This is a genomic window from Alkanindiges hydrocarboniclasticus, from assembly GCF_001982605.1.
Taxonomy (GTDB): Bacteria; Pseudomonadota; Gammaproteobacteria; order Pseudomonadales; family Moraxellaceae; genus Alkanindiges; species Alkanindiges hydrocarboniclasticus.
Genome location: NZ_MLCN01000007.1, coordinates 1 through 115,343 on the forward strand (window position 1 = coordinate 1; position 115,343 = coordinate 115,343).

Genomic DNA, 115,343 nt, shown 5'->3' on the forward strand with positions numbered 1-115,343 from the left:
ATTATTCCAAGAACATGGTGTTGCACTTCAAATGCTAATCTAAGATATAAAACAATTTACTGATCAATAATATCGGTACCCTTGGGCGGGGTAAAGTTAAAAAGACTGCTGTTTAACGCAGGATTTAACTTCACATTACTAAAGGTAATGGTAGTCTGCTGCCCCAGTGAATCTTTTAGAATCATTTGAGATGGCGCACTCTGACTTGGTGAACTGCCAGTAAAACGAATTCCCAGACTTTCAAACACGCCATCCTCACTTTTTGGATATAACACAAAGTAAGGTTCACCAGCTTTGGGCTGGGTTACCCGGAACGATTTCATAATAGTGCCGGGCTGCCCGGACAATAGCAGTGCTGGCGTATTGCCCACCTGCTCATCCAGATTCTGGCGTACAGCCTGCTCAAGATCAGGATCATAAATCCAGACCGTTTTGCTACTGGTCACAATGAGTTGTTTGGCAGGACTGGTGGTTTCCCATCGAAACTGGCCAGGACGCTTTACCTGCATGGTGCCAACAAATTTCTGGTTCAAGTGGGTGCTTTTAAGGCCCTGATTGGCCATTGGTCGTGCGGGTGCTTTGCCACTTGCTTGCGTGGTTTGCACAAAACTTGCCTGCATACTGCCAAGACGTGACAGGTACTGGTTCAAACTGGCTGTAGCCGCGCTTTCACTAATCTGATTACTATTCTGGGCAGGCGCTGCATAGGCACTTAAAATAAAAACAGGCGTGAAGAATACACTAGTGGTCAATAGTGTGTTAAGTAACGTATTTTTAATCGTTTTCATAAGATACCCTTAAAGCAATGTATTGATTCAACAACAGTAAATATGCCAATTAAACTGTGAATATTCTAGGTTACAACTGTGTATTGAATGGTAAAAATGTCAATGTTTTTCGAATGTTGAATAAAATGCACCTTATTTATGAAATATTTTGTAATACCTTATCCACATTATTAGCTCTATTTATTTATCACAGAGAAATTTTAATGCTGAATAATAAAAAACCCGCTAGAGTAGCGGGCTTTTTATCTGTGTAGACAGTGAAGTATTACACTACAGTCACGTAGCGACGGCCAAAAGCGCCTTTAACTTCAAACTTAACTACACCATCAGCAGTTGCAAACAGGGTATGGTCACGACCAATACCTACGTTTGCACCTGGATGGAATTCTGTACCACGTTGACGCACGATGATGTTACCAGCAACAACAGTTTGACCGCCGTAAACTTTAACACCCAGCATCTTTGGATTGGAATCACGACCGTTACGTGTGGATCCACCAGCTTTCTTGTGAGCCATGTCTTATACTCCTCGTATGATTAGCCGTCGATACCGGTAATTTTCAGCTCGGTAAACCATTGACGGTGACCTTGCTGCTTACGGTAGTGTTTACGACGACGCATTTTAACGATGCGAATTTTGTCGTGACGACCATGACCAAGCACTTCTGCGGTTACGGTAGCGCCAGCAACTACTGGTGCACCAATTTGAATGCTGTCGCCATTTACAACCATCAGTACATCATCAAATGTAAGGGTTGAGCCAGTTTCAGCCTTTAACAGTTCAACTTTTAGCGTTTCGCCAATAACAACACGATGCTGCTTGCCGCCGCTTTGAATTACTGCGTACATGAATGTACTCCATCATGCCCGTGTCGTCGTGCCGATAACGGATTTTATCGATCTTAAAACGAACGCCACTGGGGGTACTTGCAAGGGGACGTATTTTAGGCAAAGGCTTGGGCTTTGACAAGGTCTTTTGTGGGCTTTTAACCATATTGCTGCTTAGGCTTTGGTTTTATTACCTTAATTAAAAATAAACTGTTGAATATAATACTGGAAGTTGCGTTTTTGACTGGGTAGCATAACCTGCATATAGCAGTTGCTTGAGGGTTAGGACTTTAGGCAAGTGACAGCCTGACCGCTTGGTTTTTTGCAGCGTTTTTGGGTATAACAGTATTTAGCAGCTTATAAAATACAATGCATTTTTAGGGTTTTTAAAACACATGGTTGATTTCAAACAGGATATTCTTGCCCCTGTCGCTAGCGACTTTGCTGCAATGGATCATTTTATTCAAACTGGCATCAATTCCAAGGTGCCTCTGGTGATGTCAGTTAGTCGCTACGTGGTGGAAGCTGGTGGCAAGCGCATGCGTCCCCTGATGTGTCTGCTGGCGGCGCGTGCCTGTAGCAATGTGGATAACAATGTGAATAAAGAGGCCAGTTTGCGACTGGCAGCCATTATTGAAATGCTGCATACCGCCACACTGGTGCATGATGATGTGGTGGATGAATCCGGCCTGCGCCGTGGTCGTCCAACCGCCAATGCCACCTGGAATAATGCAACGGCGGTACTGGTGGGTGACTACCTGATTGCGCGTGCATTTGACCTGCTGGTGAGCTTAAAAGACTTTACTTTATTGCAGGAATTTTCATCTGGTACCTGTGAAATTGCCGAAGGTGAGGTGTTGCAGTTGCAGTACCAGCATAACCCGGATACCGATGAAGCCACTTACCTGAAAATTATTCATGGCAAGACTTCACGCCTGTTTGAACTGGCAACTGAAGGTGCTGCAATTCTGGCAGGTCAGCCGCAGCACCGTGCGGCACTAAAAGCCTATGCTGGGCATTTTGGTAATGCCTTTCAGATTGTGGATGATATTCTGGACTATACGTCGGATGCAGACATACTGGGCAAGAACATCGGTGATGATTTAATGGAAGGCAAACCGACCCTGCCGCTGATCGCTGCCCTGATGAATGCAACACCTGATGAACAACAATTATTAAAAACAACCATACAAACCGGTGGCGTAGAATCGCTGGACCGAATTATCCGTATTGTGCAGGATTCTGGTGCGCTGGATTATTGTCGTAAGCGTGCAACGGAGGAGACGCATAATGCCGTTGCTGCGCTGGCCAGTCTGCCTGATTCAATTTATCGGCAGGCACTGGAGAATCTTGCCCGTTTAGCCCTGACCCGTATTAGTTAAAACCATTGATGCGTTATATTTTTTTATTCCGGAACCATGTCTGTTATGCATATTGAATTTCATGATCTGTTTGAGAGCATGGAGGCACAGTTAAAACAAGGAGATTTTACACAAGCCACACCGGAAACGCTGGTTGAACTGGTAGCACGCTTGCGTCCAAAAGATGCCTATGATGAAGAAGAAATTCAGGATCGGCTGGGCGAGCTGATTGAGCTATTAATTACCAAGCCGCATCATGCCACCATATTGCATGACTATATTATGTTAACGCTGGCCAATTACCAGCAGATTAGCCTGTATGCGGACAGTAGCCTGCTGGGCAATGAAAGTTTTTTTAGTGAACTCAGCCACCGGATTGGCAATCATTTTTTGCCTCCGCTGCGTGACCAGACCCAGTTAAGCGATTTGTTCCGTCTGGTTTTTTGCCATCGCTATGACCCGGTATGGCTGGATCATATTGATCTGGCCTGCTGGCAGGAGCTGATGACCCTGATTATCCAACCATATGGACGAATTGACTTGCGGGTACAGGCACGCGAACAGGTACTAAATGCCATGATGGTGATTTCGTACCGGATTACGGCTTTAAGCCTTGATCCTGAATTTGCCCATGCCTATCCCGATCTGAATGAATATGAATCACCTTTTTTAATTCAAAACCGTGAAATTCTGGATTTTATCCAGCGCTATCGGGAATATACCTCAGAAGAAAACCTGCGCTGGCCGCCAATACTCCCTGATGAAAAACAGGCATTGGTGATGCTGGACCAATGTAGTGATGTACTGAGCCGTATCAAACGTGGTACGCGGCGCAGTGGGGTAAGCCTAAGCCTGACCAATATTTTACTTAAAATGGATCAATGTCTGACCCGCATTGAATTGCTGTTTTATTTATTACTGGATGATGCGATTCAGGTACAGGACTCGCTGATTGCCCTGCTACGCCAACTGAGCAAAACCCAACTGGATGCCACCAGTATCCGTGGGCTGGTGTCTGCCAATACCGAGTTGCTGGCCCGGCAGGTAACAGAAAATGCCAGTCGTACTGGCGGCCATTATGTCAGTACCGACAAACAGGGCTTTGTGGACATGTACCGTTCGGCAGCCGGTGCCGGAATGATTATTGCTACCATGTCTACCCTGAAGATTCTGGCAGGCCGGCTAACACTGGCGCCATTAAGTCAGGCATTTATTTACAGCATGAACTACTCGCTGGGGTTTATGCTGATTCATATCCTGCATTTTACCGTAGCCACCAAACAGCCAGCCATGACAGCTGCAGCACTGGCAGCTACTGTTCAGCAAAATATTGGCAACCGCGCCGCGCAAATGGCGGAGCTGGCAGAACTGACGGTCAACATCATGCGCACCCAGTTTGTGGCCATTTTGGGCAATATTTCAATTGCCATGCCCACCGCCTTTATTATTACCTCGTTCTGGCAGATGAGCACGGGGCAGCCGCTGCTCTCCCCGCAAAAGGCTGAATACCTGCTGCATAATATTAATCCGTTTACCTCATTGGCCATTCCGCATGCTGCCATTGCTGGCGTGTGCCTGTTTTTATCTGGGCTGATTGCAGGCTATTACGACAACCTTGCGGTTTATCGCAAAATTGGGCCACGGATGCGCCAACAGCCTAAACTCAATCAGTGGCTGGGGGCTGAGCGGCTGGATCGGGTGGCCGGCTATATTGAACGCAACCTGGGCGCACTGGCTGGTAATTTCTGGTTTGGTATCATGCTGGGCAGTGTTGGCACCATTGGCTTTATTTTAGGGTTACCTATTGATATTCGCCATATTGCCTTTTCGTCTGCCAACTTTATTCAGGGCCTGATGTGTGTCAATGGCATGCCCGACATTGGTTTGGTGGTGGTGTCATTTCTGGGGGTCATGCTCATTGGTCTGACCAACCTGCTGGTGAGTTTTGGCTTGGCCCTGTTTGTGGCTTTACGCGCGCGTCAGGTGAAGTATGAGCAATGGCGTCCGCTGTTGCGCCTGCTACTCACTCATTTTATGACCCGGCCTTCCGATTTTTTCTGGCCGCCCAAAGAAGATAAAACTACAGCTTCGCTCGAAGATAAATCCTCTTCTCACTTTTGAAAACTGCATTTCAGGATAACTTTCTTAGAGTGCAGGCCGATTTTATAATTAAAAAATAACTGGTTACTTATTATTTTTCGATAATTTAAGTTATTTTTAAAAAATAGGCTTGATTAAAGTGTACTGACTGGTACACTTTTACTGCTTAGATGATGAATAATTATTTTATGCTTAACGGTAAGCACAGTGAAAATAACATTGGGTAAAAATTTAGCGCATGCTGCATCGGCCAGATTATTTATGGTTGTAGTTTTGGCTGGCATACTGTTTATCCTTTCGGCAATTGCTGTCCAGTACCCCGCATTAACACAGTGGGAAACCGGCCTGTTATGGCACGTTCATACATGGCATAACCCCATGCTTGATCAACTGGCGCTGCTGCTGGCTTATCTGGGCGGTATGCCTGCCATGATCATCATCACGTTGCTGATCAGTCTAGTTGCCTTTTGCAAAAACCGTACAGATTTCAGCTGGTTTGCATGGGTTGCATTTGGTGGCGCTGTTAGTATGGGCTGGCTTTGTAAAGCTGGCTTTTCCCGTTTGCGTCCGGCAGTCTGGGAACAAATTGCACCTTTTTACGGGGATTCCTTTCCCAGCAACCACAGTTTATATGCCATGACACTGGCCGCAATGTTAGGGGTTATGGCCTTTAATACACCGTGGCGAGCAGTAGTACTGTTCTTTGGCGCCGTATGGAGTATGGCTATGGGACTATCCCGTCTTTATCTGGGAGCACACTTTCCAACCGATGTACTGGCAGGCTGGAGCCTTGGCATTGCCTGGTCGGGTTTGCTCTGCTGGTTATTTATTCATTTTAATTTTTTCCGGTTTGATCCTTTTCAACCAGATCATTTTCAACATCGCGCCAGCAATTCTGCTGGCAATCATGAGGTGTAATTATGTTGTTAGCAAAACAATGGGCGCGTGTGGCGGTGTACTCGACGTTAGCTGCCAGCGTTGCGCTCACTGGCTGTAATAAAAAAGAACAAGCAGGCGGTGGTGCAGCGGCAGCAGGAGCGCAGCAAATGCCGCCTCCTGAAGTCACTGTGGTGGTGGCACAAAAACAGGCCGTAGAACAAACGGTTGATCTGGCGGGCCGTACAGCCGCCTACCAGATTTCCGAAGTACGTCCACAGGTGAGCGGGATCATACAAAAACGCCTGTTTGTGGAAGGCAGTTATGTTCGGGAAGGCCAGCCGCTGTATTCCATTGATGCCAATACCTATCAGGCTACGGTGAGCAATGCCCGTGCTGCACTCAACCGTCAGATTGCCAACCTGAATGCGCTGAAGGTGAAGGAAAACCGCTATAGACAGCTGGTAGGCACCAATGCCATCAGTAAGCAGGAATACGATGATGTTGCCGCGCAGGTAGCACTGGCCCAGGCTGATGTAGCTGCCAGCCGTGCCACGCTGGAAAATGCCAATATCAGTCTGGGATATGCCACAGTACGTGCGCCAATTTCTGGCCAGACCAGCAGCTCCAATGTGACTGCTGGTGCGCTAGTGACCGCCGGACAGGCTGATCCGATGGTCACGGTACAGCAGCTTGATCCGATTTACGTGGACATTAGCCAGTCCAGTGCTGATCTGTTGCGTTTACGCCAGCAAATGAATCAGGGGCAGTTGTCCGGAGCTGATAGCAGCGCCCGTGTCAAACTCACCCTTGAAGATGGCAGCACCTACCCTGTTGAAGGCCGTCTGGCGTTTTCCGGTGTGAGTGTTGATCCAAGCAGTGGTGCCGTGACCTTGCGCGCAATTTTTGCCAATCCGTCTCACCTGCTCTTGCCGGGCATGTATGTGACTGCCAAGCTGGTTCAGGGCGTGAACAACAATGCCTACCTGATTCCACAGCAATCCGTAATGCGTACACCACAAGGTCAGGCCACTGTTTATGTGGTGAATCCGCAGGGCGAAGTCCAGTTAAAGACTGTTCAGACTGTGGGTACACAGGGCGATAAATGGATTGTGACCAGCGGCCTTGATGACGGTGATCGCGTTATTTATGAAGGTATCCTGAAAGTAAAACCGGGTGCCAAGGTTAAAACCGTGCTGGCTGGTGCAAACCCACAAGGTGCAGCTTCCGGTGCAGCAAGCACTAATGCAACTGGCACCAATTCTGCCAGCAGTACTGCCGCCAACAGCAATGCTGCCAATGGTAGTGCGCCTGCTGGCCAAACCAATAATACCAGTCAACCAGCCCAGAAAGCTGGACAAGGCGCTGGTACATCTGCTCAATCTTAAGGAGCGATGATTCATGTCTCGTTTTTTTATTGATAGACCCATTTTTGCATGGGTTATCGCCATTATTATGATGCTGGCAGGGGTGCTGTCCATTTTCAGCATGCCAGTATCACAATATCCCAGTATTGCACCGCCCAACATCGCAATTAATGCGTTTTATCCCGGGGCGTCTGCAAAAACGGTTGAAGACTCGGTTACCCAGATTATTGAACAGCAAATGAAAGGGCTGGATGGTCTGAACTACATGACGTCCACCAGCTCATCCGATGGTGCGGTATCGGTTTCCCTGAGCTTTATGGCAGGAACAGATCCGGACACGGCGCAAGTACAGGTACAAAACAAGCTACAGTCTGCCATGGCGCTGTTGCCACAGGAAGTACAGCGTCAGGGCGTTACGGTCAACAAGTCTGCCCGTAACTTTATGATGGTACTGGGCTTTATATCAAAAGATGGCTCAATGACCAAAAATGATATCAGTGATTACATGGTATCCAACGTGGTTGACCAGCTGAGCCGTGTAGAAGGCGTGGGTGAAGTGACGGTGTTTGGTGCGCAGTATGCAATGCGTATCTGGATGGACCCGTCCAAGCTGATGAGCTACCAGTTAATGCCGTCGGATATCAGTACGGCCATTCAGGCACAAAACGCACAGGTATCAGCCGGACAACTGGGTGGCCTGCCCGCAGTACAGGGACAGGCGCTCAATGCCACGGTAACTGCGCAGAGTCGTCTGCAAACTCCCGATGAGTTCCGCAATATCCTGCTGAAAACCATGCCCAACGGTGCACAGGTTTTGCTAAAAGATGTTGCCCGGGTTGAGCTGGGTGGTCAGGATTACAACATTAGCTCATTTTATAATGGTAAACCTGCTGGTGGTCTGGCAATTCGTCTGGCGGCAGGTGCCAATGCGCTCAATACGGCTGAAGCAGTTGATCAGCGCGTGAATGAATTAAAGGCAACCTTCCCGGCAGGTCTGGATGTGGTGGTGCCTTATGACACCACGCCTTTTGTAAAACTGTCGATTGAAGAAGTAGTCAAGACACTCATCGAAGCCATTATTCTGGTCTTTCTGGTGATGTTCCTGTTCCTGCAAAGCTGGCGCGCCACCATTATTCCAACCATTGCAGTACCGGTTGTTATTCTGGGAACCTTTGCCATCATCAACTTGCTGGGTTTTTCCATCAATACCCTCACCATGTTTGGTATGGTACTGGCGATTGGCCTACTGGTGGATGACGCCATTGTGGTGGTAGAGAACGTTGAGCGGATCATGGGTGAGGAGAAACTTGGCCCCCGTGAAGCCACCCGACGCTCCATGGACCAGATTACCGGGGCACTGATCGGGATTACCACCGTGCTGTCCGCGGTATTTATTCCAATGGCATTTTTTGGTGGCTCAACCGGGGTGATTTATCGCCAGTTTTCAGTAACGCTGGTGACCTCCATGGTACTGTCAGTCATTGTGGCGCTGATTCTAACCCCTGCCCTGTGTGCCACTATTCTAAAGCGTACTGATGCTGAACATCAGGAACGTTCCGGCTTTTTTGGCTGGTTTAACCGCACTTTCAATAAGGCCAGTCATCGCTATCAGAATAGCGTTGGTTTCCTGCTCAAGCGTAGCGTGTGGCTGGGTCTGGTTTATGTAGCGGTTATTGGCCTGCTGGCTGTGGTGTTTATGCGCCTGCCTTCGGCTTTCCTGCCAGAAGAAGATCAGGGCATTATTATTTCCATGGTTCAGCTGCCTGCCGGTGCAACGCAGGAACGCACGATCAAGTCGCTGGAAAAAGTTCAGAATTATTACCTGAACAATGAAAAGGATTTGGTACAGGGCGTGTTTACAGTAGCTGGTTTTAGCTTTAGTGGTACAGGCCAGAATTCCGGGATTGCCTTTGTGCGCCTGAAAGACTGGGATGCCCGCCAGGCTGATGATCAAAAAGCACAGGCCATTGCGGGCCGTGCCATGGGTGCATTCTCGCAGTTTAAGGATGCGATGGCATTTGCCTTTACTCCGCCTGCAGTGATTGAACTGGGTATTGCCGGTGGCTTTGACTTGCAGTTAAAGGATACTGGCGGCATTGGCCATGACAAGCTGATGGAAGCCCGTAACATGCTGCTGGGTATGGCCAGCCAGAGCAAGTCGGTGGTTGGAGTTCGTCCCAACGGACAGGAAGATACCCCACAGTATAAAGTTGACATTGACTATGCCAAAGCGGGTGCGCAGGGTGTTAGTGTAGCCACCATCAATAGTGTATTGACCACTGCGTGGGGCGGTAGTTATGTCAATGACTTTATTGACCGTGGCCGCGTTAAACGGGTTTACCTGCAAGGTGAAGCCAATTCACGCATGAGCCCTGATGACCTGAACAAATGGTATGTCCGTAACAACAATGGCGACATGGTTGCGTTTTCATCCTTTGCCACGGGCCGCTGGACCTATGGCTCACCCCGTCTGGAGCGCTACAATGGTTCACCATCCCTCAACATTCAGGGTAATGCTGCACCGGGCCTGAGTACCGGGGAAGCCATGGCGGCCATGGAACAAATGATTGGCAAGCTACCACCGGGTGTGGGCTATGAGTGGACAGGTCTATCGCTTGAGGAACAAACCTCCGGCAGGCAGGCTCCCCTACTGTATGCACTGGCGATTATTGTGGTGTTCCTGTGTCTGGCTGCACTGTATGAAAGCTGGTCCGTTCCCTTTGCCGTGATGCTGGTAGTGCCACTGGGTATTCTGGGTGCGGTTGCCTTTACCCGCTTTGAAAACCTGAACAATGATATTTATTTTCAGGTAGCCATGCTGGCGGTCATTGGTCTTTCGGCCAAGAATGCGATTTTGATTATTGAGTTTGCCGAAGAATTGCGTGAAAAGGGCCAGTCCCTGACCAGCGCCATTCTGGAAGCAGTCCGCATGCGTTTACGGCCGATTATCATGACCTCGCTGGCCTTTGGCCTTGGTGTGGTGCCGCTGGTACTCAGTAACGGTGCCGGTGCCGGTAGCCAGAATGCGGTCGGTACCGGGGTGCTGGGTGGGGTGATTTCAGCCACATTCCTTGGTATCTTCTTTATTCCCGTGTTCTACTTCTGGGTACGTCGCCTGTTTAAGGGTAAGACGGTTCATGCAGAAGGCCAACAGACTAACAATCATTCTATTACTGATCAGACTCAGGAGCCTTAAACATGCGTTTAACAGGGTCAACTTATGGTCGGGGACTGGCGCTTGGTGCGCTAGCCCTGGCGATTGCAGGTTGTCAGAATCTGCGTGGGCCTGAGCCAGGTTCATCGGTTGCCGTTCCTACGGTGTACCAGAACCTGCCGGATGGGTATGAAGGTGCCAATGGGCCAACTATTGCGGCACAAGGCTGGCAGGAATTTTTTAATGACAGCCGCCTGCATCAGCTAATTACACTGGGTCTGGCCAATAACCGTGACTTGCGCACTACAGTGCTCAATATTGAACGGGCGCGCCAGCAGTACCGCATTAGCGATAATGCCCTGCTGCCGACGGTCAATGCTTCGGCAGGGGCAACCCGTCAGGAAACCACACAGGTCCGTGATCCCTATACCACCTATTCGGTTGGTCTTGGGGTAACTGCCTATGAGCTGGATTTCTTTGGCCGGGTACGTAACCTGCGCGATGCCGCACTGGATACCTTCCTTGCCACCCGCAGTGCCCGTGACGCCACCCAGATTAGTCTGATTGGCCAGATTGCACAGGCATGGACAGCCATTTCCTATGACATGGCACAGTTGCGGCTAGCCGAACAAACTTTAAAAGCGCAGGAAGAAGCTTACCGCCTGAACAGCCGTCGCTTTGAAGTGGGCATTGATAGTGAAGTCACTGTTCGTCAGGCACAGATCAGCGTTGAAACCGCCCGCAATGACGTTGCAGCGTTTAAAACCCAGATTGCGCAGGACCGTAACCTGCTGGAACTGCTGGTAGGCCAGCCCATTCCAGCAGACTTGCTGCCTACCACGCAAATTGACCGGATTACCCGTAATACGGTACTGGGTGCTGGCTTGCCCAGCGACCTGCTGCAAAACCGTCCGGACATTACCAATGCCGAGTATCAGCTTCGGGCGGCAGGCGGTAATCTGGGCGCAGCTCGGGCACGGCTTTATCCCAGCATTAGCCTGACTGGTTCTGCCGGTCTGGCCAGCACGGATCTTTCTGACCTGTTCAAGAGCGGTGCATTTGTCTGGAGTATTGGCCCACAACTGGACTTGCCAATTTTTGATGCCGGTACCCGTCGTGCCAATGTCAAAATTGCCGAAGTGGATCAGCAAATTGCACTGAACAATTATGAGCAATCAATCCAGACTGCATTTCGTGAAGTCAAGGATGTACTGGCTACCCGCGCCACCATTAATGACCGCCTGAGTGCACAAACCCGTCTGGTTGAAGCCACCAACACCAACTATCGCTTGTCCAATGCGCGCTTTAGGGCGGGTATTGATAACTACCTGACCGTACTGGATGCGCAGCGTAGCCAGTATGCTGCCCAGCAGGCCCTGTTGTCCTTGCAGCAGGCCAACCTGAATAGCCAGATCAACCTGTACAAGGTACTGGGGGGCGGTATCCAGGCGTTTTCAGCCGCCAATGCAGCGACAGCAGTAACGGGTACAGCAACACCAGCAGGTGCAACAACGGCAGCCCCGGCAAGTGCAACGACCTCAACTGCCCCATAAGTGATATTGATAACAGGTGCTGATTAAGCATGCTAAAAAGCGGGGTTCAGTGCCCCGCTTTTTATTGCCTTTTTTTTATTCTAGATACGGTTTTTAACCCGTATGTGCGGTAAATCTATTGGTGATGGGCCTGCAACCAGCGCCCCTGAAACCAGGCGGTGGGTCTTTTAAGCTTGTCGGATAAAGTTGCATGACGGTATTTCCAGGCATCCTGCTGGCAACGGCGGCAGGCGGGAAAATCATATTTTCCCTGTGAAGGATAAAGTACCGTGCTGTAATCGCAATTACGGCAGACAATTTTTAAGGGTAATACTAGAAATGCCATTTTCAACAAGCCCTTTATTTACTTCCCAAATTGACCAGCATGCGTTTAGACATGGCTGATACCCTGTTTAGGAAAAGGGACGGCTGTTGTCATCATCTTTGCAGGCGGTCTTAGCACAGCCTGCTTTGCCACTACGTCCCTGTTCCTGCTTAAAGCCGCGCTAAAAGATATTTCCACTTTTAACAATTGCTGTACTTTAAGTGAAACAATTTTACTTAAAATATTTTCTTTGTGCAACAACATGATATACAAAACGCAATGATCTGCCTAGTTATTATGCATTTCAGTGAACAAATGTATTGTTATGTAAATTAATTTCAATTCACTGTTTAACGCAGCTTATCAGTTGCAATTTAATGAATGCTTCAATGGCTATTTCTGGCCCGTGCCAACGCTGATGCTACGGCGGCAGTTCGGGTTTCCACACTAAGTTTGCTAAAGATATGTTCCAGATGCTTGTTGACTGTGCGGGGGCTAAGTTCCAGTATTTCACCAATATCACGGTTGGTTTTGCCCAGTGCCACCCAGTACAGCACTTCGGCTTCACGGCGGGTTATGGCACAGCACTGCATCAGCACCTCGGCTGATGGAATGGCCTCCTGTGTCTGTAGCATGACCAGATGGCTACTGAGACCAGTGGCGGTCTGCCCGGTGTCGGCCAGCCGGGTCAGGCTCAGGTTTTGCCGGATTCCACTAATCAATAAAGGTGCTGCTGGTACAATTTGGTGTTGTTCTGAAGAAGATTGATTTTGCCTGAACCAGTCACTGACTTTTAAATAAAAGCTGTCAATTTGTTCAATGTTTTCCTGTAGCAATTGCATGGCCAGCGGGGTTTGCCAGATTAACTGGCCATTGGAATTCAAGGCCAGCATGGCAATACCGGCGGCATTGATCATTTGTTCACGCTGGTTGACCAACCGCGAATTACGGATATGGGTACTCAGCCGGGCCAGCACTTCATCATGCTGCAAAGGCTTGGTGACATAATCCACCCCGCCACTTTGAAAGCCCTGCACCACATGCTCACTTTCAGTCAGGCCAGTCATAAAAATAATGGGGATATGCTGGGTCAGCGGGTTTTCTTTGAGCAGCTTGCAGGTGTCAAAGCCATTGATTCCCGGCATCATGGCATCCAGCAAAATGGCATCCGGCATAAAATTACTGGCCCGCTCAATGGCGCTATAGCCATCGGTGGCGACCAGCACCGTATAGCCAGCCTGATCCAGCGTGGTATGCAACAGCGCCAGATTGTCTGGAATATCATCCACAATCAGCACCACCTGTGCTGCCTTTAGCGGTGCTTGCATTGTTGTTATTGCCATGCTCATGGCCATTGCTCCTGTTGTAAGTGAGCCTGTAGTGCCTTAAGGTCAAACTGGCTAGTCAGGGTTTTTAAATGTTGAATGGCTGTTGCATGTTCAGGCTGCCGATGGGCAATTTCATCCAGTTTGCTGGTAATGCCGCGCACATAGCCCATGTTGACCAGTTGCAGCAAAGCCTGCCGGTCTGCAAGGCTTAGCGGATTTTTAATAATAAGGTTTTTATTACCCGTATGCTGGGAAGCAGTTTTCCCGTCTAAGGCTGGTGTTGCAGGCATGCTACTGGTGATAGCGCTGGCTGGGCTGCCTTGTTGCGGCTTGATCCAGTGCAGGTTAAGGCGCTGGCCGATACGTTCCAGTAAACGCAACAGGTCTACCGGTTTAACAATAAAATCATCACGCTCAATCTGGGCATCATTACTCTTGCCCTGTTCTTCGGCGTTGGCAGACACAATCAGGATGGGGGCCAGCGTCAAATGATTATTGCGCAAAATACTGGCGGTTTCCCAGCCACTTAAATGCGGCATGGTTAAGTCCATAATGATTAAATCCGGCTGGAATTCCGGCACCAGTCGCAGGCAGGCCAGCCCTGAGTCAGCCTCAGCCAGCTCAAAGCCAAGGGGCTGCAAAAACTGCCAGAGCAATTGCCGATCGAGTTCCTCATTATCTACCAGCAGGATTTTGTGGCGTGGGCCGTGGTAGCCGGTAATCTGGTGAATAATATTAAAACTAATGGGCTTGGGGCTTTGCACCTCTGGCAGGTATAGCCGAATCTGGAAAGTACTGCCCACGCCAACCTGACTGCGTACATTAATCTCCCCACCCAGCAAATCGGTCAACAATTTGGCAATAGTCAGCCCCAGCCCCGTCCCGGCAATGGCATGCGCTGGTGTATTGCCACCACGCTCAAACGGATTAAAGATATTGGGCAAGTCCTCTGGGGTAATGCCACAACCGCTGTCGTCAATTTCAAAGGTGGCAGTCTGGTAACGGTAGCTGACCTTAAAGGTGACTTTGCCACGCTGGGTAAACTTGACCGCATTGCCAATGATGTTAATGAGAATCTGATCAAGCCGTTTTTTATCACTGCGGATGTATTGCGGCAGGTGTTCGGAAAAATTACAAATAAAGTCAATGCCCTTTTCAGTGGCTTGCGGCCTGAACATATCCGCCAAATAATTTAAAAATTCCGGCAGGTTGATTTCGGTAGGCACCAAGGTCAGCTTGCCGGTTTCAATACGCGCCAGATCCAGCAGGCCATCAATCAGGGAAATCAGGTGTGCACCACTGCGGTGAATGATATTGAGGTGGGTTTTGCTTTGCAGCGACAGGCCGTTATCCTTGGTAATCAACTGGCTATAGCCCAGAATGCTGTTAAGCGGCGTGCGCAGTTCATGGCTAATGCCAGTGACATAACGGCTTTTGGCCTGATTGGCCCGCTCGGCCACCTGTTGCGCCTGCTGTAATTGCTGGTCGGTAATGCGGTGCGCATCAATTTCCTGTACCAGCAGTGTGGTTTGCCGGTTGGATTCTTCCTGTGCCACGCGGCGGCTTTCATAGGTCAGCACCAGCCACCATGAGGCCACACAAATCAGCAGGAATAAAATAGTGAAAATTTTAATAAAAATCAGTGCCAGTGAAGTTTTACTGTCACTGTTAAAATCCTGCAACACCAGAATTTCCTGAAAATAAATCAGGCCAAGGCTGGCACCCAGCAGTACGGTTAAAATCAGCACCAGCAGCAAATAGTAGCTTAGGCGGGTATTGATGCGGGTTGACCAACTGGTAGGCAGGATTTTCTGGGCAATGGCCAGCAATTGTGACGACAAGCGGGCCTCTGGCTTGCACAAGTCGTGGCAGCGTGCATCCAGCGAACAGCACAGTGAACAAATGGCATCCTGATAGGCCGGGCAATAGGCCATGTCTTCCTTTTCATATTTTTTTTCACAAATACAGCAGCCTTGCAGCTCCTGATAAAACACCGTGGGCTGCCGGGCAATGTAGTATTTGCTTTTGGTCAGCCATGCAATTAAGGGCACACAAATAAATGAGGTGGTCAGGGCAATAAACGAGGCCAGTGCCTTGGGCAGCTCACCAAACACCCCGGAATAGGCGGTAATGGACAGCACCGAGGCAATCAGCATAGCGCCTACGCCTACCGGATTAATGTCATATAAATAGGCACGGCGAAACTCAATCCCCTTGGGACTTAAGCCCAGCGGCTTGTTAATGACCAGATCGGCCACCAGTGCGGCAATCCACGCAATGGCAACATTGGCATATAGGCCCAGTACCTGCTCTAGCGCATGAAACACGCCCAGTTCCATCAGCAGTACGGCAATTAGCACATTAAACACCAGCCACACCACCCGCCCGGGATGGCTATGGGTCAGGCGTGCAAAAAAATTCGACCACGCCAGCGAACCCGCATAGGCATTGGTCACATTAATCTTGATCTGGGAAATCACCACAAACAGTGCGGTAAAGGCCAGCGCCACTTCTGGCTGGGCAAACACATACTGATAGGCAATTAAATACAACTGCGTGGGGTCAGAGGCCTTGTCCAGCGGCACAAAATGCTGCAAGGCCAGCACGGCCAAAAGCACGCCGCCAAAAATCTTGAACATGCCAAACACAATCCAGCCCGGCCCGGCCGTAAACAAGGCGCCATACCAGCGCTTGCGGTTCTGGGAAGTTTTGGCCGGTAAGAAGCGCAAATAATCGACCTGCTCCCCAACTTGTGCCACCAGCGCAAAAATAACCGTACAGGCTGCACCAAAAAGCAGCACATTAAATTCTCGGGCCTGCCCGAACTTGCCGGAAAAATTCAGGGTGTCCTGAATAATGGTGGGCTGCTGATATAGCAAGGCGGCATACGGCAGAATCAGCAAAATAAGCCAGATAGGCTGTGTCCATGCCTGTAGTTTATTAATCAGGGTAATACCGCGCAGCACCACCGGAATAATCACCAGTGAACTCACCAGATAGCCCAGATACAGCGGCAAGCCGGTAAACAGCTCCAGTGCCAGCGCCATAATCGCGGCTTCTATGGCAAAGAAAATAAAAGTAAAACTTGAGTAAATTAAAGAGGTTAGCGTTGAACCAATATAACCAAAGCCTGCCCCGCGTGTGAGTAAATCCATATCCACGCCATAACGTGCTGCATAATAACTAATGGGCAAGCTGGTTAAAAAAATAATCAGGCACACCACGCAAATGGCCACAAACGCATTCATAAACCCATAATTGAGCGCAATAGAAGCGCCAATGGCTTCCATGGCCAGAAACGACACCGCACCAAAGGCCGTATTGGCCACCCGAAACTCCGACCACTTACGCATGGTTTTGGGTGTATAGCGCAAGGCATAGTCTTCCAGCGTTTCATCCGCGACCCAGGTGTTGTAGTCACGCCGGATCTTGATAATGCGCTGTGGGGCAGAACCATCTTGCGGCAGGGCCACAGAAATGTCTGCCAATACATCGGGCAACGGGGCTGGCATGGATAGCGCAATACTTAAAAAAACAATGTCAGCCCAAACAATTCAAAAAACGCGCCAAGGTTGCAGTCACTCATCCATTCTTTTTTTCATCACCATCAGGCTATTTTTACATTGCATATACGCAATGTGACGTATAGCGGGCACAACAGCATTGCCCGTAGTCTGAAAACAAGCCGGTGGGTGAGCCGTTCTAACTTGCTGATAACACCGTTAAATAGCACAACAAGCTTGAGGTTTAAGCACTGTCTTTACACATTGCCTTTTTCAGGAGTAGTCAACAATGACCAATCCCACTAAAACGCTCCAGTCCACATTAAAAACCAGCCGCCGTAAACTGGTTTTGGGGTTAATGTCTTTACCACTGGCCTTGCTGCCCGTATTTGCACAGGCTGCCGCGCCTGCAACTTCAGCCATTAATACCACCAGGCTTGCAGTCAATGACAAGGAAGTGGTGGTGGGTCAGTTGCACTCTGCCACCGGCACCATGGCCATTAGTGAAACCGGTGCCATTCAGGCCGAACGACTGGCCATTGAACAAATTAACGCACAGGGCGGGATTTTAGGCCGCAAGATTCGCATTATTCAGGAAGACGGCGCATCCGACTGGCCAACCTTTGCTGAAAAATCCAAAAAACTACTGGAAAAAGACCGGGTTGCTGCCGTTTTTGGCTGCTGGACGTCGGCCTCACGCAAGGCGGTGCTCCCAATTTTTGAACGTGACAACGGCCTGCTGTACTACCCCACCTTTTATGAAGGGCTGGAGCAATCCAAAAACGTGATTTATACCGGTCAGGAAGCCACCCAGCAGGTACTTGAATCCCTGAACTGGCTAGCCCGTGAGAAAAAGGCCAAGACCTTTTATCTGGTGGGTTCTGATTACATCTGGCCACGCACCACCATGAAAATTGCCCGCACCCATATTGAAAAAGTGCTCAAGGGCAGAGTGGTGGGCGAAGAATACTATGCATTGGGCAGCACCCAGTTTGGCTCACTAATCAACAAGATGAAGCTGAAAAAACCGGATGCGGTCATTGCCGCCGTGGTGGGTGGCTCCAATGTGGCGTTCTACAAGCAGCTTAAAGCCGCTGGCGTAACCGGCAACAAACAAACCCTGCTGACATTCTCGGCCAGTGAGGATGAACTGCTGGGCATTGGCGGTGAAAACATGGCTGGTTTTTATGCCTCGTTTAAATACTTCCAGAGCCTGAATAACCCCAACAACGTTAAATTTGTACAGGCCTTTAAAGCCAAATACGGCCCAAAAGCAGTGATTGGTGATGTAACACAAGCGGCTTACCTTGGCCCCTGGTTGTGGAAAGCTGCGGTAGAAAAAGCCGGTAGTTTTGACGTGAACAAGGTGGTGGCTGCCTCTCCCGGCATTGAGCTGAAAAATGCCCCTGAAGGCTATGTCAAAGTGCATCCCAACCATCACCTGTGGAGCAAGTCACGCATTGGCATGGCGCTGCCAAACGGCCAGTTCAAGGTGGTGTATGAATCACCCAAGCTGATTGTGCCAAACCCGTTCCCGAAAGGTTACTAAGCTTAAGGTTCTCAGGTTGTTAAGCCCCTGATAGAAATATTGCGGTGATGGGCCAGCGCCTGTCACCGCCCGGTTATTGGGCTTTTGTTGTGCTGTTTTCAAACAGCTTTTTTTCAAAGATTTATTTTCACTATCTGCTTTTAACCGTTGTATTGAATCCGGTGCTTTAAGCCAGCAATTTTAAAACCTGCTTTTAACCACTGCTTTTCATGACAACGCTGGAGTTTGCCATGACCTCACTCTCAGAAATGGGCGCAATCTTCGCAATGCAAGGCTTTAATGGCTTATCGGTGTTTTGTGTGCTGCTGCTGATGGCACTGGGCCTTGCCATTATTTTTGGTCAGATGGGTGTGATTAATATGGCGCATGGCGAGTTTCTAACCATTGGTGCCTATACCACCTACATGATCTCGGTGCTGGCTGAAAGCTATGCACCGGCCTTAATGCCCTACTATTTTTTTATTGCCATCATTGTGTCGTTTTTTATTGCTGGCCTGGTGGGCTATGGCGTCGAACGCCTGATGATTTCGCGGCTGTATCACCGTCCGCTGGATACCCTGCTGGCCACCTGGGGCTTAAGTCTGGTGATGCAGCAGATTTTCCGTTCGGTGTTTGGTGCCAAAGAAGTCAGCCCTACCCTGCCGGAATGGCTGATGGGTTCGTATGCGCCCACCGACCTGATTGATATTCCAATTAATGGCGTGTTTCTGGTGGTACTGACTTTGGTCGTGACGGGCATTATTTTTTATTTGCTGTTCCGTTCGCGCTGGGGCCTGCAAGTGCGCGCCACCACCCAAAACCGCATCATGAGTAATGCGGTGGGCATTAACACCAAACGGGTGGATCGCATGACCTTTGCACTGGGCTGTGGTGTGGCAGGGATTGCCGGTGCAGCGTTTACCACCATTGGTTCAACCGGCCCAACTTCCGGCTCACTGTATATCGTGGATACCTTTTTGGTGGTGGTGTTTGGTGGCGCACAAAGCCTGATTGGCACCATTGCCTCAGCGTTTTCCATTGCACAAACCCAGTCGGTGCTTGAGTTCTTTATCAGTGGCTCAATGGCCAAAGTCATCACCCTGTCGGTAGTCATCATCATTTTGATGCTTCGTCCGCAAGGTTTGTTTTCGGCCAAGGTACGCAAGTAATTGTGTACTGACAAGCAGGTTGCGCATGACATTGCGTGCCGCATCAGGAGTTGCGCAAATGATTGAGAGCTTATGCAAGGCTTACGTCAGTCATTTGGGCACGGTCTTTCACCTCACTGACAGAGCATGATCATGAAAAATACATTGAATGCATTACTCGGTGGAAAACAGGGCGCCATTGGCCTGCTCATTTTGGCAGCCATTATTCTGGTGGTCATGCCGGTTTTCTTTGACATCTTTCGCTTAAACTTGGTGGGTAAATATTTAAGCTATGCCTTTGTGGCTGTCGGGCTGGTGCTGTGCTGGGGACACGGCGGTATTTTAAGTCTAGGACAGGGCATTTTCTTTGGCCTTGGCGGTTATTGCATGGCAATGTTTTTAAAACTTGAAGCCTCTGACACCACCAGCACCGCGCACCAAACCACACCAGGCATTCCCGATTTTATGGACTGGAATCAGGTGACTAGCCTACCCGTATTGTGGGAACCGTTCCATAGCTTTGCCTTCACACTGTTTGCAGTAATTGCCATACCCACCGTGCTGGCCTTTATCATTGGTATTGCCATGTTTACCCGCCGCGTGGGTGATGTGTACTTTTCCATTGTCACACAAGCGATTGCAGCGATTTTGACCATTTTAATTATTGGTCAGCAAGGCTTTACTGGCGGTGTCAACGGCATTACCGACTTAAAAACCCTGCATGGCTGGGACATTCGCACCGATTCGGCCAAATATACCCTGTACTTTGTCAATGCCATTTTGCTGATCTTAGCCATTCTGGTAGGCCGCTATATTTTAAGCTCCAAACTGGGTCGCCTGTTATCGGCCATGCGTGACAAAGAAGAACGTGTGCGCTTTTCCGGCTACAACGTATCGATGTACAAAGTATTTATTTTCTGTGTTGCTGCTGCCATTTCAGCGGTGGGCGGTGCCATGTTTACCCTGCAAGTCGGCTTTATGTCACCTTCCTTTGTCGGCATCGTGCCGTCGATTGAAATGGTGATCTTTGCGGCGGTGGGTGGTCGCCTGTCCTTGCTGGGCGCGGTATACGGCACCTTGCTGGTAAACTTTGGCAAAACCTATTTTTCTGAATCGTTCCCTGAACTGTGGCTATTTCTGATGGGTGGCCTGTTTATTGTGGTGGTGATGTTTTTCCCAAATGGTCTGGCTGGTCTGTATGACAAATATGCCAAGCCTTATTTTTCAGCTAAAAAAACCAAAAGCCCAGCCAGCAGCAGTGTGGTGGTTGAACACAGCCCGGTTAGCGTTACAGCAGCCAGCGCAGAGGAGTCGAGCAAATGAGCCATCAAGCGATTGGCGTTGAAATGCCAAAACCAGTGCTATTGGTTGAAGACTTAACCGTGTCTTTTGATGGATTTAAGGCCGTCAATAATCTGACCATGTACATTGATCCTAACGAAGTGCGCGTGGTGATCGGCCCCAATGGCGCTGGCAAAACCACCGTGCTGGATCTGATTTGCGGCAAAACCCGCGCCACCAGCGGCAAAATCCAGTTTAAGGGCAAGGAATTAACCAGCATGAGCGAGCATGCGATTGTGCATGCTGGCGTAGGCCGCAAGTTTCAGACCCCATCAATTTATGAAAACCTGACTGTGTTTGAAAATCTGGAAATGTCATTTCCGCGTGGCCGTAGTGTGTTTGGTGCGCTGTTTTTTAAACGTACTGCTGATGTGGTAGATCGCGTCAAAGCCATTGCTGCCGAGATTTTTTTGACCGATATGCTGGATGAAACCGCCGACTTGCTGTCGCATGGCCAAAAGCAATGGCTGGAAATTGGCATGCTGCTGATGCAAGACCCCGAACTGGTGATGCTGGATGAACCGGTGGCTGGCATGAGTGTGTCCGAACGTGAAAAAACCGCGCTGCTGATCCGCAAGATTTGTGAGGGCCGCTCGGTACTGGTGATTGAGCATGATATGGAATTTGTCAAAACCATTGCCGATAAAGTAACCGTGCTGCATCAGGGTCAAATTCTGGCAGAAGGCAAAATGGAAGATGTACAAAGCAATCCTAAAGTAATCGAAGTGTATTTAGGTCATTAATAATATTAATTTTTTAATGGCTGTATCGAATTGCTGACTGATGTTGTTCAATGTTTTTAACTCCCGTACTGGAGAAGCCCAAATGAGCAGTATGTTTAATATTCAAGCGCTAGTATCCGGCTATGGACAAAGCGAAGTGATTCACCAGCTTGATCTGAATGTGGCCAAAAATGAAATTATTGCCGTGATGGGGCGCAACGGCATGGGCAAAACCACGCTGTTTAAAACCCTGATGGGTGTGCTGCCAACCCGTGGCGGTGAAATTACCCTAGATGGCAAGCGCATTGAAAAAATGGATTCGTTTCAGCGTGTTAACAACGGCCTCGCCTATGTGCCACAAGGTCGCATGATTTTTTCCACCATGACCGTGCTGGAAAATATCCAGACTGGCCTGCCCGCTTCAGCACGCGGCAAAATACCGCAGGATTTGTATGAGCTGTTTCCGGTGCTGTACGACATGCGCAAGCGTAAAGGCGGCAATTTGTCGGGCGGTCAGCAGCAACAACTGGCGATTGCACGGGCCTTGGCGACCAATCCCAAAGTGCTGCTATTGGATGAACCTACCGAAGGCATTCAGCCATCGATCATCAAGGATATTGCCCGTTCGCTCAAGCAAATCCGTGATCAGCGCGACCTGACCATTGTGGTATCCGAGCAGGTACTGAGCTTTACCATGGATATTGCAGACCGTTTTTTTGTGATTGATAAAGGTCGGCTGGTGTATGAAAACACCCGGAATAATGTGGATGAGAAAACCATTAGCCAGTATTTGTCGGTTTAGAAGTTTATCGCGTTAACTGATAAAACATCATTCCAATTATTACTGTTTGATGGCCTATGCATCTTTTTTTGCATGGGCCTTTTTTATTTAAAATTTTTATATTAAACAAATAATTAATAATTTATTAAGCTGAAATTTATACGTCATCCAACGTATGTTGCATTGCCCTTTTTTATTCAACACTAAAGCCATCAGTACAGGACATGCCCAGCATCACTTAGCTCGTTTAACGCTGGTTTTGATTAAATCGTGCCTGTCCGATGCTGTGGAGTATTTACGCCTTTAGTGGCTTTGAAAGAAGGAATAAATCATGCGTCATGGCGATATTTCAAGCAGTCCCAGTACCGTGGGTGTGGCCGTAGTGAACTACCGCATTCCACGCCTACACACCAAAGCCGAAGTGCTGGACAATGCCAAAAAAATTGCTGACATGCTGATTGGCATGAAGCAGGGTTTGCCCGGTATGGATCTGGTGATTTTTCCCGAATACAGCACCATGGGCATCATGTATGACCAGACCGAAATGATGGATACCGCCGCCAGTATTCCCGGTGATGAAACCGCGATTTTCTCAGCGGCGTGCAAGCAGGCCAATGTGTGGGGGGTGTTTTCCATTACGGGCGAACGGCATGAACAGCATCCGCAAAAAGTACCGTACAACACCTTGGTGCTGATCAATAACGATGGTGAGATCGTACAAAAATACCGCAAGGTGATCCCGTGGTGCCCGATTGAAGGCTGGTGTCCGGGCGATCAAACCTATGTATCGGTTGGCCCCAAAGGTTTAAAAATTTCGCTGATTATTTGTGATGACGGCAACTATCCTGAAATCTGGCGCGACTGTGCCATGAAAGGTGCCGAGCTGATTGTACGCTGTCAGGGTTATATGTACCCCGCCAAGGAACAGCAGATCATGATGGCCAAAACCATGGCTTGGGCCAATAACTGCTACGTGGCCGTGGCCAATTGCACCGGATTTGATGGGGTTTACACCTACTTTGGACACTCCGCAATTGTCGGGTTTGATGGCCGCACGCTGGGCGAGTGTGGCGAAGAAGAAAACGGCATTCAGTACGCGCAACTCTCCATTCCTGAAATCCGGGACGCACGCAAATACGATCAGGCGCAAAACCATTTGTTCAAACTGCTGCACCGTGGCTATACCGGCGTGTACAACAATGGCGATGGCGACAAAGGCATTGCCACCTGCCCGTTTGACTTTTATCGTACTTGGGTGCTGGATGCCGAAAAAGCACAGGCCAACGTTGAAAGCTTTACCCGCTCGACCATCGGCGTGGCTGAATGTCCGATTGGCAACCTGCCACATGACGGACTGGAAAAAGAAGCCTAAACCGCTTGCTGCCAATTTGACGAGAAAAAGTGACGGGAACAGAGTGACGGAAAAGAGTAACCGGAAAGCGCCACACAAGACGGTCAAAGAATCAAGGTGAACGCAATGCCATTTATCAATGATGTGCTGGAACAAAACCGCGAGGTTAATGCGCAGCAGAATTATGCGCAAGCCGCCAGCCAACAGCGTTTGAGCACCTCACGTTTTGTGTTTGAACCAAAAGTGGTGATGCAGCATTTGCGCGCACGCATTATTGGACAAGAAGCCGCACTGGGCGAAATTGAAAACATGCTCAATGTGGTCAAGGCTGATTTTTCCAGCCTCGAGCGCCCGTTATCGGTCACGCTAATGCTGGGTTCAACTGGCGTGGGCAAAACCGAAACTGTACGGCTGATTAGTGAGGCAATTTATGGTCGGCCCGATGCATTTTGCCGTATTGATATGAATACGCTGGCGCAGGAACACTATGCCGCCGCGCTGACTGGGGCGCCTCCGGGTTATGTCGGTAGCAAGGAAGGCACCACGCTGTTTGATATTGAGGCGATACAGGGCAGTTTTAGCAAACCCGGCATTGTGCTGTTTGATGAGTTGGAAAAAGCCAGCACAGAGGTGATTCGTAGCCTGCTGAACGTACTGGATAGCGGCACGCTGACCTTGTCGTCTGGCAGCAAAACCATTGATTTTAAAAACAGCCTGATTTTCATGACCAGTAACGTCGGCGCACGTCAGGCACAAAGCGCGCTGAACTATTTTTCCAGACTGCCCAAACCAGCACAACGCCTGTGTGAACGCCTAGCTGAACAATGGGGCAAGTCACCCAAACACCAAGTTGAAAACGCACTGCATCAGCAATTTGATCCTGAATTTTTAAACCGGATTGACCGCATTTTGCATTATCAGCCAGTTGACCAGCATTGGCTGGATGCCCTGATTGATATCGAACTGGACAAACTCAATAGCCGCCTGCGCAAACAGGGTCGGCAGGTCAGCCTTGATGCCAGCACGCGGGCATTGCTGAGCCGTCAGCATCGCGTGCGCTTTGGAGCGCGTGATCTGGCGCGCAAATTTCGCACCCAACTGGAACCGGTACTGGCGCGTTTTATCCTTGAGCATCCCGAACAACAGCAACTGCATCTATGTGTCAAAAATCGGCAGCTATCCGTGATGGCACATCCGGTTGATTCATAAGATGAATTGACCTGATTGCGTCGTCTCTAAATTTTTAACTTGACCATTTATTTAAACCTTTTTACCGCCAAAGCCTTGGCAACCTGATCGTAAATGCAAGCCGCAACACCGCACACCGATCCAATCCATGTACTTAGTGAGGTCTTTACTATGCAACACATCAAAATTAAACCTGGGGTACCGCTAGCAGAGCAAGCCGAACTGGGGCACAACCGCTGGCATCCGGACATTCCATTTTTGACCACTGTTAAACCGGGTGAAGAAATCCTGCTGGAAAGTCTGGATTTTCTGGATGCGCAAATTCAGGATACGGACTCGGTCGACGATATTATCAATGTGGATTTAACCCGCGCCCATCCCTTAACTGGCCCGTTTTATGTCGAAGGCGCAGAAGCCGGTGATTTGCTGGTGATTGATTTGCTGGATATTAAACCCGTGACCCCGATTGGATTTTCTGGCGTATTTGCCAAAGAAAACGGCGGTGGTTTTCTGGCCGATTATTTTCCGGATGCCGACAAAGCCATTTGGGATTTAAAAGGCTTGTACGCTACTTCGCGACACATTCCGGGTGTACGCATTGCGGGTCTCACCCATCCGGGCTTAATGGGCTGCCTGCCGTCCATGGATTTGCTTAAGGAATGGAACCGCCGTGAAGGGTTGCTGGTGCCCAAAGGTCAGGCCAACCCGCCTGATCCACGGACTGCCGTATTGCGTGGGCTAAAAGGTGCCGAGTTTGACCGTATGGCGGCAGAAGCAGCACGCACCGTACCGCCACGGGAGCACGGCGGCAATACCGACATTAAGGATTTATCAGCCGGTTCGCGGATTTTCTTTCCGGTGTATGTGGATGGTGCGGGCTTTTCGATGGGCGATTTGCACTTTTCACAAGGCGATGGCGAAATTGGCTTTTGCGGCGCAATTGAAATGGACGGCGTGACCCGCGTAGGCTTTGACCTGATCAAGGGCGGCATGGCCAAGTACAACATCGACGCACCGATTTTTATTCCCAGTCCAGTCAAACCCAACTATGACGAATGGCTGACCTTTGAAGGCATCAGTGTTGAAAATGGCGTGAACTATTATCTGGATGCCAGCGTGGCTTACCGTCAGGCCTGCCTAAAAGCCATCAAATACTTGGAAAACTTTGGTTTTACGGGTAGTCAGGCCTACATGTTGCTTACTGCCGCTCCGGTTGAAGGCCGCATTGGTGGCATTGTGGATATTCCCAACTGTGCCTGTACGGTGTCCTTACCGACAGGTATTTTTGAGCAGGATATTTTGCCCAAAGGCATGCTTAACGATAAAAAATTCTGGGGACACGAGCGCTAGAAACAGCAGAATACTGTCCGAGAATACTGCCCTAGAACACCGTCCGCTTTGCCCAACCTCTCTTAATGAATCAGGGAGGTTAGACAGATCAATTTGAATTAAGGAATTTTGCCATGCCTTTATATGATATTCGCTGCCAGCATTGTGACGGCATTTTTGAAAAACGGCTTGCGATTGCTGCTATTTCAACTGACATTCCCTGTGAATATTGCCAGCAAGATACGCCCGCCAAACCGATGCTCACCGCGCATGTACAACTTAAAACCAACTACAAATGGCAGCCGCAAAGCAAAGCCGAACAACTGGCGGGTAAAGGCATTACTGGGCCGGGCACGGATAAAAATGCAGCACGTAATTCCGTGCTGCATAACTGCAAAGGCATGAATTGCAGCGTGTGCGGGCTTTAACCCTTTACTGCGCTTTATGCCAAGGTATGGTGCCAAGCAATACCACGGTTAAGTTGCTGTTTTAGCCAAATATTCCACCAACTCTAGCTTAGCCCGCTATCAACCGACCCGGCTGTAATGGCGCAATACCCTCCCGCGTGGCCACAAATTCCGGGCGCGGTGTTAAGCCCGCCAGCGGTTGCTGCAACTGGTTATGGATGCTGTTATACACAAAAAATGCATTACTGCGTGAATACGGGGTAATGTTGCTGTTTGACCCATGCATCAGGTTACAGTCAAAGAAAATCACGCTGCCGGCCTTGCCGGTACAGGAGTGAATGCCGCCAATATCCGCCAGATACTGCAACAGCATGGCATCAGGCACACCATATTCCTGTTTTTTGAGCGACTTTTTATAGTGTTCATCCGGTGTTTCACCCTGACAGGACACATAATGCTGGTGTGAACCGGGAATGACCAGTAACGGGCCATTATGCTCATCATTATCAGTCAGCAAAATGGAACAGCTCAGCGCACGCATACTGGGCATGCCATCTTCACTGTGCCAGGTTTCAAAATCCGAGTGCCAGTAAAATTCCTTGCCATGCAGGCCGGGCTTGTAATTAATGCGCGACTGATGCACATACACTTCGCTGCCCAGCAGTTCACGTGCCACATTCAGCACCCGTTCATCACGTACCAGACTGGCAAAAATCTCATTGAGGCGGTGAACATTAAAAATGGAACGCACTTGCTGGCTGCTGCGCTCGGTAATGGCTTCGGGGCGGCTTTGCTGCGCATAGTCGTGGCGCATGTCCTGCAAGTGATTCAGCAACAGGCTCACTTCATCGCTGTTAAACAGGTTATCAATCTGCAAAAACCCCTGATTCTGGTAACTTTGCCTTTGTCGCTCACTCAATTGCTGCACGGGTGGCTCGGCATATACCACCGGGTCCTGCCGGGCGACAATGGCCGCGCTGCTACTGGTGCGGGTTAAATAAGGATTATTCAGTTGCATAAAACCGTAGCTCCTGATGGTTGGTTGGGGCTGATGAATAGATAAATCACGGCGCTGGACACAGGCTTAAACCTGTGCCGCACGCATTTGTTCCGGTGTGGCATACACACCCTCTTCATCATGCACTTCAGTACCCACCAAGGGCGGATTAAAAGTACAGACCAGCTTGAGGTCAGCCGTAGTTGCCCGCAAATAATGATTATCGTGCTTGTTTAAGGCATACAGTGTGCCGGGTACAATTTTAAAAACCTCTCCGGTTTCAATGAGCTCTACCTCGCCCTCACCGGCGACGCAATATACGGCTTCCAGATGGTTCTTGTACCAGATATGGGTTTGGGTGCCCGCAAAAATGGTGGTTTCATGCATGGAAAAACCCATGCCATCTTCTTCCAGCAACAGGCGGCGGCTGGCCCAGGTTTCAGTTTGCACATCACGTGATGTATTTAAAATATCCTGTAAACGACAAACGATCATGCCCGGGCCTCCTGTAATGCAGCTTTGGGATTTTTAGGGGTTAATGGCAGTTCTGCGGTTTGTTCATGCTGTTGCACCACGCTGGCAATGGCTTTTGACAGCAGGCCCAGTCCTTTTTCCAGTTGTTCCACTTCAATAGTTAGCGGTGGTAGCAGCTTGACTACTTCACCCTGACTGCCTGAGGTTTCAATAATCAGGCCCAGCTCAAACGCCTTGCTGGTTACTTCATCGGCCCATGCCGGATTGGTAAAGACCAGCCCCTGCATCAGGCCACGGCCACGCTGTTTCAGGCCAGCCTGTGGATACTGCGCCACCATATCCAGCAAGTGCTTTTTAACCAGTTCGGCTTTTTGGGCAATCTGTTGCGCAAAGCAATCATCTTTCCAGAAGTGATGAATGGCCGAGGTCGCAGTCACAAAAGCCAGATTATTGCCCCGGAAGGTGCCATTGTGCTGGCCCGGTTTCCAGATATCGAGTTCTGGTTTCATCAGTACCAGCGACATGGGCAGGCCAAAACCGGACAATGACTTGGACAGCGTCACAATATCCGGCTTAATGCCAGCCCGCTCAAAGCTAAAAAATGTGCCCGTACGGCCACAGCCGGCCTGAATGTCATCCACAATCAGCAGGATTTCAAAACGTTCACACAAGGCAGACAGGCGCTTGAGCCAGTTCAGGCTGGCGGTATTCAAGCCACCTTCGCCCTGTACACACTCCACAATAATAGCGGCTGGCAAGTCGACGCCGCTACTGCGGTCAGCCAGCAGTTTTTCCAGCATGGCAATGGTGTCCACGTCTTCACCAAAATAACCAGCATAGGCAGCATGGTGAACATCGGACAGGTTCACCCCGGCTGCTTCACGGAACTTCTGATTGCCAGTTAACGCTAGCGAACCCAGACTGACCCCATGAAAGCCATTGGTAAATGCAATCACATTGTTGCGGCCGGTATTATTACGCGCCAGCTTAAGGGCGGCTTCAACCGCATTGGTGCCGGTTGGGCCAGTAAACTGGATTTTATAATTCAGTTGGCGCGGCTTTAAAATATGCTGCTCAAAAGCCTGCATAAATTCTTTTTTGGCTAGCGTGGCCATGTCCAGCCCATGCACCACGCCATCATCGAGCATGTATTCAATCACGCTTTTTTTCAGGATCGGGTGATTATGGCCATAGTTCAGTGAACCGGCACCAGCCAGAAAATCAATATAGTGCTGGCCAGCTTCATTGACCAGCAGGGCATTTTTGGCAGAACAAAATACCGTGGGAAACGAACGTACATAGCCCCGCACTTCGGACTCAAGGCGATTAAAAATATTCATACAGTTACTCCATCAGGTTTTTTTAAAAATTTGGTTAAGATGACACATACAGCTCACTGCTTTAACTCACAGCATTTCTGCTATTGAAAAATGGCGTTTCAGCAGGCCGTTGCCATGACTGTTGTATCGCTGCTCTTCCATAGCCGTTACCATGGGCCAATGCGATACAAATCCTCGGCTTCATGTGCGGGTGGGCATAGTTCCTGTGGTGGCAAGCCCTGTTCTGGCAAGCTGGTTTCTGGCAGGACCACAGCCTGTAATTCTTCACTGGACAATAGCGGCCGTTGCTGGCAGGCCACCTGATGGCGCTGGGCAAACCGACCAAACAAGCGCTGCGATGCCGCATTACCGGGGGAAATAGTAGTTTCCAGAAATTGCAGGTTCTGCTGTTGCAGGCAATAGCGGGCCACATGGTCCAGTAAGGCTGAACCAAGGCCGCTGCCCTGCTGATTGGGTGCAATGGCAATTTGCCACAAAAAATAAGTGTCCGGCTGGGATGGTTTTACATAGCCGGTCACCGCTCCGCATAACTGTCCATCGCGGACAGCCACAAAACAGGTGGAGGTATGATGCAAGGCCAGTAAGGCATAGGCATACAACGAATTGACATCCAGCGGCGGACAGGCACAAACCAGCGCATGCAGGGCACGGGCATCTTCCCGTTTTAGCGGGCGGATCTGTACAGTGGCTGGTTCCGGCTGTGGCGCCGGATCATGCTGTCCAGACGCTATGCCGCACGTGTCATGCTGGCGTGCCGCACTGGACGGCAATGTAGAGACTGATGTTTCCACTCTATTTCCTTGTCTTGGCATGGCCGCAACCACATTGGCAGCACCATGGATGGATATAAAGTGGAATCAGGAATGTCAGGCAAACAAGGTCTATAACAAACAATAAAACAAATGCGCAGCGTGGTAAAAACTGGCGTGACCGATAGGTTTACGGCCTACCGGATGCTAAATACCCGGTGTGGGCACCTTGGCTTCCAGTAACTCGGTAAAGCGCTCCAGTGTCACCATCAGGGTAGCGCGCTCCTCGGCTGACAGCATTTGCAGCGCCAGCGAAAACCCTTCCGGCAAAGCAGACGGCGACAGCGACAGCAGCTCACGGCCCTTGTCAGTCAAATGCACATACACCTGACGCCGGTCCTGAGTGGCACGGGCACGCTGTACCAGCCCTTTTTCCTCAAGCCGGTCAACAATACCTACCACCGTACTGGGACTCAAATAAATAGCCTTGCCAATGGCTGACTGGGTGCAAGCGCCCATCTCGGCAATCGTTAGCAAGGCCACCAGTTGCGGCGTAGTCACCTGATAAAGCTGTACCAGCCGTTTTGAATACAGCTCAACACACTGCTCAATCCGGCGTACACTTTGTAAAATGCGGACAGCATCATTCATTTTGGGCAATACAGAAAAAAGAGAACCTCATCATTTTACGCCGATTGCCCGTGGCTGTCCTCTGGTTTCAGTGTATCTCTACCAAATGGCTCACCCTGAAATCGCAAGGCTATCGCCAGTGACTACTCGCCCATATCCACAAAATATTTGTCTTAAAATCAATTGCATGATGCAGGATAAAATCCATAAAACTGCATCAAAGCCAGTTTGCCTGTGTACTCATCCTGACCCCATTGAAGTTGCCAAAGTATAGACAGGCATTAATTACATATCAAATTAGTTCAATAAGATTAGTTTGATTTGAAACTAATTACAAAAGTTTATCCCTAATAAAGTCCTTAAAAATCAAGAGACTATTTTCTAATGTTTTTTTGTGTAAATTTTTGGCAAAACTAGGAGAAATAGCATAGGACGCAATAACCTTACAGTTACAAAAATTGGCCTAATTGACAGGTTTTTCTGGCATATTTGGTCAATACAGGGTATCTATTGTCAAAATTGCACGGTGGTTTGTGGTCATAATAGCAGGCCATACCCTACGGACTGACACAGGGATTCTTTCAGGGTAATTGATATAAAGCCCTGAGCATAATCATAAAGATATAAAGGAAATAGTAAATGCTTGGGCAACAGGTCAACTTGCAGGCGCTTGTCGATACCCACTGGGATGTGGTGGTAATTGGCGGTGGCATTACCGGGGCAGGTATCTTTCTGGAAAGCGCCCGGCGCGGATTAAAAGTACTGCTGCTGGAACAACAGGATTTTTCATGGGGCACCTCAAGCCGGTCTTCCAAAATGGTGCATGGCGGCTTGCGCTATATTGCACAGGGCGATATTCCGCTCACCCATCATTCACTACAGGAACGCGAACGCCTGCTAAAGGAATTGCCGGATCTGGTAGTACGCATGTCGTATTTTTTCCCCATCCGCAAAGGGCAGTTTCCGGGCCGCCTGTCCATGCAAATGGTGATGATTGCCTATGATGCGCTGGCCAGTATCAAAGACCATGAATGGCTGGAAGCCGATGCAGTCCAAAGCCTGTTTCCCGCCTTAAATGGCCAGCAACTCAAGGGCGCCTTACGCTACACCGATGCCCTCACCGATGACAGCCGTCTGGTTATTCGTGTGCTTCAGGAAGGCTGCCTTGAAGGCGGCACAGCGCGTAACTACAGCAAGGTGACCGGCATTGAACAGCAGCAAGACGGACAAATGCAGCTACAGGTGAGTAATACCACGCACCCAAACCATGCCCAGCAAACTTGTCGGATTACGGCTCAACACGTATTTAATGCTACGGGTCTATGGGCTGACCAGTTATCCAGTACAGCACCACGCATTCGTCCGCAACGCGGCAGTCACCTGTTTATTGCCAGAGATCGCCTGCCTATTGATAGCTGCCTGACCCTGCTGCATCCGGATGACAAGCGCTATGTATTTGTATATCCGTGGAAAGGCGAAACCTGTGTTGGTACCACTGATCTGGATCATCGCTTTGATATTCATGAAGAAGCCTTTTGCACCGAACAGGAAGTCGATTACCTGCTCAAGCTGGTGAATCATGAGTTTCCGGGTGTAAACCTTGAGCGCCGGGATATTCATTCCACCATGGCCGGGGTAAGGCCCATTATTGCCTCAGGTGCAGGACGCGACCCCTCCAAGGAACGACGTACCCATCTGGTCTGGCAATCCAATGGCATTGTTTCCGTCTCTGGTGGCAAGCTCACCACCTTCCGGCAAATCGCCCTTGATGCCTTGGCAACCGCTGGCATTATTGATGCAGCCACCCATAAGTCCTTATTAAAAGGCAAAACAGGACGCTGTTTTAATCATTCGCTACAAACGCCAAAAACGCTGGACCAGCCTCTGGCAGGCATTGCCTCGGGGCTGGAACTGGACCAACAGGTGCGCTGGATTTTACAGCATGAAATGGTTCAGCATCTGGATGACCTAATGCTCCGGCGCTTACGTGCAGGCAATTTGCTGCCCAATGCAGGAACTAGTCTGCTGGCGCAGCTCAAGCCGTTGTGTCAGGAGTTGTTACACTGGAATGAACAGCAGTGGCAGCAGGAAGTCAGCCGCTATCAGGCCATTTGCCAGCGCTACTACCAGCCACAGCCTGCCGAGGCACAAGCATTTATTGCCCCGCAAGCCATTGCAGGCCTAAGCTCTTTATGACGATTGCTGGCACTACCCTTCTGGCGCTTACCTAAAAACAACTACGGTGAGCACATTTTGGCATTGCCTGAGCAGATCATGTACTCATGAAAGCAGCTGATGAACGATGGGATTTTAGCGTAAACAGTTTTAGCCTCAAGCGAGCTCATAAAATCCCAACCCATGATTTGTGCTTTGCAGCTTGTCTGTTTTTTGGCACACTGCGATTATCCTTTTAGTCATCAGCTGTACCCTATTATGCACTCAAATCCGCACTCAAATCTGCAATTAAGTAATCTGGAAAGTTTGCCCGGCCATCGTATTGTCAAGCAACTGGATGTGGTCTATGGCAGTACGGTACGCAGCAAACATGCAGGCCGCGATATTCTGGCTGGCCTTAAAAATATTGTGGGTGGAGAGCTGACTGCCTATACCGAATTGCTGGAAGAATCACGGCAGGAAGCCATTAGCCGCATGACAGAAAAAGCGCGCCTGCTGGGTGCCAATGCCATTGTGGGCATTCGTTTTTCTACCTCCAGCATTGCACAGGGTGCAGCCGAGCTGTTTGTGTATGGCACCGCAGTGATTGCCGAACCTGAACATATGCCGCCATTTCCAAGTATTTAATAGCAGATTACCGCATGGAATTTTTAATCAAGCTGGTTATCTTTGTTTGCCTGTTTTGCATTGGCTGGTATTTTGGCCGCCGTGCTGAACACAAGCACCTGCAGGAACTACTGGTGGCCGAAGCAGCCCTAAGCCATATCCGGCTAGGCAGTCGCCGTTTTGAAACGCGACAACAGCCCGGCCAGTTAATTACCGCCAATGTCGTTATTTCACATGATTACTTTAAATGGGTCTGGTCGCAGATTCACAATTTTTTTGGTGGCCGGCTCACCACCTATGAAAGCCTGCTGGATCGTGCCCGGCGTGAAGCCATTGTAAGGCTCAAGCAGCAGGCACAAAAAGTGGGTGCAGTAGAAATTCTGGCTTTACGGCTGGTCACCACTGAAATTGGCGAAAACGGTGGCATGGTAGAAGTACTGGCTTATGGCACAGCCATTGTTTCTAGCCAGAAACCACAGGCAGCGCCATGGCCGCCGGTTCCTTAAAGTATAGGATTGAATTATTTTGAGATTCAACAGTTAAGATATGCTGTCGGAATGATGATAAATACCTGCATATTGCCCATACCATTCTACAAATTTTTCAGGGGGCAATGGCTTGGCGATCAGATAACCTTGCGCCATGTCACAGCCCAGTGTGGCCAGAAACTGGTAAATTTGCTTGTTTTCTACGCCTTCAGCAATGGCCTTTAAGCCCAGATTATGGGCCAGCACCACTGCTGCTTCCATAATATAAACAGCACCTTGATCTTCCGGCAGGCGGCGCACAAATGACTGGTCAATCTTAAGCACAGAAATGGGCAACTGATGCAGGTATTGCAGCGATGAATAGCCCGTGCCAAAGTCATCAATGGAAATCACAATGTTGAGTCTGGTCAAGCGCTTAAGCTCATCAATCGTGTGCTCTACATCCACCATCAACGAGCCTTCGGTAATTTCCAGCTCCAGCAGTTCACCCGACAAATCATACTGGTTCAATAACCGCACCACCAGATCGGTAAAACCCGGCTGTAGCAGGTTTCGGGTTGAGATATTGACTGAAATAGACACATCAATCCCGGATTTTTGCCATACGGACAGTTGCCGGATGGCCTCCTCCAGCACAAATTCGGTAATTACATCAATCAAGGTACTTTGCTCGGCACGCGGTATAAACTTGACGGGCGGAATCATGCCACGGCTCGGGTGTTCCCAGCGAATCAGTGCCTCTGCCCCATAAATTTTACCGGTATCAATTTCTACTTTGGGCTGGTAATGCAGCGCCAGTTGACCCATTTTCAAGGCATGTTTGAGCTGGCCCAGCAGGCTGATGTTTTCTTCAGTGGCCATCTTGATGGCCGGGTTATAGGCCACCATATTGCGTGAGGTTTGCTTGGCCACAATCAATGCAGCCTCTGCCATGTTGATACAGTCCTCAGGCAATTCCTCAGGCTGGCTAAAAATAAAATAGCCAATACGAGTATCAATATGAATCTTCACGCTGTTGTATTCAACGGGTTCGCGTGAATCTTCCAGCAAGTTCGCCAGTAAGGGATCAACTTCGCCATAGCTCACCCGGAACAGCAGGGAAATCTGGCCCAGGTCAGTATGAAAAATCTTTACCTCGGTGCATAGCCTGGAAAAGCGATCCGCAAGCTGCAAAATGGTTTGTTCTACCACGCTGGAACCAAAGGCCGATTTTAGCTCTATTTCATTTTCGCAGCACACCACTACCAGCAAAAAGGTACGTGCCTCATCGCCCGTGATATCATATTGTTCCAGTGTTTTAATCAGCGCATGCCGGTTGGGCAAATTGGTGAGCGTGTTGTGCTGTAGTAGCCATTTTAAACGCCGCTGATAAGATCGGGCACTATCACTGGTCAGGCCTGCCAAAAAGCCAATCAGGGTAAATACACTCAGCCGGAACAGCCAGTTACCGGCACTATGGGCATTGCCGCCAATAAGCTCATGCGGCATGAATGGCCCAAGCATAAAACCGGCAACCAGACCTGTCAGGACGCCTCCCCGAAAACCAAATACAAAGCCAGCCAGCAACACCGGAATATACATGGCATGCGAATAGCCCAGCTTAACGCCACCCGTATTGCTAAAAAGAAAAGTAATACCAATCATTAGCACAATAATTAAAGGTAACGTGACTCTTTCCACCATCTGCCGGTGTTCGTCAATCCAGATCAGAAATATTCCCTTTTTCATGCGCCCTTCCCTAGACTTTTGGCCTGATCGTGCGTGCCTGTATGTGACTACGGCCTAATCTTTACTCTAAATGCATTTTTTTAAACGATCAGCTATTTATCAAATTTAAGTTTCTAAATTTTATACGCTTTCCAGTAAATTTATACAAGTCGTTCTACTACAACTGTTTTGCTAATTTTTGTGTCAAAGATATGAATACCTGCATTGCTGGCAGGTTTAATGCTAACCATTCTCGCCAGAATAATTGGCACTTCTTGTCATTGCCCAATTAGCACAACCTACTACACTCATTGCCATTGTTAAATCACTGATTAAGGACATGGCAATGAGCGAAGCCTACATTTTTGATGCCATTCGCACCCCTCGTGGTAAAGGAAAAAAAGACGGCAGCCTGCATGAAGTCAAGCCGATTACCCTGCTGACGACCCTGATGCATGCGCTGGAACAACGCAACAATCTGGACACCAGCAAAGTTGAAGATGTGGTACTGGGCTGTGTAACGCCAATTGCCGACCAGGGCGGCGACATTGCCAAAACTGCGGCCATTGCTGCGGGCTGGTCTGACAATGTATCTGGTGTACAAATCAACCGTTTTTGTGCCTCTGGTTTAGAAGCCGTTAACCTTGCCGCCATGAAAGTACGTTCCGGCTGGGAAGACTTGGTGGTGGCGGGTGGTGTTGAATCCATGTCGCGTATTGCGATGGGTTCGGATGGCGGCCCTTGGGCACTGGATCCGGAAACCAACCTGAAAGCCGGTTTTGTACCACAGGGCGTTGGTGCTGACCTGATTGCCACACTGGATGGCTACACCCGTGGCGACGTGGATGAATTTGCAGCCAACTCGCAAGCCAAGGCAGCCGCTGCCCAAAAAGCAGGTTATTTTGACAAGTCTATCGTTGCTGTGAAAGACGGTGCTGGCGTGACCATTCTGGACAAGGATGAATTTATCCGTGAAGGCACCACAGCAGAAAGCCTGCAACGCTTAAGCCCCAGCTTTGAAATGATGGGCAATATGGGTTTTGATGCCGTTGCCCTGCAAAAATATCCCGAAGCGCAAAAAGTAAACCATGTGCATCATGCTGGTAACTCATCCGGGATTGTGGACGGTGCTGCACTGGTTCTGATTGGCTCCGAAAAAGCGGCCAAGGAATACAACCTCAAGCCACGTGCCAAGATTATTGCCACGGCACTGGTGGGTACTGATCCTACCATCATGCTGACTGGCCCTGCCCCGGCTGCACGAAAGGCACTGGAAAAAGCCGGTTTAACCATTGATGACATTGATTTGTTTGAAGTGAATGAAGCCTTTGCGGCGGTTGTCATGCGTTTTATCAATGAACTGAACGTGCCAGCAGAAAAAGTTAATGTGAATGGCGGCGCGATTGCCATGGGTCACCCACTGGGCGCAACCGGTGCGATGATTCTGGGCACCTTGCTGGATGAACTGGAACGTCAGGACAAAAAACGCGGTTTGGCCACGTTGTGTGTGGGCGGCGGTATGGGTATTGCTACCATTATTGAGCGGGTTTAGGGAACAGGTTAAGGAGTAAAATAATGAGCGCTATCAAGTACCAGAAAGATCAGGATAACATTGTTACCTTAACACTCGATTCAAGCGGCCAGTCTGCCAACACCATGAATGCCGAGTTTCGTGACAGCCTAAAAGACGTGGCCACCAAATTAAAAGCAGAAACTGATCTGGCAGGGGTCATCATCGCTTCTGCTAAAAAAACCTTTTTCGCAGGTGGTGACTTAAATGAGCTGATTCAGGTTAAACATGAAAATGCCACTGAATTCTTTCAGCAGATTCAGGAGCTTAAGGCCCACATGCGTACCATTGAAACGCTAGGCAAGCCTGTGGTTGCTGCGTTAAATGGCACGGCACTGGGCGGTGGCTGGGAAATTGCACTGGCCACCCATCGCAGGATTGCCTTAAATGACCCAAAAACCAAATTTGGCCTGCCAGAAGTGACCTTGGGCTTGCTGCCGGGTGGCGGTGGCATTGTTCGCATGGTTCGTTTTCTGGGCCTGCAAAATGCATTTCCGTACCTAATGGAAGGCAAGCAGTTTGATGTGAAAACTGCGGTTTCTTTAGGGTTAGTGCACGATACCGCCGACAGCATGGATGAGGTGCTGGACAAAGCCCGCGCTTGGATTAAAGCCAACCCCAAGTCCCAGCAGCCTTTTGATGTCAAAGGCTACAAGATTCCCGGTGGCGATCCACGCACGCCAGCCGTGGCTCAGGTACTGGCCATTGCACCTGCCATGCTGCGTGACAAAACCAAGGGTTGCTACCCTGCGCCAGAAGCCATTATGAGTGCAGCAGTTGAAGGCGCTCAGGTGGATGTCGATACCGCACTACGCATTGAAACCCGTTATTTCAACAAGCTCACCACCGGACAAGTGGCCAAGAACATGATTGGTACTTTCTGGTTTGGCCTGAACTCGATCAAGGCTGGCGGAAGCCGTCCACAGGGTATTGCACCGTGGCAAGCCAAGAAAGTGGCGGTACTGGGTGCTGGCATGATGGGCAGCGGTATTGCCTATTCATGTGCGATTAAGGGCATTCAGGTGGTGCTCAAAGATGTATCACAGGAAGCGGCAGACAAAGGCAAAAGCTACAGCCAGAAATTGCTGGAAAAACGCGTTTCCCGTGGCCGCATGACTGCTGAGAAAAAAGACCAGATTCTTAGCCTGATCACCGCCTCTGCTGACTATAACGACCTTGCCGGTTGTGACCTGATTATTGAAGCGGTGTTCGAAAATCAGGAGCTTAAAGCAACAGTGACTCAGGAAGCCGAAAAGCATCTGGTTGAAGGTGGTATTTTTGCCTCCAACACCTCCACCTTGCCGATTAGCGAACTTGCCAAAGCCAGCCGTGATGAAAGCCACTTTATTGGTCTGCACTTCTTTAGCCCGGTTGACAAGATGCAACTGGTTGAAATCATCAAGGGTAAAAACACCAGCGCTGAAACACTGGCGCGTGCCTACGACTTTGTACAGCAAATTGCCAAAACCCCGATTGTAGTAAACGACAGCCGTGGCTTCTTTACCAGCCGTGTGTTTGGTACCTTTATTCAGGAAGGCATGCGTCTGGTGACTGAAGGCGTACACCCAGCCAAAGTTGAAATGGCAGCGCTCAAAGCCGGTATGCCGGTTGGCCCACTGGCTATTCAGGATGAAGTCAGCTTAAGCTTGACTGAACACATCACCAAGGAAACCCGCAAAGCGCTGCAAGCCGAAGGTCAAAACCTGCCGGAATCACCAGTGGAAGGGCTGGTTGAGTGGATGATTCATTCTGAAAACCGCAAGGGTAAAGCAGCAGGTGCCGGTTTTTATGAATACCCACAGGGTGGCAAGAAGCATCTGTGGGATGGCCTGTCCAAATGGCAAAAAACCAATGACATTAACGAGCAGGAAATGATTGACCGCATCCTGTTTGTGCAAGCGCTGGACACTGTGCGCTGTATGCAGGAAGGGGTGCTGGAGTCGGTGGTTGATGCCAATATTGGCTCCATCTTTGGCATTGGCTTTGCACCTTGGACTGGGGGAGCGATTCAGTTCCTCAACCAATATGGTCTGGACAAAGCCGTACAGCGTGCTCAGCAACTTGAGGCCAAATATGGCGAGCGCTTTGCTGTTCCGCAACTGCTACGTGACAAAGCACAAAAAGGTGAACTGTTCCAGTAATAGCTCATCCGGCAGCTTACGGAAAAAGGCGCCTCGTGCGCCTTTTTTCTGCACTGCTTTTTTTAAGCACAACTGATGCTGTTTTATCAGCCATGAAAAACCTATACTCCATATCACATAAACCCATGAGGTAACGTCATGTCACAGCAACCGCTTAAACAGCCCTCGCGCCAAGAAGAAGAGCTACCTATGAAGGCAGTGTATTTTATTATTTCAGTTGGGGCTATTTTCGCGCTGATTTTTATGAGCTTTTTATATTTCTCAACGCATTAATGGTTATTAATTTATTCTAGCTTGTGGTAATCCTTGCTTAAACATAAATAATTAATCAAGTTTTCTAATTTTTAGTACGATGGGTTGATAGACAAATATGCCCATATGCCAAACTATTTATTGCTGTCTTTGGTTACTATAGCAGTTAGATCCTGCTGTCTTGTCTACTACTTATCTTTTGCACAATTGACTTAAGAATTGTCACCTAAAAAAGAACTATAAAGTTACTGATATCAGGAGATTATCTAATTTACAGGAACAATTGATTCGAGGATTTTATGCATTCCTACAAAAACTATTTCACTGCTCTCTCGCTTTGTAGCAGTGTAATCCTGTTGACTGCTTGTGGTGGAAGTAGCAGCACCAATACCAGTAATGAAACTACAAACCCCGACATTAAGCCTCAGCCCTTTCAGTCCAGCTTTAGTAGCACATTAATAGTTGAGGAAAAATCTACGAATGCCTCAAAGAAATATGAGATTCAAAGCAAATCAACCAATGAAAAAGACAGCGTGCTTGCCTACAGTGTCATTACCGAGCTTGGCAATACACTGCAAAACTCTACAGATCAAGGTGATATCCAAAATCCTCGATTAAATCAAATGATGCGCTTTGCGCTCGGTGAAAATAGCAATACTTTCAACCTTGATATTCAATATAATCCGCTCCTAAAAAAAGTAACGTTTTTACCTTAACTAAAAACGATATAAATTCTGATAATACTCAGCAAACCTTTAGTTGTAGACAGGAAGATTCTAGATTCAATGATCAATGCTCTGGTTCAACCGTTTATTATGATCCTGCTACTGGCACGGCAGATATTAGTTTTACTCAGACTGTCCTAAAATCCAATAATTCATCTAATAACTTATTAATACTTAATGGAAAGCTTAAAGGCACTCTCTCGATTGCGCCGCAGACACTACAAGATATTCCAAAGACAAGCCATGGCTCAGTGACCATAGACGGAAAAACCCATCAGATTATAGCTGCGGTTAATAGTCCGGAGCAGATTATTGGGTCCAGAATTTTTAATACAGGTATTTCTGTTTTAACCGACAATGATATTAATATGGCCTTTAGCAAGGATAATAATGGTCTTTACAGCCAGTATATAGATAGTAGTAAATACTTTTTAATTGCTCGACCGGCCGATACGCAAAATTTAAGGTTTACAGATTTACAGTCAGGCAGTCAATTTACCTTACTACCGACTCTATTCAATTTTTTTGGTTTTGGTAATGAACCTAAGCCAGCATCACTTATGATTAGTGCCTCAGTGGAAGCTTTAAAGCCAAAACAAGTATTAACGCTTCAACCGACACCATCAAGCTTGCCCGCAGCAGATCAGAATAACCCTTGGTATTCAGACAACTCGTATTTTAATCGCAGCAATATCCCTACTGACTTCAACGTGAGCGTGATCAATCACAATATCGTCACGATAGAAAGTCAGGACATTACCGCAACGATCCAAGATAAAAAACTAAAGTCTATTCAACTCCATACGCTATTACCTGATTATACTTCTAGTAGCTTAACCCGCTTAATTGTAATTGACTATCAGTGCGGTGAGGCAAACTCACCATGTAAAGGCGTTCAGGTTGAGCCGAATGGATTTGGTGTAAAATTTAATAATACTGTTCTTATAAACTCTAGCGCATCTAGCAATGCCAGTGATAATCCGTTGCCTTCAACCATTACATTAAATGGCGGGTTAGTCTATTTAGGTCGTTAACTACCTCCATTAAAAAGCACGCTCAACTCAGCGTGCTTTTTATTATCTAATTTAATCGTCCTTTACGCCCAGCAACTCTTCCAGACTCTGCTGTTCAATGCCATAAAACTGCTTAAGTTCTTGTACTTTCTGCAACACCTCGGCCTGTTTTTTAGCATTCTGCGGTTTTTTTACCGCCAGAATCATTTTGTTCTTGCTTGTATGCTCCAGCGCAACAAACTCAAAAACCTTGGTGTCGTAACCATGGGCTTCCAGTAATAAGGCACGCATACTGTCTGTGAGCATTTCGGCCTGCTGCCCCAGATGCACGCCATATTGCAGCATGGGTTGCAACAACGTTGGCATTTTAAGTTGTGGGCGAATTTCCTTATGGCAGCATGGCGCGCACATGATTACTGCCGCATTTAAGCGAATACCAGTATGCAGGGCATAATCGGTGGCGATATCACAGGCATGCAAGGCAATCATCACATCAATTCCACTCGAATGCGGCTCTCGACTTTTTGCGGCGCGCTGTGCCTCAGGATCAAAGCTACGCACATCACCCTGATAAAATGTGATGCCTTGTGCGTCGACTGCCTGAGTTACTTTATTGCAAAACTGCACCAGTTCATCACGTAGCTCTACCCCAGTGACCTCTGCGGTTTTATGCAATTGCTGCACAATATAATCATGCACGGCAAAAGTGAGATAGCCCTTGCCTGAGCCAAAATCTACCACTGAAATACCATCCTGCTGCCCGAGCTGAGCCTGTGCTACGGCATTGGCAAAAATTTCTACAAACTTGTTAATTTGCTTCCACTTGCGTGACATGGCTGGAATAATCTGGCCCTGCTGGTCGGTAACTCCCAGTTGCTGCAAGAATGGCCGCGATTGCTCCACATAGCGCTGTTTGGTGCGGTTATGTTGTTGGGTAGCACTATTGGGCAGTGCTGAGGCGGTGGCCGTTGTCAGCGCCTGTTGCTGACTAGCTGGCGGGCCATTAAAAGAAGAACGACCAGCCTGTTGCAATAACATCTGTGATAAAAGCGGCTTGCCTTTTTTGCTAATCATTAGTTGGTATTCATGGCTGGCATCTTTAACATTTACTTGCTTAAAGCCAGCATTCAGTTGCTGGGCGATTTCAGCCAGTGCGTCATTTAATAAAAAGTTTTTGGTAATGTCGCGGGTCTGGTAACGATATACAAAGCTCAGCATGGGCTGGTTTTTCAGACTGACTGAGCGAATCTGGATTTTTTCCAGCCCGGTCTCATGTCCCTTATATTTGCTTAAAATAATTTTTTCCAGTTGTTCAGCCACAAAAGCAGTGCGGATGACCTGCTGTAACTGATGAACGCTGTCCGATGACGAAACATGTTGTGGCTGGTCAGACATGGCAATACTCAGTTTTACAATAACGGAAAACAGATATGATAAAACATCCCATTGATGCGTGCTAAAAATGGCTTTAAATTTATGTTAATGTGGTACAAAACAGGTTTTAAATGACATGAATTCTTCAAATCCCATGGTGCCTTACAATAGTCAAGAAGAACGCATCAATGCCCTGACCCACGCGCTGGGTGCTGTACTGGCCTTACTTGCCGGTATTTTTTTACTCAAAAAAGGCCTTGGCTCCCTCACTGGTGCCCAAAGTGCCGGACTGGTCATTTACAGCATCAGCATGGTGGTACTTTTTCTGGCCTCAACCTTGTATCACAGTATTCAATCGCCCAAGGCGCGTACCTTTTTAAAGCAGCTTGATCATAGTGCCATTTACCTGCTGATTGCAGGCACCTATACCCCATTTTTAATGATCAGCCTTGAGGGCTTTAAGGCTGACCTGCTGTTATGGATTTTATGGGGCATGGCAGCACTGGGTATTATTTTTAAACTGTTTTTTATTCACCAGTTTCCCAAAATTTCACTTACAGCTTATCTGGTTATGGGCTGGCTGGCGCTTTTTGTCCTGCCGGATATTTATCATGCCCTACCTCCAGCAGGATTTTTCTGGCTGGTGGCTGGCGGTGTCAGTTATACGCTGGGAACCATTTTCTATGCCGCCAAAAAGTATCCCTATACCCATGCCATCTGGCACGTGTTTGTGCTGATGGGTGCCGCCTGTCATTGCTGGGCCATTTATTCGTATGTACTGCCTTAAAGTATGCATCACTGTTTAATTTTTTCTTAATAAAAACAGACTCCCTTTGTTTAAACCGGATTAAACACTGCTATCAACCACTGGTATCTCAACCCGGCTAGTGGCAATATTAGCCGCTTGATAAATTGTGTCTTTTTTAATCAGAGTAAATGGGTCTGCCATTGGCCATTTGATTAAAAATTATTTTTTCTGCACACCCGGGATAGATGATGAGTAATGTTGCTGTGGCAGCGCCTGCCAAAACCAATTCTAAAGCAACGGTACTGTTTGCCAGTCTAATTGGTACGACCATTGAATTTTTTGATTTTTATATTTATGCCACAGCAGCAGTGCTGGTATTTCCCCAGTTGTTTTTTCCCAGTAGCGATGCCAGCTCGGCTATTTTGCAATCCTTGGCCACCTTCGCCATTGCCTTTTTTGCACGGCCTGTAGGCTCTGCCCTGTTTGGGCATTTTGGTGACCGCATTGGTCGTAAAGCCACACTGGTGGCAGCTTTGCTCACCATGGGAGTTTCAACTGTTGCCATTGGCTTGCTGCCCACCTATGCACAAATTGGTGTGGTTGCCCCTTTATTACTGGCACTATGCCGTTTTGGGCAAGGTCTGGGCTTGGGTGGTGAATGGGGCGGTGCTGTATTACTGGCCACAGAAAACGCCCCGCCGGGCAAGCGGGCATGGTATGGCATGTTCCCACAACTGGGCGCACCCATTGGCTTTTTAATGGCTGGCGGTTCATTCCTGTTGCTGGGTGAATTCTTAAGCGAAGCCGACTTTTTTGCCTGGGGCTGGCGCGTGCCTTTTCTGGCCAGTACGGTGCTGGTATTGGTCGGCCTGTTTGTACGCCTGAAAATCCATGAAACCCCGGTGTTTCAGGCTACGCTGGACAAGCATGAACAGGTAAAAGTCCCCATGATTACCGTGTTTAAAGACCATGGTAAAATGCTGTTCTTGGGTACCTGCATTGCGCTGGCAACCTTTGTGCTGTTTTATCTGGTCACTGTCTTTGCCCTGACTTGGGGTACCACCAGCCTCGGTTATAGTCGCGAACATTTCCTGATTTTGCAGCTCATTGCCATTTTGTTTTTTGCAGCCTTTATTCCGGTTTCTGCACTGCTGGCAGACCGTCATGGCCGTAAAATTACCTTAAGTATTATTTCACTGGCCATTGCCGTATTTGGCCTGTTTATGGCGCCCTTACTCAATAGCGGCACCGATACTGGGGTTCTGGCTTTTTTATGTATTGGCTTGGCATTGATGGGCCTGACCTACGGCCCGATTGGCACCATCCTGTCAGAGTTATTTCCCACCAATGTGCGCTATACCGGGGCTTCGCTGACTTTTAATCTGGCCGGAATTTTTGGGGCTTCACTTGCCCCCTATATTGCCATGTGGCTGGCCAAGACTTACAGCCTTCAGGCCGTTGGTTATTATCTGGCTGCTGCTGCCCTGATTACATTGCTGGCAGTTCTGGTGACGCATGAAACAAAAAATCAGCAATTGGACAATTAAACACAGCGCTAATCGTCGGTTTTTTCATGTAGTTTTAAATGAAGTCAGCTAAGCTTAAGTGAAAGCTGACTCATGATTAAATCCTTGATGATTAAGCCCAAAGCCAGTTTATTGGGAGTGGTCAGCATTAAAAATATTGCGACTTAGCATTCGTATAAGGACGAGGAAATATTGGTTAAACTTTCCAATCAGCACAATAACTCGCATTATATTGATGAGCGTGTTTTCCTGCTGAAAATTGCGGTGGTACTAATTTGTTTACCCGCAATGCTGGTATTGTATGGCTGGCTATTTGAAGGCTACCTGCTGGCATGGTTGTTCCCGTCCGGTATTTCCATGAAGGCCAATTCGGCATTTTGCTTTATTCTGGCCAGTATTGCGCTTGTGCTGTTTTTAACCCGCCATCCAACGGCCACGCTCGTTCAACGCATCCTGTCGCTGCTTCTGATTCTGACTGGCCTGATGACCTCTTACCAGTACCTTACGGGCATTAACCTGCCGTATATTGATTCGGTTCTGGTACAAAACCAGTTGGTTGAAAACAATATAGCCAATGGTCAACTGTATTTTAACCGGATGTCCCCACTGTCCGGCATTAACTTTATTTTAAATGGTCTCAGCATTTTTTTACTGACCTTCCGTAATTACCATATTTTAAATCTGGCCCGTATTATTATTATTCCGGTAATTTTAACCGCAATCATGGTCCTGATTGGTTATGCCTATGGGGTACGTGAGCTGTACCGCTTTGGTTTTTACGTGCCACTATCACCCTTGTCAGCCATTGCTTTTATTGAACTCAGCGTCGCCTTGATGTTTATTCATGCTGAACGTGGTTTTATGCGCCTGTTTGTGGGCCAGACCCTGGGCAGCAAGATGGTACGCTGGCTATTGCCCACCCTGATTCTGGTGTTTATTACCATTGGTTGGCTTTGCCGTCAGGGCAACCTGATGGGCTGGTACAATAACCAGTTTGAAGTATCCATGCTGATTTTCCTGACCCTGTTTTTGTCGGGTTGCCTGATTATCTGGCAGGCACGTGCCCAGCATGGTCAGGAGCTGTTGCGCCAGCGTGCCCAGCATGCGCTGGAACTCAACAATATTAACCTTGAGAAAAAAGTTGAGCGGCGCACGCAGGAACTGAAAAAGCTGATGGAAGACCTGGAAGCCCTAAGCCTGACCGACAGCTTAACGGGGCTTGCCAACCGGCGCGCCTTTGAACAACGCTTAAAAATGGAATGGCAACGTGCAACACGTTATGAGCACCCGCTCACTGTCATGCTGATTGATGTAGACCATTTCAAGCGCTTTAACGATGACTTTGGCCACCAGACTGGCGACCATGTGCTGGCACAGGTCGGGGCTATCTTGCAACAGGCGGTACGTACCACTGATCTGGCCTGCCGTTATGGCGGTGAGGAATTTGTGATTATCCTGCCGGATACGCCTCTGGATGACGCATTACCCATTGCCCACCGCATTCGTGAGCATGTGGCAGACTACCGCTGGGAAGCCCGTCAGGTTACGGTAAGTGTGGGTGTGGCACAGCTTAACCAGCAAAAGACCCCTAACCAGCTGGTGTCTGATGCTGATCAGGCGTTGTACCAAGCCAAGGCGGCTGGCCGTAATCAGGTCATTCATCTGGCCTGAGGCCATTCGGTAAAAATAATTGAGCAAAACACGCAACTAATGCAAATGTAAAATATCAATGGTGGGAGGTGTCCGAAAGCGTAAAGGCAAGCCCACCAGCCCAGTACCAACCGTCACAAACACCTGCGCATTTTTCACCTGATATAGGCCCTTTTTAAAGCCCAGCAGCGATACCCGGCTCAGCACATAGTCAGTAAGCCATGGTAATTCCAGTTGACCGCCATGCGTATGGCCTGACAGCATGAGCGGACGATATGGCAAGTCCGGCACCTGCGCCACGGTATCCGGATTATGCGCCAGAATGACCCACGGTTTATCTTGCGGCATAGCTGGCATGGGCTGCATATCTGCCTTGCCCGCCCACAAATCCCCAATTCCAATCAGGCGGATTTCATCCATTTCAATGATCTTGCCTTCGATGGGAATAATATTGGCCGCTTCCAGTCCTTCTTTAAGGACCTGCTGGATAGGCGGCCCCGGGATTTGTTCATCATGGTTACCGGGCACCGAATAAGCCGGCGCGATAAAGCCTGACAGCACTTTTAAGTCTTCAATCAGGCGGACATTGGGTTCATAAGTCCAGTCACCGGAAATTACAATAAAGTCTGGCTGCTCCAGATTCACCAGATTGACAATGCGCTTAAGCTGGCGTGCCCGTCCGGAAAACAGCCCAACATGAATATCGGCCAGTAATGCCACTCTTAACGGGTCTTGTAGCGGTGGCGAATCATGCAGGCGCACAGGGGTACGGCGGACAATCAGCAGTTGTGGCTCAACAAATCGCGCATAAATTAAAAACACCGATAACAGCAGCATGGGCACGGCCTGCCATGCATTTTGTAACCCCACTGACCATTGCCATAATGTCCATGAAAAAAACGGTAAAGTCAGGTACAGACCGTAATACACAAACAGTAAAATGAAAGTTTTAAAGGGTGAAATCGTCAAGGAATGACGGCAGCCATGGATAGCACGGATTACAGCATAGGCTGTCAGCAGCAAAAAAATGCCATTAAAAATAATCTGTACTGAAGCAGGGTCGGTCATTGTTTCTCCACTGGATTAAATCCCTAATACAAGTGTGCCTGGCTCATCATATCAACCGATAACACCGATCAACTTGAACACAAATCCACTTGAACTTGGGCACTTTCATTTCTATTTTGGTAAGACACATTTATTCATTTATTTTAGTCAAGCAGTGCTTATACTATGTAAGCATTTCGCAACCAGTTTAATGATTGTGTGTTCCTGATTTTTGGCTGTTAAATCATTATTTTCTTGATAAATAGGATACTTCGCATGGAGCGTCAGACGACCCCGGGCTTTCTCCTCCAGTGGCTGAAGCTTGCGCTCATTTTTTGTTTAGCTTCTCTGCTTTATGCCTGCTCCAGCCTGCCGCAACGTGTCCCTGTCACTCCCAGTTATTACATTTCTGATACTGGCAACACGCAACTGGGCCAGTTATTTGAAGCACGCAAGGCAGCCCATGAGGGTTTGACCGGCTACAACCTGCTGATTGATCCGATTGATGCCATTGCGGCGCGCCTAATGCTGATTGAAAAGGCCGAAAAGAGCCTGGATTTGCAATATTACATCTGGCACAACGATCAGGTGGGTGCGCTGGCGCTGGAAGGACTGTTGCGGGCGGCTGACCGTGGAGTCAGGGTGCGGCTATTGCTGGACGACAATAACACTGGAGATCTGGATGCCAGCCTGCTGGCACTAAACCAGCATCCCAATGTGGAAGTCCGGCTGTTTAATCCGTTTGTCTATCGCAAATGGCGTATGCTGAATTACTTGCTGGACTTTAGCCGTAACAACCATCGTATGCACAACAAGACCTTTATTGCCGACTCACAGGTGGCACTGATAGGCGGACGCAATATGAGTAACCAGTATTATGATGCTGGCGAAAGTTTTCAGTTTTCCGATATTGATGTGATGATGGTGGGTCAGGTGGTTCCTGAAGTAGCCAAGTCATTTGATGATTACTGGAACTATCCTATGGCCTATCCGGTTGTGCAGATGATTAAGGCCAAGGATCACCAGTTAACCCTCAAGCAGTTGCGCTTTCAGCTGGCGCATTATAAAGCCACCAGTACCGCACAAAACTACCTGAACCTGACCCGTGAACAGGCCGACTTTGATAGCTGGCTGTCTGGCGATGAAAAAATGCCATGGGTGCCTGCCCATCTGGTGCAGGATTCTCCAGAAAAAATTAACAAGGATGCCAAGCGCAGTGAACACCTGACTTTCCAGCTACAAAATCTGGTAGGCAAGCCGCAAAAGCAGCTAGATATTATTTCTGCTTATTTTGTGCCGGCCGATACTGGCACTGAATCGCTGATTAACCTGAAACGGCAGGGCGTGCGGGTGCGGGTACTGACCAACTCGTATGCAGCCAACGATGTGGGCGTAGTGCACGCCTTTTATGCCAAACGCCGCAAGGAACTTCTGGAAAATGGCATTGAACTATATGAATTTTTACCACAGGCCCGGACGGTAAAAAGCCGCAAGAGCAAAAAGAACCACATTAGCGCGCTGGCAGATGACAGCAACGACAACAAGGGGTTAAATGTCGGCGATAGCAGTGATGCCAGCCTGCATGCCAAAATGATGACCTTTGACAACCAGCAGGCTTTTATTGGTTCATTTAACTTTGATCCGCGTTCGGCCAACCTGAATACTGAAATTGGCGTGATTCTGGATAGTCCCACCCTGGCGACTCAGGTTTCCAAGGATCTGGATAATGCCATTATGAATATTGCCTACCGTGTGCGCTTAAATGAACGCGGCAAGATAGTGTGGGAAGAAAAAACGCCAACTGGCATCAAGGTACATACTCAGGAACCCAATATTAGCTCAGTCCGCCGCTTTGGCTTAAAGATGCTGTCCTACCTGCCGCTGGATGGCTACATGTAACCGGGCAATATCGTACTATTAGCCGCTAATAGTACGATTGTTTTTACAGCTTTTTAAGGCTGGAGTACCTGCTGTTGTAAGGCCAGCAGTCCTTCACTCATGTGGCGGTGCAATTCAGCCGTCAAGGACTCTACATCGTGGCCTTGCGGTGAAATGGCCGCTAATGGCATCAGATGGGCGCGTATTTTTTTAAGGGCCAGTACTTGTAGCAGGTGCGGCATAAAACCGAGATCGTCAATAAACGGAACCACCTGATCCAGTTGTCCCTGCTCGTTTACATAGCACAGCACCAGTGGTTGAATGGGCGTCTGGGTGGCAATGGCCGATGCCAGCAGTTTGCCATGCAGGCGCTTTACCGCACGGCCATCGGTAGTGGTGGCTTCCGGGAAAAAAAGCACTGGAAGTTTCTGGTTTAAAAAACCGGAAATCTGCTCTTTAACCACTACCGAATCACCAGAACCCCGCTTGATAAACAGCGTCCCCCCTGCCTGTGCCAGCCTGCCAAATATCGGCCAGTGCTGTATTTCGGCCTTGGCCAAAAAGAAAATCCGGGTTTGCGAACCAATTACTGCCACGTCCAGCCACGACACATGATTACTCACCCATAGCGCATGCTCGACAGGCATGGGCGCATGTACCGTAACCTCAATATCCAGTGCGTCACACAGGCCACGGCAAAAATAACGCACCATCCGCGTATGCTTGGGCTGGTTAGGCTGGCTAAAAGCACCTTCCCGAAACGCCAGTCCGAAGCCTTCATTAACCACTTTTAATAAGGCAGCCATATGTTTTAACTGCCTTAAGGTCAACTGGCCTTTGGTCTTTAACTGCTGAAGTTGCTTTAACGAATAAAAAGGAAATTGTGACGGAATTAAATTCAACATTTTCACCTGACGTGTGGCTAAAAGCGGCTTCCGTATCTCTACGGTTTTACGGTAATGACTTCAGTATAGTGCCATATTTTCGGGCCAAAATAATGAATGCCATTGTGGGCTCGTTAAAAATTGCCTGAATACCCGCCCCGCTCTTGCATCTGGCAAACCTTCCTGTTTTTTATATTTGATAATAATTATCATTTGCATTATTGCTGCTAATTATTTATTCTCAATCATCGCTTTTGCCCTATTGCCGAACTGACCATGGCTTATCAACTCCCCGAACTGCCCTATTCCTATGAGGCACTGGAACCGCATATTGACGCCAAAACCATGCAAATCCATCATACCCGGCATCACCAGACCTACATCAATAATCTGAACACTGCTATTGCAGGCACAGTATGGGAACAACTGCCTATTGAAAAACTGGTGGCCAAGACTAATGAATTGCCTGCAACGCTGCGTAACATAGTCATTAATCAGGGCGGTGGCCATGCCAATCACTCGCTGTTCTGGACAGTAATGAGCCCAACCGGCGGCGGTAAACCAAACGGTGCCTTGGCCAATACCATTGAACGGGACTTAAACGGGCTTGATACGTTTAAGGACACATTTACCAAGGCTGCCTTAAGTCGCTTTGGTAGTGGCTGGGCCTGGTTGAGTGTAACTTCGGACAAAAGGCTGGTGGTAGAAAGCACGGGCAATCAGGACTCACCACTGATGCATGGCAATACCCCCATTCTGGGGCTGGATGTGTGGGAACACGCCTATTACCTGAAATACCAGAACCGCCGGCCTGAATATATTAAGGCTTTTTACCATGTCGTAAACTGGGATGAAGTGGCCCGGCGCTATCAAGCAGCACTTGACGCTTAATGCGCCCCAGAATGCAGGTATTTATATGAAACCTAAAACTGATGCTTCAACTGATCCTGTAATAGCCGGAGCACTGGCTATGCCACGCTTATTCCGTTACCTGATTGGCACACTGATTTTGCTGTCTGGCGGTGCAGCACTTTTGGCAAGAACTTTGGCGCTTTTTTAATGAGATCTTTGTACAGGATGACATGAGAACACCGGATTAGACCACGTCAATATATGACCTGCCCTTACCCTGCTCACATAAATAATGCAGCACAACACAGCAAAATTGCTTAAAATAGCCCCTATCTAATTTGCTTTATACAGGTCAATTCATACGTGGAATATTTTGAGCGGCATCAGGGCGGTGAACGTGCACTGCTGGTTCACCTAAGCGTTTATCAGCTTGAAGAACTGGATGTCGAAGAATTCAAGCTGCTTGCCCAATCTGCCGGTGCCGATATTATTGACTTGATCACCGGTTCACGCCAGCGCCCCGACCCCAAGCTGTTTATTGGTAGCGGCAAGGCTGAGGAAATTGCAGCCCGTGTCCAGACAGATGACATTGATCTGGTAATTTTTGACCATACCTTAACGCCTGCACAGGAGCGTAACCTTGAACGGGTCATGCAGTGCCGCGTGATTGACCGTACGGGCCTGATTCTGGACATTTTTGCCCAGCGCGCGCGTACCCATGAAGGCAAGTTACAGGTTGAACTGGCCCAGCTTGAACATTTGTCCAGTCGTCTGGTACGCGGCTGGACTCACCTTGAGCGCCAAAAAGGTGGTATTGGCCTGCGCGGTCCCGGTGAAACCCAACTGGAAACTGACCGCCGCTTGCTAAGAATCCGGGTTAGCCAGCTGAAGGAACGTCTGGAAAAAGTACGCCAGACCCGCAGTCAGGGACGTGCTGCCCGCCAGAAAGCCGATGTGCCAACCATTTCACTGGTGGGCTATACCAATGCGGGCAAGTCTACCTTGTTTAACAAGCTGGCCAATAGCGATGTATATGCCGCCAACCAGCTGTTTGCCACGCTTGACCCAACCTTACGTCGCCTTGAATGGGATGGTCTTGGTACGGTGGTGCTAGCGGATACCGTGGGCTTTGTGCGCAACCTGCCGCACTCACTGGTCGATTCCTTCCGGGCCACGCTGGAAGAAACACTGGAAGCCTCTTTACTACTGCATGTAATTGATGCCAATAGCTCAGAGATGCATGAGCAGATTGAAGCCGTAGAAGCGGTACTCAAGGAAATTGGCAATAACGTCGCTGTGCTGCGGGTCTATAACAAAATTGATGCCAGTGGTGATGAACCCCGACTGGTCGAAGCCGCCCCCAACCAGCCGGATCGGGTGTATGTATCGGCCCATACAGGCGCCGGATTAAACCTGCTAAAGCAGGCGGTACAAACCTGCCTGATGGGCCAACTGCATGACTTTGAACTTACCCTGCCTGCCAGTGCAGGCAAGTTGCGTAACCAGTTGTACCAGCTCAATGTGGTCAGAAGTGAGCAAAATCTGGACAATGGCTATAGCGTACTTCAGGTTCATCTGGCGCAGGATCAGTTACAGCAACTGATTGGCAAGGCACAGCTTTTACCGCGCGATGTGCTGGCATCACATCAGGCTGCACTGTTTGAGCGACCGCTGGAACATTTTGAACACCTGCCTGCCAAGTCTACAGAGTTTGACGTAGCTGATGATTCAGTATTTGAATCAACCCCTGAACCACACGATGAGCATCACTCAGCAATGGCTCAGCAACAGGACGACTATTTAGACAATTCAACTGATGAGTCGCAGAAATAGCTGCTGTATTTTTTAGGGCTTTAACCGAAAAACCTGAACACTCATTTTATTAAACAACGTTGGGGTTAAACAGGGCGTTCACTCACTGCTTGTTAGCAAATGGTGGAATAGCCCTGCATCGGTTTAAGCGCTATGCTATTGCCGGGATTAATCGGGGTTATTCCTGTTTTACCCTTTACTTTAGGCTGTATCATGCTGTGGAATAAATACGACTGGCCTGCTTTAGTTGCAACCTTTGCCCTGATTGTGCTGGTACGGGAAAGCTGTGTCTGGTTGATGGGCCTGTTTGCGCATCCTGAGCTTGGCAATTTGCTGGGTTTACTGTTATTGCTGATAATTTTGATTATCTGGCGCAAGATCAAACCGCTGCCAATGCGCATGCTGGATGCCAACACCCACATCATGAAAGAAAGTGCGTTTGCATTTTTACCTGTTTCGGCAGGATCGGTCATTATGCTTATGCATTTGGGTGATGAGCTGCCATGGTTTTTGTTTATTCTGCTATTTAGCACGCTCGTGCCTTTGTGGCTATATGCACAAATGGCCAAACGCTGGATGAGCTTGGACAAGTGAAGCATTGCTTCACCCAAGCGCAAGATGAAAGCTGTGCTTGAATCGCAAGGATAAGCAGAGCCGCTTCGCCTTGCGGCATATATGCCTCATCTACCTGAATAGCGAAGATAAACAAAGCACTGTTTTGCAAAAAACAAAAAGCCTCGAATGATGTAGCAATGAAATTTGAAGCTGTTTCGTTCTCTGATTAAATAAGTAGTATTGCTAGGTAACACTGCAATGCACGTACTCTGCAAGAAAACCAAGGCCAAGCCAGATAAAGAGGTTTTATCACCATGTTACTTGTTATTGCTGGCTTTGCCCTCACCTTGGTATCGCATATTCTGGCACGGTTTTTAGGCCAGTATTTTCCGCGTCTGCCTGTTATTGTCATTGCCATGTTTATTGTACTGGCTTTATTGTGGCTGGTACGCTGGCCTTATGACCATTACATACAACAGGTAGACCAGCTATTCCGTCATTTGCTGGGCTATGTCACGGTGGCATTGGCCATTCCACTGGCTGCCATCCGGCTGGATGACGTACCCCTGAAGGCCCTGATTAGTCTGTTTGTGTTTGCTACGCTGACCAGTGTTGCTGTTCCCATGGGGCTGGCCTATGCCGTGCATTTGTCATCGCCAACCGTACTGGCCTTTGCCACCCGTGCAGTCACTACTCCGATTGCCTTAAATATTGCATCGTTGATTCATGCACCACTGGCCATGGTGACCCTGATTGTCATTTTATCCGGGCTGATTGGCGCTGCCCTATCGCCCATTATTTTGCGTAAACTGGATGATGAGCGAGCCGCGGGTTTGGCACTGGGACTGGCGGCCCATGCTATTGGTACAGTACAGGCATGGCAACGCGGGCCAGTTGCTGGTCGCTATGCGGCCTTTGGTATGGCAGTAAATGGCATCCTCACAGCAATCTGGCTACCGCTGTTAATCCTGAATTTGCCTTAAAAATTAAAATTACTCCATATAGCCATCAAAATATAGATATAGTTCCTTAATTTACAGATAATGATCGAACCGTTCACATAAAATAGTTGTAGGGAACCTTGTATTCGATTAAATTGTCTACAGATATATCAATGTTAAGTGTTGTTAATTAAATTAACTTCAATTGCCGGTGATCTTATCTGTCTGCGCGTAGACGCGCTGCCTCAAAAGTAACAGATCATGCGATCGTTGAAGGTTAAGGAGAACCTAGATGTTAAAATCGTTATCCATCGCTTGTGCAGCAAGTTTGACTTTCTTATGTGCCAGTGTTGCCCATGCAGGTGACCTGAGCGGTACATGGCGTACTATTGATGACAAAACCGGCTTTTCCAAAGGTCTGGTAGAAATCAAGCAGGACAGCACCGGCGCCTACAATGGTACCATTATCAAAGTCATTCCCCGTCCCGGCTATACGCCCAAGGACACCTGCCAGAATTGCCCGGCGCCTTATACCAACAAGCCCATGGTTGGCCTGACTGTATTGACTGGTCTGAAGCAAGATCCAAAAAATGAAAATAATTTCATTAATGCCAAAGTGCTGGATCCACTCTCAGGCAATATTTACAAAGGCAAAGCCAAGTTAAGCTCCGATGGCCGTCGCTTAAGCATGCGCGGTTATGTTGGGATCTCTGCACTGGGTCGCAGCCAAACCTGGATTCGCGAGGACTAATACACAGCCTTGCCATTCCCCGTTTGACATCACTGTCTTACACCACGGCCCAGATCAATCATCTGGGCCATATTTTTATCTTTTTTTCAGGATTAATTCATTTCCATGGCTAAATTTTTATCAACACTGGTCGTTGTCAGCTTAGCGCTTGCTAATTTCAGTCTGGCTCAGGCCGCTGATCTGACGGGCAAGTGGCGCACCATTGATGACAAAACCGGTTTTTCCAAGGCTATGGTTGAAATCAGGCAACAAGCCGACGGTTCGTATACCGGTACTATCATTCAGCTTATTCCCCGTCCCGGCTATACACCCAAGGAAACCTGCCAGCGCTGTCCGGCACCCTATACCAACAAACCTATTGTAGGACTGCCTATCTTGCAGGGTTTAAAACCAGACCCCAAACATGAAAACAACTTCCATGGTGCGCGCGTGCTTGACCCGCTGTCTGGTAACCTCTACAAGGGTAAAGCCAAATTAAGTGCCGATGGCCGCCGTTTTACCTTCCGGGGTTATGTCGGTATTTCAGCGCTCGGCCGTAGCCAGACCTGGCTTCGTGAAGATTAAACCGGCACATTCAAGCCGGCTAAATACTTTTCTTCATTGCAACTGGGTGTAATTATTAGAAAAATGATTATGTGCTTGTTTTGGTTTCAGCTACTATTAGAATAATTACTCTAATAGGATGCTGTAATGAAGAACTGGACAATTGGTTTGGCCTGTTTGATGAGTTGCGCCATGACTCATGCGGCTGATATTGCCGGGATCTGGCGCACTATTGATGACAGGACAGGCTTTTCAAAAGCACTGGTTGAAATCAAGAAACAACCGGATGGCTCGTATACGGGAACCATTATTAAAATTATTCCACGTCCCAATTACGCTCCCAAGGAATTATGCCAGCGCTGTCCAGCACCCTACACCGATAAACCTATTCTGGGCATGACGGTATTATGGGGTTTAAAACCTGATCCAAACCGGTCAAATCACTATACAGGGGCGCAGGTACTTGACCCTTTGTCCGGTAAGCTTTATAAAGGAAAGGCGAAGGTCAATGCGGATAACCGCCAGCTCAGTATGCGGGGCTACGTTGGTATTTCTGCACTGGGCCGCAGCCAGATCTGGGTTCGCGAGCACTAAGCACGCAACCGCACTGCCCAAAACAAATTTAACAGGAAGTTAGAAAATGCAAATATGGAAAATGGCGATTGCCTGCGTTGGCCTGCTGGGTTCCCTGGCGCACGCAGGTGATATTACAGGCACTTGGCGCACTATTGATGACAAGACAGGAATCGTTAGGGCACATATACAAATCACCCAGCAGCCGGATGGTAGCTATCTGGGCACACTGATTGAAGACTTCCCTGCACCCGGGGAGGCACCGCTGGTCAGTTGTAATAAATGCCCCCAGCCTTATACGAATAAGCCCATCATTGGCCTGCAAATTTTTAAGGGCTTCAGGGAAGATCCCAAGCACCCCAACTCCTTTATTGATGGGAAAGTGCTTGATCCACGCCATGGTAAACTTTACAGCGGTAAAGCCAAGCTCAGTTCAGATGGCCGCAAGTTGCGTTTACGCGGTTATGTTGGCGTGTCTGTGCTGGGCCGTAGCCAGACCTGGTTACGTAAAGAGTAATTTTGTTCTTGTTCAGCTTTTGTAGCAGGCCCTGCTAATGGCAACGAAATCTTCTAAACTGTAAGCCTTACAAACCAGATATTTTGTTGCCAGCATGGCTACGACCCGCTTTGAAAAACCCCGTATTGAAAAAATCGGGCTTTCTGACCATAGAAAAAATCAGAACAGAAAACTAGCCCTGAACAATACCAACTTACGTCTGGGCTTATTATTGATTTTCTTAGCCACCAGCGTGTGCATATGGCTGGTGTTTTATTGCATGTCGCCCTACTGGTACAGCCGGAACTTTGTTGATCAGTTGAGCCAGAACAATCAGTTGGTCACAGAACAGTTAATTCCCCATAGCCTGCTGCAGCCCTATCAGGCAGACTTGCTGGCCACCCGGCAACTTACTGCACAACAATGGCAAGGGCCGGGGGCGCGTTACCTTCAACAGGTATGGCCTACACTCGCCGAACAGCAAAACATGCATCAGCTCTTGCTACTTCATGTTAACAGTGCACCGCCTGATAGCATCAAGCGCAGTTACACACGCTTTCCATCCCGCTTTCGACTAACCCTGGGTGATACTCCACAAAATACCTTGTGGTTTGAATGGCAACGGGAATCCTGGAATAGCTGGACACTAAGCAAACTGTGCATTTATAACCCGCAACCGGTTGCTGAGGTAAATAATTGTTTGTCTTCCAGCCGGTAGGCGATTAATTGCCCACCCCACACGCAGCCGCCATCCAGCGCATGAATCTGTGGGGCAATATGTTTACCCTGTAACGCCGCCCAGTGCCCAAAAAACAGTTCTACCTGTTCGTTTAGCTGGTTTGGCCATTCAAACCACGGCTTAAAACCAGCAGGCATGGGTGCATTTAAATCATCTTTAAATTCAAATTCCAGACGGCCTTTTTCGTCACACAGGCGCATGCGGGTCAGGTAATTGGTAATTACCCGCCAGCGTTCATAACCCGATAAATTCTCCTGCCATGTATCAGGCTGGCTACCGTACATATGGCCTAAAAAAGCATCCAGATGATCCAGCTCACCAGCAATGACTTTTTCCACTTCCCGTGCATAGTGACTGGCCTGTGCCAGTGTCCAGACTGGTGGAATCCCGGCATGCACAATGACTGCATTGCTTATCGGCTGTAATAACAAGGGCTGTCGCCGCAACCAGTTTAAAAGTTCATTGCAATCCGGTGCTGCAAAAATGGGCTGGGTACGGTCTTTATCCTTTAGCTTTTGAAAACCTCGCCAGACAGCCAGCAGGTTTAAATCATGGTTGCCCAGTACTGTTCTGGCCGCCCCCAATTCAGCCAGTCGTTTTACTTCACGCAAGGTATTGAGTGAATCCTCACCACGCGCCACCAGATCGCCAGCAAAATAAAGGCAATCCTGCTGCTCATCAAAGGCAAGCAGATCTTTCAAAGCCTGTAATGCGGCAAAACTGCCCTGCAAGTCGCCAATAATGTACTGATACCGGTAGGCCATGCTGCATATCCTGATTGGTCACTTAAAAATACGACATCTGTTTTAAAAAAGTTTTGATGGCTTTTGCATTACTTAACTGATGAATCAATTGCTGTAACTCGTGATGCTGCTGCAATATAAACCGTGCATCTTCTTTCAGCTTTTTAATAACTGTTTTTGGCGTAACTGCCTCAAGATTTTCAAACTGGCATATGTCCTGCAACATAAGCCGGTATTCATTAATTTGCTGATCCAGTTGTTCACTATGCCGGCTGAGATTCAGGTTATACAGCTGGAGCTGCTCATCGGCCAGTTGGGTATCACCAGCTTTATCCTGCTGGCCCAGTTGTATTTGCCACTGAAGCAAGCCCAAGAGATCCTGTGCTTGATACGATTCGGTCACTTGTTGCATGAGTCCGGTTTTTTTAATTTTTTCCTGCTCATCCGGTTCACGGTCAGGATGCAAATTTGCAACCAGCCGCTGGTAAATCTGCTTGAATGATTTGTGGGCCAGCGCATCAACATGCTGTGCTTGCTGTATATTTTTCGCCTGCTTGGCATTTTTCTGACGCGAACGTCTGGCCTGTTGCTCTGCTTGCCGCTGTTGCACGATCTGCTCATGCCATGCTTCGTAATCATCCGGGTCAGCCATAGTGACATCATCAGTGCAATCCGGCTGTTCATGCACCTGCGGCGTTAATCTCTCATCCGGTAGTTCAGAAACGGCCTGCCTACCCTGAAAATTGTATCCAGCATGCACTTCATAAATAAGTTCAATCCGTTGCACCTGCACTGGGCTTAAACTGTGGTCTAGCACTTGCTCACACCACTGCAAAATCAATGCATTAAGCTGGCCAGCTTCCCGGCTGGTAAATGCATAAGCCAGCGATGCCTCATGGAGCTGCTCAATCAACATAAGCCGGTCGAGTGTAAGCGTCTCAAACAAGGGAGCCAGCTTGCCATTGACCTGCCGCTGTGCCAGTTCAGCTGTTTGTTTCCATTCCTCAAGCTGCTGTTTTTGCTGTTCAATCTTTTCACTGAGTTGATTGAACTTTTTTTGCTGTGGCGTTAATGAATGCGGTGCGTTATCAGACACCGTTGCAACCATTGCCGACTTATTCTGCATCACCACCCCTGAGCATATCAGCCTGCTATTTTACGGGTTTGGATTAATGGCGACATCAGCCAGCGCCACAAACTGCGCCAGACTCAAGTTTTCGGGCCGTGCCATGGGATCAACCTGTGCCTGCGCAAAGCCCTGTTCATCTACCCTGCCTTTTAGGGTATTGCGCAAGGTCTTGCGGCGCTGGGTAAACACATGGCCAACCAGACTGGCAAACTGTTTTTCATCTTTGGCAACCAGTGGCTTTTCGGCATAAGGCGTGAGGCGAAACACAGCGCTGGTCACTTTGGGGGGTGGGTTAAAAGCACCCGGTGGCACTTCAAACAAAAACTCAGGCTTACAGTAATACTGAATCATCACCGACAAACGACCATAATCCTTACTGTTCGGCTCGGCCACAATGCGGTCGACCACTTCCTTTTGCAGCATAAAATGCATGTCCTGCACCTGACTGCCATATTGCAACAGGTGAAACAGCAGCGGTGTAGAAATGTTATACGGCAGATTACCGACAATCCGTAAGGGCTTGTTGTTCTGCACCAGCGTCATAAAATTAAACTTGAGTGCATCGCCCTCTACAATCGTTAGCTTTTCTGGCTGGCTTACCCGTCCGGGCAAACCCGCAGCAAGATCACGGTCCAACTCAACCACGGTTAAGGCTTCGCTGGCAACCAGCAACGGGGCTGTCAGCGCACCAAGACCGGGGCCAATTTCCACCATAAAATCACCCGCGCGCGGCGCAACCGCATGCACAATTTTTTCAATCACGCGGTTGTCATGCAAAAAGTTTTGTCCAAAGCGCTTGCGCGTCCGGTGTCCTTCATCTTTGGGAGTGGGCGCGCTAAATTGATAACTCATGACAAAACCTTTTTAACCATAAAATTGATGCACAGGACAATGAAGACCCAGTGCCATTAAACCGCAGACTCATAGCGCGCTGCCAGCTGCAAGGCCAGCTCGGTGGCAACTAATAAACTGCTGCTACTGGCCTTGCCACTACCCGCCAGATCCAGCGCCGTACCGTGATCCACCGAAGTACGGATAAATGGCAAGCCCAGCGTAATATTAACTGCTTCACCAAAACCCTGCGATTTTAGCACGGGCAAGCCCTGATCATGATACATGGCCAGCACCGCATCGGCATTCTTTAAATACTTGGGGGTAAACAGCGTATCGGCAGGCAGTGCATGACCCACATCAACGCCTTGCGCACGATAATGGGCCAGCACTGGTTCAATCACATCAATTTCCTCGCGGCCCAGATAGCCACTTTCACCGGCATGCGGGTTTAAGCCACACACCAGAATTTTGGGATGCTGAATGGCAAATTTGGTTTTAAGGTCATGGATTAAAATATCCAGAATTTGTGTCAGGCGCGTTGTAGTAATGGCCGCTGCCACGTTTTTTAATGGCAAATGCGTGGTGACCAATGCCACCCGAAGCTGCCGGGTTGCCAGCATCATCACTACGCGCGGCACGCCTGCATATTCCTGAAAAAATTCGGTATGTCCACTAAAGGCCCGCCCTTCAAGAGAGCCTGCTTCATTAATCACCGACTTTTGCACCGGAGCAGTCACTACCCCTGCGGCATCACCAGACATGCAGGCATGTGCGGCTTCAGTGAGCTGCGCCAGCACATAAGCCGCGTTGGCACTATCCAGTTTGCCATTCTCCACAGGTTGGGACAGTGGAAGGTCTTTGACATACAGTTCGCCGGGCTTGGCAGGCTGGGCTTGGGCTATATAATCAACCAGCACAACTGCCTTGCCCAGTTCACAGGCACGCTGCTGTAATAGGGATTTGCTGGCCAGCACCACCAAAGGACGCGCAAGGTTGGGTGGCATGGCAAACTGCGCCAGATCCAGACAAATGTCCGGCCCAATGCCTGCGGGTTCGCCCGAAGTAATATAAAGCGGCTTTAATGGCAAAGGATTCAATTGAGGGTTACGCCTTTTTCATTCTGGTGTGCCGTCATTATATAAACTTGGCCTGCATAAAACAGGCATAAAACATTCACAGTTGTTGGGCTTACATTTCTACAGCCGGGAATTTACAGGTTTTAAGTTACCATTTTAAGTGAATATGCTGATGAATAAGCTTGCAAGCATCATTTTTTCTACTCACCAAGTATCGCAGCAGTCTTTTGTTTTAGTGATGGCACTATTTGATGGAGCAAATCTTAAATGAATAAACCATCAGTACCGGGCCAAAAAACCTGGTATCAAATTAATCCACCCGTTTTTTTTGGTTCAACCCTGTTTATTGTGCTGTTTATTGGCATGGTGCTGGTTGCACCGGACAGCTTTGATGCACTGACTGCCTATATTAAAAACTGGATTACCAGTTCGGCTGGCTGGTTTTATATTTTATCAGTGGCGTTTTTCCTGATTTTTGTGGTGGTACTGGCGCTATCAAGTTTTGGCCGGCTCAAGCTGGGGCCGGATCATAGCAAGCCCGATTACAGCTACGGCTCTTGGTATGCCATGCTGTTTACAGCAGGTATGGGCATTGGCCTGATGTTCTTTGGGGTGGCCGAACCAGTAATGCATTTTGCCGATCCCCCGGTTGGCGACCCGACCACGCTCAATGCAGCGCGCCAGGCCATGCGTATTACCTTTTTCCACTGGGGTTTACATGCCTGGGCCATTTATGCGGTGGTGGCACTGTCACTGGCTTATTTTGCCTACCGCCACCGTTTGCCCCTACAGATCCGCTCTGCCCTGTACCCCTTAATTGGTAATCGAATTTATGGCCCGATTGGCCATGCGGTGGATATTTTTGCGGTGCTGGGTACTATTTTTGGGGTGGCAACCTCGCTGGGCTTTGGGGTAACGCAGGTTAATGCCGGGTTTAACTACCTGTTTGGCCTGCCACAAAACACCACGGTGCAAATTAGCCTGATTGTCATCATTACGGCCATTGCCACGCTATCGGTGGGTGCCGGGCTGGATAAAGGCGTTAAGCGGCTGTCCGAGCTGAACATGGTGCTGGCTGTGGTACTCATGCTGTTTGTGCTGATTGCCGGGCCGACTATTTTTCTGCTGCAAACCTTTGTGCAAAATACCGGTAACTACCTGTCCAACCTGTTTAGCATGACCTTTAACCTGTATGCCTATGAGGAATCCAGCTGGATTGGCGGCTGGACGCTGTTTTACTGGGGCTGGTGGATTGCATGGTCGCCATTTGTGGGCATGTTTATTGCGCGGGTGTCGCGTGGTCGCACGGTGCGTGAGTTTATTCTGGGCATGTTGCTGATTCCAACCGGCTTCACCTTTATGTGGATGACCTTTTTTGGTGATACCGCCATTTTCCTGATTTTAAAGCAGCATGCGGTGGCGCTGATTACAGATGTACAGGCCGACCAGTCGGTAGCATTGTTCAAGTTTTTTGAATACCTGCCTTTTTCCAGTATCAGTTCGCTGATAGCCACCATACTGGTGGTAATGTTTTTTGTGACCTCGGCTGATTCTGGCTCGCTGGTGGTAGATATGCTGACCTCAGGCAAGCAGCAAGGCACACCGCTGTGGCAACGGGTGTTCTGGGCGGTGCTACAGGGTGTCATTGCAGCCGTGTTGCTGCTGGCTGGTGGACTAACCGCATTGCAATCAGCCACCATTGCCAGTGCACTGCCTTTTGCAGTGGTAATGCTGCTGATGTGCTGGGGACTATTCGTGGCCATGCGGCTGGATGTGCTGAAAAAAGAAAGTATTCAGGATGCGCGAATTACCCCACGTGCGGGTGTGCATGCACCGCGAAGCTGGCAGCAGCGCCTGCACCTGATCATGCACCGGCCCAATAGTCTGGCCGAAGTCACTGCCTTTATGCATGACACGGTGAAGCCAGCCCTGCTGGAAGTGGCAGAAGAATTCAGGCGGCAGTCGATTGAAGCCAGTGTTATTGAAAAAAGTCCGGAACATATCTGGCTTCAGGTAGGCCATCAGGAAGAATCTGATTTTTATTATTCAATCCGGGTTCGCCAGCACCAGCCACCGGCCTTTATGACGCAAGCGCAACAGCAGGCCATTCCAGCCATGTATTACCGCGCTGAGGTCCACTTGCAGGAAGGGGGACAGGACTATGACATTATGGACTGGACCAAAGAGGACATTATTCAGGATTTGATTGACCAGTATGAACGCCACCTGCATTTTTTAAATGTGGTGCGCTAAGGGTTAACCGTCTTATTAGCACAAACAATAAAACGGAACAAAAAAGGCGATACCTATAATATCGCCTTTTTTGTTTAGGAAATTTTTAAGTGTTGCCTTAGCCTTAATATTTAGCGTTCGCGCAGGGCTTCCTGTGCCTTGTTAAAGGGCTTGATCAGGTAATCCAGCACCGTCTTGCTACCCGTATGAATATCTACCGTTGCAATCATGCCGGGCACAATTGGAAACTTCTGGTCGTGCTTGTTGGTCAGGTGATCAGAATCAGTCAAAATATAAACACGATAATAGTAAACGTCTTTTTTAACTTCATCCTGAATGGTATCCGGTGAAATGATCGTCACCTTGCCGGGCAGGCCCCCATAAATAGCATAGTCATACGCTGTAATCTTAACCAGTGCCGACTGGCTGGGATGAATAAACGCGACATCACGTGGTGAAATCCGGGCTTCGACCAGCAACTGCTCATCTAGCGGCACAATCACCATCAGGCGGCCATTCTGGGGTACTGCCCCGCCCACCGTGGTAACCGCAATTTCCTTGACGATCCCACGCACTGGTGAGGTAAAGGTCAGCCGGGTGAGTGAGTCCGACTTGCCCCGTACCACTGAGCGCTGGGCCTCAATTTCGGCATTGGCCTTGGCCAGCTCTTCACGCGCCTGCACATAATACTGGTTGCGCACATCATTGAGCTTGTTTTCAAGGTCATTGGCTTGTCGCTTTAGGCGCAATACCTCAACATCACTGGCAGCCCCGCGCGCCACCAGCGGTTCAGTCATGGCCAGTTCCTGCCGCACCAGACGCAATGCCTGATTCAGGCCAGCGCTGGTTTGTTCCAGATTGGTACGCCGCGAGTGATACAGCGCGGTTTCTTCCCGCACCAGAACCAGCTCCTTGCGCACTTCTTCCGGAAAACTTAACGGCGTGCCACTTACTTCAGCTTTCAGGCGTGCTGCCGTGGCCAGTGCTGCCCGCAATCGTGAGGCACTTTCCTCTACCGTGGATTCAAAACGGGTACGATCCAGTTGCGCCAGTATCTGGCCTTTTTGCACAATATCGCCTTCACGCACTTTCAGGTCGGTCAAAATACCGCCATCCATGGACTGAATCACCTGTTCCTTGGAGGATGGAATCACCTTACCTGTACCGGTAGACACTTCATCCAGCTTGAAGTGCCATGCCCACAGCACAAAACAGCCCACTGCCAGCGCCACAATCCAGATGATAAAGGACGCGCGGGGCAACGGAGGTTCGGATACATAAGGGGCTGGCTTGCTCATTGGTGTCTCATTATTGATTGATCAGTACACTAAAACCTATCAAAAGGCCTAGTCCATACGTGTTCTACAGTAAGCTTGTGGCACATTAGCCCTGTGGCAGTTTGGCCTTGCTGTTGGCCAATACTTGTGCCTTGGGGCCATCCATCACAATCTGGCCATCATTGACCACAATCACCCGGTCCACCAGATTCAGCACTGCCATGCGATGGGTGGCTACCACCAGTGTGCGGTGACCCAGCCATAATTTCAGCCGGTCAATCAGTTGTTTTTCCGTCACTTCATCAATGGCAGCAGTAGGTTCATCCAGCAGCACAATATTGGGCTGGCGAATCAGCAAGCGCGCCAGCAGCAGCATTTGTTTTTGTCCGCCAGACAAGCCAGTGCCGCCCTCCAGAATCTGGTAATCCAGCCCTTCCTTGCGTGACTGCACAAAATTCAGTGCGCCTACCATGTTTAGCACATCCAGAATTTCCTGATCATTCACCAAGGGGCTGCCCAGTGTCAGGTTTTCACGCAGGGTGCCAAAAAACAAATGGGCGTTCTGGTTGAGCAATCCCATGTCGCGGCGCACATCAGCCGGGTCAATCAAGGTTAAATCCAGGTTATCCAGCATCACCTGCCCTCTCTGGGCAAACTGCATCCCCGACAGCAATTGCAGCAAGGTGGTTTTGCCAGCACCATTACGGCCCAAAATAGCCACCTTTTCACCGGCTTTGATATTCAGGTTCTTGATCGACAAAATGGGCTTATTGTCATCCTCAGCATATTTAAAGCTAACATTGTTGAGTTGATAATTACCCAGTAATACGGCGCGATGAATCAGGCTGGCATGGTCTGGCTGGTCTACCGGACGCTTGATCAGTTCATCAAGACTCTGGCGCGCCACCTTGGCCTGCTGCCAGCGTGACATCACCCCGGAAATCTGCGCTAGCGGAGCCACCATGCGTGATGACAGCAGCGAACAGCCCACCAGTGCTCCCGTGGTCATTTCGCCGTCAATCACCAGAAAACAGCCTGCCAGCACCACCAGCGCATACATAATGGTTTGCAGTTCCTGCGTCCATGTCAGCAACAGGCCGCTAATAAAACGCTGGCGCTTGCTAATGTCAGCCGACACTTCATTGAGGTGATTCCACTGGTTTTGAAAACGCGGTTCGGCACGTAGCAACTTAATGTCTTCAATGCCCTGCACCGCCTCCACCAGCATGGCATTCCGAATGGACGATTCACGCATGCCTTCGTTGGACAAGCGCGCCAGTGGTTTTTGAATCAGCAGGCCGGGAATCAGAATCAGCGGGATGGCCAGTAAAATAATCAATACCAGCGGGCCGCCAATAATCCAGAAAATTACCAGAAACAAAAAGAAAAACGGTAGGTCAGCCAGTGCGCCAATGGTGGTTGACGTCACCAGCTCACGCACACTTTCCAGTTCGCGGATTTGTGAAATAAACGTTCCGGTTGACTTGGGGCGCTCACTGTTACGAATGCGCAAGGCATGGCCAAATACCCGGTCAGACACGCGCAAATCGGCCCGCTTGCCAATAATATCCGACACATGGATACGCGCCAGCCGCAAGCTAAACTCAAAAATTACGGCAATCAGCACACCACCGGCCAGCACCCACAAGGTTGGAATGGACTGCGCCGGTACAACCCGATCATACACCTGCATGGAAAAAATAATGGCCGACAAGGCCAGCACATTGGCCACCAGCGAGGCCAGCATAATATCGCCATAGCGCTTCCAGTCCTTGAGGAGAATGCCCCAAAACCAGTTTTTCTCATACGGCTTGATGTATTCATCCACCCGGGCATCTGCCACCGAGGTTTCCGGGCGCAGGATTAGCACACGGCGCGCCTGCGCCTTAATTTCACTGGCAGGCAAGGTAGTGGCAAGGCCATGGTCACCGCTAAACTGCACGCTGACATTGCCCTGACTGTCGACTTTTTCCAGAATACCGACCTGCCCGGTCATGAACTCCACCACTACCGGCAAGCGCCATGCATCCAGAATCGCTTCGTTAAACTGGTCAACGCGCAGCTCAAGGCCAATTTGCCGCGCCATACTGTGTAGCAAGGCATCCAGTGAAGTGGTTTTTTCCCAGTCCAGATTAATGCGGATATTTTCTTCCGAACTTTCAATGCGATAATGCCGCGCAATGCCCAGCATGGCCGTTAACCAGGGTGCATAGCTGGGTTGCTGGCTTGTCGCAGGCTGGCTATCAGCCGCCTGTCCAGTAGTTGAGTGACTGACTATAGGCTGGCGGGTTATAGACTGGCTGGCAGCAGATTGACTATTCATGGGCTGACTCATGGTTGAATGTCCAGGCCTTGTATGGTGGTATTGTTTAAGCCATAAACGGCTCTGGAACGTCCTGTAATGGCAATGTAATTCACCACATTGTTCCAGATATCGTAGCGGGTATTTTCCCGGTCGGTGGCGGCCAGATGAATTTCCTGTTCGGAGTTCAGCAAATCCAGTGCAGTGCGGGTGCCCAGCTTGTATTGTTCCTGATACAGCTCGCGGGTTTGGATAATGGCCTGCTCGCGGTCTGCCAGTACATCCAGTCGGCGCTGTGCGCCCAGTATCTGTTCCCGGAAGCTGCGGGCCTGATCGGTCACATCCAGATAAGTCGCCTGAATTCTGGCCCGCGCGGCCTGTTCGGCATAACTGGCCGCCCGTTCTGCGGCAGACAATGCACCACCCTGCGACAGGTTGCTGTTTAAGGCAAACATCACTGAACTATAAGTCCCGTCGTCATCTGTATTGCTGGGATTACGCCCATTGATGGCCCGGCTGACCGACCCTTCTACAGCCAGCGTGGGATAACGCCGGGCATGGGCATTTTGCCGCTGTGCCTGCGCTTCACGCCGGGCAGACTCTGCAGCGATAATATCGGGTAGCGTATTAATGGGCGGGTTTTCATACAATTGCGCTTGCTGTACCAGCACAGCCGGAATGTCAGTAACCTGCCGGGGCAAGGCACCACCTACCAGCGTTCTTAATTTTTCACGCCACTGATTTAGCGCCGTTTCGGTTTGTAGCAGGGTGGCCTGTGCGCCTTCATAACGCGCTTGCGCCTGCACCGGATCAGCCTGACTGCTAATCCCGGCCCGTGCCCGCAGCCGGGTAATTTCCAGAATACGGGCAACGCCGCTTACTTGCTGCTCGGCAATTTTTTTCAGTTCCTGATAGCGCCGCACATTGACGATTGCTTCTGCGGTTTGCAGTGCAATGGCATCAATTTACTTGAGAACCACGGCTTTTTGCTGGTCTACACTGGCCTGTGCAGCCTCCACATTGCTACTGACCTTGCCAAAGTCATACAGCATCTGGGTGGCATTTACGCTCAGTAACTGGCGGCCTGCCTCAGAAGTCCCCATCCGGCCGGTGCTGACACCAGCCTGAACCTGTGGCCAGTAACCGGCCTTGGCCACATCAACCTGACTATATTCGCTGGATAATTGCGCCAGTGTCTGGGCAATAGCCGGATGCCGGTTGACTGCAATCTGAATGGCCCGGATTAAATCCAGACTGGTACTGTCAGCATGACTTATATCAGCCCTTGCTTGTACCTCAATAGTAGGTAAATCACTGGATTCATGCACAATACCGGTTTCACCCATCATGGCCTCATATGGCTCAGGCTGGGATAGCGTCAGCCTAGACAGGCTAATGGTATTGTCTGGCGGCGTATTCTGAAAAGCTGCCTGTAAATTACTTACCTTCTGGCTAAACCGCTGCTTAAGGGGCAGTTTTTCAGTTGGCGTCTCCTGGGCAACACTCACGGCAGGAACCAGCATCAACTGGGCCAGCAGAATTGCAGTAGCAAGATAGCTTAATGCAGCCCTTGGTCTATCAAGGTTTAGTGACGGTGTATGGCGTAAATCATTTTGCATTGAATAGTGAACACTTATTGGTATGTCATCAAAAAATCATTGTCATTCATCTGGCTGTTTATTGTGCAGCATATCCATGTGCCCAGCCTTGCCCTACTCTCCCGTGCGGCCTTTTTCAAAAACAGCATGCAGCGCTTTAAACCCACCCCTGACCTTGAGCATACTAAAGCCAAGTTCAAGCCTCAATCAATACCCTTTCGCGCCTGAAAACTGCATTGTTTTAGCCATAGGGCAAGTTTGTACAACGGGCACAGCAAGGGCTCGCTGAATTAAACCTTGCCCAGTATTGGGGACTATCCCCCGCAGGCTTGGCATCATAACGGATCAATTGGCAAAACTTTTGCTTTTTATACTAGTAAAGGTTGTTATTTTGCCCAATTTTCACTAAAATTCGCGCTCCATTTTGTTTGGACTGCTTTTAAGGTTCAAACCAACGATAATAGGTAGTGGTCAATGAAAACTCTCAGCGCCAAGCCTGCTGAAGTGCAACACGACTGGTATGTTGTTGACGCATCAGGCAAAACTCTCGGTCGCCTCGCGACTGAAATCGCTCGTCGCCTACGTGGCAAGCACAAGACATCTTACACCCCTCACGTTGATACCGGTGACTACATCGTTGTCATCAATGCAGAGCGTGTACACGTTACCGGAACTAAAGCGCAAGACAAGATGTACTATCGTCATAGCGAATTTCCGGGCGGTCTGAAAACAACCAACTTTGAAAAACTGATCACCCACAAGCCTGTAGAAGTATTGCAGCGTGCGGTTAAAGGCATGTTGCCTAAAGGCCCACTTGGCTATGCCATGATCAAGAAAATGAAAGTATACGCTGGCAGCGAGCATCCACACACTGCTCAACAGCCACAAGTTTTGGACATTTAAGGAAAAAACGACATGGCAACTAATTATGGTACTGGTCGCCGTAAGACCGCAACCGCTCGTGTATTCCTGTCCTCGGGTTCAGGTAAAATCACAATCAACAACCGTGATATCGACACTTATTTTGGCCGCGAAACTGCTCGCATGGTGGTTCGTCAGCCATTAGAGCTGATCGACGCTGTTGGCAAATACGATATTTTCGTAACTGTTAAAGGTGGCGGTATCGGTGGTCAGGCTGGTGCAATTCGTCACGGTATTACCCGTGCGCTGATTGCTCTGGATGACACGCTGAAATCTGCACTGCGTCAGGCTGGTTTTGTTACCCGTGATGCGCGTGAAGTTGAGCGTAAAAAGCTTGGCTTGCGTAAAGCACGTAAGCGTCCACAATTCTCCAAACGTTAATTCGTTTGCCCTTTTGGGCGAGTTGTGCAAAAGCCTCGGGAAACCGGGGCTTTTTTATGCCTGTCTTTTGTTCAGTCATTTATAGTTCACTGCCTTTATTTTATAGTGTTATTTTAAGCCATTTCATGGTGTAAGGCCTTTTAGCTGAAATTTTATGCCTACAACTTAACGCTACAAATCAGCCTTGTGATTCAACCTGATTCAGGCTAAAAACAAAACACGATGCGGCCCAGCATGAACTTTTCATATTTCAAGAATACCTGCCATGAATACTTCCTCAAGCCTTGTTGCTGATTTTCAACCGCTGCCTGCAACCCTTGTGCAACCGGTCTGGTGGCTGAGCAAAAGCTGGTTTAAGCCCCGCTTTTATGGGCTGGAGCATCTGGATGCCAAACGGCCAGCGCTATACGTGGGTAATCACACCATTTATGGCTTTGACTCACCGGCTTTTGTGCTGGGCGTTTACCAGCACAAAAAAATCTGGTTGCGCGGGCTGGCCGATCATTTCCATTTTTACTTTCCACTGTGGCGTGATGCACTGCAACAGTTTGGTGCTTTTGATGGCACCCGGCAGGCCGTAGATAAACTCATGCAGGCGCGGCAGCATATCCTGATTTATCCGGGTGGCTCACGGGAAGTGCTCAAGCATAAGGGCGAGGCCTATCAGCTATTCTGGAAGCAGCGTCTGGGTTTTATTGAACTGGCAATCCAGCATGGCTATGACATTATTCCCTTTGCCGCGCTTGGCGGCGAAGAAACGCTGGATATCGTGTTTGACGGCAATGACTTTAAAAAATCATGGCTGGGCAAGCTGGCTCAAAAAAGCGGTTTTTCCGCACGTTTCTTACGCAATGGCGAGTTCTTCTTTCCGATTGTAACCGGCTATAAGCATATTCCGTTTTTACCCAAGCCCAAGGCACTGGCCTATCAGTTTATGCCACGCCTGACCACCCGGCATAAAGACATTCATGCCTCTGATGAGGAAAAAATGGCACTGCGTGATTATATCCAGCAGCAAATCGAAATTGGCCTACAGATGCTGCGCCAGCAAACTGATACAGACAATTAATTGTTAAAAGACCAGTTTTCCCAGACTTAAGCAATCTGGCAAAGACGCTGTGCCGCCTGCTGCAAGGTGGCTTCAGTTTTGGCAAAACACAAGCGGATCAGGCGCTGGCCCTCAACCGGTTTTTCATAAAACACCGAAATGGGAATGCTGGCAATGCCATGTTCATGCACCAGCCACTGGCTCATCTGTACATCATCCAGATCATTACGAATGGCTGAATAATCCAGTAACTGAAAATAGGTTCCACGACTGGGAAGCAGCTTAAAGGCTGAAGGTTGCAGGAGCTGGCAAAACAGGTCGCGTTTGGCCTGATAGAAACTGGCCAACTGGTTAATATGTTCAGGATGCTGCTGCATAAAATCAGCCAATGCATGCTGAATGGGTGTGACCCCACAAAAATTCACATACTGGTGTACCTTTAAAAATGCCTGCATCAATTCTGGCGCTGCTACCACGTAGCCAGTTTTCCAGCCGGTCACATGAAAGGTTTTGCCAAAAGAACCAATCATAAACGAACGCGCAGCCAGTTCTGGCAGGCCAAGTACACTGGCATGCATCAGCCCATCAAACACCAGATACTCATAAACCTCATCACTCAGCACCAGAATATTGTAGGGTTCAATGATGTCATACAGGGTTTTCAAATCCTGTAAGGTGATGACAGCACCGCTGGGATTATGCGGGAAATTAATAATCACCAGCCGGGTTTTGTCAGAAATGGCTGCCTTAAAGCGCTGCCAGTCAATAGAAAAATCGCTCTGCAACGGCACATGAATACACATCCCGCCGGCCAGCCGGGTGGCCGGATCATAACTGTCATAGCAGGGATCAAATACAATTACCTCATCGCCTGCCTGTACCAAGGCCTGAATCACACAAAAGATCGCAGCCGTCGCGCCGGGTGTAATGGCCACCTCAGTTGCCGTATCCGGGAGCCAGCCATAGCGCTGTTGAATAGTAAGCGCCACTTGTTCGCGCAAGGCAGGCAACCCCTGCATGAGCGCATATTGCTGAAAGCCCTGACTGGTATAACCTTTCAGTGCTTCCAGCAATTGCGGGGGACTGTCAAAATCCGGAAAGCCCTGCGACAGGTTTAGTGCTTCGGTTTGCTGTGCCAGTTGTGTCATCCGGGTAAAAATTGAAGTGCCAATGGTGGGTAACTTATTGGGCAACTGAACGGACATGGCAGACTCCTGAATTGCTAAAGCACATGATTGTAAGAACTGCTGAGCTGTTTTTAATCCATTAGTCGCCACAGATACCAGGCCGCCACACTCTGGTACGGTGCCAGCTGCTCACCCACCGCCCGTAACCCTTTTTTACCCAAAGGCTGTTCGAGCTTTTTAAGCCGTCGGTAACCCTGCTGTACAGCATAATCATCCACTGGCCATACATCCAGCCGACCCAGATTAAAAATCAACAGCATTTCAACCGTCCAGCGCCCGACTCCTTTGAGCTGGGTTAACTGCTCAATCAACTGCTCACTGTCCATCTGCTGGGCAGTTTCAAAATCAGGAATTTCACCTTGCAACTGGGCTTGGGCAATACCCACAATACTGTCCAGCTTGCGTGCTGAAAAGCCACAGGCCCGGATCAGTTGCGGATCAACCTGCAATAACTGATTTGCCGATGGAAAACAGCCGCTATAAAGCTGCAACAAGCGGTTTAAAATGGCCTGTGCCGCTTTGCCATGCAACTGCTGATGTGCAATGGCCCGAATCAGGGCTTCATACGGTTGCTGCACGGGTTTGAGTTCAAGCTGGCATTCCCCAACCTTGGCAATATGTTGTTGCCAGTCCGCATCAACTGTGCTTAAAAAACGACTGGCCTGCTGGTAAACCTGCTGTTGGTGATCGCTGATGGAACAAGGTTCTTTCATATTGGCCTAGCCTGCACGCCGAAAAGTAAAGTTAATGCGCCGCTCACCCAGTAGGGGATGGCTAGCCGCCTTTAATGGTAAAATACCATGATAGCGCAAGCGGTCTACCCCGCCCCACACCACAACATCGCCATGTTGTAGCAAAATTTTTTGCGTTTTGTCCTGTCGGTTAACCCCACCAAATAAAAAATTGGCGGTAATGCCTAGCGATACCGAGACCACAGGCTGGGACATATCCCTTTCATTTTTATCCTGATGCAGAGACATTTTTGCACCAACCACATATTCATTGATCAGGCAGGCATCCGGTTTAAAGTGATCAAACCCGGCAAGCGCTGCCGCTTGTATGGCCAGTGTCTCAAATACTGCTGGCATGGCAGGCCATGGTTTTCCAGTTGAGGGGTCAAGTGGCTGGTAGCGATAACCCTTTTGATCGGTAATCCAGCCCAGTGACCCACAGTTGGTCATGGCAGCAGACATTACATAGCCACCCGGAGTGATCATCTGCCGGAATGGCGCTTGGGCTACAATCTGATCAATGGCAGCGATTAGCTCATGCTGCATAGGGCTGGCAAACTGGCGTAGTACCACAGATTGCTCGCCAATTATTTCTATAGGCTTTTCTTCTACAGCTTGCGCCTCAGGTTGCTGCTCAAACAAATCCAGATTCATCGATGGCCCCTGCACTATTTCTTACCCGTTATTTCTTGCCCGTTTGTGGTATTAAAAACCGCAATCCTGCCATTTAAGATACACCGTTTAAAACTGAATAAAGCCCAACAGGCCCAGCCTGCAAAAATAAAACATGTTATTACCGGGCAATCCATATAATCGCGCTATAATCTCGAGTATCCTGAAATTTTATTGAAACAGCCTTTTGGCAATATGAATAACGATTTAACCCCACAACAAGGTATTATTCTCTATAGCCATCCGGATGATCATTATAGCCATCGTATCCGGCTGGCGCTGGCCGAAAAAAATGTGAAGTACCAACTGGTACTGGTGGATGAATTTTCCGAAGATGTGGCTGACCTCAATCCATATAATCAATTGCCAACCCTGGTTGAGCGTCAGGTTCGCCTGTATGAAAGCCATGTCATTTTAGAATATCTGGATGAGCGCTACCGACAGGCCAAACTGCTGCCCGACACGCCAAACCTGCGCGCTGAGCAACGCCAGTATGCCTGGCGTATTGAACAGGACTGGATGAAACTGGCTGATATCCTGCTACGCCACCCGGATACTCTGGATGAACAGGCAGCCAATCAGGCCCGCCAAAGCTTGGGTCAGTCACTGGTAAGCCTGTCCCCCCTGTTTGCCCACTTTCCTTTTTTCATGAGTGAGCAGTTTGGCTACAACGACTGTATTCTGGCGCCGTTATTATGGCGCCTGCCACAAATGAAAATTCATTTACCAAGCGCACATTGCAAGCCCTTGCTGGCCTATTGTAAAAGACTATTTGAACGACCTGCTTTTATCGCGTCCCTCACCGAATCGGAACGCCATAAACAGCAATATCCACTGCACAGGTAATGCCATGTCTACTGAAATGATCCCAACCCGTCCATATTTGCTTCGTGCGATTTATGAATGGACCAATGACAACAAACTGACACCTTACCTGCTGGTCAATGCCGAGCTGCCCAACGTGCAGGTGCCACGCCAGCATGTACAGGATGGCCAGATTGTGCTGAACATTGCACCGCATGCCGTACACCACATGATGATGGACAATGATGCAGTCAGCTTTAGCGCCCGTTTTGGTGGCGTTTCACAGCAGCTGTATGTTCCCATGGCAGCGGTACTGGGATTATATGCCCGGGAAAATGGCCAAGGACTGTTTTTTGATCCACAGGAATATGAAGGCTATCAAGCCAGCAGTGACAGTTCGCAGCCACAACCTGACATTTCGGCCACAGAAAATACCGACAATACGGCAGAAACCACAGCGGCTAAAAAACCCAGCCTGCGCATTCTGGACTAACAGGATTTTATTTTAACCGAGGAACACCACATGGCGTTTTCATTACTCGATCATTTGCAAAGTAGCCGCCAAAGTGACATTCAGGCGTTAGTGCCAACGACTGACGGGGACGGCCAGCGTAAATTGCTGGCAATTGTGCTGGGCCAGTTGATTGTGCTTGACCGGACTAACAGCCCTGCATTGTATCAGGCCATTACTGCACAGGATCACAGTATGTTCTGGCAAGGTCTTGATGATCAGGCTATCAGCCAGCTTGCTGCAACCACTACCCTGCCCGTTGCAGATTTTAAAAGCGTGATTAATCAGTTATATGGTTATGTCATTGCTGAGATTAATAGTCTGGACAGTACCGCCAATCTGGAGCAGGCTGGGGTTTCCGAGTTGATTCAGGGACAGGCTGAGTATCTGGCAGGGGCAGCACCCGATCAGGTGTGGCGCGTGTTAGACTTGACCGAATTACAGGGACAGACTGCCTCTACAGAAGCACATGTTGACCTTAATGCCAGCATTGCCAGCTTAAATAAATTGATGATGGATGCCAGCCAGATGAACACCCAAACAATTAACGATGCTCACCACAGTAACGATGCCGTAGCGCATGATCCTGATGGACACCCCCAGCATGACGAGCATAGTCATGGTCACGCGACTGTTGCACTGCCACCGCAACGGCCTGCGCCGCGCTTCTTTTTGGCACTGGAACCATTAATTGCGGTGCTAATCCTGATTGTACTCTGGATGATTTATAACAACCTGATGGCCTATTAAGCCTCATTAAAAATATTCACTGATTTTTCAGTGAATAAAAAAACTGACAGTAAGTCGGAAATAGCCTTACTGTCAGTGAAACTGGTGAAGCAACATACATTAATAATTAAAATTTAAAACGATACAACATTAGGGTTAAATTAAATGACCGATCACCGCATCACTTTTTAGCAAATCCTGTAAACGCGTGGCATTTTCAAAATTGCCATGCTTGAACAGGGCACGCACGCGCTGTCCCTGCGCTTCAAAAATCAGGCATTCTAGAGCCAATTCCTGTCCATCCACATCAGTCAGGCACAGTTGCATATCACGAGGCTGGGCCAACAATTTTTGGGCCATTTCAACGCTTCCCGTCTCAATCAACACCCCAAAAAAGTTGATATCCACCACATTGACATTAGCCTGTAGCGCAGGTTGCACGCGGTGACGTATCAGATAACTGGATTGTTTAAGCTGTAAGCGGGCTTCACCACGGCGTTCCATGTTCTGCATTTGCTCGCGGTTCAGCACGCGTACCCCTTCCACTTGGGCAATGTCATTGCCTTGCAGAAAGGTTGCAAACAGGTTCATGGTTTCCTTGCGGCGCTGTAATTGCGGCACATGATCTGCATTTTCAATCAGGGCAAACTGCATGTCCTTGCATTGCAAGGCAAAATTTGCATTTTCAAACGGCAGGGTAAAACTGTCAAATTCGCCACACGCCACCATGGTTTTGCATTGCGGGCTTGGCACATGTTGCAGGCGCAACAGGCGGTTACAGTTGATTTCGTAGCGTAGGCGTTCTGTGGTGGCAAACTCGGCCATTTGTCTAAAAAACAGGCGCTTGGCAGTCGGTGACATGCGGGTTCGGTCAAGGCGGGCATGGTTGATCAAGTACAAAATAACTGCCTGGCCAAATTCTTCCATGCGGTCTTCACGCATCAGGTGCAGCGACTCTTCCAGCAGCATGCGCCAGCTTGGACGGGTCTTTTGCATCACGCCCATCAATACTAGCCGCTCAATTTTCTCAGGGCGCTGGTCAGCAAAATGTGAGGCAATTACTGAACCCAGTGACATGCCCATAATCGACACTTTGTTTAAACCCACTTCATCCATCCAGCGACCCAGCATGGCGGATAACTCTGGTAGTTCCAGAATACCCGCAGATTCACCGGTTTCAACATTACTGATTTGCTGGTTACCGCCCATAGATGGCAAATCCACCAGAATGATTGGGCCACATTCCAGCAGTTGTTCAACGCAATATTTATAGGAGTTAAAATTCTGAAAGGCACCACCAATAATAACCACTGGCGGCAAATGCATGGTTTCTTGCAAACCAAAGGCAACGTATTCGATCTTCCAGCCATCAATCCAGTGCGCCCGGCTGGGTTCCTTAAAGCTGTTACGCGTATAAGTGTCAAAAAAACAATGAGGTTGAATTCGCTGGATCAAGCTATCATGCATATCCTGTTGCCCTAACGCCCACACGGCATTCATAACACACTCCTTGTAACCCCACGACATCCATTGGTATTGCGTGGCTAATTTCAGTAATAAGCAGCATGAATTCCTTTACCATGACTACTTACATTTCTTTTATGACATCACTGTCAGCATTTCCAGTTATTCCGTTACTGGTCATTTCATTACAGACTTTCTGTGAGTATTAGATATACCATAAGTTACTGGCTTGTGAACAGCACATTAAATACTAAAATAATATAATTCTGATGAACAAAAACCACCAAACAGTGACACAATCCGCACAATTAGTTCGAATATATCCCTAAAACCAGTTTACTGCTAAACTAGTCCATTCAAACTTTATACCTTATTGGAAATATCAATGTCCGCATCACTCCATGACTATATGCAAACGTTAGGGCAACAAGCACGTGCTGCCGCACGGGTGCTGTCGGGTGCGCCGACTGAAAAGAAAAATGCTGCCCTTTCCTGTATTTATGATGCACTTGAAGCTGGTCGCCAGCAAATTCTGGCTGCCAATAATAAAGACATGCAGCGCGGTCAGGAACGCAATCTGGAAGCCGCCCTGCTGGATCGCCTTGAACTCACCTCCGGTCGTTTTGAAGGCATGTTACAGGGCTTAAAGGATGTTATTGCGCTGGTTGATCCGGTTGGGGTCATTACTGATCTGGCCTACCGTCCGTCGGGTATCCAGATTGGCAAGATGCGGGTGCCGCTAGGCGTAGTGGGGATGATTTATGAATCGCGTCCTAATGTTACATTGGAAGCCGCATCATTAGCCCTAAAATCCGGCAATGCCATTATTTTGCGCGGTGGTTCTGAGGCGTTTGAGTCCAATCAGGCCATTGCCAAGTGTATCCAGAACGGATTACGCGCGGCCCACCTGCCGGAGCATTGTGTACAGGTTATTGATACCCCCGATCGGGATGCGGTTGGCTTACTGATTACCATGTCCGAATTTGTCGATGTAATTGTACCACGCGGTGGCAAAAGCCTGATTGAGCGCATTACCAATGAAGCCAGCATTCCGGTGATTAAGCATCTGGATGGCAATTGCCATGTTTTTGTAGAGCGTCAGGCTGACCTGCAAAAAGCCCTGCCGATTTGTTTTAATGCCAAAACCCATCGCTACGGCGTGTGTAATGCCATGGAAACCCTGCTGCTGGATGAGCCAATTGCTGAAGATTTCCTGCCCACCATTGCCGAGCTGTATCTGGAAAAAGGCGTAGAACTGCGCGGCTGTGATGAAACCCGCCGTATTCTGGGTGAGGCTGTGGTTGCCAAGGCCACTGAAGAGGACTGGTATACCGAATATCTGGGGCCGGTGCTGGCCATTAAGATTATGGATGGCGTAACACAGGCTATTGATCATATTAACCAGTATGGCTCACATCATACCGATGCGATTGTGACTGAAAATTACAGCATTGCGCGCCAGTTTTTGCGTGAGGTGGATTCCAGCTCAGTGATGGTAAATGCCTCTACCCGTTTTGCTGATGGTTTTGAATATGGTCTGGGTGCCGAAATTGGTATTTCTACCGATAAGATTCATGCGCGCGGGCCAGTAGGTCTGGAGGGCCTAACCTCACAAAAATGGATTGTGCTGGGTGACGGCCAGATTCGCCACTAAAACTTCAATAAATAGTTCAAAAAATAAAAAAAGGGTTGCTGATGCAACCCTTTTTTAATGGGTGACCTATTGGTCATCTCACTTATAATTCATTGAAATTAAAAAATTATTTGATCGTAATAGTTAGCGCATAGTGATAAACATCAGTAGCTGGTTGCGCGCCAGCCTTGGTTTGCGGATAGCTGGTTTTAATTAAATATTGGCCCGGCTGCTTGAATTGAATACGTACCTGCCCATCCTGATCAGATACTACATCCGGTTTATCTTCAGCTTCTTCATCGTGATGCATGGCACCAGCCTGCTCTACATGAAAACCGCTATTAGCAACGGGTTTACCATTAAACAGCACCTGAAAATTTAAACCTTCGGATTGTTTAAGCTGGTTGGGATGCTGGCTAAATTTCAGTTCCAGTCCCTTGCCGCTAGGGGTCAGTACCTGCTGGGTGGGCGCGCCCTTGGTGACATAACTCACCACGTGGCCATGTGTCTTGCTGCTAAGCTTCTTGTCTGTGTTCTTGACTTCGCTGTTTAATAAATACGGACGCTCACTGGCTGCGGGGGCCTTGTCAGCAGGCATGTCATACACCGCTTTCCAAATCCCATTTTGCTGGGCATAGCTGGTGCTGTGTTCAGCCTGTGCAAATACCTTGTAAGTCCCTTGTTGCTCCAGTGGCAATTCAAGCACAGTAGCACTTTGCAGGCCACTTAGCGGTGTAAGTTCCTGCTGTTTGCCCTGTGGATTGACACTATAATACTGCCCCTTGAGTGGAAATTCAGGAACAAATAAATCTTCGGTATACCCTGCATGCAGCAGCACCTGCTTACCTTCCGGAATGTCGCTTAGTGGCAAAATATAAGCCTCATGCGCATGGGCAATCGTGGCAAGCATAGCGCTGGTGGTGAGCAAACTTGTGGTGATTACTGCATTAAACATGTGTTACCCCTTTTTTTAAAATACTGAATAATATATCTTACAACAATCTTTATAAAAATTATTCTCATTTAAAAATAATTCTCAGTTTCTTTTAAGATTCACTCAAGATTACCGATTAATACTTAAATGCTGAACTATTATTTGCTACTTTTGTAGCTTAGTCAGCATGTCATCTTTACTGTAACGTTTGCTATACCGTTGACCTGCTTTATTTTTTGCATTTATTTTAGGCTTGTATTTGAGAGTGATATGTCTGCTTGCATACTGGTGATTAACAGTGGTTCCTCCTCCATAAAATATGCCTTGATTGGCACTGGCCTTGGCACCCGAATTGCCGGACTGGCAGAAAATCTGGGTACAGCCCAGGCGCGAATCAAAGGCACGCAAGCTGATGGCAGCACCTTTAACCATTCGTTTGCTGATAGCGCCAATCCACAGGCCAAACCCGCCAGCCATGCCGATGCCCTGCAATATATTCTTGAACAGCTCTCTGACTATCAGCCAGCCGCTATCGGACACCGTGTGGTGCATGGCGGGGAAAAATTTACGCAGGCTGTGCAAATTGATGCACAGGTAATGACCACCATCCGGCAAACCTCCGCACTGGCACCATTACATAATCCGGCCAATCTTCTGGGTATTGAAGCAACACTGGCGCTGTTTCCAAATTTACTACAAGTGGCTGTTTTTGATACAGCTTTCCATCAGAGTATGCCGCCCATAGCCTACCGTTATGCCATTCCAGAAAATTTATATACCGACTATGCCGTGCGCCGCTATGGTTTTCATGGCACCAGTCATGCTTATGTCAGCCAGCGGGCCAGTACGCTGGCTGGCATGCCCGATCAGGGGGGCTGGTTGACTGCGCATCTGGGTAATGGCTGTTCGACCTGTGCCATCTGGAATGGCCAAAGCATGGATACCAGTATGGGCCTGACACCACTGGAAGGTGTAGTGATGGGCACTCGTAGCGGCGATGTTGATCCCGGCCTGCACCGTTTTCTGGCCGATAATCTGGGCTGGTCGCTGCTTAAAATTGATGAAGTGCTGAACCGTGACAGTGGCTTGCTGGGTTTGTCTGGTTTGTCCAACGACATGCGCACGCTAGTGGATGCCGCCCAACAGGGCCATGAAAAGGCACAGCTTGCCGTGGATGTATTTTGCTACCGGCTGGCCAAGTCACTGGCAGCAATGAGCTGTGCCTTGCCTACCCTGCATGGGCTGATTTTTACTGGTGGCATTGGCGAAAATGCAGCAGATATCCGTACCAAGACCATTGGGCTGCTGCCGCACTTTGGTTGCACGCTGGATCAGGAGCAAAACCAGCGCATGTATGCAGGTGCAGAAGGCCGCATTGATGTTGGACAAGGGCCACAAATCTGGGTCATTCCCACCGATGAAGAAGGTCGCATTGCTGCGGAAACCCGTCAGGTTTTAGGTCTAACTAATTAAGACAGACACTGGCCACATTCGCTCATCACTTTGTTGTCATTTTCCCTCTCAAGGGGTGAGCACAATACAAGCGCGGTGATGAAAGAAGTGTAGAGCTTAAATTTTAAATAACTGCTTTGAACCAACTGATTTTAAATAATTAAAGGATATCGCATGAAAACATTTTTACTGGTTCCCACAGGCATTGGTGTTGGCCTGACCTCAGCCTGTCTGGGGCTGATTCATGCACTGGATTGCCTTGGCATTAAAGCTGGTTTTTTAAAGCCTTTTGTCCAGACCGAACTAAATGGCAGTGGCGCTGATCGTTCTTCAGCACTGGTAGGCCGCACATTTAAGCTCAATCCACCACTGGCTATTGGTCAGCATCAGGTGGAGCGCATGCTGGGTGATAACCAGCTGGATGAACTGCTGGAAAAGGTAGTAAGCCTGCACCGCGAAGCTGCCCATGGGAGGGATATGGTGGTGGTCGAAGGTGTGGTGCCTACCGGGGAAGCCAGCTATGCCGCCCAGCTCAACATTGGCCTTGCACAGGCACTGGATGCCAAAGTAATTCTGGTGACCACCGCTGACATGCAAAACCCGGAAGCGCTGGCTGACCGCATTGATATGCACCTCAGGCCCTTTGGCGGTACTGCATCACCACGTACACTGGGCAGTATTTTAATGCGGGTACAGGGCCTGCCTGCCGACAGTGCACAAATTCCACTGGCAACCGATACCTCCCTGCGCCTGACCCAACCCCTAAAACAACTGATTGAACAGCTCAAACCCTTCTCCCCTTTAATTGGCAGTGAACAGTTTCCCATTATTGGACTGGTGCCATTTAGTAATACCTTAAGTGTGCCCCGCACGCTGGATGTAGCCGAAGTACTAAATGCTGATTGGCTAAATATGGGTGAAGCCGAACAGCGCCGGGTGCAGCGTACCAGCCTGACCGCCCGCACAGTGAGCAATGCGCTGCCTGCCTTTAAACCGGGCACCCTGATTGTCACGCCGGGTGACCGTGATGACATTCTGGTGGCTGCCGCCCTGTCCAGCATGAATGGCGTTCCACTGGCGGGGGTTTTGCTGACCGGTGGTTATGTGCCGCATCCGGCCATTGTGGAGCTGTGCCGCCCTGCCTTAAAAACCGGCTTGCCAGTGTTGTCGGTGAGCATGGATTCATTTGAAACCGTAAGCCGCCTAAGCCAGATGAGCAATGAAATCCCCAGTGATGACATTGAACGCGCCGAGCAGGTAACCCGCTTTGTGTCCAGCCATATTGACCTGGAATGGCTAAAAGCCCACAGTGCCTTAAACTATGCCACCCGGCTTTCACCTTCCGCTTTCCGGCATGAACTGGTACAACGTGCGTTAATGACTAAAAAACGCATTGTACTGCCCGAAGGCGCTGAACCGCGTACTGTACAGGCCGCAGCCATTTGCCAGTCACGCGGTATTGCCCAGTGCGTATTGCTGGCCAAGCATGAAGAAGTGGAAGCGGTAGCCAAGGCTCGCGCTATTATCCTACCACCCGACTTGGAAATTATTGATCCCAACCTGATTCAACACCAGTATGTTGCTGCCATGGTAGAGCGGCGCAAAGGCAAGCTGACTGAACCCATGGCTGAAGCCCAGTTGCAGGATACTGTGGTACTGGGCACCATGATGCTGGCTTTGGGCGAAGTGGATGGACTGGTGTCAGGTGCTATCCATACCACCGCCAATACCGTGCGTCCGGCTTTTCAGTTGATTAAAACAGCGCCGGATTACTCACTGGTTTCCTCAATATTTTTTATGCTGCTGCCAGACCAGGTGGTGGTGTATGGTGACTGTGCAATTAATCCAGACCCCAATGCTCAAGAGCTGGCCGAAATTGCCATCCAAAGTGCAGAATCAGCCTTGGCATTTGGCATTGAACCCCGTGTTGCCATGATTAGCTATTCTACAGGTGAATCCGGTTCAGGCACCGATGTAGACAAGGTGCGTGAAGCCACCCGTATTGCCCGCGAACGTCGCCCAGACCTGCTGATTGATGGGCCACTCCAGTATGATGCCGCAGCCATTGAAAGTGTTGGCCAGCAAAAAGCACCTAACTCACCAGTTGCCGGGCGTGCCACCGTGTTTATTTTCCCTGATTTGAACACCGGCAATACCACCTACAAAGCCGTGCAGCGCAGCGCCAATGTGGTGAGTGTAGGCCCCATGCTGCAAGGCCTGAATAAACCAGTAAATGACCTGTCCCGGGGTGCACTGGTCGATGACATTGTGTATACCATTGCCTTAACCGCCATTCAGGCTATCCAGCGCGACAGCCAGCCCACCTAAAAAACGGTTTTTCTTAAAATTAAGGACAAATAGGCAATTCAGTTTGTCCTTTTACATTTTTTAACCATGTAAATTCATCATTTTTCTATCAGAAAACATTTAAGCGATCAATAACTGATTAAAAATAAAACAATTGCAAGGAAATTGAATTTTTTTGGAATTTGCGCTATAGTAATAGTGCCTAATTGTATGGATTTAATTCCCTATATGAATATTGAACCTTCTCGAGGTCAATCATCAAAATCTGATAAAACCTTTGCAACCAATGGTGTTATCACGAATTCCGCAGTTTCCAAAGCAAATCAAACCGATAAAAATGCACAAGAATGCCTTGAAATCGTACGCTTTGCTTTAAATGATGTTAAAGCCCAAAATATTGTAGAGCTTGACGTTACTGGTTTGACCAATATTTCCGATATGGTGGTCATTGCCAGTGGCACCTCGACGCGTCACGTTAAAGCACTGGCTGATAACGTGGCTGAAGAAGCCAAAAAACAGGGATACCGTCCTGTTGGTGTTGAAGGTGAACGTGATGCCGAATGGATCCTGATTGATCTTGGCTTTGTGGTGGTTCATGTGATGTTGCCTACCGCACGTAAGTTCTATGATCTGGAAAGCCTGTGGCGTCCGGTTGAACAACAGGCTGCCGGGATAATAGCCCGTTAAGCTTTCAAAAAATTCTGGCTGGTTTGGTGTGAACCAGTAAAAAAAGCAGGCATATGGCCTGCTTTTTTAGTGCCTATTTAAAGCGTTTATTTTGATAGGCTTAATTCTGAGTAACCGGAGTTAAGCCTGTTTAGCATCAAAAACATTGCCTGTATTATGGCCGCCATGACAATATGTCAAGGCTGTTCTTTAAGCTTACAACAACTGCCGAATTGGCCATTCCGGATGATTTTCTTCCTGAAATTTAACTGCCATAGACAATAGTTTATCGGCCTTGACCGGTCCCACATATTCACATAATGCACTATAGATCAGGTTAATGACCTGTTGCATTTCCTCAATCGTCAGCAGGCTGGTGGGTGGTGCCTCCATATCCGTTCCTGTCCACAGCCGCAAGGCATGAATGGCGTCACTGCCCATTTTCAGCTTGGGAATAGTATCCATCAGATATAATCGCAGGCTGCGGTCAATCTGCGCCGGTGCGGTCCTGAACAAGCGCTGGCTTAAAGCCGCAAAGCATTGCATTAATACCTGAGCTTGTTCATTGCCATTAAACCTTGGTGCCATATCCAGTGGACTGGTATGCAGCAAAACAGGTTTTCCGGGCTTGGTTTTCTTGCTGGCAGGCTGGTTTTCCCGCTCCCGTGCTGACAGGGCTAGCAATACACTTTGCAGCATTTGCGAGCGCTGTGCCTTTAAGGCGGCGGTGGTGCAGATTTCATTTAAAAACCGTTGCAGGACAAAAGCCGGTTCGTGGCTATAGTGCAGCTCCCAGAATTCCAGAACATCCTGTAGATAGTTATCCGGTAAAAAAGGCTTTAACCCTTCCTCCACAGCTTGTCGTTTTTGCGCCACACTCAGGTGCGTTTTTGCATCAGCATTCATGGTTTTTGATCCTCCCTACATAGCAATTAACGACAGCGCGATTAACGACGGCTATTCATTTGGTCGTGATCAAATACTGCATCATCCTGAAACTCGGGATAAGCCAGCTCGGCATGCTCGGTATAGTCCAAGCCACGCTGCTCATGCTGCGGCGATACACGCAGGCCACCCAGCAGTTTGCCTAAAGTAAAGTACACCAGCAGTGCGACCCCAAAGCCCCAGATAAACCCGGAAAAAACGCCAATGCATTGCACCAGTACCCGATCCAGATTAAATAATTGCCCTTCAAAGAATAAACCGGCTGCAATGGTGCCCCATGCTCCGCAAAAACCATGCACGCTGACTGCATCCACCACATCATCCAGCCCTAATCGCTCCAGCAGCAAAGGCCCATAGGTCACTACAATGCCGGCTGCAAGACCGGTTAAAATGGCAAACACAGGCGACATGCTGGCACATCCGGCAGTAATTGCGACCAGTCCGCCCAGACTGGCATTAATAGTGCCTGTAAGTAAAATGGCCTTGCGACGTAGTAAGGTCAATACCATATAGCTAACAGTACCGGCACAGGCAGCCAAATGGGTATTTAATGCGATTTTGCCAATATTGCCGCCTGCTGCTACCGTAGAACCGGCATTGAAGGCAAACCATGCCAGCCATAGCATAAAACCGCCGAGTGCAATCTGGGTCAGGTTATGGCCCGGAATATGACGAGCACGGCCCTGACTGTCAAAACGGCCCATGCGCGGCCCCAGTATCATGATGCCAGCCAAAGCCACCCAGCCACCGATGGAATGCACCACGGTAGAACCAGCAAAATCGATAAAGCCCATGGCCTTGAGCCAGCCATCTCCCCCATGGGCACTGCCCCATGCCCAACTGCCAAAGATGGGGTAAATCAGGCCACTGACCAGACAGGCACCTACCAGATATGCCACAAAATGAATGCGTTCTGCCATGGCACCGCTGGCAATAGTGGTGGCTGTGGCTGCAAACATCATTTGAAAGAACATGAATGTCCAGTCCCAGTCGGCCATTTGTTCCGGAAAGAAGTGACTAGCGCCAAACCAGCCGGTGCCATTGGTGCCAAACATCAGGCCATAGCCAATTGCCCAGAACACCAGACCCCCAAAACAGGCATCCAGATAATTTTTCATAATGACATTAACGGCATTTTTACTGCGTACCATGCCGCCTTCCACCAATGCAAATCCGGCCTGCATCATAAAGACCAGCATGGCGGCCACCACCACCCAGACACTGTCTATCGCCAGCTTGATTTCGCCCAGATTGGCGGGTTCTGCGTAGGCTGTCCCGGTACAAGATAAGCCACACATGATGAGAAATACTGCTATCAAACGCTTACTACACATGTTCATCCCCTTTGATGATTAAAGAGGACAACGCAAACAGCATGCCAAGATATTAAGCAAAACTTAATTTTTAATTATTTTTATAGGCTATGGCTTTATATTCATCAGATTAAACCAAAATCACACCTGATCAGTGCTAACAAAAAAATTGAATTTATCTTTATAATGGAAAAGAATAATTTAAAATATCCCTTTGATATAAATAATAGAATGGAGATAAATTAAATATGAATACTAAAATTTTTTTGACAACTTTATTTGGAGTTTGGTTATCTATTAATCCAGCAAGTGCTCAGCCCAGCAAACTCGAACTGGCTAAAAAGAACTTTGAAGATACATGTATCAGAGGCTTTCCTGAAGCAGTAATGAACCCGCTAAAAGTCCAGCAACATACATTTAAATTGCTCACCAGTGAGAATTTTATTTATGGGAAAGAAACGGCACAGCTATCTGACCAACAAACCATTAGCATTAAGGATCAGGGTTGCGAATGGTATAGCTGGGAAATTGAACTGGTAATTAACGCCACTTTACTAGAAAAAAATAATAAATTTTGCGATCAATGTCTTATCAAACAGCTTGAGCAATACAGTATCCTGTTTAAACCGGACAATAAAGAATTTTATACGGACTCCATAAAACCACTAATTAAAAGAGTGCAACAGCAAAAAAAACTTAAAATCGGTACTGCTTATGATGTTGATCCGGATTCTGAAATATCCTATACCACGACTATTGACACATTAAAAAAACTAGATAAGCAACACTATAAAATTGGTTTAATATTTTCTGCAGAACTATAAAGATATTTCAACACCTAAATTTTTAATGCTACGCTATCTTTTTTACTTCATATACTTAACCATTAAAAAACCGCCTCATAAGAGGCGGTTTTTTAATGCACTAGATTAATTTTCAAGTCAAGCTACTCATCAAGTCAGTCTTAATGACCACCACCATTAATCGCTTTGGTCATGTCTTCCACAACTTTCTTGGCATCACCAAAAATCATCATGGTCTTGTCATTGTAGAACAGATCATTGTCAAGGCCTGCATAACCGGTTGCCATAGAACGCTTGATCACCATAATGGTGCGTGCCTTGTGGGCTTCCAGAATCGGCATGCCATAAATTGGTGAGCTTGGATCATCTTTGGCCGCAGGGTTAACCACGTCATTTGCACCAATAACCAGCACCACATCAGTGGCCGGGAAATCGGAGTTGATTTCATCCATTTCCAGAATGTCTTCATAGGCAACGTCAGCTTCTGCCAGCAATACGTTCATGTGGCCCGGCATACGACCTGCCACCGGATGGATTGCAAAACGAACTGTAACGCCCTGCTCTTTTAATAGATTAGCCAGTTCTTTAACCGCATTCTGGGCACGGCCTTGCGCCATCCCATAACCCGGTACAATCACCACGCTGTCCGCATTGGACATCAGGAAGCCAGCATCGTCGGCAGAACCAGAACGATAGTTACGCTGTTTGACTTCACCCGCATCACCGCTCACCGCAGCACCGGCAGTAATTCCGCCAAACAGTACGTTGATGATCGAGCGGTTCATGGCCTTACACATAATGTAGGACAGAATGGCACCGGATGAACCCACCAGAGAACCTGCCACAATCAGCATGTTGTTTTCCAGGGTAAAACCAATACCTGCCGCCGCCCAGCCAGAGAAGGAGTTTAGCAGTGACACTACCACCGGCATATCGCCGCCGCCAACGGGAGCAATCCACACCCAGCCAAAGGCCAGCGCCAGCACGGTCATTGCCCAGAATGCCTGCATATTGCCAGTTGAGAAGAAGATAAATCCGCTCACCAGCATGGCAATAAAAATGATCGCCTGAACCGGTTTAACCCAGCCACCCTTAATGGTTTTAGCCCATTTTTTGGCAGCCAGTTTGCCATAAGCAAATACTGACGCCGTAAAGGTAATCGCGCCCACAAAACAGCCCACGAACAGTTCAAATAAATGAACCTTGTTCATATGCGCATGTTCAACACCGGCTGCGGTCAAGGCAGGTTCATTACTATCAAACAGCAGGTTAAGCTGGTTGTTATGCAGAATCGCTGCAATGGCAATCAGTACCGCGGCCAAACCCACCAATGAGTGCATTAAAGCCACTGTTTCAGGCATTTGGGTCATTGGTACGGTACGCGCACGCGCAATACCAACCACAGCACCCAGTACCATCGCGCCAATAATCATCGGCACAACCGGATGATCCGCCACGAAAAAAGTAGTTACCACAGCAATCGCCATCGCGATCATGCCATAACGGTTACCGGCAATGGCAGTTTTGGGGCCAGACAAGCCACGCAGCGTCAGAATAAATAGCACCGCACCGATTAGATAAAACCAGTTGGCGTAACTCTGCATAAAATCTTGAATAAATTCCATCAGTCCTGCCCCTTACTCTTTGGCTACTTTCTTTTGCTTCGGCTTAAACATTTCCAGCATGCGCGCAGTTACTGCGAAGCCACCAAAAATGTTAATACTGGCAAGAAATACGGCAATAGCGCCAAGAATACTGACCACATTAATGCTTTGAAAGGCCACATTACCATCCATGCCAATAGCAGGCATGCCCACGGTCTGGATCATTGCACCCACTATAATAATGGATGACAACGCGTTGGTTACCGCCATTAGCGGCGTATGCAAGGCAGGTGTTACACCCCAAACCACGTAATAGCCTACAAAAATGGCCAATACGAAAATTGTAATAGTTTCAACCATGATTTTGCTCCTTAACCGCGCTTCAGCAGCACTTGGCCACCGTGAGTAATCAGCAGGGCTTTTTGAATTTCATCGTCCTGGCTTAACACCAGATTTTTTTCTTTATCAAATAAAGTATCGATAAAATTCAACACATTGCGTGCATACAATGCAGAAGCTTCTGTGGCCAGCGTAGCAGGGATATTTGGAATACCCAGAATTTTTACGCCATTTGCAGTTACCACAGTTTCACCAACCTGTGAACCTTCAACGTTACCACCAGTTTCAACTGCCATGTCCAGCACAACTGAACCGGGCTTCATCTTGGCAACAGTTTCAGCCTTGATCAGGCGCGGTGCATTACGGCCAGGGATCAGTGCTGTGGTAATCACGATATCCGCATTGGATACGGCTTTGTCCACAATAGCGGCCTGGTCCTTGATGTACTGCTCGCCAGGCTGCCAGCCATAACCGCTTTTGGCTGCCTCTGCCGCACGGGCTTTTTCTTCGTCTGACATGGGTACGTCAAGCCATTTGCCGCCCAGCGATTCTACCTGCTCTTTGGCAGTCGGACGCAGGTCGGTGGCTTCAACAATGGCACCCAGACGCTTGGCGGTTGCAATGGCTTGCAGGCCAGCAACACCAACACCCATAATAACCACGCGGGCTGGCTTAACCGTACCGGCAGCCGTCATCAGCATCGGGAACATGCGCTGGTATTCATTGGCCGCCAGCAGTACAGATTTATAGCCTGCAAGGTTGGCCTGTGAAGACAGCACGTCCATATTCTGGGCGCGTGACAGCGTACGTGGCAATAATTCAAGTGCAAAAGCAGAAACTTGCTGTGCCGCAAACGCATCCAGCTCTGGATTACGGTACGGATCGAAAGTCGCAACAATAATACTATTGGCTTCGAGCTGCTTAATTTCATCACCGACAGGCGCACGTACCTTGAGGACAATTTTACTGCCGTTATAGGCATTGTCTGTCAGGGTAGCACCGACTTGTTCATAAGCACTGTCAATATAAGCCGCTCTAACGCCAGCACCGCGTTCAATAACAACGGTGTGCCCGCTTGCGGTCAATTTTTTAACCGTTTCAGGTGTGGCAGCAACGCGTGTTTCGCCTGCAACCGTTTCGGCTGGAATTCCGATCTGCATGAGAGGTCCTCAAGCTGGTTTTTTGTCTGCAAAAGCTCCTTTGTAAGAAGCTTCCCCCAGTAAATTTCCCGTAAAAGGTTTGCGATTGTACTCTAAATAATTAAAATTTGTACCTACTATTTCGCAGGTGAATACCAATAAATCCTATTTTTCTTCAATTTTGACATTTTTACATGTCAAGTTGAGTTTTCTGGCCAATCTTGACATCTGCTTATTTCAAAAACACACTACGGCCCTATTCTGCCGCCCTGCATTTAACATGTCCCGCCTTAATTCAGCTGCCTCCCGTTCAACTGTGCTGTTTGGTTCTATCTGTGTGTTGTTATCTGCGGTGCTATTTGCCATTAAGGCCATTTTGATTAAATACACCTATCAATTGTCGCCAGATGCCGATGCAGTAACGGTACTGGCCCTGCGCATGATGAGCGCCCTGCCGTTTTTTCTGGCGATAGCCCTGCTGTCCAAAGGCCCTGCCAAATCAGCCACCCGGCAGGACTGGGGCCTATTGTTGATTGCAGGTTTTGTTGGTTACTATCTGGCCAGTATTCTGGATTTTATGGGCCTGATGTATGTCAGTGCCTCGCTGGAACGCATTATTTTATTTTTATATCCCACGCTGACAGTACTGGCCAGTGCCGCCATTTATCGGCAAAAAATTACCCTGCAAACCTGGCTGGCCATTTTGCTGAGTTATGGTGGCACGCTAGTAGTGGTTTTTGGTGAGGGCTGGCAAGCGCTGCATGCCAATAATATTTTACTGGGCAGTTCACTGGTTTTTGCTGGTGCCATTGCCTATGCCAGCTATCTGGTAATGACGCCGACCTTAATCAATCGCTTTGGTAGCTGGCGCTTTACCGGCCTTGCCATGAGTGTGGCCTGTATTGCGGCCATTGGCCATTATTTACTGGTCACGCCGCAGCCTGCCCAGCACTTGCTGCAACTGCCTCATGGGGTGATCTGGTATGGCGTGGCGCTAGGATTTTTTTCAACTGTATTGCCAGCTACCTTACTGATGCAGGGTATTGCGCGCATTGGATCAGCACAAGCTGCATTAATTAGTGCCGGTGGGCCAATTTTAACCCTGCTGCTGGCCGTGGCATTTCTGGGAGAACAGCTCAACCTGATTCAGTGGATTGGCTGTGGGTTAAATATTACCGGCGTATTAATGATTACACTGGTGCCTAAAAAGCCTGTGCCTGCGCCTGTTGCACCTTCCATGGAAAACCTGACCTAGCACAGAAATGGGCTGCTGCCTGTTACAGCTTTTTAAGGCTTAATCCTGTAAAATCATGTGCTCTTAAATTGACCTTATGCGCCAATGACTGCTTCTACTGCATCCGTTTCCGCCGACATTATTCAACCGCACCAACGTATTAGTGTGGCACCCATGATGGATTGGACACTATAAATATTATTAATTTTGTAATTCAATAACTTATAGTTAAAAAATTTTGTTAATGGCGTAAATTTGGCGTAAAAACCATCCCAAAATGGTACTCTTTAGTGGTTCTATTATAGAAGATTTTTGATCAAAAATTATTCTATTCATCCTGCTAAATTAGCATAAGAGATTTGCTTATTGAAGAGCAAAATTTGACTATTTGTTACTTGGTTTAAGCCGATAGCGCTGCTGTGGACTTTTAGGTTTATCCGGTTGGGTACGTTCTATCAATCCAGCGTCTAAAGCAGGGTTGAGATAATTTTTCTGGAACGTCGGACGATGTACTAAACCCATCAGTTGCATCAACTCAGTTAGACTATATTCCTGCTGCTGCATCAAACCGATTAACCGTTTAACTTGATCGCTGGCTTGTACGGTGACTTGTACGTCAGCATGATCGCTAGCTTGTACGCTATCTACGATGAGAGTGCCTGATGTCCGAATGGCATCAAAAATCATTTGCAGCATAAATTCAATGAATGGCGCAATATCAGTCTGATCAGTGCTGGCCTGCAATGCCGCATAGTACGCCTGCTGATGCTGATAAATCAGGCTCTCTACCGGAATATTGGCAAAGATTGGATTCCAGCGGCTTAATATTAATGTTTGCCACAGCCTGCCCATACGGCCATTGCCATCAGCAAACGGGTGAATAAACTCAAACTCATAATGAAAAATTGAACTTTGGATCAGTGGATGCTCTTTACTCTGGGCAAGCCATTGCAGTAAGTCGTCCATCAGTCGCGGCACCTGACCTGCCGGGGGCGCCATATGGATGACTTCATTACCCGACATCACTCCTACCCCACCACGTCGATACCGGCCTATCTCATCAATTAGTCCGGCCATGAGAATCTGATGTGCCTGCAACAAATCCTGTTCACTGGCAGGCTGCCATTGCTGAAAAGCCTCATAGGCTTTGATGGCATTTCTAACTTCTTGAATTTCTTTAGGCGGTGCGATGACCTGCTTGCCATCTAAAATGGCAGTAATTTGCGCTTCACTTAAGGTATTGCCTTCAATAGCCAGTGACCCCTGAATGGTACGAATACGGTTTACCCGGCGTAGTCGCAGGCTTTCCTGAATCTGGGACAATACCGTCAATTGCCCTATAGTCTCACTAATCTGAGCAACCAGATTTAGAATCTTGGCATTAATGGTATAAGGTGGTTGATACTTCATAAGTGTTCAATACAAAATTTATGTTTTTAACATTAAGTCTAGGATTAAAGCCACTTCACAATATGATAAAAGACATGTTCCAAGTCCTATAGATTATCATAATTCCTCCTCAGCCATGCCTTACCTAAGTACCATGCTCACACATATTTGGACAATCGGGCTTTCTAATAGCTAACAATATTCCGTGAAATGAATTAACTAAAGACTCTAATTTTAAAATTTATTTTTTCATTCAGAGAATATCAATATATATAGCTTAATTATACAAATTCCTTTTATTATCAAGGTAATTTGTTATGAAAAACTTACACCCACGGCTATGTCTGTCTTGTAAATGCTCTTTTATACCTCTCCCGCAGCATCCCGATCAAAAATTCTGTAGCAAGATAAAATGTCAAAAAGACAGAAAAAATAGAACAACCCTATTCAAAAGGAAAACTGACTCGGCATATAGCGAGAATCAGGCTAATGCCAATAAAAGATGGCGACAAAAGAATCCTGACTATCAACGTAACTACCGCAAGAATAAAAAAAAGGGTTATGACAATATAGACTCATCAAAAAATAATGTGCTTATAAACTTTCCAATTCTTTCAGGCACTTATCAATTAACTGTTATTGAATCAACTGAAAAGATGGCTGTTCTAATTGTAAAATTAGAATTAATATCAATTAGTTAGCGATTCATTGAATGACAATATATGACTCTATAGGTTCCTCACGATCTTATTGTTACGATTCAATTTGCTTTAAGAGCACTAACAAATTGGTAGTCTGTTTTGTTAGTGCTTTCAACTTGATCAGGTCATTCACACATGAGATCAGAAACTACAGTACAACAAGGAAGCTTAAACTTAGAGCCACGTATCAGAGCAGCTCAATATGTGCGGATGTCTACAGACCATCAGCAATATTCCACTGCCAATCAGTCAGACAAAATTCACGAATATGCCCAAACACATAATATTGAAATTGTCAAAACCTATGAAGATGATGGCAAAAGTGGACTAAACATTAATGGTCGTCCCAGCCTCCAGCGACTTCTTAATGATGTTAAATCTGGGAACACCGATTTTAAGATTATTCTTGTTTATGATGTAAGCCGCTGGGGACGTTTTCAGGATGCTGATGAAGGAGCGCATTATGAATTCACATGTCGCAGTGCAGGCATCAATATCATTTACTGTGCTGAACAGTTTTCTAATGATGGTTCTATAGCTTCTAATTTCTTCAAAAGTGCAAAAAGAACCATGGCTGGAGAATACAGCCGTGAATTATCAGGTAAGGTTTTTGCAGGCCAAAAACGTTTAGTTGAGTTGGGATATAGACAAGGTGGGACTGCCGGCTTTGGTTTACGAAGAGCCATGCTTAGCCAAAAGGGTGAGATTAAAGCCATTTTAGCTATGGGTGAACACAAGAGCTTCCAGATGGATCGGGTAATTCTAGTACCTGGCCCTGAAGAAGAAATAAAAATTGTTCACCAAATTTACGATTGGTTTATTAGCCATCATCTAAGTGAGAGACAAATTGCCCACCGCCTGAATAATCAGGGCATTAAGACAGACTTTCAGCGAGAATGGACACGGGATACCGTCCATGAAATACTGACAAATCCCAAGTATATCGGGCACAATATTTTTAATAGAACTTCAAATAAGTTACAACAGCAGCATGTCCACAATCCAACTGAACTATGGATCAGAAAAGATCATGCCTTTGAAGCTATTGTTTCCGAAGAGATATTTTATACTGCTCAAGGAATGATGCGTGAACGCTCCCATCGCTATACAGATGAAGAGCTATTAGAACAATTAAAGCTTCTTTATCAAAAGCATGGATATTTGTCTGGCTTCATCATTAACGAGTCTGATGATGCACAGACGACCTCTGTATATTCCAATCGTTTTGGCAGCTTACTAACGGCCTATGAACTCATTGGATTTACTCCTAAACGTGACTATCAATTTCTTGAAGTAAATAAGTTTCTACGCCGTCTGCACCCTGAAATTATGCAACAAGTCATTAATGAAATGACAATGTTAAACGGTGCCATTTATAGAGACCTTCTAACAGACTTGCTTCTTATTAATGATGAAATCAACATTTCCCTAGTACTTACAAGAGCAAATCGGCTTACGAGTGGTAACTATCGTTGGAAAGTCAGATTCGATACAACACTTAATCCAGACATAACGGTCGTTATCCGACTGGATAAAAGTAATACCGAAATTAGGGACTACTACCTTTTACCAAGACTGGATTTTATGCAGGACAAAATTAGCTTAGGCGAATTTAACCCAATAGAGCTGGAACGCTATCGTTTCGATAATCTGAACTACCTATATGGTATGGCTGAGCGAGTAAAATGGAAAAAGATAAAATAACCCCTCGAAATAAGGAAGAAATTCATCTTATTGCAATCGAACAAATAGATATTCTAAACCCAAGGGATCGTAATGAAAAAGTATTTTCGGAAATTGTTGATAGTATCAGTCTGGTTGGTCTGAAGAAACCTATAACAGTTACCCAAAACGCTGATGAAAAACTACCTTATCAACTTATCTGTGGTGAAGGAAGGCTTAAAGCATTTAGAATTCTAGGGGAAACTCATATTCCTGCCAGAGTAATTGATGTTAATAAAGAAGAAGCCCTCATTATGAGTCTTGTAGAAAACATTGCAAGAAAACGTCATAGGGCTATGGAACTTCTGGGCTGTATCGGCCGTTTAGCAGATTTAGACTACGATAAGCATGCAATTTCCCAGAAAACAGGATTAGCTCCTGATTATATTCAGGGGATTATCACGTTGCTGAAAAATAGTGAAGAACGATTACTATATGCTGTTGAACAAAAGCGTATTCCCCTGAATATTGCTCTTATGATTGCCAACACCACGAACAATAATACCGATATGCAATTGGCATTACAGGAAGCTTATGAGTCTGGTTTGCTAAAAGGGCAGCAATTATTACAAGCAAAAAAGATTATGGACATCAGACATCTCTCTGGAAAAAGTCCTGGATATGGTAGATCACAACAGGGCAGTAGAGTATCTGCAAATGACATTGTTAAGACCTATCAAAGAGAAGTAGAACGCCAAAGAACCACCGTGAAGAAAGCTGAGCAAAATCAACAACGATTAGCATTTATTTTGGGTGCTTTATCCCAACTAAAAAAGGATGAACACTTTTCTACCCTATTACGGGCAGAATCTCTGGATAATTTGCCTCAATACATCAATGAACAAACAACATAAAATAAAGAGATTTTTATGAAAAAAGTTAAAATTGCATTTAATTTTGAGCCTTTATATCTTTCTCCAGAGCAAATAATAGCGACTAAAATTTTGCCTCGACATCTCAATACTTTAAAAGCCTATAAAAAAATAAAGGCATCAATAAATGAAATAGGAATTATTGAACCACTAGCTGTTACAGAACCAAAAGGTAAAAATCAACCATTTATTTTACTTGATGGTCACATACGGTTTGAGATTTTAAAAGAATTAGGTTATACGAAAATTCCCTGTCTAATTTCAGTCGATGATGAAAGCTATACCCACAATAGATATGTTAATCGCTTAGCAACCGTTCAAGAGCATTTCATGATTCGAAATGCTATAGAAAAAGGTGTAGATGAAGAGCGGCTTGCAAGAGCACTTAACCTTGATATTCAGTCTATTAAGCTAAAATTGAAATTACTTAACGGTATTTGTCCAGAAGTTGTTGAATTACTAAAAAATAGAGAAATATCTCCTCAAATTTTCTTTATTCTAAAGAAAATGAAACCCATTAGGCAAATTGAATGTACAGAACTTATGTTGTCTCTAAATAACTTAACTGTCATTTATGCCAAAGCTTTACTTATGACAACTAATGATACTTTATTGATCGCTCCATTAAACAAAATACAAAAAAATAATCCATCCATAGAGTCAATCAAAAAGATAGAAAATGACATCACCAGTCTTCATTTACAGTATAAAAATATTGAGGAAAATTATGCTCAGGATACTCTCAAGCTGGTTCTAGCCATTGGATACCTGACAAAATTGACCTTAAATATTAATATTAAGAATTATTTGGAAAAATACCATCCTGAAATCCTATCAGGGTTTGAGTCATTAATCAGACTAAACTCAATTGACTTAAATTAAAGCTTGGTTTTTCATATCTTACCAGTAGTCCTGATGCTATGAATATATTTCTAAACTGCATCGTGAATATCCCTATTATTAACTTTAATCTTTGATGGTGCCAACTATTGAAGCACCTAAGCCAACAACCAGTCTGTGAGCCGGATTGTTAGCCTAGGTAATTAGGTTTAAACAGCTCTAGTAAGCAAATTATGGTGGCCTTACTTGGAGCGCATAACAATGACTGCAATGATTCCCACCAGTAATAATCCACTAATCAGCTTACCTACAGACGGGATGAGCAGCGCAGGCCAGACAATGCCCTGCCCAAGGTTATAGGCAAAGCCCTGATGACTGGCATGTCCCCACCAGTGCTGATATAAGGCGACCAATAACCCAATAACTGCATAAACCCCAATAACTAAAGCCTTAATTTCTAATTTCATTCGTCCTTATCCTCCCCAAAAGCAATTTGCCCCAATGCCGCAATAATGCAGAGCACAAATAAAAAACCGATAGCCGGTAATCCCAGCAATACGACAAAAAACAGGACAAAAATAATTCCTGCAATGATGCGCATGGCTACTGTTCCTTAGTACATTGCACCGTGTTCTCAATGATGTGTTCACTAAATGACTGGCTGGGATAATCATTCAGGTTTTTATCAATGCCTTCTTCGCCATATGTGGCTTTCATCTTTTCATAGACGCAACTGCACATATCCGAATCAGCACCGCCAGCCTTACAGCCCCTAATAAACTGTCCTTCTACACCACTGCTACAGCCGGTAAGCACAAGACTGACCAGTCCGATGAATAAACAGGATGAATATAATTTCATGTCTTTTCTCTCAAAATGATTTGTTGTTATTAATTCAGTAGTTCCAAAACACGTAGAGCTGTAGAGCACAGTTTTGTGTTAAAACCTGAGCAATAGACAGCCGTGATCAACAACCTATGAGTTCATGGGATTGAATGAAGAAATACTGAAAAAGGCTAAACGCTAGGCTGGGCTAGGTGTTTTATAGCTGGAACAATGCCGGAGAGAAAACAGAAGAGATAGATAGAACTTGGTCATAATTGACTCCTTAGGTAAAGAAGTCCTGCCAGATCACTGCTAAATGATGGGTGGCAGAACGAGAGCGGGTTAGCAGACTGATACCTAAGAAATCAGCACGCGCGAACGCGTCCCCCTCCCGTTCCACCGCAGAGGGGGGCGAGAAAGGTACACGCAATACACAGGCATAAGCCAAAGCATTACGCGCTAGATGAACTCGGTCTGTCAAAACCGGCTGGTAATGTAGGCCAGCCGTAAGATATTAAATTTATATGGCACGCTCGTCAATTATAAGACTATTCAAATCTGAAAATTTAGACTTCTGCTGAAATCTTGGTAAATTTCACCTCATATCTCAAGAGTTTTGAAATTGAGTACAAAAGCCCAGCGAGAAATCGCCCATAGGTCAAAAATATTTGCTCATGCAAAGCAAAGTGGCAACATTGTTTTCACCTGTCGGTATTTTGGTATTTCACGAGATACCTTTTATCGTTTAGAAAACAACTACCAAACCAAAGGAGAATCTGAGTTAATCAACACCAAGCCCCGTCCAGAAAATCCTAAATTGCGCAAGCCAGTTGCTATTGAAGAGAAGATTTTCATTTGCGTCAGTATTACCATTTTGGGCAGGTAAGGATCAGTTTGTACTTATGGCGCTATCATCAAATTAAAATCTCGGCAGCGGGTGTATATCACGTTTTAATATGAAAAGCATAACCAAGGAAAAGCCATTGATTTCGTCAATTATGTGATTTATGAATTTCAATCCAATTTTCACTGGCATTTAAACGATCTGGAATTCACCACCGCTATATAAAACCGAGAACACCTAAGCATAATGGTACGGTGAAGTATTCTCATAAGATCGATAAAATGGAGTTCTACCAATTATTAAACTAACCCGATAATGTTGATCTAAATGCTAAATTAGTGGAATGGAAGGCATTTTATAACTATGCCCGCCCTCATGCCGCAATAGATGGGAAAGCACCCTATGAGCAGTTAAGGGAAAAATTATGCTAAAATAATAACGTTAGTAGAGGTACTAATATTCACAACTAATCATGAAATCCGGATAGCGTTCATGAAATCCGGATAGCGTTACAGCGATGCCTGTCCTTTAACTTTCATTAGATTACTGGTGTTCTGTCTTAAACAGAATACAATAATTGACAAGCCGGTCTTAATAAGCCTCCTCTTCCGGGACAAGTACCTGATAATTCCTGCAGATAATCAGGCCGTTTTTGCGATCTCCGGTATATATGATATCTCAGCCGAGAACGGATAGTTAGCAATAAGATCCCAACATTCGCTTTTCTTGGCCCATTCTGAAATCATTCTGCCGCGGGAAGTTTCGTGCAATTGCCTATTTACCTCTCCAGCCCACATTACAATCTGATGGGACAGCTCCCTGGATATAGCCTGTTCCCGCCATATATGGTTGAGGTTTATCTGGTCACCCAGCCTCCTCGACAATACGGCAACCGTGTACGCAGTAATATTGGCCTGAAATGCAGGGAATTTTGACCTGAGCAGCTTCTGGGTAGTCTTAAAGATTATAGCTTGGGCAATAATTTCCTTGAAATCACTAATTTCTGGTAAAAATTCGGCATTATCAGCAGTCGTCATTTCCATAAAGGCTATAAAATTCTTCTGACCGCCCAGACTTACCAGATCGGGACGCTGTTTCCAGGCACACACATATTTTGCTAGGTCGGTTTTGGTAATTTTCCTCGCCGGCGGTATCATTTCCTGTAGCCTTCTCTTGCCTGCGGGGGTGCGCCCCTCACGTTCAAGCATAACCTTGTAGCTACCCGCTGCCCGCTCGTAGAACCAGCGGCTTACGCCATCCGGACAATAGGTTGTTGCAGCCAGCTTTTCCAGCTGAATATGGAACGGTTTATTAGCTGACAAATCAGACTGTTTAACTGCATTCTGACTATTAGCATACCGGGAGATATCAGCAATAAGAGCTTCTTCCTCGAGTTCATCTGTTTTTCTTAAAACTATGATTTTCGCAGGGACATAAACTGTCTTCAGGTTTGTGAAAGGATATTTTTTCTTGGTAAAGAACATCGAAGCTGTTGTCTGTCCGCCATTTACGATCTGCATACCCTTTAGCCAGGTAATACCTGTGGAGCCATCCAATGTTTTCCCAAGAGAAATCTCATCAGCAATGATAACTACACCGTTGTTATAGGCCATAAAGCGCTCAGGCTGTTCTCTTAAAGTATCGCGGATTCCCTTATTTACTTTACCTGTCTGGCTCAAAAACGAGCGAACATTTGCTTCGAGAATTCGCGGGCCGTACTTCTCATAGAGGAACCTCAGCGCGTCTCCAGGAATAACCGTCATCGCATAATCATACTCTCCCAGCTCATTAGGCACCCATACACATGGGAGAGGAGAGCCTGAAATGTCCGGAAAATTTACTACCAGTTCATCGCGTGGCCTACCTTCCTGCAAATGGTTGAACAGGCGCTCTATATCGAAAACTTCCAGTTTTATAATCTTGCCCTGAATTTCCCTAGCCTTGAACTGCCGTGTTTTTGCCCTGCGATCCGTCAGCACATAGATCCTGATCTGGTCAAAATGCTGGTAACCATCCTCAATACTTCTTACCAATGGATATGCTTCATTTGATACATCCATTTCTGCAGATAATCTACCCTCTACACACAGTGTCAGGAACCTCAGGCATTGCTCAGCAAATTTAATAGTCTCCGCATCCGGAATAGGGATAATCTCGTCAGCTCCACTGTAGTTACTCACATAAAGATCAAGCTGGTCACCCTCATCTGAAATCGCATAACCACTGAGCCTCAGCTTGGCCGCTCCAACTTTGGCAGTATAGTGACAAATCTGGGGCTCAAACGTCATGCCAATTTCCGCCAGATGCCCGGTTACTTGCTCAGTAAATACCAGCTCTGCATATGGCATTTCCTGTGAGTCATCTTCAGCCCGTAAAGCCATTTCAGCTTCTATTTCCCTCTGGGTCTGTTGTAGAAACTCAGTTAGCTCCATTCTGGTCGTCTCCTAGCATGCTTAATACTTCTTGAATCCCGGATTCTTCTAGATCCGGTAAATTCAGGTCTACTTCGTATCTGGCTGCTCGTATGCCAGCAGCAACGTTACCGGGCACTAGTTTTGGAAAATTCTCATTTATCCGCCAGTAGCAGAGCTCTCTGAGCAGGAATTTCCTTGTATAAAGCGGGGCATGGCACTCCAGATAGCCAGCCTGTAGCAACAGGTGCTCGAATAACACGGAAGCGCCGTAGCTCCCAGAGAGATGGTCGCGCAGTTTCTGGATCCGCTCCGGCAGGGCTGTACCTTCAGGTTTTATCGAAAAACGACAGCCGCACAGGAAAACCGGGGTTCTCAGGCTGTCATCAAGTTGATCCAAGGAGTTGATTTTAATGATAAAACCTAGGGTTGCTGCAGTACTTTTAACCTCTATAGCACCATGCCCTATTTCAAAATCCTGTATGCCATCAAGCGGACCAACCCAAGCTTGGACGGCGCTAAGAGCGGGCAAACCGGAAATTATGAGCTGAAACAGGCATTCCAGTTCTCCTGACAGGCCAAGCTCTGCTTCCAGAGTTAACCGAACCTGCTCCCTTTTCATAAAGGCCTGCCACGCCTGAATTCTGTTCAGAACCAGTCCAAATATTTCAGAACTGTCTGTATAGCTCGTGCCAGCCACCATATTGATAATATCAGTAGCCATCAGCATAAAGAGCTCTTTTGAGGCTCCCGGCTTCCTGCTTAAAGCTACTCCCCGGGGCCGTGCTGCTTCTGGTACAGGTATGACCTTAAATCCATAAGCATCGGGCAAGACAAGACTGGGTGCTAAAGATATATTGCTATTAAATTCAAACAGCAGCGCCTCCTCATCATCAGGAAGATACCTTGCAGCCAGCAATGTACAGTCAGCTTTCCTTGTGATCGGTATGCTATGCCAGCCGCTGGCGTCCGCCTTGGTAGGCAGAGCGCTCCACGCGGCATCAAGGGACTGGTCAATGGAAAGTGTCATAGTTATTTTCCCATTCTACATTATTAACCATATATTCGACCTTTTCACCAGACTGGCTAACTGGAAAACTTATTCCAAAGCCGACAAAGGGGTCGGAATCTGCGGGCAGGGAAAGATTATCCGGGTCATGGGGCAAATATATAAGGAGCAGACCCCGTTCCGGATAACCTTTTATACCTGTGGAACCCGCCCCGCGAACGAGACGGCAGGCAATGCCCACAGGCTCTTTTATATCTGTACTTTCTTGCTGGTTCTCGACCTGCCGCATCCGGGTGGTTTCCCTGATTGCAGCCTCCCATTCGCCCTGATCCAGATCCAGACTTTCATCTCTGGGCGATAAGAGCCGCCGGATAGCATAGCGGTCACTATGTGTACCATTTGTCGCTCTTCGGGCTCTCTGGATTGTAGTTTTATCTGAAATTATCAGCGGCTGTTCTTCCAGACTACCTCCAATGATAGCCACACTCCATTGTGTAAGTTCTCCTATCCTTGCCATCTTTTCAATGAAATCCTTTAACAGACTGCTATTTGCCTTGAGTGATTCAGCATGGGTACGGTATGAACCTAGGAAATCGCATATGTCAAGATGTGAGATGTTTTCCCAGTAAGCCCGATTTGAAGAGCCGGCTTTATGTTCTCCCGACTGTCTTTCTCTTATCGTCAGGTTGTGCTCTTCGCCCATAGCAGCGATCAGGTTTTTCAGAGCTTTGAAATTTGCACTGATAACCTGTTCATCCGTAGGAAAGCTTACAGTTTCCACCACACTGCCGCTAAAAGAGAGTTGCAGACTTCTGGCTGTTCTCATTTTCAGCGGTGAGGTCACCATCAATACGGGATGGGACTGAACCTTGAGGCCAAAATCCCTTGGTGTCCCGCCGCTTGCTACCATAAGATTAAATTCTTCCCGCAGTTCAAGGGAGGCATCAGCGATATGCTGAAACCACTCAACCAGCTCGGAAGTGGTATATAGCCGGCATAAATCAAGATAACCTGGCCGGTAACCAAACCAGCGCCCCATCTGCATCAGTGTGTCATACATTTTTGAAGCACGTAGGAAGTAACTGGTGGTCAGTCCTTCAAGAGTGAGCCCCCGTGCCAACTTATCTCCACCGATAGCAATAACCTTGAGGCCTGTTGCGCTATCAGCGTAATCAAGGGCATCCTTGGCTGTTCCATTAATCATTCTGACGCTGATTTCCCCTACGATCCGGGGAATAATCTGCTCTACCTGTGACCAGTCATGCAGCCCGGGCGTCACTAAGTCAGGCACTATTTCGCTTATTTCACGGGTAGCAGGAACAAAATCTTCCAGCCACAACCAGTGAAGGCGAGCCATTATTTCCTCATGATCTATCTGACGGCTCAACCGCTGATTCATTCCGGAAATATGAGTGCTAATCTGCTTATGTACTGTTTGCTGTACAGCATTAAAACGTGTTACATGCACCAACATCGAACTGTGCTGATGTCCCTGTTTCCTTAAATTCCTGACTGCGCAGGCCAGGATAAATGCATCTATGGCTTCCACAAGGGATAGTGGCATGCCGAATTCCGAAGGGTGGTAAGGCTGATGACTACTCTTATGTTTTATGGGCATCCAGCCGGACGTTCCGTCATCCGTATTATGATCATCGATCTCATGGATGAGTGGCTTTAGCATTTGCTCCCTTTCTTCACCTGTGTTCAGACCGAAAATCCGGGACGGCCCAATATAGTTGGATGGTGCTGCCAGATTGAGAATAAAAGCTTCCGGAAACAAGTCATTGCCTTCTTTGGTTGTCCTGCCCCGCTCATGGATGAAAATATTTGCAAAAGGTGTTGCAGTGTAGCCCACGTAGGCTTTACGGCTAAAAGCATGCAGAATCTGCCGGATAAGGCTATTAATTGCTGTTGGGTTATGCTCTTCGTTAGCCTCATCCGTTTCAAAGTCAAAACTTTGCTCCCGGGTATCAACTGAAGCGTTATCTGCCTCATCATCAATTACGAGAAGAGGCAGGTTAGTTACGATTTTTCGCCCTGTTTCCTGCTCTGTAGTATTGGCCATATGATCAAGAATCCACTTGTGGAGTCTGGACAAAACAGTTTTATTTTTTTTCACTACAAATAGCCAAGGACGCTCTTCAGGCCGGATACCGAGGGTTCTCGCTGCTTTTGTGTTGAAGTCGCCTTTTTCTGTCCGGTTAGTTACATAGTTTGGGCGGATGTTGATATCACTATCAACCTCTCCCACCCCTATTAGCCTGAGCCTGGATGGGTCAGGGTCTGTTTCATACCCTAGGAAACCCTCATCAAGCCGCATCTGGGTTTGTGACCTCAGATTATTATGCAGACCAGCCAGCACAATAATTATTTTATAGCCTGCGTCAGCTGCCTTGCATATTAGCCCCGTATAGTTGCCTGTCTTTCCGGACTGTACATGCCCAACAACCAGCCCCCGTCTATCCCACGGGTCTTTACGTTCCGGATCTTCCAGCAACTCCAGAATCTCATCTGTCGATTTATCCAGCCCCTCAACAGCTGCCCATGGTAAAAAACTTTCCTGCCAGGTCCGATAGCGCTGCCAGTAGCGCCAGTTGGCCTTTCTGTCAGGGGTCAGCCATGGAATATGCCCTTCATTATTTACAAGGGCGCTATCCTGGCCGATCCATATGCTGTAACGGCGGATTAGCTCTTTCACTACTTCATCGCGGTCAAGATCCACCTTCCACTTCGGGCTGAGCATCAACGCCTGATCAATTCTCTCTTCAATTAGGGAAGGAGTAATCAGTGTTTTATCGTCTTCATCATTTAAAAGTGCCTGAACTACGTTGATTACTTTGATTTTATTTGATTCACTCATGTTTTGCATGTCTGCTCCTTAGACAGGTTGATCAGGCAGAGACTGGATTAATTCGGGATAATTCTGAAATGGCTCGCTACATAACAGGGTTTGCTTCGCCAGTTGCGGCGCTATCCCTCTTTTGATGACCATATTCCGGTACATGACTTCCAGAACTTCCAGTATTGTTGCAGAAGGTTCTCCGGAAAAACCGGTGTGCGGCGTGTCCTTGTTTTCTGCTGTATCCAGCCAGATTCTCTGAACCGGAACAGTTTCCTCAATAATCCTTATCATCGTTTTTATTTCAGGCAGCAAACCGCCTGCCCCTTCAATAACCGATTTGATCGCCGGATGATTTGTATCAATGCGGTAGCGTATGCCATCAGCAAAATGTTCTGCTCTCCAGGCCTGCATGATTTCAGTACCAACTGATGCCCTTGACACCTGACCACGATGAGCAAATACCTTCCGGGACCGAACCCGTGTGCTCTCCGCATGTCCGATAAGCCAGTGGCGCAAATGAGCAGGTGGACGGGCTGTAGATTTTCGAATATCTATCTTCCATTCCTGGTCTGTCGAATTTGTGATGTCCAGCCTGATTCTTGCCAGCTTATGCGGCTCATCCTTAATCCATGGCTTACGCGCATCCGGAGGACGCAGGCCAAGCCAGCTTCCCGCTACCAGCAGGCGCTCATTACGATAGATATAAAAGCCCTGCTGGGCTATCCAGCCTTCAGGCCCCTGAGCACTTTCGAACTCCTTTGTTGATAGGCGATCCTTATGCGGTAAAACATGACATTCAATTTTTATTCCGGAATTGCGGAAAGACTGGACAGGAGAATGCCAAGGTTTGGCTGGATGATTCGTAAGGAATGGATCCCACGGGGATACAGGTTTACCATTAAGCTGGATGAAAAACTGTGAACGTCCTTTTTCCAGAAACCGGTGGAATACCATGGCAAGGTGGGATTCAACATAATCCATTAGATTCAGAAAATCCTGAACATTATAATTTTCAGTGACAATGCGATCCAGGACTTCCCAGACCACCAGCGTACCATGCCCTGTTGCCTTTAGCGGCTCTATCAGGTCTTCGACTTCCCGAAAAGGCCCTTCCAGCAGGTGCCAGCCTCCATCCGCCTGATTAGCCAGCACATCCAGATCCCACCTCAGGCTATGCAGCCCATCAATCCCTGTAGTCATAACAGTCAGCCGACGGCATTGTGAGAAGGAAGCTGTTTTCAGACCAAGCCCAAAACGGCCCAGATCATTTTCATCCCGGATATCCAGTGGATTTCGCCTGCCAAGCCTCATCGCGTGGTCGAGTTCTGTTGCGCTCATACCATAGCCATCATCACGGATCAGAATATGGCTATTGCTGCCGTCCCATTTAAAGTCGACATTAACGCTGCGCGCGCATGCCGTTATACTGTTATCAATGATATCGGCGATTGCCGTGGCAGTGTTATAACCCAGCCCACGCAGGGCTTCGATCATTGCTCCTGCCTGGGGTGGAGCCTGTCTGGATCTTAAACCGGACATCTATATAGCTCCCTTATTTAATTCCAGGTTCTCCCCCTGCTGCTTATCCTTCGGCAGAGCGAAATCAATAAACGGCTCAAGAATCCCAATCCGCGAAGGATGTCTCAGCGCACGAAGAGCTTTAGCCTCTATCTGGCGGATGCGCTCCCGGGTAACTTCAAAACGGCTTCCTACCTCTTCCAGAGTCATATCCAGTCCATTCTCCAGACCAAACCGCAATTTGATGACTTCCCGCTCCCGGGGATTCAAATCAACCAGCATCAGATTAACTGCTTTTTTCAGATCCAGCTCAAAAGTGTATCGTTCAGGGCTATAGGCATCACTACACAAGAACTCTGCCATCCCGGGCTCATCTTCGTAATCTGGGGTTATTTCACCCATGGAAACAACATTTATATTTGCATTCAGTGCCCTGTATACCTGTTCATACGTGTGTTCTGATTTTTCTGCCAGCGCATTAACAGTTACACGCTGTCCCTGTTTTACCAGCTCCCTTCGAGCACGCTCAACCGAATTAATTATCTCGCCCATATGAACCGGTATCCGGATAGTCCTACCCTGATCAGCAATCGCCCTCGTTATGGACTGTTTGATCCACCAGGTTGCGTAGGTAGAAAACTTAAAGCCCAAATGATAGTTGTAGCGCTCTGCTGCCTTCATTAACCCCAGACAACCTTCCTGAACGAGATCCTCTATAGGCACATTCGCCAAGGTATAGCGCCTGGCAATATGGTCAACAAGACGAAAATTGGAGTGTATTAGCTTATGCTGGGCTTTTTTGAAATTTTCTATGAGGCGCAAAATTCTCCGGCTATCAGCCTTTTCAGGCTTGCTTTCGGCATATCCGGTCAGCATATCTAGGAAGTGTGATTGTGGCCGGACGATATATCCAGATTCGATGTCCTGATCAGGATTATTCCGGATACCCTGTACCAGCTCCTGGAAGCTCGCAGTTTCAGGACTATCTTCCGGAAGATATTCCTCCTGCTCTTCTTCCTGTCCTGAAGTACCCTTTTCCTCTGTCTCCTCAGTGATTAACCCTTCCTCGGTAGCAACAACCTTGTCAGACAAAAAAACCGCTACTTTTTCCCAGTCACGCTCCGGAAGTTCAGCCATAGTGACTATCAGGGCGCGCAAGGCGCTATCCATTTGCTGACCAATCCTTTCTTCCTCATTTCTATCGATCAGATCAAATTCCCGGAACCTTTCCCGTTGAATATGCAGGGAATAAAGTTCTCCTGATAACTCATTCTGAAGATCAGAAAGAATTTCATCCAGTTGTGCCTCCAGAGCATCAGTTAAATCTACGGGATGCTCATGAAAGCCAGGCCTGTAACCCTCAATCGCTACTCCGGCATCCCCCAGCATACTGGTTACGATGCCAAGCGCAGATTCAGCACTCTCCTCATCAAAATCCTGCTCAACCGCACTAGCAATATGAGATAAGCCCAATACACCTTCTACCAGCCCCTGGAAAAAAATCCGGCGGATAGCAGGCATATCATCGCGCAGAAACTGGGCGGGCAAACTCAGCGAAGGAAGAGTTATTTCAAGCATAGACCAATCTTCATCCCTATCAATAGGGCGGTGACTGGATATAATCTCCTGCAACTTTTCCGCTTCGCTAAAGCAGGTTACGTCATTCTCTGGCCTGGTGATTACCTCCTCGGCCTCCCAGCCGAATGCATCACTAGCTTCGCTATATGTGGGTTCAGTTCTGTATGACAGAATTTCAGATTGAACAGTCAGTGAAACACCTTTCCCGGTACGCTCTGTAGAGGTTTCACCACGGGGATAACGGATAGTGCCATAGGAAGAAGCCTGGTTTAAGTTTACTTCCAGGGATGGCAAGAACAGAGCTGGCACCTCGTCAGCACTTTCAAAGAACTGGGAATTACAAGGATCTGGTTCGGATGAGGGTGGCTGCAATAGCGCTATAATCTGCTGTGCTCCATTTTCCCGGGCATGATCCAGAGCTGTTTTACCATTTACATCCCTAAGAGAGATGTCGGCCTGCTGCTCAAGCAGATATTGACAGATCTGCTCCTGTGTATAGATACAGGCTAGCATCAGTGGAGTAATATCTGAGGAATCCCTTGAGTTAATGCAATCTGTTTTTTCTATCTGGGCTTTTACAGAGTCTAATACGCCTGCCTTTATGGCAAATTTCAATAATGGACTTAGTCGTGTAGTTTTATGTAAGACTTTCATTTGCCTGATTTGTTGGTTACCTGCTAAAAGGTAAACCGGGAATTAGTGCACATTTATGTAAAAATTACTGGATAAATTATCAAAACCATAAATTGTAAAATACCCGACATGATGGTATCAATCAATGCTTAATATAGCTTTAATATCGTAGACCCTATTAATTTCTACTAAACATAGAGGTGCAGCTCAACCTATCTCAAGGTATCGATCATTCGTACGTAACCACTCTATAACTGTTTCTATAGCTTCCTCGAATTCACTACTGTTTCTTGTATTGCATTCCCACCATATCAGTACCCTCCATCCGAGCTCGAGCAGTCTTAATGTATTCTGCCTGTCACGCTCTTGGTTTCTACCGATTTTTTGCCTCCAGAATTCTGTCCGGGTTGCGGGTAGCTTAAATAGCGCACAATCATGAGCATGCCAGAAACAGCCTTGAACCTGGATTACAGCCCGGTAGCGGGGAAGCACGAGATCCGGTTTTCCAGGCAGTCTGGTATCATGCAACCGGTAACGGAACCCTTTGGCGTGGAGAGCCCGGCGGATCTTTATTTCAGGCTTGGTGTTCTTGTTACGGATGCCGGCCATCATTCTGGATCGCGACGCACTATCAACAATGTCAGCCATATTCTGTTTCTACCAGGGGAGTATAGGTTTGGGTCCAGCGTTTCCCGGTAAGCTTCTCTTTACCGGGAATGTCTGCTTTATCCAGATTACTTCATCCCGCCATTTACAGACATTAGCGTATCGTAAACTATACTGGCAATCTGCCGGGCCAAGAGCGGAGGAACAGCGTTACCCACCTGGTGATACTGTTGTGTTCTTGGCCCCATAAAAAGGTAGGAATCAGGAAAGGACTGTAATCTCGCCGCCTCTCTCACAGTCAGTGAGCGGCACTGTACCGGGTCAGGATGAATAAAATAATGACCATCCTTGGAAATATGGCTGGTTACTGTACTTGAAAAACCGTCCTCCCCCTGAACCTTGAATCTGTCCATGAATTTACCACTATTCCAGCTCTTGTGCTCGGGAGCTAACATGGCGGGGAAATCGTGATCTCTTGGATTTCTGCCTTTGGCTCTCCTGAAAACGGCACAGAAAAAATACCTGATTAGATCACTGTCCATGTGCGGGCGCGGTTCATGAGACAGCACTTCCTCGCCCTGAGAATCACATACGAAATCATGGTATTCCTTCCTGCTCATATCCAGGTATTGATAAAATTCTTTTTGTTGGCGTGGCTCTACAGAATTATTTATTTTCAGTAGATAATCTTTCATTGCTTCAACCAGCTCAGTGTCCAGAGACTTATCTGTGCTTAAAAGATTATTGATTCCCCGATTCAGATTTAGCTTCCAGTCTTCAAAGGTATTTGTACTAAAAAAACGGCTTCTGTTTGAAAAACTACTTCGGCGCGCTGGTAAATTGCTGATGGCATCCCCTACGGAAACAGGCGGCTTCTCTTCAAGGCTTCTAATTCTTTCGATAAGGGCAGCCGTACTTTTTTTAACACCCATGATAATAATGCGGTGGCGAGCTTGCGGTACGCCGTACTTTTCACTTGCCAGAACGAAATCTCTCGGATCGGTGAAACCATGCTCTCCAAAAGGCTCTCCGGTATTTAGGCTAAATAAGGTGTAGCCCTCACTACAGGTCTGCAGATCAGCTAGTATCTGGTTAAATACCGCACCACCATTAACCTGGGAAGTTAGCAGTCCCTTGACATTTTCCATAATGAAAATATCTGGAGAGAATATCTCCATAATTTTCAGATACTCTTTATAAAGAAAATGTCTTCCATCTTTCTCAGGCACATAAGCGCTATTGCCCTTGTTCCTTGCCCTGCCAACCAGCGAATACGCCTGACATGGAGGTCCTCCTATCAGGACAGTTGGCGCCACCTGTGATCCACAAATAAGCTTCTGTTTTAACACATTGAAAAGGTGCATATCTTTAGCTTCATCATCGCCCAATGTCAGCAGCAATGTTTCCTCACATGCATTTTCCCATAACTTGGCACTATGCTCATCATGCGGCAGGTCAGCTAAATTTCGTGCGTATCTATAATAATTATCTGGTAGAAGCTGGCCGCTCTGGACGAGTTTCCTGTAAAAAGCTCTGAGCCTAAGAGTCGCATGGGCGTAAATGTCCTTTTCCACAGAGCATAAGGCCTGGAAGGGAAAATATTTTTCTCCGACAGGATTAAAAGAAAAAAATCCCTCGCCTAGCCCACCCGGCCCGGCAAAAAGATCAATTACATTGATATGCATTGATGCTCCGCTCATTTGGTTTTGCAGCACCAGGATAGCCACTATAATCGTTTTGTAAAGACATTTTTAAAGCCCATCACTGCCTATTTTTCTATAAAATGCTGAGACCTTAATTGCGTACTAGTGACATTAAGATCCTAACGTTAGTTAGCTGGGATTAGTCTTGCCAAGGCTACCCCTGTTCTAGACCCTAAATCAGGGTGGTTCATAGGGTTAAATTTTCCCATGAATCATTAATGAGACAGAATATCTATTTTCCTGCTATTTCTAATTTCTATTAATGTCAGGAATAAAACTAAACTGCTCATTGTACCTGCAAAGGCTCCTAAAGATAACTTTAGGTTAGTTCTGGCACAGTAAGTTGAAATTTACCAAAATGTCAGCAGAAGTCTCAATTTTCACGGATTATTTTCTGCTTGCCATTCTTCCCACATAACTCTCATCATTGGTTTGCCTCAACCATAAATATTCTTTTCCGGTTGAGGTCAAACGAATAGCCTTGGGAGGCTATCATCACAATAGATTCGTTTCCATACCTCTCAACCTAATTTAATTGATGGCAGGCATTGGCTGAAAAAATAATATCCTTCCTATCCACTGACAATTTTTCCCAAAACCCTTCCAAACCCATTATCAAATTTTTATTTCTGTTTAACTTTATCTATCCAGTTAAATATTTTTGGGTTTAGAAATGAAAACTTCCGTTAGTTTCAATATTGGTTCTATACTCGTTCTAGGCTATGGTTCCCCTATCATAAGCTTGGAGCAAATCTTGAAAGATTTTTTCCCCCATCTCACGATTGCCAGTGCCAACAGGCGTGCTGCAAAACAAAGTTTGCCCTTCCCTGTTTTTAAAGCAGAAGCCTCACAGAAAGCTCCTTATTTGGTTAATCTGTTTGACTTTGCCCGTTATCTGGAAGAGGAAAGCCACAAGTCTAAATTAGATTGGCAAAATATGCATAGCTAAGACGCAAGATGTTTACCAGCTATAATTTTCTGCCAGTTATTTTTAGCATTCTTAAGAGCTTCAGTATAATCTAACCTTTCAGACCGACGCTTGAGGTTTACATATCGCTCAAGGCTTGACCAGCTATCATGTAGTGTATATTGCTGCAACTGTGGAATGGTTAGTCCATCCTCAGCAAGCCGGGTAGCACCTTCATGGCGTAAATCATGGAAGCGCAGATTCTCAATTCCAAGATACCTAACCCCTTCACGCCAGCGCGCAGCATAGGATTTTGGGTCAATGGGGACCAAAAGATTCACATCTCCACCCAGAGATAACATTCTTTCTCTTACATCTTGTTGCATAAGCTCGTTAATCAGAATTTGGGTATTTTTATTCACCGAAAAAACTTTATTATTACCTTTACTTCCATTCGGATTTTTCAAATCTCTTACCAGCCATTCCTGATGTTGCCTGTTAAAATCGTTGAGCTTCAAACGTGTAATTTCTGCCTCGCGACGACAACTATAGATGGCAAACCACATAATTAAATGCATCGGTATTGCCGTGCGCCTTCTCATCCATCTCATATAGTAATGATTAGTGAGAAGCTGTAATTCCTGCGCTGTGGGCAAATAAGTGCGCTTTGCTGACTTGGTAATAATTCGGGCATTGCGCAGTCCCTTCATGGCCTGCTCTAATTCAAATAAAGCTACTGTTTCACCCCATACTAACTCTGCATGGGATAAAACGACTTTTAAATACTGCAGATCCTGCAATGCAGTGCTAGACGCAATAGGAGCTGCACCAATTTCCGGATAGCCATTACGTCTTAGGATGGTATGTTCTGTGTAGTCCTGACGTTTTAAGTCTTGAAGTGGTATTTTTCCTATTGGCCAGTGTGTTAAGAAGCGGATACCCATTCGCTTGGAACGACCAAAATCTGTTACCTCATTTAAATATTTCTCCAAGGCCGCAGCCAAGGTTAATGTCGGCTTATTACGTTTTTCCTTAGATTGAAGCAGAAGTTCAGGAGTTGTCTCCAGTTCAGTTTCTCTTTTTTTTATCCATGCCTCTGCTAGCGCTTTTTTACTAAAGGTGCGGGATTCGTTATAATTAATACTATTTCTACGGACTTGAACTAACGCCCTATAGCGAGTCTCACCCTTTGAAGTTATACGCTTTGTTATTGAGCTCATAAATTGCAACCATAGAAGTTATACCATTTTGTGGCTGCAATATGGTTGCACTATAGGTGAAAAATTGCAACTATATACTTAAATATCCGTCCATATTCCTTATTGAGTTTATATTCAAATGCTTGAAATAAATGAAAATTCATCCATAGCAAAGGATTTCAGAATATCTGTCGCCCCGATGATGGATTGGACCACTCGTGACTACCGTTATTTTGCACGCCTGTTTAATCCGCATGTCTGGCTTTACAGTGAAATGGTTACCACTGGCGCTATTTTGTATGGCGACAAATCGCGCCATCTGGATTTTAATGCAAGCGAACAACCTTTAGTACTTCAACTCGGTGGTTCTAATCCACAGGATTTGGCTACCTGTAGCACCATTGCTGAAGACTGGGGCTATGCCGAAGTGAATTTGAATGTGGGCTGCCCCAGTGACCGGGTGCAAAACAATAAAATTGGTGCCTGCCTAATGGCTGAACCTGAACTGGTGGCCGATTGTATTGCAGCCATGCAACAGGCTGTCAGCATTCCTGTTACGGTGAAGCACCGTATTGGTATTGATGACATGCAGTCGTACGAAGAAATGCTGCATTTTGTCGATACCGTGGCACAAACTGACTGTACTCATTTTATCGTGCACGCCCGAATTGCCTTGCTCAATGGTCTTTCCCCCAAGGAAAACCGTGAAATTCCGCCATTACGTTATGATGATGTTTACCGGCTCAAGCAAGACCGCCCTAATCTGACCATTGAAATTAATGGTGGCATTCAATCTTTGGAAGCCACAACAATGCATTTGGCACATGTTGATGGTGTCATGATTGGCCGCGCGGCGTACCATGATCCCTACCTGCTTGCACAGTGTATGCAACTGTGGCAGCAAACTCCCCCAGACCGTTTTGACATCATGCAGCAGTTTCTGCCTTATATAGAATATCGTCTTAATCAGGGGGCATCATTAAGTATGCTGACCCGACACATTCTGGGGTTGTTCCAGAATCTGCCCGGTGCGCGTAAATGGCGGCAAGCCTTAAGTGGCAATAATGCCAAAACGCTGAGCGATGTAGACGCTGCCTTAAAACACATGCAGGAGCGTATTTATACAGCGGCACACTGTTTTGTGGCAGATTAGATGATGTTATTTAAATGGTTTATCGATTGCTCAATTTTAACGCAGGAATGCAGCGATAGACTGGACAAACTTATAAAACTCGCTACACTAACCCACTTGTTCGGGGCGTAGCGCAGCCTGGTAGCGCACTTGCATGGGGTGCAAGGGGTCGAAGGTTCAAATCCTTCCGTTCCGACCAATAAAATCAATGAGTTATAATAACCAAAATCTATAAAATCATTTACTGTAAAAGTTTAGCAAAGATTTTTTTGATCTCTACTCTACCTATTACTAATCTCACTCTAAACAATAGCTTTATTTTACCAGTTAAAAATTTAATCACAAAACAGGCTTATCCATAAAAAATAAGCCTGTTTTAAATCATGGTTATTTAAGCATTTTTATTGCCGT

General features: G+C 47.7%; 104 protein-coding genes, 1 tRNA gene and 1 pseudogene (1 of these 106 running past the window's edge). 59 read left to right on the forward strand and 47 right to left on the reverse strand.

Translation table 11 applies throughout. The features are described from left to right. Nucleotides 1-56: 56 nt before the first annotated feature. From lolA to rplU, 3 genes are all read right to left on the reverse strand, one after another. Nucleotides 57-788: an outer membrane lipoprotein chaperone LolA gene (gene lolA, locus BKE30_RS02450; RefSeq protein WP_076877096.1), complete on the reverse strand. Its 732-nt coding sequence runs from the start codon at nucleotides 786-788 to the stop codon at nucleotides 57-59. Nucleotides 789-1,053: 265 nt separating this feature from the next. Beyond that, a complete protein-coding gene (gene rpmA, locus BKE30_RS02455; protein ID WP_076877097.1) occupies nucleotides 1,054-1,305 on the reverse strand; it encodes a 50S ribosomal protein L27 in 252 nt (83 codons plus the stop codon). 20 nt (nucleotides 1,306-1,325) lie between these two features. Continuing rightward, nucleotides 1,326-1,637 (reverse strand): 50S ribosomal protein L21, encoded by a 312-nt coding sequence (gene rplU, locus BKE30_RS02460; RefSeq protein ID WP_026471304.1) that lies wholly within the window; start codon nucleotides 1,635-1,637, stop codon nucleotides 1,326-1,328. Nucleotides 1,638-2,011: 374 nt separating this feature from the next. On the opposite strand from rplU, the gene BKE30_RS02465 reads away from it, so the two are divergent. From BKE30_RS02465 to adeC, 6 genes are all read left to right on the forward strand, one after another. Next, nucleotides 2,012-2,998 carry a polyprenyl synthetase family protein gene (locus BKE30_RS02465; RefSeq protein ID WP_076877098.1) on the forward strand — a complete coding sequence of 329 codons (987 nt, stop codon included), beginning with the start codon at nucleotides 2,012-2,014 and terminating at the stop codon, nucleotides 2,996-2,998. A gap of 45 nt (nucleotides 2,999-3,043) precedes the next feature. Further along, nucleotides 3,044-5,098: a site-specific recombinase gene (locus tag BKE30_RS02470; protein ID WP_076877099.1), complete on the forward strand. Its 2,055-nt coding sequence runs from the start codon at nucleotides 3,044-3,046 to the stop codon at nucleotides 5,096-5,098. 357 nt (nucleotides 5,099-5,455) lie between these two features. Further along, complete coding sequence (locus BKE30_RS02475) at nucleotides 5,456-5,995, forward strand: phosphatase PAP2 family protein (RefSeq protein ID WP_406564654.1); 540 nt, start codon at nucleotides 5,456-5,458, stop codon at nucleotides 5,993-5,995. A 2-nt stretch (nucleotides 5,996-5,997) separates the two neighbouring features. After that, nucleotides 5,998-7,341, forward strand: coding sequence for an efflux RND transporter periplasmic adaptor subunit (locus BKE30_RS02480; RefSeq protein ID WP_076877100.1), 1,344 nt, complete (start codon nucleotides 5,998-6,000; stop codon nucleotides 7,339-7,341). A 13-nt stretch (nucleotides 7,342-7,354) separates the two neighbouring features. Then, nucleotides 7,355-10,516 carry an efflux RND transporter permease subunit gene (locus BKE30_RS02485; RefSeq protein WP_076877101.1) on the forward strand — a complete coding sequence of 1,054 codons (3,162 nt, stop codon included), beginning with the start codon at nucleotides 7,355-7,357 and terminating at the stop codon, nucleotides 10,514-10,516. Nucleotides 10,517-10,518: 2 nt separating this feature from the next. Continuing rightward, nucleotides 10,519-12,027: an AdeC/AdeK/OprM family multidrug efflux complex outer membrane factor gene (gene adeC / locus BKE30_RS02490; protein ID WP_076877102.1), complete on the forward strand. Its 1,509-nt coding sequence runs from the start codon at nucleotides 10,519-10,521 to the stop codon at nucleotides 12,025-12,027. 115 nt (nucleotides 12,028-12,142) lie between these two features. Here adeC and BKE30_RS02495 read toward each other — a convergent pair whose 3' ends face one another. The 3 genes from BKE30_RS02495 to BKE30_RS02510 form a co-directional block, all read right to left on the reverse strand. Then, a complete protein-coding gene (locus tag BKE30_RS02495) occupies nucleotides 12,143-12,352 on the reverse strand; it encodes a hypothetical protein (protein WP_076877103.1) in 210 nt (69 codons plus the stop codon). A 365-nt stretch (nucleotides 12,353-12,717) separates the two neighbouring features. Then, nucleotides 12,718-13,680, reverse strand: coding sequence for a response regulator transcription factor (locus tag BKE30_RS02505; RefSeq protein WP_227518322.1), 963 nt, complete (start codon nucleotides 13,678-13,680; stop codon nucleotides 12,718-12,720). Beyond that, nucleotides 13,677-17,171 carry a hybrid sensor histidine kinase/response regulator gene (locus BKE30_RS02510; protein ID WP_083698401.1) on the reverse strand — a complete coding sequence of 1,165 codons (3,495 nt, stop codon included), beginning with the start codon at nucleotides 17,169-17,171 and terminating at the stop codon, nucleotides 13,677-13,679. Before BKE30_RS02510 ends, BKE30_RS02505 begins: the two co-directional genes overlap by 4 nt. A gap of 280 nt (nucleotides 17,172-17,451) precedes the next feature. Here BKE30_RS02510 and urtA point away from each other — a divergent pair, with 280 nt between their 5' ends. The 9 genes from urtA (at nucleotide 17,452) to BKE30_RS02555 (ending at nucleotide 26,978) form a co-directional block, all read left to right on the forward strand. Next, entirely contained in the window at nucleotides 17,452-18,711 is a 1,260-nt protein-coding gene (gene urtA / locus BKE30_RS02515) for an urea ABC transporter substrate-binding protein (RefSeq protein ID WP_076877106.1), read from the forward strand. A 230-nt stretch (nucleotides 18,712-18,941) separates the two neighbouring features. Further along, nucleotides 18,942-19,859: an urea ABC transporter permease subunit UrtB gene (gene urtB, locus BKE30_RS02520; protein ID WP_076877200.1), complete on the forward strand. Its 918-nt coding sequence runs from the start codon at nucleotides 18,942-18,944 to the stop codon at nucleotides 19,857-19,859. A 132-nt stretch (nucleotides 19,860-19,991) separates the two neighbouring features. Continuing rightward, the gene (gene urtC, locus BKE30_RS02525) at nucleotides 19,992-21,161 is read left to right on the forward strand and encodes an urea ABC transporter permease subunit UrtC (protein ID WP_076877107.1); all 1,170 of its coding nucleotides are present in this window, start codon (nucleotides 19,992-19,994) and stop codon (nucleotides 21,159-21,161) included. Then, the gene (gene urtD / locus BKE30_RS02530) at nucleotides 21,158-21,922 is read left to right on the forward strand and encodes an urea ABC transporter ATP-binding protein UrtD (RefSeq protein ID WP_076877108.1); all 765 of its coding nucleotides are present in this window, start codon (nucleotides 21,158-21,160) and stop codon (nucleotides 21,920-21,922) included. The genes urtC and urtD overlap by 4 nt, the downstream gene beginning before the upstream one ends. Nucleotides 21,923-22,013: 91 nt before the next feature. Beyond that, entirely contained in the window at nucleotides 22,014-22,703 is a 690-nt protein-coding gene (urtE, locus tag BKE30_RS02535) for an urea ABC transporter ATP-binding subunit UrtE (protein ID WP_076877201.1), read from the forward strand. A 310-nt stretch (nucleotides 22,704-23,013) separates the two neighbouring features. Then, nucleotides 23,014-24,054: an aliphatic amidase gene (locus BKE30_RS02540; protein ID WP_076877109.1), complete on the forward strand. Its 1,041-nt coding sequence runs from the start codon at nucleotides 23,014-23,016 to the stop codon at nucleotides 24,052-24,054. 105 nt (nucleotides 24,055-24,159) lie between these two features. Beyond that, nucleotides 24,160-25,242: an AAA family ATPase gene (locus tag BKE30_RS02545; RefSeq protein WP_076877110.1), complete on the forward strand. Its 1,083-nt coding sequence runs from the start codon at nucleotides 24,160-24,162 to the stop codon at nucleotides 25,240-25,242. A 150-nt stretch (nucleotides 25,243-25,392) separates the two neighbouring features. After that, complete coding sequence (gene fmdA / locus BKE30_RS02550; RefSeq protein WP_076877202.1) at nucleotides 25,393-26,571, forward strand: formamidase; 1,179 nt, start codon at nucleotides 25,393-25,395, stop codon at nucleotides 26,569-26,571. Nucleotides 26,572-26,684: 113 nt separating this feature from the next. After that, nucleotides 26,685-26,978: an FmdB family zinc ribbon protein gene (locus BKE30_RS02555; RefSeq protein WP_076877111.1), complete on the forward strand. Its 294-nt coding sequence runs from the start codon at nucleotides 26,685-26,687 to the stop codon at nucleotides 26,976-26,978. Between the two features lie 88 nt (nucleotides 26,979-27,066). Here BKE30_RS02555 and thpD read toward each other — a convergent pair whose 3' ends face one another. The 5 genes from thpD to BKE30_RS02580 form a co-directional block, all read right to left on the reverse strand. Further along, complete coding sequence (thpD, locus tag BKE30_RS02560; RefSeq protein WP_076877112.1) at nucleotides 27,067-27,975, reverse strand: ectoine hydroxylase; 909 nt, start codon at nucleotides 27,973-27,975, stop codon at nucleotides 27,067-27,069. A gap of 66 nt (nucleotides 27,976-28,041) precedes the next feature. Then, entirely contained in the window at nucleotides 28,042-28,449 is a 408-nt protein-coding gene (locus BKE30_RS02565; RefSeq protein WP_076877113.1) for an ectoine synthase, read from the reverse strand. Further along, entirely contained in the window at nucleotides 28,446-29,768 is a 1,323-nt protein-coding gene (gene ectB / locus BKE30_RS02570; protein ID WP_076877114.1) for a diaminobutyrate--2-oxoglutarate transaminase, read from the reverse strand. The genes BKE30_RS02565 and ectB overlap by 4 nt, the downstream gene beginning before the upstream one ends. Nucleotides 29,769-29,914: 146 nt before the next feature. Then, a complete protein-coding gene (ectA, locus tag BKE30_RS02575) occupies nucleotides 29,915-30,559 on the reverse strand; it encodes a diaminobutyrate acetyltransferase (RefSeq protein ID WP_158073147.1) in 645 nt (214 codons plus the stop codon). 165 nt (nucleotides 30,560-30,724) lie between these two features. Further along, entirely contained in the window at nucleotides 30,725-31,168 is a 444-nt protein-coding gene (locus BKE30_RS02580) for a MarR family winged helix-turn-helix transcriptional regulator (protein ID WP_076877116.1), read from the reverse strand. Nucleotides 31,169-31,786: 618 nt separating this feature from the next. Between BKE30_RS02580 and BKE30_RS02585 the strand changes: the two genes are divergently transcribed. From BKE30_RS02585 to BKE30_RS02595, 3 genes are all read left to right on the forward strand, one after another. Beyond that, a complete protein-coding gene (locus BKE30_RS02585) occupies nucleotides 31,787-33,343 on the forward strand; it encodes a glycerol-3-phosphate dehydrogenase/oxidase (protein ID WP_076877117.1) in 1,557 nt (518 codons plus the stop codon). Nucleotides 33,344-33,604: 261 nt separating this feature from the next. Continuing rightward, entirely contained in the window at nucleotides 33,605-33,949 is a 345-nt protein-coding gene (locus BKE30_RS02590) for a YbjQ family protein (RefSeq protein ID WP_076877203.1), read from the forward strand. A gap of 14 nt (nucleotides 33,950-33,963) precedes the next feature. After that, nucleotides 33,964-34,434 (forward strand): YbjQ family protein, encoded by a 471-nt coding sequence (locus tag BKE30_RS02595; RefSeq protein ID WP_076877118.1) that lies wholly within the window; start codon nucleotides 33,964-33,966, stop codon nucleotides 34,432-34,434. Between the two features lie 33 nt (nucleotides 34,435-34,467). On the opposite strand, the gene BKE30_RS02600 is transcribed toward BKE30_RS02595, so the two are convergent. Then, on the reverse strand, nucleotides 34,468-36,144 hold the full coding sequence (locus tag BKE30_RS02600) for a putative bifunctional diguanylate cyclase/phosphodiesterase (protein WP_076877119.1): 1,677 nt from the start codon (nucleotides 36,142-36,144) through the stop codon (nucleotides 34,468-34,470). 325 nt (nucleotides 36,145-36,469) lie between these two features. Here BKE30_RS02600 and BKE30_RS02605 point away from each other — a divergent pair, with 325 nt between their 5' ends. The 5 genes from BKE30_RS02605 to BKE30_RS02620 all read left to right on the forward strand — a co-directional run bounded on the left by BKE30_RS02605 (nucleotide 36,470) and on the right by BKE30_RS02620 (nucleotide 41,845). Further along, nucleotides 36,470-37,675: an acetyl-CoA C-acetyltransferase gene (locus BKE30_RS02605; RefSeq protein ID WP_076877204.1), complete on the forward strand. Its 1,206-nt coding sequence runs from the start codon at nucleotides 36,470-36,472 to the stop codon at nucleotides 37,673-37,675. Between the two features lie 23 nt (nucleotides 37,676-37,698). Continuing rightward, a complete protein-coding gene (locus tag BKE30_RS02610; RefSeq protein ID WP_076877120.1) occupies nucleotides 37,699-39,834 on the forward strand; it encodes a 3-hydroxyacyl-CoA dehydrogenase NAD-binding domain-containing protein in 2,136 nt (711 codons plus the stop codon). Between the two features lie 138 nt (nucleotides 39,835-39,972). Continuing rightward, a complete protein-coding gene (locus BKE30_RS16455) occupies nucleotides 39,973-40,107 on the forward strand; it encodes a hypothetical protein (protein ID WP_264754281.1) in 135 nt (44 codons plus the stop codon). A 278-nt stretch (nucleotides 40,108-40,385) separates the two neighbouring features. Then, on the forward strand, nucleotides 40,386-40,802 hold the full coding sequence (locus BKE30_RS02615) for a hypothetical protein (protein ID WP_076877121.1): 417 nt from the start codon (nucleotides 40,386-40,388) through the stop codon (nucleotides 40,800-40,802). 260 nt (nucleotides 40,803-41,062) lie between these two features. Further along, nucleotides 41,063-41,845 (forward strand): hypothetical protein, encoded by a 783-nt coding sequence (locus BKE30_RS02620; protein ID WP_076877122.1) that lies wholly within the window; start codon nucleotides 41,063-41,065, stop codon nucleotides 41,843-41,845. Nucleotides 41,846-41,896: 51 nt separating this feature from the next. On the opposite strand, the gene BKE30_RS02625 is transcribed toward BKE30_RS02620, so the two are convergent. Further along, a complete protein-coding gene (locus BKE30_RS02625) occupies nucleotides 41,897-43,219 on the reverse strand; it encodes a class I SAM-dependent methyltransferase (RefSeq protein WP_143253629.1) in 1,323 nt (440 codons plus the stop codon). Between the two features lie 115 nt (nucleotides 43,220-43,334). Between BKE30_RS02625 and trhA the strand changes: the two genes are divergently transcribed. From trhA to BKE30_RS02640, 3 genes are all read left to right on the forward strand, one after another. Continuing rightward, nucleotides 43,335-43,985 carry a PAQR family membrane homeostasis protein TrhA gene (gene trhA, locus BKE30_RS02630; protein WP_076877124.1) on the forward strand — a complete coding sequence of 217 codons (651 nt, stop codon included), beginning with the start codon at nucleotides 43,335-43,337 and terminating at the stop codon, nucleotides 43,983-43,985. A gap of 206 nt (nucleotides 43,986-44,191) precedes the next feature. Then, the gene (locus BKE30_RS02635) at nucleotides 44,192-45,493 is read left to right on the forward strand and encodes an MFS transporter (protein WP_076877125.1); all 1,302 of its coding nucleotides are present in this window, start codon (nucleotides 44,192-44,194) and stop codon (nucleotides 45,491-45,493) included. A gap of 171 nt (nucleotides 45,494-45,664) precedes the next feature. Then, nucleotides 45,665-47,143 carry a GGDEF domain-containing protein gene (locus tag BKE30_RS02640; RefSeq protein ID WP_076877126.1) on the forward strand — a complete coding sequence of 493 codons (1,479 nt, stop codon included), beginning with the start codon at nucleotides 45,665-45,667 and terminating at the stop codon, nucleotides 47,141-47,143. Nucleotides 47,144-47,179: 36 nt separating this feature from the next. Here the strand turns inward: BKE30_RS02640 and BKE30_RS02645 are convergent, their stop codons facing one another. Then, complete coding sequence (locus BKE30_RS02645; RefSeq protein WP_076877127.1) at nucleotides 47,180-48,190, reverse strand: metallophosphoesterase; 1,011 nt, start codon at nucleotides 48,188-48,190, stop codon at nucleotides 47,180-47,182. 255 nt (nucleotides 48,191-48,445) lie between these two features. Here BKE30_RS02645 and BKE30_RS02650 point away from each other — a divergent pair, with 255 nt between their 5' ends. After that, nucleotides 48,446-50,068, forward strand: a complete 1,623-nt coding sequence (locus tag BKE30_RS02650) for a phospholipase D family protein (protein ID WP_076877128.1) — start codon at nucleotides 48,446-48,448, stop codon at nucleotides 50,066-50,068. Between the two features lie 53 nt (nucleotides 50,069-50,121). On the opposite strand, the gene BKE30_RS02655 is transcribed toward BKE30_RS02650, so the two are convergent. Then, nucleotides 50,122-50,952: a lysophospholipid acyltransferase family protein gene (locus BKE30_RS02655; protein WP_076877129.1), complete on the reverse strand. Its 831-nt coding sequence runs from the start codon at nucleotides 50,950-50,952 to the stop codon at nucleotides 50,122-50,124. 255 nt (nucleotides 50,953-51,207) lie between these two features. Between BKE30_RS02655 and BKE30_RS02660 the strand changes: the two genes are divergently transcribed. From BKE30_RS02660 to BKE30_RS02700, 10 genes are all read left to right on the forward strand, one after another. Further along, nucleotides 51,208-51,822 (forward strand): superoxide dismutase, encoded by a 615-nt coding sequence (locus BKE30_RS02660; RefSeq protein WP_076877130.1) that lies wholly within the window; start codon nucleotides 51,208-51,210, stop codon nucleotides 51,820-51,822. A 25-nt stretch (nucleotides 51,823-51,847) separates the two neighbouring features. Beyond that, nucleotides 51,848-51,991 (forward strand): hypothetical protein, encoded by a 144-nt coding sequence (locus BKE30_RS15940; protein ID WP_158073148.1) that lies wholly within the window; start codon nucleotides 51,848-51,850, stop codon nucleotides 51,989-51,991. A gap of 155 nt (nucleotides 51,992-52,146) precedes the next feature. Continuing rightward, nucleotides 52,147-53,616 carry a ribosome rescue GTPase HflX gene (gene hflX, locus BKE30_RS02665; RefSeq protein ID WP_083698403.1) on the forward strand — a complete coding sequence of 490 codons (1,470 nt, stop codon included), beginning with the start codon at nucleotides 52,147-52,149 and terminating at the stop codon, nucleotides 53,614-53,616. Nucleotides 53,617-53,808: 192 nt separating this feature from the next. Next, nucleotides 53,809-54,189 carry a hypothetical protein gene (locus tag BKE30_RS02670; RefSeq protein ID WP_076877131.1) on the forward strand — a complete coding sequence of 127 codons (381 nt, stop codon included), beginning with the start codon at nucleotides 53,809-53,811 and terminating at the stop codon, nucleotides 54,187-54,189. Nucleotides 54,190-54,464: 275 nt separating this feature from the next. After that, nucleotides 54,465-55,133, forward strand: coding sequence for an LrgB family protein (locus BKE30_RS02675; RefSeq protein ID WP_076877132.1), 669 nt, complete (start codon nucleotides 54,465-54,467; stop codon nucleotides 55,131-55,133). 250 nt (nucleotides 55,134-55,383) lie between these two features. Beyond that, a complete protein-coding gene (locus tag BKE30_RS02680; RefSeq protein WP_076877133.1) occupies nucleotides 55,384-55,842 on the forward strand; it encodes a DUF2147 domain-containing protein in 459 nt (152 codons plus the stop codon). Between the two features lie 105 nt (nucleotides 55,843-55,947). Next, nucleotides 55,948-56,406, forward strand: coding sequence for a DUF2147 domain-containing protein (locus tag BKE30_RS02685; protein ID WP_076877134.1), 459 nt, complete (start codon nucleotides 55,948-55,950; stop codon nucleotides 56,404-56,406). Between the two features lie 126 nt (nucleotides 56,407-56,532). Then, a complete protein-coding gene (locus BKE30_RS02690; protein WP_076877135.1) occupies nucleotides 56,533-56,979 on the forward strand; it encodes a DUF2147 domain-containing protein in 447 nt (148 codons plus the stop codon). Between the two features lie 46 nt (nucleotides 56,980-57,025). Continuing rightward, a complete protein-coding gene (locus BKE30_RS02695) occupies nucleotides 57,026-57,475 on the forward strand; it encodes a DUF2147 domain-containing protein (RefSeq protein WP_076877136.1) in 450 nt (149 codons plus the stop codon). A gap of 94 nt (nucleotides 57,476-57,569) precedes the next feature. Continuing rightward, nucleotides 57,570-58,172 (forward strand): hypothetical protein, encoded by a 603-nt coding sequence (locus BKE30_RS02700; protein ID WP_076877137.1) that lies wholly within the window; start codon nucleotides 57,570-57,572, stop codon nucleotides 58,170-58,172. Here BKE30_RS02700 and BKE30_RS02705 read toward each other — a convergent pair. From BKE30_RS02705 to pdxA, 4 genes are read right to left on the reverse strand one after another with little or no spacing between them, the layout of a single operon-like run. Further along, nucleotides 58,118-58,957, reverse strand: a complete 840-nt coding sequence (locus BKE30_RS02705; RefSeq protein ID WP_076877138.1) for a symmetrical bis(5'-nucleosyl)-tetraphosphatase — start codon at nucleotides 58,955-58,957, stop codon at nucleotides 58,118-58,120. The genes BKE30_RS02700 and BKE30_RS02705 overlap by 55 nt on opposite strands. A 22-nt stretch (nucleotides 58,958-58,979) precedes the next feature. Beyond that, nucleotides 58,980-60,062 (reverse strand): hypothetical protein, encoded by a 1,083-nt coding sequence (locus BKE30_RS02710; RefSeq protein ID WP_076877139.1) that lies wholly within the window; start codon nucleotides 60,060-60,062, stop codon nucleotides 58,980-58,982. Nucleotides 60,063-60,092: 30 nt separating this feature from the next. Next, nucleotides 60,093-60,917 carry a 16S rRNA (adenine(1518)-N(6)/adenine(1519)-N(6))-dimethyltransferase RsmA gene (rsmA, locus tag BKE30_RS02715; protein WP_076877140.1) on the reverse strand — a complete coding sequence of 275 codons (825 nt, stop codon included), beginning with the start codon at nucleotides 60,915-60,917 and terminating at the stop codon, nucleotides 60,093-60,095. A 56-nt stretch (nucleotides 60,918-60,973) separates the two neighbouring features. Next, the gene (gene pdxA / locus BKE30_RS02720) at nucleotides 60,974-61,987 is read right to left on the reverse strand and encodes a 4-hydroxythreonine-4-phosphate dehydrogenase PdxA (protein ID WP_076877205.1); all 1,014 of its coding nucleotides are present in this window, start codon (nucleotides 61,985-61,987) and stop codon (nucleotides 60,974-60,976) included. A gap of 255 nt (nucleotides 61,988-62,242) precedes the next feature. Between pdxA and BKE30_RS02725 the strand changes: the two genes are divergently transcribed. Further along, the gene (locus BKE30_RS02725; RefSeq protein WP_076877141.1) at nucleotides 62,243-64,228 is read left to right on the forward strand and encodes a BCCT family transporter; all 1,986 of its coding nucleotides are present in this window, start codon (nucleotides 62,243-62,245) and stop codon (nucleotides 64,226-64,228) included. A gap of 110 nt (nucleotides 64,229-64,338) precedes the next feature. On the opposite strand, the gene BKE30_RS02730 is transcribed toward BKE30_RS02725, so the two are convergent. The 4 genes and pseudogenes from BKE30_RS02730 to BKE30_RS16260 form a co-directional block, all read right to left on the reverse strand. Beyond that, the gene (locus tag BKE30_RS02730) at nucleotides 64,339-65,505 is read right to left on the reverse strand and encodes an HlyD family efflux transporter periplasmic adaptor subunit (RefSeq protein ID WP_076877142.1); all 1,167 of its coding nucleotides are present in this window, start codon (nucleotides 65,503-65,505) and stop codon (nucleotides 64,339-64,341) included. Between the two features lie 85 nt (nucleotides 65,506-65,590). Further along, on the reverse strand, nucleotides 65,591-67,807 hold the full coding sequence (locus BKE30_RS02735) for a type I secretion system permease/ATPase (protein WP_083698411.1): 2,217 nt from the start codon (nucleotides 67,805-67,807) through the stop codon (nucleotides 65,591-65,593). Nucleotides 67,808-67,815: 8 nt separating this feature from the next. Continuing rightward, on the reverse strand, nucleotides 67,816-68,457 hold the full coding sequence (locus BKE30_RS02740; protein WP_227518330.1) for a TolC family protein: 642 nt from the start codon (nucleotides 68,455-68,457) through the stop codon (nucleotides 67,816-67,818). Between the two features lie 48 nt (nucleotides 68,458-68,505). Continuing rightward, nucleotides 68,506-69,405, reverse strand: a pseudogene (locus tag BKE30_RS16260) (TolC family protein); the annotation flags it as partial. A gap of 6 nt (nucleotides 69,406-69,411) precedes the next feature. Between BKE30_RS16260 and BKE30_RS02745 the strand changes: the two are divergent. The 4 genes from BKE30_RS02745 (at nucleotide 69,412) to BKE30_RS02760 (ending at nucleotide 71,755) form a co-directional block, all read left to right on the forward strand. Continuing rightward, nucleotides 69,412-69,612 (forward strand): hypothetical protein, encoded by a 201-nt coding sequence (locus tag BKE30_RS02745; RefSeq protein ID WP_076877143.1) that lies wholly within the window; start codon nucleotides 69,412-69,414, stop codon nucleotides 69,610-69,612. A 246-nt stretch (nucleotides 69,613-69,858) separates the two neighbouring features. Then, nucleotides 69,859-70,287, forward strand: coding sequence for a 50S ribosomal protein L13 (gene rplM, locus BKE30_RS02750; RefSeq protein WP_076877144.1), 429 nt, complete (start codon nucleotides 69,859-69,861; stop codon nucleotides 70,285-70,287). 12 nt (nucleotides 70,288-70,299) lie between these two features. Further along, nucleotides 70,300-70,686, forward strand: a complete 387-nt coding sequence (gene rpsI / locus BKE30_RS02755) for a 30S ribosomal protein S9 (protein ID WP_076877145.1) — start codon at nucleotides 70,300-70,302, stop codon at nucleotides 70,684-70,686. A gap of 265 nt (nucleotides 70,687-70,951) precedes the next feature. Further along, complete coding sequence (locus BKE30_RS02760) at nucleotides 70,952-71,755, forward strand: lysophospholipid acyltransferase family protein (protein ID WP_076877146.1); 804 nt, start codon at nucleotides 70,952-70,954, stop codon at nucleotides 71,753-71,755. 26 nt (nucleotides 71,756-71,781) lie between these two features. Here the strand turns inward: BKE30_RS02760 and BKE30_RS02765 are convergent, their stop codons facing one another. Genes BKE30_RS02765 through alkB form a run of 3 tightly spaced genes read right to left on the reverse strand, consistent with a single transcriptional unit; the run spans nucleotide 71,782 to nucleotide 74,306 of the window. Continuing rightward, entirely contained in the window at nucleotides 71,782-72,939 is a 1,158-nt protein-coding gene (locus BKE30_RS02765; protein WP_076877147.1) for a methionine aminotransferase, read from the reverse strand. A gap of 53 nt (nucleotides 72,940-72,992) precedes the next feature. Then, nucleotides 72,993-73,634: a DNA-3-methyladenine glycosylase family protein gene (locus BKE30_RS02770; RefSeq protein WP_076877148.1), complete on the reverse strand. Its 642-nt coding sequence runs from the start codon at nucleotides 73,632-73,634 to the stop codon at nucleotides 72,993-72,995. Nucleotides 73,635-73,640: 6 nt separating this feature from the next. Continuing rightward, nucleotides 73,641-74,306, reverse strand: coding sequence for a DNA oxidative demethylase AlkB (gene alkB, locus BKE30_RS02775; protein WP_076877149.1), 666 nt, complete (start codon nucleotides 74,304-74,306; stop codon nucleotides 73,641-73,643). Nucleotides 74,307-74,519: 213 nt separating this feature from the next. Here alkB and BKE30_RS02780 point away from each other — a divergent pair, with 213 nt between their 5' ends. The 3 genes from BKE30_RS02780 to BKE30_RS02790 are packed head-to-tail and all read left to right on the forward strand — an operon-like array spanning nucleotide 74,520 to nucleotide 76,389. After that, nucleotides 74,520-75,170, forward strand: a complete 651-nt coding sequence (locus BKE30_RS02780; RefSeq protein ID WP_076877150.1) for a glutathione S-transferase N-terminal domain-containing protein — start codon at nucleotides 74,520-74,522, stop codon at nucleotides 75,168-75,170. Nucleotides 75,171-75,174: 4 nt separating this feature from the next. After that, entirely contained in the window at nucleotides 75,175-75,621 is a 447-nt protein-coding gene (locus BKE30_RS02785; protein ID WP_076877151.1) for a ClpXP protease specificity-enhancing factor, read from the forward strand. 30 nt (nucleotides 75,622-75,651) lie between these two features. Beyond that, entirely contained in the window at nucleotides 75,652-76,389 is a 738-nt protein-coding gene (locus tag BKE30_RS02790; RefSeq protein ID WP_076877152.1) for a hypothetical protein, read from the forward strand. Nucleotides 76,390-76,524: 135 nt separating this feature from the next. Here the strand turns inward: BKE30_RS02790 and BKE30_RS02795 are convergent, their stop codons facing one another. After that, nucleotides 76,525-77,835: an alpha/beta fold hydrolase gene (locus BKE30_RS02795; protein WP_076877207.1), complete on the reverse strand. Its 1,311-nt coding sequence runs from the start codon at nucleotides 77,833-77,835 to the stop codon at nucleotides 76,525-76,527. Between the two features lie 382 nt (nucleotides 77,836-78,217). Here BKE30_RS02795 and BKE30_RS02800 point away from each other — a divergent pair, with 382 nt between their 5' ends. Further along, nucleotides 78,218-79,486, forward strand: a complete 1,269-nt coding sequence (locus BKE30_RS02800; RefSeq protein ID WP_076877153.1) for a glutamate-5-semialdehyde dehydrogenase — start codon at nucleotides 78,218-78,220, stop codon at nucleotides 79,484-79,486. Between the two features lie 106 nt (nucleotides 79,487-79,592). On the opposite strand, the gene BKE30_RS02805 is transcribed toward BKE30_RS02800, so the two are convergent. Next, complete coding sequence (locus tag BKE30_RS02805; protein ID WP_076877154.1) at nucleotides 79,593-80,420, reverse strand: DUF4198 domain-containing protein; 828 nt, start codon at nucleotides 80,418-80,420, stop codon at nucleotides 79,593-79,595. 249 nt (nucleotides 80,421-80,669) lie between these two features. Between BKE30_RS02805 and BKE30_RS02810 the strand changes: the two genes are divergently transcribed. The 3 genes from BKE30_RS02810 (at nucleotide 80,670) to rsfS (ending at nucleotide 84,845) form a co-directional block, all read left to right on the forward strand. Continuing rightward, nucleotides 80,670-81,872: an acetate/propionate family kinase gene (locus BKE30_RS02810; RefSeq protein WP_076877155.1), complete on the forward strand. Its 1,203-nt coding sequence runs from the start codon at nucleotides 80,670-80,672 to the stop codon at nucleotides 81,870-81,872. A gap of 153 nt (nucleotides 81,873-82,025) precedes the next feature. Further along, entirely contained in the window at nucleotides 82,026-84,179 is a 2,154-nt protein-coding gene (gene pta / locus BKE30_RS02815) for a phosphate acetyltransferase (RefSeq protein ID WP_076877156.1), read from the forward strand. A gap of 207 nt (nucleotides 84,180-84,386) precedes the next feature. Beyond that, complete coding sequence (gene rsfS / locus BKE30_RS02820; protein ID WP_076877208.1) at nucleotides 84,387-84,845, forward strand: ribosome silencing factor; 459 nt, start codon at nucleotides 84,387-84,389, stop codon at nucleotides 84,843-84,845. A gap of 195 nt (nucleotides 84,846-85,040) precedes the next feature. Here the strand turns inward: rsfS and BKE30_RS02825 are convergent, their stop codons facing one another. Next, nucleotides 85,041-85,730, reverse strand: a complete 690-nt coding sequence (locus BKE30_RS02825; protein ID WP_076877157.1) for a hypothetical protein — start codon at nucleotides 85,728-85,730, stop codon at nucleotides 85,041-85,043. Between the two features lie 41 nt (nucleotides 85,731-85,771). Beyond that, nucleotides 85,772-87,067 (reverse strand): ammonium transporter, encoded by a 1,296-nt coding sequence (locus BKE30_RS02830; RefSeq protein ID WP_076877158.1) that lies wholly within the window; start codon nucleotides 87,065-87,067, stop codon nucleotides 85,772-85,774. Nucleotides 87,068-87,330: 263 nt separating this feature from the next. Here BKE30_RS02830 and BKE30_RS02835 point away from each other — a divergent pair, with 263 nt between their 5' ends. Continuing rightward, nucleotides 87,331-87,906: a hypothetical protein gene (locus tag BKE30_RS02835; RefSeq protein ID WP_076877159.1), complete on the forward strand. Its 576-nt coding sequence runs from the start codon at nucleotides 87,331-87,333 to the stop codon at nucleotides 87,904-87,906. Nucleotides 87,907-88,046: 140 nt separating this feature from the next. On the opposite strand, the gene BKE30_RS02840 is transcribed toward BKE30_RS02835, so the two are convergent. From BKE30_RS02840 to BKE30_RS02850, 3 genes are read right to left on the reverse strand one after another with little or no spacing between them, the layout of a single operon-like run. Continuing rightward, nucleotides 88,047-89,510, reverse strand: a complete 1,464-nt coding sequence (locus tag BKE30_RS02840) for an NAD(P)(+) transhydrogenase (Re/Si-specific) subunit beta (RefSeq protein WP_076877160.1) — start codon at nucleotides 89,508-89,510, stop codon at nucleotides 88,047-88,049. 12 nt (nucleotides 89,511-89,522) lie between these two features. After that, nucleotides 89,523-89,849, reverse strand: coding sequence for a proton-translocating transhydrogenase family protein (locus tag BKE30_RS02845; protein WP_076877161.1), 327 nt, complete (start codon nucleotides 89,847-89,849; stop codon nucleotides 89,523-89,525). An 11-nt stretch (nucleotides 89,850-89,860) separates the two neighbouring features. Beyond that, nucleotides 89,861-90,988: a Re/Si-specific NAD(P)(+) transhydrogenase subunit alpha gene (locus tag BKE30_RS02850; RefSeq protein WP_076877162.1), complete on the reverse strand. Its 1,128-nt coding sequence runs from the start codon at nucleotides 90,986-90,988 to the stop codon at nucleotides 89,861-89,863. Between the two features lie 259 nt (nucleotides 90,989-91,247). On the opposite strand from BKE30_RS02850, the gene BKE30_RS02855 reads away from it, so the two are divergent. Further along, nucleotides 91,248-92,222 (forward strand): DMT family transporter, encoded by a 975-nt coding sequence (locus BKE30_RS02855; protein ID WP_076877163.1) that lies wholly within the window; start codon nucleotides 91,248-91,250, stop codon nucleotides 92,220-92,222. Nucleotides 92,223-92,585: 363 nt separating this feature from the next. Here the strand turns inward: BKE30_RS02855 and BKE30_RS02860 are convergent, their stop codons facing one another. Then, on the reverse strand, nucleotides 92,586-93,611 hold the full coding sequence (locus tag BKE30_RS02860; protein ID WP_076877164.1) for a Fic family protein: 1,026 nt from the start codon (nucleotides 93,609-93,611) through the stop codon (nucleotides 92,586-92,588). A 296-nt stretch (nucleotides 93,612-93,907) separates the two neighbouring features. On the opposite strand from BKE30_RS02860, the gene BKE30_RS02865 reads away from it, so the two are divergent. The 4 genes from BKE30_RS02865 to BKE30_RS02880 all read left to right on the forward strand — a co-directional run bounded on the left by BKE30_RS02865 (nucleotide 93,908) and on the right by BKE30_RS02880 (nucleotide 97,767). Further along, nucleotides 93,908-94,291, forward strand: coding sequence for a hypothetical protein (locus BKE30_RS02865; protein ID WP_076877165.1), 384 nt, complete (start codon nucleotides 93,908-93,910; stop codon nucleotides 94,289-94,291). A gap of 135 nt (nucleotides 94,292-94,426) precedes the next feature. Further along, the gene (locus tag BKE30_RS02870; RefSeq protein ID WP_076877166.1) at nucleotides 94,427-95,995 is read left to right on the forward strand and encodes a recombinase family protein; all 1,569 of its coding nucleotides are present in this window, start codon (nucleotides 94,427-94,429) and stop codon (nucleotides 95,993-95,995) included. Further along, nucleotides 95,977-96,867, forward strand: coding sequence for a ParB/RepB/Spo0J family partition protein (locus BKE30_RS02875; RefSeq protein ID WP_076877167.1), 891 nt, complete (start codon nucleotides 95,977-95,979; stop codon nucleotides 96,865-96,867). The genes BKE30_RS02870 and BKE30_RS02875 overlap by 19 nt, the downstream gene beginning before the upstream one ends. A gap of 15 nt (nucleotides 96,868-96,882) precedes the next feature. Further along, complete coding sequence (locus tag BKE30_RS02880; RefSeq protein WP_076877168.1) at nucleotides 96,883-97,767, forward strand: plasmid partitioning protein RepB C-terminal domain-containing protein; 885 nt, start codon at nucleotides 96,883-96,885, stop codon at nucleotides 97,765-97,767. Between the two features lie 200 nt (nucleotides 97,768-97,967). Here BKE30_RS02880 and BKE30_RS02885 read toward each other — a convergent pair whose 3' ends face one another. The 4 genes from BKE30_RS02885 to BKE30_RS15945 form a co-directional block, all read right to left on the reverse strand. Then, nucleotides 97,968-98,192, reverse strand: coding sequence for a hypothetical protein (locus BKE30_RS02885; protein WP_076877169.1), 225 nt, complete (start codon nucleotides 98,190-98,192; stop codon nucleotides 97,968-97,970). Beyond that, a complete protein-coding gene (locus BKE30_RS16170; protein WP_198938035.1) occupies nucleotides 98,189-98,326 on the reverse strand; it encodes a hypothetical protein in 138 nt (45 codons plus the stop codon). The genes BKE30_RS02885 and BKE30_RS16170 overlap by 4 nt, the downstream gene beginning before the upstream one ends. Before the next feature lie 2 nt (nucleotides 98,327-98,328). Continuing rightward, nucleotides 98,329-98,586, reverse strand: coding sequence for a hypothetical protein (locus BKE30_RS02890; RefSeq protein ID WP_076877170.1), 258 nt, complete (start codon nucleotides 98,584-98,586; stop codon nucleotides 98,329-98,331). A 247-nt stretch (nucleotides 98,587-98,833) separates the two neighbouring features. Then, a complete protein-coding gene (locus tag BKE30_RS15945) occupies nucleotides 98,834-99,031 on the reverse strand; it encodes a hypothetical protein (protein WP_158073149.1) in 198 nt (65 codons plus the stop codon). A gap of 141 nt (nucleotides 99,032-99,172) precedes the next feature. Here BKE30_RS15945 and BKE30_RS16565 point away from each other — a divergent pair, with 141 nt between their 5' ends. Continuing rightward, complete coding sequence (locus BKE30_RS16565) at nucleotides 99,173-99,436, forward strand: helix-turn-helix domain-containing protein (RefSeq protein ID WP_406564655.1); 264 nt, start codon at nucleotides 99,173-99,175, stop codon at nucleotides 99,434-99,436. Nucleotides 99,437-100,035: 599 nt separating this feature from the next. Here the strand turns inward: BKE30_RS16565 and mzaE are convergent. The 7 genes from mzaE to BKE30_RS02930 all read right to left on the reverse strand — a co-directional run bounded on the left by mzaE (nucleotide 100,036) and on the right by BKE30_RS02930 (nucleotide 111,676). After that, nucleotides 100,036-101,826 carry an MZA anti-phage system associated AIPR family protein MzaE gene (gene mzaE, locus BKE30_RS02900; protein WP_076877171.1) on the reverse strand — a complete coding sequence of 597 codons (1,791 nt, stop codon included), beginning with the start codon at nucleotides 101,824-101,826 and terminating at the stop codon, nucleotides 100,036-100,038. Beyond that, nucleotides 101,813-102,835 (reverse strand): MZA anti-phage system associated PD-(D/E)XK motif protein MzaD, encoded by a 1,023-nt coding sequence (mzaD, locus tag BKE30_RS02905; protein ID WP_076877172.1) that lies wholly within the window; start codon nucleotides 102,833-102,835, stop codon nucleotides 101,813-101,815. Before mzaD ends, mzaE begins: the two co-directional genes overlap by 14 nt. Next, entirely contained in the window at nucleotides 102,819-105,683 is a 2,865-nt protein-coding gene (gene mzaC, locus BKE30_RS02910) for an MZA anti-phage system associated Z1 domain-containing protein MzaC (RefSeq protein WP_227518324.1), read from the reverse strand. The genes mzaD and mzaC overlap by 17 nt, the downstream gene beginning before the upstream one ends. Nucleotides 105,684-105,692: 9 nt before the next feature. After that, a complete protein-coding gene (gene mzaB / locus BKE30_RS02915) occupies nucleotides 105,693-107,195 on the reverse strand; it encodes an MZA anti-phage system associated ATPase MzaB (RefSeq protein WP_227518325.1) in 1,503 nt (500 codons plus the stop codon). Then, the gene (mzaA, locus tag BKE30_RS02920; RefSeq protein ID WP_076877173.1) at nucleotides 107,196-109,406 is read right to left on the reverse strand and encodes an MZA anti-phage system associated sigma-70 family RNA polymerase sigma factor MzaA; all 2,211 of its coding nucleotides are present in this window, start codon (nucleotides 109,404-109,406) and stop codon (nucleotides 107,196-107,198) included. A 186-nt stretch (nucleotides 109,407-109,592) separates the two neighbouring features. Further along, the gene (locus BKE30_RS02925) at nucleotides 109,593-110,033 is read right to left on the reverse strand and encodes a very short patch repair endonuclease (protein ID WP_076877174.1); all 441 of its coding nucleotides are present in this window, start codon (nucleotides 110,031-110,033) and stop codon (nucleotides 109,593-109,595) included. An 86-nt stretch (nucleotides 110,034-110,119) separates the two neighbouring features. Beyond that, nucleotides 110,120-111,676 carry a DNA cytosine methyltransferase gene (locus tag BKE30_RS02930; RefSeq protein ID WP_076877211.1) on the reverse strand — a complete coding sequence of 519 codons (1,557 nt, stop codon included), beginning with the start codon at nucleotides 111,674-111,676 and terminating at the stop codon, nucleotides 110,120-110,122. A 691-nt stretch (nucleotides 111,677-112,367) separates the two neighbouring features. On the opposite strand from BKE30_RS02930, the gene BKE30_RS02935 reads away from it, so the two are divergent. Then, nucleotides 112,368-112,643: a pyocin activator PrtN family protein gene (locus BKE30_RS02935; RefSeq protein ID WP_076877175.1), complete on the forward strand. Its 276-nt coding sequence runs from the start codon at nucleotides 112,368-112,370 to the stop codon at nucleotides 112,641-112,643. Here the strand turns inward: BKE30_RS02935 and BKE30_RS02940 are convergent. After that, the gene (locus BKE30_RS02940) at nucleotides 112,640-113,821 is read right to left on the reverse strand and encodes a site-specific integrase (protein ID WP_076877176.1); all 1,182 of its coding nucleotides are present in this window, start codon (nucleotides 113,819-113,821) and stop codon (nucleotides 112,640-112,642) included. The genes BKE30_RS02935 and BKE30_RS02940 overlap by 4 nt on opposite strands. A 118-nt stretch (nucleotides 113,822-113,939) precedes the next feature. On the opposite strand from BKE30_RS02940, the gene dusA reads away from it, so the two are divergent. After that, nucleotides 113,940-114,953 carry a tRNA dihydrouridine(20/20a) synthase DusA gene (gene dusA, locus BKE30_RS02945; protein ID WP_076877177.1) on the forward strand — a complete coding sequence of 338 codons (1,014 nt, stop codon included), beginning with the start codon at nucleotides 113,940-113,942 and terminating at the stop codon, nucleotides 114,951-114,953. A 101-nt stretch (nucleotides 114,954-115,054) separates the two neighbouring features. After that, a tRNA-Pro gene (locus BKE30_RS02950) sits at nucleotides 115,055-115,131 on the forward strand. Between the two features lie 192 nt (nucleotides 115,132-115,323). On the opposite strand, the gene BKE30_RS02955 is transcribed toward BKE30_RS02950, so the two are convergent. After that, nucleotides 115,324-115,343, reverse strand: the final stretch of a protein-coding gene (locus BKE30_RS02955; RefSeq protein WP_076877178.1) for a hypothetical protein. The gene runs 253 nt beyond the window's last position; 20 of the gene's 273 nt are visible here — the last part of the coding sequence; the start codon falls outside the window, past its right edge — the gene reads right to left on this strand; its stop codon occupies nucleotides 115,324-115,326.

Bases quoted from the DNA above. Each gene is read 5' to 3' on its own strand.
- BKE30_RS02495 (WP_076877103.1), bottom strand. From the start codon at position 12,352: ATGGCATTTCTAGTATTACCCTTAAAAATTGTCTGCCGTAATTGCGAT.
- alkB (WP_076877149.1), bottom strand. From the start codon at position 74,306: ATGAATCTGGATTTGTTTGAGCAGCAACCTGAGGCGCAAGCTGTAGAA.
- BKE30_RS02730 (WP_076877142.1), bottom strand. From the start codon at position 65,505: ATGAGCAAGCCAGCCCCTTATGTATCCGAACCTCCGTTGCCCCGCGCG.
- urtA (WP_076877106.1), top strand. From the start codon at position 17,452: ATGACCAATCCCACTAAAACGCTCCAGTCCACATTAAAAACCAGCCGC.
- BKE30_RS02470 (WP_076877099.1), top strand. From the start codon at position 3,044: ATGCATATTGAATTTCATGATCTGTTTGAGAGCATGGAGGCACAGTTA.
- BKE30_RS02475 (WP_406564654.1), top strand. From the start codon at position 5,456: ATGCTTGATCAACTGGCGCTGCTGCTGGCTTATCTGGGCGGTATGCCT.
- BKE30_RS02725 (WP_076877141.1), top strand. From the start codon at position 62,243: ATGAATAAACCATCAGTACCGGGCCAAAAAACCTGGTATCAAATTAAT.
- BKE30_RS02825 (WP_076877157.1), bottom strand. From the start codon at position 85,730: ATGAATGCTGATGCAAAAACGCACCTGAGTGTGGCGCAAAAACGACAA.
- mzaC (WP_227518324.1), bottom strand. From the start codon at position 105,683: ATGCAAAACATGAGTGAATCAAATAAAATCAAAGTAATCAACGTAGTT.
- BKE30_RS02540 (WP_076877109.1), top strand. From the start codon at position 23,014: ATGCGTCATGGCGATATTTCAAGCAGTCCCAGTACCGTGGGTGTGGCC.
- BKE30_RS02885 (WP_076877169.1), bottom strand. From the start codon at position 98,192: ATGAAATTAGAAATTAAGGCTTTAGTTATTGGGGTTTATGCAGTTATT.
- BKE30_RS02610 (WP_076877120.1), top strand. From the start codon at position 37,699: ATGAGCGCTATCAAGTACCAGAAAGATCAGGATAACATTGTTACCTTA.
- BKE30_RS02635 (WP_076877125.1), top strand. From the start codon at position 44,192: ATGATGAGTAATGTTGCTGTGGCAGCGCCTGCCAAAACCAATTCTAAA.
- BKE30_RS02770 (WP_076877148.1), bottom strand. From the start codon at position 73,634: ATGAAAGAACCTTGTTCCATCAGCGATCACCAACAGCAGGTTTACCAG.
- BKE30_RS02890 (WP_076877170.1), bottom strand. From the start codon at position 98,586: ATGAAATTATATTCATCCTGTTTATTCATCGGACTGGTCAGTCTTGTG.
- BKE30_RS02510 (WP_083698401.1), bottom strand. From the start codon at position 17,171: ATGCCAGCCCCGTTGCCCGATGTATTGGCAGACATTTCTGTGGCCCTG.
- BKE30_RS02735 (WP_083698411.1), bottom strand. From the start codon at position 67,807: ATGAATAGTCAATCTGCTGCCAGCCAGTCTATAACCCGCCAGCCTATA.
- rsmA (WP_076877140.1), bottom strand. From the start codon at position 60,917: ATGAGTTATCAATTTAGCGCGCCCACTCCCAAAGATGAAGGACACCGG.
- BKE30_RS02810 (WP_076877155.1), top strand. From the start codon at position 80,670: ATGTCTGCTTGCATACTGGTGATTAACAGTGGTTCCTCCTCCATAAAA.
- BKE30_RS02840 (WP_076877160.1), bottom strand. From the start codon at position 89,510: ATGGAATTTATTCAAGATTTTATGCAGAGTTACGCCAACTGGTTTTAT.
- mzaB (WP_227518325.1), bottom strand. From the start codon at position 107,195: ATGTCCGGTTTAAGATCCAGACAGGCTCCACCCCAGGCAGGAGCAATG.
- BKE30_RS02555 (WP_076877111.1), top strand. From the start codon at position 26,685: ATGCCTTTATATGATATTCGCTGCCAGCATTGTGACGGCATTTTTGAA.
- urtD (WP_076877108.1), top strand. From the start codon at position 21,158: ATGAGCCATCAAGCGATTGGCGTTGAAATGCCAAAACCAGTGCTATTG.
- BKE30_RS02855 (WP_076877163.1), top strand. From the start codon at position 91,248: ATGTCCCGCCTTAATTCAGCTGCCTCCCGTTCAACTGTGCTGTTTGGT.
- rpmA (WP_076877097.1), bottom strand. From the start codon at position 1,305: ATGGCTCACAAGAAAGCTGGTGGATCCACACGTAACGGTCGTGATTCC.
- urtC (WP_076877107.1), top strand. From the start codon at position 19,992: ATGAAAAATACATTGAATGCATTACTCGGTGGAAAACAGGGCGCCATT.
- BKE30_RS02710 (WP_076877139.1), bottom strand. From the start codon at position 60,062: ATGCAGAATAAGTCGGCAATGGTTGCAACGGTGTCTGATAACGCACCG.
- ectB (WP_076877114.1), bottom strand. From the start codon at position 29,768: ATGAATATTTTTAATCGCCTTGAGTCCGAAGTGCGGGGCTATGTACGT.
- BKE30_RS02660 (WP_076877130.1), top strand. From the start codon at position 51,208: ATGGCTTATCAACTCCCCGAACTGCCCTATTCCTATGAGGCACTGGAA.
- mzaD (WP_076877172.1), bottom strand. From the start codon at position 102,835: ATGACACTTTCCATTGACCAGTCCCTTGATGCCGCGTGGAGCGCTCTG.
- mzaE (WP_076877171.1), bottom strand. From the start codon at position 101,826: ATGGAGCTAACTGAGTTTCTACAACAGACCCAGAGGGAAATAGAAGCT.
- BKE30_RS02930 (WP_076877211.1), bottom strand. From the start codon at position 111,676: ATGCATATCAATGTAATTGATCTTTTTGCCGGGCCGGGTGGGCTAGGC.
- BKE30_RS02790 (WP_076877152.1), top strand. From the start codon at position 75,652: ATGGCGTTTTCATTACTCGATCATTTGCAAAGTAGCCGCCAAAGTGAC.
- BKE30_RS02880 (WP_076877168.1), top strand. From the start codon at position 96,883: ATGAAAAAAGTTAAAATTGCATTTAATTTTGAGCCTTTATATCTTTCT.
- BKE30_RS02860 (WP_076877164.1), bottom strand. From the start codon at position 93,611: ATGAAGTATCAACCACCTTATACCATTAATGCCAAGATTCTAAATCTG.
- adeC (WP_076877102.1), top strand. From the start codon at position 10,519: ATGCGTTTAACAGGGTCAACTTATGGTCGGGGACTGGCGCTTGGTGCG.
- BKE30_RS02875 (WP_076877167.1), top strand. From the start codon at position 95,977: ATGGAAAAAGATAAAATAACCCCTCGAAATAAGGAAGAAATTCATCTT.
- BKE30_RS02865 (WP_076877165.1), top strand. From the start codon at position 93,908: ATGAAAAACTTACACCCACGGCTATGTCTGTCTTGTAAATGCTCTTTT.
- BKE30_RS02700 (WP_076877137.1), top strand. From the start codon at position 57,570: ATGGCTACGACCCGCTTTGAAAAACCCCGTATTGAAAAAATCGGGCTT.
- urtB (WP_076877200.1), top strand. From the start codon at position 18,942: ATGACCTCACTCTCAGAAATGGGCGCAATCTTCGCAATGCAAGGCTTT.
- rsfS (WP_076877208.1), top strand. From the start codon at position 84,387: ATGAATATTGAACCTTCTCGAGGTCAATCATCAAAATCTGATAAAACC.
- BKE30_RS02680 (WP_076877133.1), top strand. From the start codon at position 55,384: ATGTTAAAATCGTTATCCATCGCTTGTGCAGCAAGTTTGACTTTCTTA.
- BKE30_RS02565 (WP_076877113.1), bottom strand. From the start codon at position 28,449: ATGATCGTTTGTCGTTTACAGGATATTTTAAATACATCACGTGATGTG.
- dusA (WP_076877177.1), top strand. From the start codon at position 113,940: ATGCTTGAAATAAATGAAAATTCATCCATAGCAAAGGATTTCAGAATA.
- BKE30_RS15940 (WP_158073148.1), top strand. From the start codon at position 51,848: ATGAAACCTAAAACTGATGCTTCAACTGATCCTGTAATAGCCGGAGCA.
- pta (WP_076877156.1), top strand. From the start codon at position 82,026: ATGAAAACATTTTTACTGGTTCCCACAGGCATTGGTGTTGGCCTGACC.
- BKE30_RS02580 (WP_076877116.1), bottom strand. From the start codon at position 31,168: ATGAATGATGCTGTCCGCATTTTACAAAGTGTACGCCGGATTGAGCAG.
- lolA (WP_076877096.1), bottom strand. From the start codon at position 788: ATGAAAACGATTAAAAATACGTTACTTAACACACTATTGACCACTAGT.
- BKE30_RS02545 (WP_076877110.1), top strand. From the start codon at position 24,160: ATGCCATTTATCAATGATGTGCTGGAACAAAACCGCGAGGTTAATGCG.
- BKE30_RS02645 (WP_076877127.1), bottom strand. From the start codon at position 48,190: ATGACCGACCCTGCTTCAGTACAGATTATTTTTAATGGCATTTTTTTG.
- BKE30_RS02615 (WP_076877121.1), top strand. From the start codon at position 40,386: ATGCATTCCTACAAAAACTATTTCACTGCTCTCTCGCTTTGTAGCAGT.
- BKE30_RS02670 (WP_076877131.1), top strand. From the start codon at position 53,809: ATGCTGTGGAATAAATACGACTGGCCTGCTTTAGTTGCAACCTTTGCC.
- BKE30_RS02795 (WP_076877207.1), bottom strand. From the start codon at position 77,835: ATGCATGATAGCTTGATCCAGCGAATTCAACCTCATTGTTTTTTTGAC.
- urtE (WP_076877201.1), top strand. From the start codon at position 22,014: ATGTTTAATATTCAAGCGCTAGTATCCGGCTATGGACAAAGCGAAGTG.
- BKE30_RS02830 (WP_076877158.1), bottom strand. From the start codon at position 87,067: ATGTGTGGCTTATCTTGTACCGGGACAGCCTACGCAGAACCCGCCAAT.
- BKE30_RS02605 (WP_076877204.1), top strand. From the start codon at position 36,470: ATGAGCGAAGCCTACATTTTTGATGCCATTCGCACCCCTCGTGGTAAA.
- BKE30_RS02480 (WP_076877100.1), top strand. From the start codon at position 5,998: ATGTTGTTAGCAAAACAATGGGCGCGTGTGGCGGTGTACTCGACGTTA.
- BKE30_RS16170 (WP_198938035.1), bottom strand. From the start codon at position 98,326: ATGCGCATCATTGCAGGAATTATTTTTGTCCTGTTTTTTGTCGTATTG.
- BKE30_RS02595 (WP_076877118.1), top strand. From the start codon at position 33,964: ATGGAATTTTTAATCAAGCTGGTTATCTTTGTTTGCCTGTTTTGCATT.
- BKE30_RS02585 (WP_076877117.1), top strand. From the start codon at position 31,787: ATGCTTGGGCAACAGGTCAACTTGCAGGCGCTTGTCGATACCCACTGG.
- BKE30_RS02940 (WP_076877176.1), bottom strand. From the start codon at position 113,821: ATGAGCTCAATAACAAAGCGTATAACTTCAAAGGGTGAGACTCGCTAT.
- BKE30_RS02835 (WP_076877159.1), top strand. From the start codon at position 87,331: ATGAATACTAAAATTTTTTTGACAACTTTATTTGGAGTTTGGTTATCT.
- rpsI (WP_076877145.1), top strand. From the start codon at position 70,300: ATGGCAACTAATTATGGTACTGGTCGCCGTAAGACCGCAACCGCTCGT.
- BKE30_RS02760 (WP_076877146.1), top strand. From the start codon at position 70,952: ATGAATACTTCCTCAAGCCTTGTTGCTGATTTTCAACCGCTGCCTGCA.
- BKE30_RS02505 (WP_227518322.1), bottom strand. From the start codon at position 13,680: ATGAGCATGGCAATAACAACAATGCAAGCACCGCTAAAGGCAGCACAG.
- BKE30_RS02705 (WP_076877138.1), bottom strand. From the start codon at position 58,957: ATGGCCTACCGGTATCAGTACATTATTGGCGACTTGCAGGGCAGTTTT.
- BKE30_RS02800 (WP_076877153.1), top strand. From the start codon at position 78,218: ATGTCCGCATCACTCCATGACTATATGCAAACGTTAGGGCAACAAGCA.
- BKE30_RS02845 (WP_076877161.1), bottom strand. From the start codon at position 89,849: ATGGTTGAAACTATTACAATTTTCGTATTGGCCATTTTTGTAGGCTAT.
- BKE30_RS16455 (WP_264754281.1), top strand. From the start codon at position 39,973: ATGTCACAGCAACCGCTTAAACAGCCCTCGCGCCAAGAAGAAGAGCTA.
- BKE30_RS02780 (WP_076877150.1), top strand. From the start codon at position 74,520: ATGAATAACGATTTAACCCCACAACAAGGTATTATTCTCTATAGCCAT.
- BKE30_RS02650 (WP_076877128.1), top strand. From the start codon at position 48,446: ATGGAGCGTCAGACGACCCCGGGCTTTCTCCTCCAGTGGCTGAAGCTT.
- BKE30_RS02685 (WP_076877134.1), top strand. From the start codon at position 55,948: ATGGCTAAATTTTTATCAACACTGGTCGTTGTCAGCTTAGCGCTTGCT.
- BKE30_RS02655 (WP_076877129.1), bottom strand. From the start codon at position 50,952: ATGTTGAATTTAATTCCGTCACAATTTCCTTTTTATTCGTTAAAGCAA.
- BKE30_RS02935 (WP_076877175.1), top strand. From the start codon at position 112,368: ATGAAAACTTCCGTTAGTTTCAATATTGGTTCTATACTCGTTCTAGGC.
- thpD (WP_076877112.1), bottom strand. From the start codon at position 27,975: ATGCAACTGAATAATCCTTATTTAACCCGCACCAGTAGCAGCGCGGCC.
- BKE30_RS02690 (WP_076877135.1), top strand. From the start codon at position 56,533: ATGAAGAACTGGACAATTGGTTTGGCCTGTTTGATGAGTTGCGCCATG.
- mzaA (WP_076877173.1), bottom strand. From the start codon at position 109,406: ATGAAAGTCTTACATAAAACTACACGACTAAGTCCATTATTGAAATTT.
- BKE30_RS02765 (WP_076877147.1), bottom strand. From the start codon at position 72,939: ATGTCCGTTCAGTTGCCCAATAAGTTACCCACCATTGGCACTTCAATT.
- rplM (WP_076877144.1), top strand. From the start codon at position 69,859: ATGAAAACTCTCAGCGCCAAGCCTGCTGAAGTGCAACACGACTGGTAT.
- BKE30_RS02870 (WP_076877166.1), top strand. From the start codon at position 94,427: ATGAGATCAGAAACTACAGTACAACAAGGAAGCTTAAACTTAGAGCCA.
- fmdA (WP_076877202.1), top strand. From the start codon at position 25,393: ATGCAACACATCAAAATTAAACCTGGGGTACCGCTAGCAGAGCAAGCC.
- BKE30_RS02625 (WP_143253629.1), bottom strand. From the start codon at position 43,219: ATGTCTGACCAGCCACAACATGTTTCGTCATCGGACAGCGTTCATCAG.
- BKE30_RS02850 (WP_076877162.1), bottom strand. From the start codon at position 90,988: ATGCAGATCGGAATTCCAGCCGAAACGGTTGCAGGCGAAACACGCGTT.
- BKE30_RS02925 (WP_076877174.1), bottom strand. From the start codon at position 110,033: ATGGCTGACATTGTTGATAGTGCGTCGCGATCCAGAATGATGGCCGGC.
- BKE30_RS02465 (WP_076877098.1), top strand. From the start codon at position 2,012: ATGGTTGATTTCAAACAGGATATTCTTGCCCCTGTCGCTAGCGACTTT.
- BKE30_RS02485 (WP_076877101.1), top strand. From the start codon at position 7,355: ATGTCTCGTTTTTTTATTGATAGACCCATTTTTGCATGGGTTATCGCC.
- BKE30_RS02675 (WP_076877132.1), top strand. From the start codon at position 54,465: ATGTTACTTGTTATTGCTGGCTTTGCCCTCACCTTGGTATCGCATATT.
- rplU (WP_026471304.1), bottom strand. From the start codon at position 1,637: ATGTACGCAGTAATTCAAAGCGGCGGCAAGCAGCATCGTGTTGTTATT.
- BKE30_RS02785 (WP_076877151.1), top strand. From the start codon at position 75,175: ATGTCTACTGAAATGATCCCAACCCGTCCATATTTGCTTCGTGCGATT.
- trhA (WP_076877124.1), top strand. From the start codon at position 43,335: ATGAATTCTTCAAATCCCATGGTGCCTTACAATAGTCAAGAAGAACGC.
- BKE30_RS02695 (WP_076877136.1), top strand. From the start codon at position 57,026: ATGCAAATATGGAAAATGGCGATTGCCTGCGTTGGCCTGCTGGGTTCC.
- BKE30_RS02805 (WP_076877154.1), bottom strand. From the start codon at position 80,420: ATGTTTAATGCAGTAATCACCACAAGTTTGCTCACCACCAGCGCTATG.
- BKE30_RS02600 (WP_076877119.1), bottom strand. From the start codon at position 36,144: ATGAAAAAGGGAATATTTCTGATCTGGATTGACGAACACCGGCAGATG.